Annotated in this window: 89 protein-coding genes, 20 tRNA genes, 3 rRNA genes, 6 pseudogenes and 3 riboswitches (2 of these 121 cut by a window edge); of the genes and pseudogenes, 38 read left to right on the top strand and 80 right to left on the bottom strand. The window is 48.4% G+C overall.

The features are described from left to right. Nucleotides 1-486: the start of a DUF445 domain-containing protein gene (locus tag ASL14_RS10005; protein WP_134911473.1), read on the bottom strand. It extends 771 nt beyond the left edge of the window; the window shows 486 of its 1257 coding nt (coding positions 1-486); it begins with the start codon at nt 484-486; the stop codon falls past the left edge of the window. 638 nt (nt 487-1124) lie between these two features. Between ASL14_RS10005 and ASL14_RS10010 the strand changes: the two genes are divergently transcribed. From ASL14_RS10010 to ASL14_RS10030, 5 genes are all read left to right on the top strand, one after another. Next, a complete protein-coding gene (locus ASL14_RS10010) occupies nt 1125-2012 on the top strand; it encodes an AraC family transcriptional regulator (RefSeq protein ID WP_134911474.1) in 888 nt (295 codons plus the stop codon). Nucleotides 2013-2110: 98 nt separating this feature from the next. Next, nucleotides 2111-2191: riboswitch (cyclic di-GMP riboswitch) on the top strand. A gap of 42 nt (nt 2192-2233) precedes the next feature. After that, a riboswitch (cyclic di-GMP riboswitch) is annotated at nt 2234-2315 on the top strand. Between the two features lie 13 nt (nt 2316-2328). Then, nucleotides 2329-3135, top strand: coding sequence for a transglutaminase family protein (locus ASL14_RS10015; RefSeq protein ID WP_134911475.1), 807 nt, complete (start codon nt 2329-2331; stop codon nt 3133-3135). 392 nt (nt 3136-3527) lie between these two features. Continuing rightward, a complete protein-coding gene (locus ASL14_RS10020; protein WP_134911476.1) occupies nt 3528-4154 on the top strand; it encodes a class D sortase in 627 nt (208 codons plus the stop codon). A gap of 215 nt (nt 4155-4369) precedes the next feature. Further along, nucleotides 4370-7960: a collagen binding domain-containing protein gene (locus ASL14_RS10025; protein ID WP_134911477.1), complete on the top strand. Its 3591-nt coding sequence runs from the start codon at nt 4370-4372 to the stop codon at nt 7958-7960. A 169-nt stretch (nt 7961-8129) separates the two neighbouring features. Further along, entirely contained in the window at nt 8130-8741 is a 612-nt protein-coding gene (locus ASL14_RS10030) for a GGDEF domain-containing protein (protein WP_223264281.1), read from the top strand. Nucleotides 8742-8837: 96 nt separating this feature from the next. Here the strand turns inward: ASL14_RS10030 and ASL14_RS10035 are convergent, their stop codons facing one another. Further along, entirely contained in the window at nt 8838-9311 is a 474-nt protein-coding gene (locus ASL14_RS10035; RefSeq protein WP_134911478.1) for a cupin domain-containing protein, read from the bottom strand. 306 nt (nt 9312-9617) lie between these two features. Here ASL14_RS10035 and ASL14_RS10040 point away from each other — a divergent pair, with 306 nt between their 5' ends. The 4 genes from ASL14_RS10040 (at nt 9618) to ASL14_RS10055 (ending at nt 12698) form a co-directional block, all read left to right on the top strand. Then, the gene (locus tag ASL14_RS10040; protein WP_049827254.1) at nt 9618-10376 is read left to right on the top strand and encodes an amino acid ABC transporter ATP-binding protein; all 759 of its coding nucleotides are present in this window, start codon (nt 9618-9620) and stop codon (nt 10374-10376) included. Nucleotides 10377-10458: 82 nt separating this feature from the next. Continuing rightward, complete coding sequence (locus ASL14_RS10045) at nt 10459-11289, top strand: transporter substrate-binding domain-containing protein (RefSeq protein ID WP_134911479.1); 831 nt, start codon at nt 10459-10461, stop codon at nt 11287-11289. Between the two features lie 84 nt (nt 11290-11373). Continuing rightward, entirely contained in the window at nt 11374-12033 is a 660-nt protein-coding gene (locus tag ASL14_RS10050; RefSeq protein WP_134911480.1) for an amino acid ABC transporter permease, read from the top strand. Between the two features lie 14 nt (nt 12034-12047). Continuing rightward, nucleotides 12048-12698, top strand: a complete 651-nt coding sequence (locus tag ASL14_RS10055) for an amino acid ABC transporter permease (protein ID WP_134911481.1) — start codon at nt 12048-12050, stop codon at nt 12696-12698. Nucleotides 12699-12719: 21 nt separating this feature from the next. On the opposite strand, the gene ASL14_RS10060 is transcribed toward ASL14_RS10055, so the two are convergent. From ASL14_RS10060 to ASL14_RS10090, 8 genes and pseudogenes are all read right to left on the bottom strand, one after another. Further along, entirely contained in the window at nt 12720-13487 is a 768-nt protein-coding gene (locus ASL14_RS10060; RefSeq protein WP_237171628.1) for a LysR family transcriptional regulator substrate-binding protein, read from the bottom strand. 6 nt (nt 13488-13493) lie between these two features. Beyond that, a pseudogene (locus ASL14_RS28810) lies at nt 13494-13613 on the bottom strand (LysR family transcriptional regulator); the annotation flags it as partial. 121 nt (nt 13614-13734) lie between these two features. Continuing rightward, a pseudogene (gene opp4A / locus ASL14_RS10065) lies at nt 13735-15555 on the bottom strand (oligopeptide ABC transporter substrate-binding protein). Nucleotides 15556-15597: 42 nt separating this feature from the next. After that, a complete protein-coding gene (locus ASL14_RS10070; RefSeq protein ID WP_134914500.1) occupies nt 15598-16497 on the bottom strand; it encodes an ABC transporter permease in 900 nt (299 codons plus the stop codon). Nucleotides 16498-16536: 39 nt separating this feature from the next. Further along, a complete protein-coding gene (gene opp4B / locus ASL14_RS10075) occupies nt 16537-17505 on the bottom strand; it encodes an oligopeptide ABC transporter permease (protein WP_134911482.1) in 969 nt (322 codons plus the stop codon). A gap of 14 nt (nt 17506-17519) precedes the next feature. Beyond that, nucleotides 17520-18446 carry an ABC transporter ATP-binding protein gene (locus ASL14_RS10080; protein ID WP_134911483.1) on the bottom strand — a complete coding sequence of 309 codons (927 nt, stop codon included), beginning with the start codon at nt 18444-18446 and terminating at the stop codon, nt 17520-17522. Next, nucleotides 18424-19455, bottom strand: a complete 1032-nt coding sequence (locus ASL14_RS10085; RefSeq protein ID WP_134911484.1) for an ABC transporter ATP-binding protein — start codon at nt 19453-19455, stop codon at nt 18424-18426. Before ASL14_RS10085 ends, ASL14_RS10080 begins: the two co-directional genes overlap by 23 nt. Before the next feature lie 324 nt (nt 19456-19779). Then, nucleotides 19780-21351 carry a DUF6359 domain-containing protein gene (locus tag ASL14_RS10090; RefSeq protein ID WP_134911485.1) on the bottom strand — a complete coding sequence of 524 codons (1572 nt, stop codon included), beginning with the start codon at nt 21349-21351 and terminating at the stop codon, nt 19780-19782. Nucleotides 21352-21563: 212 nt separating this feature from the next. After that, a riboswitch (glycine riboswitch) is annotated at nt 21564-21677 on the top strand. A gap of 210 nt (nt 21678-21887) precedes the next feature. Here ASL14_RS10090 and sdaAB point away from each other — a divergent pair. Together sdaAB and sdaAA are read left to right on the top strand one after the other, a co-directional pair. Next, nucleotides 21888-22577, top strand: coding sequence for an L-serine ammonia-lyase, iron-sulfur-dependent subunit beta (gene sdaAB / locus ASL14_RS10095; RefSeq protein ID WP_134911486.1), 690 nt, complete (start codon nt 21888-21890; stop codon nt 22575-22577). Further along, the gene (gene sdaAA / locus ASL14_RS10100) at nt 22567-23466 is read left to right on the top strand and encodes an L-serine ammonia-lyase, iron-sulfur-dependent, subunit alpha (RefSeq protein WP_134911487.1); all 900 of its coding nucleotides are present in this window, start codon (nt 22567-22569) and stop codon (nt 23464-23466) included. Before sdaAB ends, sdaAA begins: the two co-directional genes overlap by 11 nt. A gap of 234 nt (nt 23467-23700) precedes the next feature. On the opposite strand, the gene ASL14_RS10105 is transcribed toward sdaAA, so the two are convergent. From ASL14_RS10105 to ASL14_RS10125, 5 genes are all read right to left on the bottom strand, one after another. Beyond that, entirely contained in the window at nt 23701-26037 is a 2337-nt protein-coding gene (locus tag ASL14_RS10105; RefSeq protein ID WP_134911488.1) for an Ig-like domain-containing protein, read from the bottom strand. A gap of 134 nt (nt 26038-26171) precedes the next feature. Beyond that, a complete protein-coding gene (locus ASL14_RS10110) occupies nt 26172-26633 on the bottom strand; it encodes a pyridoxamine 5'-phosphate oxidase family protein (protein WP_134911489.1) in 462 nt (153 codons plus the stop codon). A 59-nt stretch (nt 26634-26692) separates the two neighbouring features. Beyond that, the gene (locus ASL14_RS10115) at nt 26693-26929 is read right to left on the bottom strand and encodes a non-oxidative hydroxyarylic acid decarboxylases subunit D (RefSeq protein ID WP_134911490.1); all 237 of its coding nucleotides are present in this window, start codon (nt 26927-26929) and stop codon (nt 26693-26695) included. A gap of 41 nt (nt 26930-26970) precedes the next feature. Further along, nucleotides 26971-28389 (bottom strand): non-oxidative hydroxyarylic acid decarboxylases subunit C, encoded by a 1419-nt coding sequence (locus ASL14_RS10120; protein WP_134914502.1) that lies wholly within the window; start codon nt 28387-28389, stop codon nt 26971-26973. A gap of 28 nt (nt 28390-28417) precedes the next feature. After that, nucleotides 28418-29008 (bottom strand): UbiX family flavin prenyltransferase, encoded by a 591-nt coding sequence (locus ASL14_RS10125; RefSeq protein ID WP_134911491.1) that lies wholly within the window; start codon nt 29006-29008, stop codon nt 28418-28420. 162 nt (nt 29009-29170) lie between these two features. Here ASL14_RS10125 and ASL14_RS10130 point away from each other — a divergent pair, with 162 nt between their 5' ends. Then, entirely contained in the window at nt 29171-30076 is a 906-nt protein-coding gene (locus tag ASL14_RS10130; RefSeq protein WP_134911492.1) for a LysR family transcriptional regulator, read from the top strand. Between the two features lie 72 nt (nt 30077-30148). On the opposite strand, the gene ASL14_RS10135 is transcribed toward ASL14_RS10130, so the two are convergent. The 5 genes from ASL14_RS10135 to ASL14_RS10155 form a co-directional block, all read right to left on the bottom strand. Continuing rightward, nucleotides 30149-31333, bottom strand: a complete 1185-nt coding sequence (locus tag ASL14_RS10135; protein ID WP_134911493.1) for a response regulator — start codon at nt 31331-31333, stop codon at nt 30149-30151. Next, on the bottom strand, nt 31314-33110 hold the full coding sequence (locus ASL14_RS10140) for a sensor histidine kinase (protein ID WP_134911494.1): 1797 nt from the start codon (nt 33108-33110) through the stop codon (nt 31314-31316). The genes ASL14_RS10135 and ASL14_RS10140 overlap by 20 nt, the downstream gene beginning before the upstream one ends. A gap of 30 nt (nt 33111-33140) precedes the next feature. Beyond that, nucleotides 33141-33965, bottom strand: coding sequence for a carbohydrate ABC transporter permease (locus ASL14_RS10145; RefSeq protein WP_134911495.1), 825 nt, complete (start codon nt 33963-33965; stop codon nt 33141-33143). A gap of 13 nt (nt 33966-33978) precedes the next feature. Next, the gene (locus tag ASL14_RS10150; RefSeq protein WP_134911496.1) at nt 33979-34869 is read right to left on the bottom strand and encodes a carbohydrate ABC transporter permease; all 891 of its coding nucleotides are present in this window, start codon (nt 34867-34869) and stop codon (nt 33979-33981) included. A gap of 109 nt (nt 34870-34978) precedes the next feature. Further along, entirely contained in the window at nt 34979-36310 is a 1332-nt protein-coding gene (locus ASL14_RS10155) for a sugar ABC transporter substrate-binding protein (protein WP_025685911.1), read from the bottom strand. A gap of 292 nt (nt 36311-36602) precedes the next feature. On the opposite strand from ASL14_RS10155, the gene ASL14_RS27355 reads away from it, so the two are divergent. After that, nucleotides 36603-36764: a lysine-specific demethylase gene (locus tag ASL14_RS27355; RefSeq protein ID WP_014279404.1), complete on the top strand. Its 162-nt coding sequence runs from the start codon at nt 36603-36605 to the stop codon at nt 36762-36764. 175 nt (nt 36765-36939) lie between these two features. On the opposite strand, the gene ASL14_RS10160 is transcribed toward ASL14_RS27355, so the two are convergent. Beyond that, nucleotides 36940-37680: a Crp/Fnr family transcriptional regulator gene (locus tag ASL14_RS10160; protein ID WP_134911497.1), complete on the bottom strand. Its 741-nt coding sequence runs from the start codon at nt 37678-37680 to the stop codon at nt 36940-36942. 299 nt (nt 37681-37979) lie between these two features. Here ASL14_RS10160 and ASL14_RS10165 point away from each other — a divergent pair, with 299 nt between their 5' ends. The 3 genes from ASL14_RS10165 (at nt 37980) to ASL14_RS10175 (ending at nt 40280) form a co-directional block, all read left to right on the top strand. Continuing rightward, complete coding sequence (locus ASL14_RS10165) at nt 37980-38429, top strand: GAF domain-containing protein (RefSeq protein ID WP_134911498.1); 450 nt, start codon at nt 37980-37982, stop codon at nt 38427-38429. 101 nt (nt 38430-38530) lie between these two features. Then, complete coding sequence (locus ASL14_RS10170; RefSeq protein ID WP_134911499.1) at nt 38531-39184, top strand: response regulator; 654 nt, start codon at nt 38531-38533, stop codon at nt 39182-39184. After that, complete coding sequence (locus tag ASL14_RS10175; protein ID WP_134911500.1) at nt 39177-40280, top strand: PAS domain-containing sensor histidine kinase; 1104 nt, start codon at nt 39177-39179, stop codon at nt 40278-40280. The genes ASL14_RS10170 and ASL14_RS10175 overlap by 8 nt, the downstream gene beginning before the upstream one ends. Nucleotides 40281-40389: 109 nt before the next feature. On the opposite strand, the gene ASL14_RS10180 is transcribed toward ASL14_RS10175, so the two are convergent. The 34 genes from ASL14_RS10180 to ASL14_RS10345 form a co-directional block, all read right to left on the bottom strand. Continuing rightward, nucleotides 40390-40460, bottom strand: a tRNA-Gly gene (locus tag ASL14_RS10180). Nucleotides 40461-40469: 9 nt separating this feature from the next. Then, a tRNA-Pro gene (locus tag ASL14_RS10185) sits at nt 40470-40543 on the bottom strand. 22 nt (nt 40544-40565) lie between these two features. Beyond that, nucleotides 40566-40642: transfer RNA gene (locus ASL14_RS10190), tRNA-Arg, on the bottom strand. Between the two features lie 26 nt (nt 40643-40668). After that, a tRNA-Cys gene (locus ASL14_RS10195) sits at nt 40669-40740 on the bottom strand. A gap of 10 nt (nt 40741-40750) precedes the next feature. Next, nucleotides 40751-40825 (bottom strand) — tRNA-Gly (locus ASL14_RS10200). Between the two features lie 6 nt (nt 40826-40831). Next, a tRNA-Leu gene (locus ASL14_RS10205) sits at nt 40832-40918 on the bottom strand. A gap of 14 nt (nt 40919-40932) precedes the next feature. Continuing rightward, nucleotides 40933-41008 (bottom strand) — tRNA-Lys (locus ASL14_RS10210). Nucleotides 41009-41012: 4 nt separating this feature from the next. Next, nucleotides 41013-41087, bottom strand: a tRNA-Gln gene (locus ASL14_RS10215). A gap of 16 nt (nt 41088-41103) precedes the next feature. Beyond that, nucleotides 41104-41176 (bottom strand) — tRNA-His (locus ASL14_RS10220). Nucleotides 41177-41196: 20 nt separating this feature from the next. Beyond that, nucleotides 41197-41282 (bottom strand) — tRNA-Tyr (locus ASL14_RS10225). 4 nt (nt 41283-41286) lie between these two features. Continuing rightward, a tRNA-Thr gene (locus tag ASL14_RS10230) sits at nt 41287-41362 on the bottom strand. 25 nt (nt 41363-41387) lie between these two features. Then, nucleotides 41388-41460, bottom strand: a tRNA-Phe gene (locus ASL14_RS10235). A gap of 81 nt (nt 41461-41541) precedes the next feature. After that, a tRNA-Asp gene (locus tag ASL14_RS10240) sits at nt 41542-41618 on the bottom strand. Nucleotides 41619-41642: 24 nt separating this feature from the next. Beyond that, nucleotides 41643-41716 (bottom strand) — tRNA-Met (locus ASL14_RS10245). Between the two features lie 31 nt (nt 41717-41747). After that, nucleotides 41748-41823 (bottom strand) — tRNA-Val (locus tag ASL14_RS10250). Between the two features lie 6 nt (nt 41824-41829). After that, a tRNA-Glu gene (locus ASL14_RS10255) sits at nt 41830-41901 on the bottom strand. A gap of 18 nt (nt 41902-41919) precedes the next feature. Next, nucleotides 41920-41995: transfer RNA gene (locus ASL14_RS10260), tRNA-OTHER, on the bottom strand. Between the two features lie 110 nt (nt 41996-42105). After that, nucleotides 42106-42181 (bottom strand) — tRNA-Asn (locus ASL14_RS10265). Nucleotides 42182-42185: 4 nt separating this feature from the next. Further along, nucleotides 42186-42261, bottom strand: a tRNA-Ala gene (locus tag ASL14_RS10270). Nucleotides 42262-42286: 25 nt separating this feature from the next. Continuing rightward, a tRNA-Ile gene (locus ASL14_RS10275) sits at nt 42287-42363 on the bottom strand. A 37-nt stretch (nt 42364-42400) separates the two neighbouring features. Further along, nucleotides 42401-42517 (bottom strand): 5S ribosomal RNA (gene rrf / locus ASL14_RS10280). Between the two features lie 105 nt (nt 42518-42622). Continuing rightward, a 23S ribosomal RNA gene (locus tag ASL14_RS10285) occupies nt 42623-45550 on the bottom strand. 354 nt (nt 45551-45904) lie between these two features. Then, nucleotides 45905-47462 (bottom strand): 16S ribosomal RNA (locus ASL14_RS10290). The 16S, 23S and 5S rRNA genes sit together here with 20 tRNA genes alongside, the layout of an rRNA operon. A gap of 429 nt (nt 47463-47891) precedes the next feature. After that, entirely contained in the window at nt 47892-49502 is a 1611-nt protein-coding gene (locus tag ASL14_RS10295) for an FAD-dependent oxidoreductase (RefSeq protein WP_134911501.1), read from the bottom strand. Between the two features lie 25 nt (nt 49503-49527). Next, nucleotides 49528-50463 (bottom strand): ROK family protein, encoded by a 936-nt coding sequence (locus ASL14_RS10300; protein ID WP_134911502.1) that lies wholly within the window; start codon nt 50461-50463, stop codon nt 49528-49530. A 138-nt stretch (nt 50464-50601) separates the two neighbouring features. Beyond that, nucleotides 50602-51441: a MurR/RpiR family transcriptional regulator gene (locus ASL14_RS10305; protein ID WP_134911503.1), complete on the bottom strand. Its 840-nt coding sequence runs from the start codon at nt 51439-51441 to the stop codon at nt 50602-50604. Beyond that, nucleotides 51419-52138, bottom strand: a complete 720-nt coding sequence (locus ASL14_RS10310) for an N-acetylmannosamine-6-phosphate 2-epimerase (RefSeq protein ID WP_134911504.1) — start codon at nt 52136-52138, stop codon at nt 51419-51421. The genes ASL14_RS10305 and ASL14_RS10310 overlap by 23 nt, the downstream gene beginning before the upstream one ends. Before the next feature lie 5 nt (nt 52139-52143). After that, the gene (locus tag ASL14_RS10315; RefSeq protein ID WP_134911505.1) at nt 52144-53685 is read right to left on the bottom strand and encodes a DUF4127 family protein; all 1542 of its coding nucleotides are present in this window, start codon (nt 53683-53685) and stop codon (nt 52144-52146) included. A 98-nt stretch (nt 53686-53783) separates the two neighbouring features. After that, nucleotides 53784-55613, bottom strand: a complete 1830-nt coding sequence (locus ASL14_RS10320) for a protein O-GlcNAcase (protein ID WP_134911506.1) — start codon at nt 55611-55613, stop codon at nt 53784-53786. Between the two features lie 51 nt (nt 55614-55664). Then, a complete protein-coding gene (locus ASL14_RS10325) occupies nt 55665-56555 on the bottom strand; it encodes a carbohydrate ABC transporter permease (protein WP_134914504.1) in 891 nt (296 codons plus the stop codon). Then, entirely contained in the window at nt 56555-57436 is an 882-nt protein-coding gene (locus tag ASL14_RS10330; protein ID WP_134911507.1) for a carbohydrate ABC transporter permease, read from the bottom strand. The genes ASL14_RS10325 and ASL14_RS10330 overlap by 1 nt, the downstream gene beginning before the upstream one ends. A gap of 64 nt (nt 57437-57500) precedes the next feature. Then, nucleotides 57501-58775 carry an ABC transporter substrate-binding protein gene (locus tag ASL14_RS10335; protein WP_134911508.1) on the bottom strand — a complete coding sequence of 425 codons (1275 nt, stop codon included), beginning with the start codon at nt 58773-58775 and terminating at the stop codon, nt 57501-57503. A gap of 184 nt (nt 58776-58959) precedes the next feature. Further along, entirely contained in the window at nt 58960-59523 is a 564-nt protein-coding gene (locus ASL14_RS10340) for a DUF420 domain-containing protein (RefSeq protein ID WP_044646496.1), read from the bottom strand. A 295-nt stretch (nt 59524-59818) separates the two neighbouring features. Beyond that, nucleotides 59819-60094 (bottom strand): GNAT family N-acetyltransferase, encoded by a 276-nt coding sequence (locus tag ASL14_RS10345; protein WP_134911509.1) that lies wholly within the window; start codon nt 60092-60094, stop codon nt 59819-59821. Between the two features lie 139 nt (nt 60095-60233). Here ASL14_RS10345 and ASL14_RS10350 point away from each other — a divergent pair, with 139 nt between their 5' ends. The 3 genes from ASL14_RS10350 to ASL14_RS10360 all read left to right on the top strand — a co-directional run bounded on the left by ASL14_RS10350 (nt 60234) and on the right by ASL14_RS10360 (nt 62755). Beyond that, nucleotides 60234-61193: an ATP-dependent DNA ligase gene (locus ASL14_RS10350; protein ID WP_134914506.1), complete on the top strand. Its 960-nt coding sequence runs from the start codon at nt 60234-60236 to the stop codon at nt 61191-61193. Nucleotides 61194-61304: 111 nt separating this feature from the next. Next, nucleotides 61305-61847: a MarR family winged helix-turn-helix transcriptional regulator gene (locus ASL14_RS10355; RefSeq protein ID WP_134911510.1), complete on the top strand. Its 543-nt coding sequence runs from the start codon at nt 61305-61307 to the stop codon at nt 61845-61847. After that, nucleotides 61832-62755 (top strand): alpha/beta hydrolase, encoded by a 924-nt coding sequence (locus ASL14_RS10360; protein ID WP_134911511.1) that lies wholly within the window; start codon nt 61832-61834, stop codon nt 62753-62755. Before ASL14_RS10355 ends, ASL14_RS10360 begins: the two co-directional genes overlap by 16 nt. An 81-nt stretch (nt 62756-62836) precedes the next feature. On the opposite strand, the gene ASL14_RS10365 is transcribed toward ASL14_RS10360, so the two are convergent. The 3 genes from ASL14_RS10365 to tnpA all read right to left on the bottom strand — a co-directional run bounded on the left by ASL14_RS10365 (nt 62837) and on the right by tnpA (nt 65483). Then, nucleotides 62837-63772 (bottom strand): manganese-dependent inorganic pyrophosphatase, encoded by a 936-nt coding sequence (locus tag ASL14_RS10365; RefSeq protein WP_269465365.1) that lies wholly within the window; start codon nt 63770-63772, stop codon nt 62837-62839. A 249-nt stretch (nt 63773-64021) separates the two neighbouring features. Next, nucleotides 64022-65080 (bottom strand): RNA-guided endonuclease InsQ/TnpB family protein, encoded by a 1059-nt coding sequence (locus tag ASL14_RS10370; protein ID WP_134911512.1) that lies wholly within the window; start codon nt 65078-65080, stop codon nt 64022-64024. Nucleotide 65081: 1 nt separating this feature from the next. Then, nucleotides 65082-65483, bottom strand: coding sequence for an IS200/IS605 family transposase (gene tnpA, locus ASL14_RS10375; protein WP_134911513.1), 402 nt, complete (start codon nt 65481-65483; stop codon nt 65082-65084). A gap of 334 nt (nt 65484-65817) precedes the next feature. On the opposite strand from tnpA, the gene ASL14_RS10380 reads away from it, so the two are divergent. After that, entirely contained in the window at nt 65818-70104 is a 4287-nt protein-coding gene (locus ASL14_RS10380; RefSeq protein WP_134911514.1) for a S8 family serine peptidase, read from the top strand. An 81-nt stretch (nt 70105-70185) separates the two neighbouring features. On the opposite strand, the gene ASL14_RS10385 is transcribed toward ASL14_RS10380, so the two are convergent. Both ASL14_RS10385 and ASL14_RS10390 read right to left on the bottom strand, forming a co-directional pair. Then, nucleotides 70186-71676 (bottom strand): sensor histidine kinase, encoded by a 1491-nt coding sequence (locus ASL14_RS10385; RefSeq protein ID WP_134911515.1) that lies wholly within the window; start codon nt 71674-71676, stop codon nt 70186-70188. Continuing rightward, nucleotides 71673-72359 carry a response regulator transcription factor gene (locus ASL14_RS10390; RefSeq protein WP_134911516.1) on the bottom strand — a complete coding sequence of 229 codons (687 nt, stop codon included), beginning with the start codon at nt 72357-72359 and terminating at the stop codon, nt 71673-71675. The genes ASL14_RS10385 and ASL14_RS10390 overlap by 4 nt, the downstream gene beginning before the upstream one ends. Nucleotides 72360-72649: 290 nt before the next feature. Between ASL14_RS10390 and ASL14_RS10395 the strand changes: the two genes are divergently transcribed. The 5 genes from ASL14_RS10395 to ASL14_RS10415 all read left to right on the top strand — a co-directional run bounded on the left by ASL14_RS10395 (nt 72650) and on the right by ASL14_RS10415 (nt 78406). Beyond that, the gene (locus ASL14_RS10395; RefSeq protein WP_134911517.1) at nt 72650-74998 is read left to right on the top strand and encodes a glycosyltransferase family 39 protein; all 2349 of its coding nucleotides are present in this window, start codon (nt 72650-72652) and stop codon (nt 74996-74998) included. Between the two features lie 17 nt (nt 74999-75015). Then, nucleotides 75016-76107 carry a glycosyltransferase family 2 protein gene (locus tag ASL14_RS10400; protein ID WP_134911518.1) on the top strand — a complete coding sequence of 364 codons (1092 nt, stop codon included), beginning with the start codon at nt 75016-75018 and terminating at the stop codon, nt 76105-76107. 3 nt (nt 76108-76110) lie between these two features. Beyond that, the gene (locus tag ASL14_RS10405) at nt 76111-76533 is read left to right on the top strand and encodes a GtrA family protein (protein WP_134911519.1); all 423 of its coding nucleotides are present in this window, start codon (nt 76111-76113) and stop codon (nt 76531-76533) included. Beyond that, nucleotides 76530-77405, top strand: coding sequence for a UTP--glucose-1-phosphate uridylyltransferase GalU (gene galU, locus ASL14_RS10410; protein ID WP_134911520.1), 876 nt, complete (start codon nt 76530-76532; stop codon nt 77403-77405). The genes ASL14_RS10405 and galU overlap by 4 nt, the downstream gene beginning before the upstream one ends. 173 nt (nt 77406-77578) lie before the next feature. After that, complete coding sequence (locus tag ASL14_RS10415) at nt 77579-78406, top strand: class I SAM-dependent methyltransferase (protein WP_134914508.1); 828 nt, start codon at nt 77579-77581, stop codon at nt 78404-78406. Nucleotides 78407-78577: 171 nt separating this feature from the next. Here ASL14_RS10415 and ASL14_RS10420 read toward each other — a convergent pair whose 3' ends face one another. The 5 genes and pseudogenes from ASL14_RS10420 to ASL14_RS10440 form a co-directional block, all read right to left on the bottom strand. Further along, entirely contained in the window at nt 78578-79324 is a 747-nt protein-coding gene (locus ASL14_RS10420; RefSeq protein WP_134911521.1) for a glycerophosphodiester phosphodiesterase, read from the bottom strand. An 88-nt stretch (nt 79325-79412) separates the two neighbouring features. Next, nucleotides 79413-80474: a hypothetical protein gene (locus ASL14_RS10425; protein ID WP_134911522.1), complete on the bottom strand. Its 1062-nt coding sequence runs from the start codon at nt 80472-80474 to the stop codon at nt 79413-79415. Between the two features lie 26 nt (nt 80475-80500). After that, entirely contained in the window at nt 80501-82333 is a 1833-nt protein-coding gene (locus ASL14_RS10430) for an HSP90 family protein (RefSeq protein ID WP_134911523.1), read from the bottom strand. A 420-nt stretch (nt 82334-82753) separates the two neighbouring features. Continuing rightward, complete coding sequence (gene arfA / locus ASL14_RS10435; protein ID WP_134911524.1) at nt 82754-84268, bottom strand: arabinosylfuranosidase ArfA; 1515 nt, start codon at nt 84266-84268, stop codon at nt 82754-82756. Nucleotides 84269-84484: 216 nt separating this feature from the next. Then, nucleotides 84485-86174 (bottom strand): annotated as a pseudogene (locus ASL14_RS10440) (sulfatase-like hydrolase/transferase). A 69-nt stretch (nt 86175-86243) separates the two neighbouring features. On the opposite strand from ASL14_RS10440, the pseudogene ASL14_RS10445 reads away from it, so the two are divergent. Continuing rightward, a pseudogene (locus tag ASL14_RS10445) lies at nt 86244-86606 on the top strand (Rpn family recombination-promoting nuclease/putative transposase); the annotation flags it as partial. Between the two features lie 91 nt (nt 86607-86697). Here ASL14_RS10445 and ASL14_RS10450 read toward each other — a convergent pair. The 3 genes from ASL14_RS10450 to ASL14_RS10460 are packed head-to-tail and all read right to left on the bottom strand — an operon-like array spanning nt 86698 to nt 89745. Then, entirely contained in the window at nt 86698-87552 is an 855-nt protein-coding gene (locus tag ASL14_RS10450; protein ID WP_134911526.1) for a carbohydrate ABC transporter permease, read from the bottom strand. 18 nt (nt 87553-87570) lie between these two features. Continuing rightward, nucleotides 87571-88455 (bottom strand): carbohydrate ABC transporter permease, encoded by an 885-nt coding sequence (locus ASL14_RS10455; RefSeq protein ID WP_134911527.1) that lies wholly within the window; start codon nt 88453-88455, stop codon nt 87571-87573. A gap of 36 nt (nt 88456-88491) precedes the next feature. Next, on the bottom strand, nt 88492-89745 hold the full coding sequence (locus tag ASL14_RS10460; RefSeq protein ID WP_134911528.1) for an extracellular solute-binding protein: 1254 nt from the start codon (nt 89743-89745) through the stop codon (nt 88492-88494). A gap of 490 nt (nt 89746-90235) precedes the next feature. On the opposite strand from ASL14_RS10460, the gene ASL14_RS10465 reads away from it, so the two are divergent. From ASL14_RS10465 to ASL14_RS10475, 3 genes are all read left to right on the top strand, one after another. After that, nucleotides 90236-92410, top strand: coding sequence for a glycoside hydrolase family 3 N-terminal domain-containing protein (locus tag ASL14_RS10465; RefSeq protein ID WP_134914509.1), 2175 nt, complete (start codon nt 90236-90238; stop codon nt 92408-92410). A 13-nt stretch (nt 92411-92423) separates the two neighbouring features. Further along, nucleotides 92424-95864 carry a GH36-type glycosyl hydrolase domain-containing protein gene (locus ASL14_RS10470; RefSeq protein ID WP_134914510.1) on the top strand — a complete coding sequence of 1147 codons (3441 nt, stop codon included), beginning with the start codon at nt 92424-92426 and terminating at the stop codon, nt 95862-95864. A 79-nt stretch (nt 95865-95943) separates the two neighbouring features. Further along, nucleotides 95944-96948 carry a LacI family DNA-binding transcriptional regulator gene (locus ASL14_RS10475; RefSeq protein ID WP_134914511.1) on the top strand — a complete coding sequence of 335 codons (1005 nt, stop codon included), beginning with the start codon at nt 95944-95946 and terminating at the stop codon, nt 96946-96948. A gap of 100 nt (nt 96949-97048) precedes the next feature. On the opposite strand, the gene ASL14_RS10480 is transcribed toward ASL14_RS10475, so the two are convergent. The 6 genes from ASL14_RS10480 to ASL14_RS10505 form a co-directional block, all read right to left on the bottom strand. Beyond that, complete coding sequence (locus ASL14_RS10480) at nt 97049-97726, bottom strand: hypothetical protein (protein ID WP_134914512.1); 678 nt, start codon at nt 97724-97726, stop codon at nt 97049-97051. A 95-nt stretch (nt 97727-97821) separates the two neighbouring features. Then, complete coding sequence (locus tag ASL14_RS10485) at nt 97822-99045, bottom strand: stalk domain-containing protein (RefSeq protein ID WP_134911529.1); 1224 nt, start codon at nt 99043-99045, stop codon at nt 97822-97824. Between the two features lie 353 nt (nt 99046-99398). Continuing rightward, on the bottom strand, nt 99399-99884 hold the full coding sequence (locus ASL14_RS10490) for a cytochrome c biogenesis protein CcdC (protein ID WP_134911530.1): 486 nt from the start codon (nt 99882-99884) through the stop codon (nt 99399-99401). 39 nt (nt 99885-99923) lie between these two features. Further along, nucleotides 99924-100691, bottom strand: a complete 768-nt coding sequence (locus ASL14_RS10495; RefSeq protein ID WP_134911531.1) for an ABC transporter permease subunit — start codon at nt 100689-100691, stop codon at nt 99924-99926. Then, complete coding sequence (locus tag ASL14_RS10500; RefSeq protein ID WP_134911532.1) at nt 100688-101401, bottom strand: ABC transporter ATP-binding protein; 714 nt, start codon at nt 101399-101401, stop codon at nt 100688-100690. The genes ASL14_RS10495 and ASL14_RS10500 overlap by 4 nt, the downstream gene beginning before the upstream one ends. After that, a complete protein-coding gene (locus ASL14_RS10505; protein WP_134911533.1) occupies nt 101398-101811 on the bottom strand; it encodes a GntR family transcriptional regulator in 414 nt (137 codons plus the stop codon). Before ASL14_RS10505 ends, ASL14_RS10500 begins: the two co-directional genes overlap by 4 nt. Nucleotides 101812-102025: 214 nt before the next feature. Here ASL14_RS10505 and ASL14_RS10510 point away from each other — a divergent pair, with 214 nt between their 5' ends. Next, nucleotides 102026-102565, top strand: a complete 540-nt coding sequence (locus ASL14_RS10510) for a hypothetical protein (protein WP_134911534.1) — start codon at nt 102026-102028, stop codon at nt 102563-102565. Between the two features lie 243 nt (nt 102566-102808). After that, a pseudogene (locus ASL14_RS10515) lies at nt 102809-103065 on the top strand (GNAT family N-acetyltransferase); the annotation flags it as partial. 72 nt (nt 103066-103137) lie between these two features. Here the strand turns inward: ASL14_RS10515 and ASL14_RS10520 are convergent. Continuing rightward, nucleotides 103138-103452: a hypothetical protein gene (locus ASL14_RS10520; protein ID WP_134911535.1), complete on the bottom strand. Its 315-nt coding sequence runs from the start codon at nt 103450-103452 to the stop codon at nt 103138-103140. A 187-nt stretch (nt 103453-103639) separates the two neighbouring features. On the opposite strand from ASL14_RS10520, the gene ASL14_RS10525 reads away from it, so the two are divergent. After that, nucleotides 103640-104461, top strand: a complete 822-nt coding sequence (locus ASL14_RS10525; protein ID WP_134911536.1) for an alpha/beta fold hydrolase — start codon at nt 103640-103642, stop codon at nt 104459-104461. Nucleotides 104462-104589: 128 nt separating this feature from the next. On the opposite strand, the gene ASL14_RS10530 is transcribed toward ASL14_RS10525, so the two are convergent. The 5 genes from ASL14_RS10530 to ASL14_RS10550 all read right to left on the bottom strand — a co-directional run bounded on the left by ASL14_RS10530 (nt 104590) and on the right by ASL14_RS10550 (nt 110026). After that, on the bottom strand, nt 104590-104805 hold the full coding sequence (locus ASL14_RS10530; protein ID WP_134911537.1) for a cold-shock protein: 216 nt from the start codon (nt 104803-104805) through the stop codon (nt 104590-104592). 131 nt (nt 104806-104936) lie between these two features. Beyond that, a complete protein-coding gene (cspD, locus tag ASL14_RS10535) occupies nt 104937-105137 on the bottom strand; it encodes a cold-shock protein CspD (protein ID WP_013308356.1) in 201 nt (66 codons plus the stop codon). A gap of 402 nt (nt 105138-105539) precedes the next feature. Continuing rightward, complete coding sequence (locus tag ASL14_RS10540) at nt 105540-107978, bottom strand: arabinan endo-1,5-alpha-L-arabinosidase AbnB (RefSeq protein WP_134911538.1); 2439 nt, start codon at nt 107976-107978, stop codon at nt 105540-105542. A gap of 521 nt (nt 107979-108499) precedes the next feature. Further along, entirely contained in the window at nt 108500-108958 is a 459-nt protein-coding gene (locus ASL14_RS10545) for an SRPBCC domain-containing protein (RefSeq protein WP_134911539.1), read from the bottom strand. Nucleotides 108959-109069: 111 nt separating this feature from the next. Continuing rightward, nucleotides 109070-110026, bottom strand: coding sequence for a helix-turn-helix transcriptional regulator (locus tag ASL14_RS10550; RefSeq protein ID WP_134911540.1), 957 nt, complete (start codon nt 110024-110026; stop codon nt 109070-109072). 212 nt (nt 110027-110238) lie between these two features. Between ASL14_RS10550 and ASL14_RS10555 the strand changes: the two genes are divergently transcribed. From ASL14_RS10555 to ASL14_RS10580, 6 genes and pseudogenes are all read left to right on the top strand, one after another. After that, nucleotides 110239-110583 carry a DUF805 domain-containing protein gene (locus tag ASL14_RS10555; RefSeq protein ID WP_134911541.1) on the top strand — a complete coding sequence of 115 codons (345 nt, stop codon included), beginning with the start codon at nt 110239-110241 and terminating at the stop codon, nt 110581-110583. 153 nt (nt 110584-110736) lie between these two features. Beyond that, a complete protein-coding gene (locus tag ASL14_RS10560; protein ID WP_134911542.1) occupies nt 110737-112332 on the top strand; it encodes a spore germination protein in 1596 nt (531 codons plus the stop codon). A 38-nt stretch (nt 112333-112370) separates the two neighbouring features. Continuing rightward, nucleotides 112371-113571: pseudogene (locus ASL14_RS10565) on the top strand (Ger(x)C family spore germination protein). Between the two features lie 23 nt (nt 113572-113594). After that, nucleotides 113595-113846 carry a hypothetical protein gene (locus ASL14_RS10570; RefSeq protein ID WP_134911543.1) on the top strand — a complete coding sequence of 84 codons (252 nt, stop codon included), beginning with the start codon at nt 113595-113597 and terminating at the stop codon, nt 113844-113846. 15 nt (nt 113847-113861) lie between these two features. Beyond that, nucleotides 113862-115013 (top strand): GerAB/ArcD/ProY family transporter, encoded by a 1152-nt coding sequence (locus tag ASL14_RS10575; protein ID WP_134911544.1) that lies wholly within the window; start codon nt 113862-113864, stop codon nt 115011-115013. Beyond that, nucleotides 115003-115343: the 5' portion of a GerAB/ArcD/ProY family transporter gene (locus ASL14_RS10580; protein WP_223264282.1), read on the top strand. It continues 781 nt past the right edge of the window; only the first 341 of its 1122 coding nucleotides appear in the window; it begins with the start codon at nt 115003-115005; its stop codon lies off the right edge, out of view. Before ASL14_RS10575 ends, ASL14_RS10580 begins: the two co-directional genes overlap by 11 nt.

Genomic DNA, 115343 nt, shown 5'->3' on the forward strand with positions numbered 1-115343 from the left:
TCCGGCGTCAAAGTCTGTTGCCTGCCGCTTGATTTCCGCCGCGATCACCGGGGCCAGTTCTGCAAGCGGAAGCGACCGGACCAGCCGTTTGGCGAGAACATCTATGGATGCGGCCGCTTCCGGCGTGCGCAAGCCCTTTTCCACACCGCCCAGCATCAGATCAGCCAGCCGAATATCGGAAATTTTAGATGCGATACTGTCTTTGCCCAGCAAGTTATTTTCCACCGTACTCACCAGTGCATTCGTGAGCTTGTCCCTGTTTTTGGAGAGAAGTGCCGTATGCGGAATCGGAATGCCCAACGGATGACGGAACAATGCGGTGACGGCGAACCAGTCCGCCAATCCTCCGACAAGTCCGGCCTCAAAAGCACCTGCTAACAAACGAACCCAGCCATATTGCTGAAAAGGCAACGTAGCTGCAAAGCCCGCTCCCAGAACAACCAGCGACCAAGCCGCTGCGGTTTTCGTATTTTTTGGTTTTCCCATCCTATAATCCTCCAAACTGACTGTCGAGTAAGTAAAGCCCTATATCTGTATTACCCATCATATCATTGCCCGTATGAATTCCAAAGCTAAAGGCACTCTATTTCATTTATCATATTATTGAATATATTTACAGTACACTAATCAGCATAAAAAGAGTTCATATATCCCCCTTGTGCGTCTACATATTTGTGAACAAAATCACAACATTGGACCCAATCTAATTTTCTCCATGATAAGCCTAATGAACTATTTCGCTAGAACAAAGACCCATTTTTTTCAAAACGAAAGGATATGCGTGTTGGAAGGTGGAATGGGCATAGAATACCTTTAGCATCCTTTACTGGATTTTATTCCAGAAATGAATTGAACCCATGGAATCTTCGAATTTTTTCAACATAATTTAACTTTTTCGTTTGGAGGAATGAGTTAAAAAAATAGAGGGAACAAGGCTGTTTTCACCATAATAGTACACCTGAATTCGAATGGGAAATAATTTAAAATATAATTTGCTACATGCATATATGTGATGTGATAAAATAAAACCGTATAAATAGGAAATCATGTGTAAACCACCATTTTATTTGTTAAACAAACAGCGATTAGCTCGATAAATTTGATCTTTTGTAAAGGAATTGGATATGACAACAGACCAAAAAAACAACGTGAATGGGACCTTTTGGAGCAGCGATCCAGTCGTCATTGCACGTACTCCCTCCGCTTTTGCTAAGCGATCCCTTTTTTATATACAGGAAATAGGTTATTTCAAAAAAACATCTGCTTATGCCATGGAACGGAAGGAACTCACCTCGTTTCTGCTCGTTTTTACGATATCAGGACAAGGGGAATTGCTATACCGGGAGAAAAAATACATATTGAAGCCTCATGATATGTTTTTCGTTAATTGTGAGGAATACGTACAATACAGCACCGCTGGTCATGAAGCATGGGAGTTTATCAGTGTAAATGTGTACGGTAATCTGATCGACAATTTCTATGATCAATTTGCCAAGCACAACAAGCCTGTAATATCACTCAACGATCCATGCACCATATTGGACAAGCTGCGTTCCCTGCTATGCGTACAATCTGATAGAACTCTTACTGCAGAGCTGTTTACATCCAGACTCATCGGTGAGTTGCTGACAAATATTTTGCAGCACCCCTACGATCATCCGTATGTAAACCCGGATACGATCACCGAGGTACGCAAGGTTCAGCAATATTTGGATTGCTCCTACAGTGAACGAATTACGCTGGATTCGCTGGCAGACATGTTTGAGTTAAACAAATTCAATCTCGCTAAAAACTTCAAGAAACAGATCGGATTTTCTCCTATCGATTATCTCATTAATGTCCGCATCACAGCGGCTCAAGGCTGGCTTAAAACCAGTGACGAATCCATTGTGGATATCGCAAGGTTTGTAGGTATTCCTAACACCAGCCATTTTATCAACCTATTCAAGGAACATATAGGAGAAACACCGCATTCCTTCCGCAAAAAATGGGGGAATCGAACTAAACTATAAACTCATCTATCGCGACTTTGTCGAAAAACAGAGAAAAATCTGAGATTGTGCTTGCCTGATCGGAAGCCCAACTGATAGAATGATAGATATAGACTGTTCAGGATAAATGGCAAACCTGTCGAAAGGCGGGGACGCAAAGCTACAGGGCCTTCTTTTTAAGATGGCAGCCAGCTACCGGTTGGAGAGGCTTTTTGTCGTTTCTTTTTTTCCTGAAAAACTTTATACGATAATAGCAAACCTGTCGAAAGGCAGGGACGCAAAGCTATAGGGCCTTCTTTTTAAGATGGCAGCCTGGCCGCCGAAAGGAAGTTTTTCTATGAGGAAAAGGTCGTCTTTTTTACTAATTTTAGTATTTTTATTATCCATCCCCCTACATACGACAGCATTTGCTGCCGAAAGTCAGGTATGGCTGAATCAAAACAACGTAAACCACGGTATTGTTAATATACGTTATCCTGTCAAGTCCAATGTCAAAACCAAGATCGTAATTACCAAGGATGCGGAGAAATACTCTTATTATCTGAATTCGAGCAAACCTGAGGAAGCATTCGCTCTTCAAATGGGCAATGGCAATTATAACATTCGTTTATTGGAACAGCTAACTGGCAATCAGTATAAAGTGATAGGTGAAGAAACGGTCCAGTTAAATTTGAATGACAGTAAAACCATATACCTCAATTCTATTCAAAATATTGACTGGAACGATACGAATCAGGCGATTCGGAAAGCCAAGGAATTAACCAAGGGTGCAACGACAGATGATGAAAAGGTGAAACGTATTTACGAGTATGTCATTAGTCATATTAAATACGATTCCAACCAGCCCTTTTCCTTATCACCCGACTATCTTCCACAAATTGATCGTACACTAGTTTCGCAAAAAGATATTTGCTATGGATACGCTTCACTGTTCGCCGCCATGCTTCGAAGTGTGGATGTTCCAACGAAGTTGGTTATGGGCGAATCCTCCTATGTGAATACTTACCACGCCTGGAATGAAGTCAATATCAACAATCAATGGGTTATCATCGACACTACAGTAGATGCCGCTCTAAAAAGCGGAAAACAGAAGTTTGCAATGGTCAAAGAACCCTCCAAATACACAAAAACAAAGCAGTATTAATTTTTTTTTTTTAGAAAGCCCTGATCACTGCGATCAGGGCTTTTTTCTATTCTTGTTGAGAAATTGTTGAGATACGGAAGGTATTGTATACCTAGTCAGTCATTTAAAACCTATCGTGTTGAATATACTAATTCCGGGACAAGAACAAATATCCATCGTCAACATCAAACCCGTGTCTGGGCCCCCAATAAGTAAACAAGGAAAAGCTAACGGCAAAAACAAGATGACTGGGCCATTAAAGTGAAGGCTGTGGATGATGTAAACCCGGTATTAGATAGCATTGTGCCTGAATCTACACCTGCATCCTTTCTCAGACTACACTAAATGGGAAAGGGAGGATTTTTAAAATCAGTATGTGATACACCTTACATAAGTTAGGGAGGTTTTTTAGATTGCGTAAGCTATCATACTTGTTCATCGCCTTGGGAATACTCATTATTTTGTTTCCTAAAGCCAATGAATGGAGCGAAGATCGGAAGCAGAGCGAGCTTTTGAAAGAGGCAGACGTACTGAACCCTAGCATTATCGACGGCTATAAGCGCTTGTCCAGCAAGCTTGGAGATAACACGGGCATCGAAACCACACGAGGTCCTTCGGTACCCGCAAATGAACCAGACCCTAAGCAACTCCCCATTGCCACCATTAGGATTAATCGTATTGATTTGAAGCTTCCTGTGCTGGAGGGTGCAACTCAGGATAATATGAAGCACGCATCTGTACATATGTCGGAAACGGCAGCTCTGGGTCAGACAGGAAACGCCGCCATAGCAGCCCACCGTGCGCGTACAGCAGGACGTTTATTTAATCGGCTGAACGAGGTAAAGATTGGAGATAAAATCATTATTAATACCAAGGGTGAACAATATAGTTATACAGTCTATAAAATTTCGATTGTCGATCCTACAGACGTCTCCGTTCTAAAAAGCTTTGAAAGTCAAAAGCTGCTCACATTAATTACATGTGACCCTCTTGTAAATCCGACACATCGCCTCATTGTTCAGGCCCGACAAAGCACCTAAAGCTGGATCTGTTCGCCATATCCGAACACCCTTGCTGCTCAGATTTACTTAATTTGCAGCGTTAGGGGTTATCTCTATTTCATTGGACAGACTCTTAGTCCGTTGAATATATTACTTCCGGGAAAGAAGGAGGGATGCTATAAACGCCCCGACATGAATACAATATACAGTAATCTTTATACAGTAATCTTTAGACAAGGAGACTTAAATAGAGTATGAGAAAAAAATGGAATGTAACGATTATTGCATTATTACTCATTTTACAAAGCTTTTTTGGCATCACACAAGCTTATGCTCAAATCCCTGCCCCGGATCAGCCGGAGATTGCTGGAAGCGAGACAGGGCAAACCGTTACAAAAGATGTATATGATATCGTAGTACCCGAAACAGAACCAGTCATAGCACCAGAACAACAGATGCCTCCTTCCCTACCAGCTCCTGTTGTTCAAGCAGCGGCCACCACAAATTCTGAAGAAGCTGCTCAAGCGAGTATTTTAACGAAACTTACCCTGACCGATGCGACCGGTCAAGTGATTGATGCGGTATACAATCCCGATAGTCGCTTGGACATTGATGATGCAGTCCATCTCATTTATGACTGGGAGCTTCCCAACAATACGTACAAAGCCGGAGACACTTTTACCTTTCAATTGCCCGAGCAATTTGAAATCTACACAGATATCTCCTCTCCTTTGGTTACGGCAGATGGAAATGTTGGCCATTTCACGGTAGACCGCCAAGGCAAAGTGGTCATGACTTTCAACGATTACGTGGAGAGCCATTCCAATGTCAGCGGAAAGCTGGAGGTTAAGACCGAGTTCAGCAAGCAAATAGAAAAAGGCAGTACAGAGGTCATTATCGCCATCCCGATCAAGGGTGGCGTACAAACAGCAGTCGTAAATATCAAGCCTGCGGCAGGCTCTTCCTTGGATAAGCAAGGTAAGGCCAATGGAACCCATCAGATTGATTGGACGATTGACGTAAATAAACAATTGGATACGGTCCAACATGCTGTAGTCACCGACCCGACTCCCCAAGGATTGGAGCTGGTAAGGAACTCTATCCAGTTATACCATTTGCAAATCAATGTGGATGGTTCAACCTTGCTGCGTGATCCGGTGGATAGGGATAAGTATACGCTGGAAGCCGATTCGGCTGGTACCGGCTTCATCATCCGTTTTAAAGCTGAAAACATCAGCAGCGCATACCGAATCCAATACTCCACTAACATCACCAGCGAAGAATCCCGTTTTTCCAACACAGCCACTTTTTCAGGCAACAATACGAAAGACGCTTCTGCAACAGCTACAGTAACCGTTCACCGCGGCGAATTTTTGTCCAAAAAAATGGAGCAATACGACCCGGTTACTCAAACGGTATCCTGGGCGATCAAGTATAATTTTGGCGAAAAGAAAATTCCCGCTGGGAAAGCCGTGTTAGCTGACCGCTTCAACAAAAGCCAGCAGCTCATGGCCGGTTCGCTTAAAGTGTACAAAGGAGCTACTTCTGAGGAACTTTCATCCTCCGAATATACCGTCTCACTGGTTAACAATGAAACGGCCAACGGCTTCGATTTACGCTTCAACTCCGATGTGGAGGCAGCCTACACGATCCGTTATCAAACCAAGGCCATAGATCGTGTACTTAAAAATGAACGGATAACGAATACCGTAACGTCTGATGGAGTAACCAAAGATACAACTACCGAGCTAAAAAGCGGGGTCATTGTTAAAGGCTTCAAGGAACCGAACTACAACACAAAAACGATTCCCTGGGATATTGCCATCAATACGGATAAATACACGATGAATCAGGTTGTGATCAACGATACGTTTCCGAATGGCGGTCTGGCTCTTTTACCAGATACATTAAAGATCCAAAGCGCGGACGGAAAATCAACACTAACATCACCAGCAGATTATGAGCTGATTCCTTTATCGCAAGACTATAAGCAAGGATTCACGATACGTTTCCATAAAACGATCCAGGACGCGTATACCATCAGCTATTCAACAACGTTTAATAATGAATGGAAAAAAGATACGAGCAAGCCGGATTTCTGGAATAAAGCTTCCATCTCATGGGTACAAAATGAAACATCTTACTCTGCTGCAGCCGAAGCCCGGCTATGGCCTGACAATCTGACACAGCAGAACGGCGCCAAGCAAGGAAGCTATAACGCTACATCCAAGCACATCACATGGGACATCTTGACGAACTATAACCGTAAAACCCTGAATCAGGCTGAAATAAAGGATACGCTACAGCAAGGGCAGAAGCTGATTCCCGGCTCTGTCAAAGTGTATGACATGACACTGCTCGGATGGTGGAATGGTGTGGAAAAGGGAGCTGAACTGCCAGCAGACCAATATACCCTTGTTCTTCCCACCGCCGATAACGGCAATGAGCTGCATATCCATTTTAATGAACAGATCAACACTCCCTACTGGATCACTTTTCAGACCACATTGGAGGGAGAGCTTATTGATAAAGAAATCAATAATAAGGCTCTGCTGATGGATGGAAATAACATGATCTCTGAGTGGGCAGCCAAAGTAACTGTGCCCCATGGGGGAGAATACGTTACAAAATCCGGTAGCCAGAATGGTAATAAGATTGACTGGCAGATCCGGATCAATGAAGGGCAATCTTATGTCTCCAACGCCAAAATCGTGGATACACCCAGCAGCAATCAAATCCTGATTGAAGATTCCTTTCATTTGTATTCCACCAAAGTATCAGCCAACGGAAAGGCTGCCAAAGACACTGAATTAGCCAAAGATCAGGATTATAAGCTGAAAATTACGACAAACGATCAAGGTCAGCAATCCTTTGAGCTTGGCTTCACACAGGCCATTTCATCCAGTTATATTTTGGAATATCAATCTTTTATTCAAGCGGATGATAAAGCGAAAGTGAGTAACAGCGTCTATTTTGAGGGCGACCGCTTAACTACGGAGCTGAGAGAAACCAGTAAAGAAATCATCGTGCGGACATCCTCCGGTTCAGGTTCAGGGGGAGGCATAACAGGAAGCCTGGAAGTGACCAAGGTCGACCAGGATCATCCTGACAAGGTGTTGTCTGGAGCACGCTTTGCACTCTATGATAAGAGCCAAAAAAGAGCCCCGCTCATTCAAACTACCAATGCAGACGGGAAAATTTTGTTCAATTCATTGCTGTATGATGATTATATTCTGGAGGAACTTGCGGCTCCAACAGGCTATAAAATAACAACCTCGAAGACAGCGGTCAAAATAGACGCCACGGTTAAACAAAGCTCAGGTATTAAGCAGATTGTGGTAACCAATGAAAAAGAGACCCCTGTCGATCCGGGTAAACCTACCAATCCAGGAACGCCTACGAATCCGGGAACGCCTACGAATCCGGGTTCAGGTAAAAAGCGCGATAAAGATCCTGAACCCACAGAAACACCGATTGTACCCGTTAAGCCAGTAACCAATGAACCACAGATCGTTGAAGATGAAGATGTGCCATTGGGTGTTCCAGTGATTGAGCAGCCTCCTGTAGAACCCGATTCGCTGCCGGAATCGCCAGAAATTGATCCTCCTCAGAAATCGTCTCCACCTGTAGAGATTGAAGATGAACCCATACCTAAAGGAGGCATCAAGTTCCCTGTTGAGGACCCCGAGGACCCAAGTGATCCAGGTCGTACTCCGCAGGTAAATAAATTACCGCAGACAGGAGAAAACAGTCCTGCTCCCTTCTATTTGAGCGGAATGTCTTTCATTCTTCTGGGTGCCTATTTGAAATACAGACGGATGCATAAAAATAAAAGAATTAAATAATCAAATACTCCCCTTTCTCGGCTTATACAAAGCGAGGAAGGGGTACTATCATGATATGGGTGGTGACATGAACTTGAATTTAGCTCAAAACTCCTATATGCTCTTATGCTTATTGATCTTAAACCTGATCGTATGGACATGCCTTGGGATTTTTTTAAGGTCCGTATTTGTGGAAAGAACTACGCTAAGGAAACTCGCTTACCAAGACCCTGTAACAGGTTTGTTCAATCGGAATGCGCTCAACCACTTTTGGCAGCAATATAAAGGCAAAGAAAGCACCGCTATTTTATACATTGACCTGGACGGCTTCAAAGCCATTAATGATGCTTATGGGCACAAAGTGGGCGATATGCTGCTACGTGAAGTCAGCCTTCATCTGCTACAAGTCATGAATGCGAACCAAAAGGCTTTTCGAATTGGAGGGGATGAATTTTTACTCATAATAAAAAATTTTGATTCCGACCAGGTAAAAATTTTGGCGGAGCTCCTCCTAAGAAAAATCAGTAGCGCCTACAGCATTCATGGACACAGACTATCTGTCACGGGAAGTATTGGCATTAGTTTGAACTCATCCCAGAAGGAGAATCTGCAGACATTGCTCAAAGAGGCGGATATCGCCATGTACCATGCCAAACGAATGGGAAGAAACCGTTATGCCTTGTATTCCAAGATCAACCGGAAACAGAGTAGTTCATATAGCTCTACACGGATCAAAAACCTCGCAAAAGACATTCGAAAGCGCCATAATATCCATGCCAAAAAACAACCTGCACCTCTATAAGCCATGCAACAATCTAAGCCCAGCGGAGAATATAAATCAGGCGGGTGATTCCTGTTGATTCACAGAAATACCCGCCAAATGCACACATCATTACAATTATTCGGTTGGACCCGTAGTACCCTTTGCAATCAGCTTGAAATCGTCAAAGTGGAATCCCGGAGCAACGACACAGGTTACCAGCACAGGCTCATCCCCAAGCGGACGTGCCGTTTGCCATACTGTGCCCGGCACCAGCGCTTGTGGATGCTGTCCTGCCTCCACATCGGCACCGACGATAATCACGGTTTCTTCACCAGGTTGTTCTCCGCTTCCACCCAATTTCAACTCCACAGGGCTGCCGCTATGATACAGCCACAGTTCATCCGAATGTACGACATGCCACTCGGAGAACTCGCCCGGATGCAGCAAGAAATACGTCGACGAAGCTGCAAAGCGCGGACCGGAATACACATCCGGCAGTACAGGCTTTGGAATTTGAAAATGGGACTTCCACATTTCTTTGTACCAGCCGCCTTCCGGATGGGGCTCCATGCCCAATGCGGTTACCAGCGGTGAAATAGCTTTCGTCATTGCACTAACCTTCCTTTACCCTAAATTCCTTCTCCCCTACTGTAAAACATAGCGTTGCTTTTGTCACGTTTCTCCCTTGGAATGTCGAAGGTCGTTATTTTGTGTCATATTTAGTAACATTTAATTATGTGTATTTACTCATCATCATATAAAATAGCGATTTTCTCATGAATAATTACATGAAAATATATTTGGAGTTAAGTTTTATGACATAAAATCTTGTTTTTTATTGTAAGCTTATAGTATCATGAGAGAAAATTTTGAAATTTTGATAGAGCTTGATCTTGCCAGCCAATCTACCAAGCTATGTATCCAAGCCTGAAAGGGGTGAGCCTTCTGATCCAGTTTCGCAACGTCAACAAGCATTTTGGTCACTTCCATGTACTTAAAGACATCAATCTTCAGATTAAGGAGGGCGAGGTCGTCGTGATCATTGGACCCTCCGGCTCGGGTAAAAGCACCCTGCTACGCTGCATCAATCGTCTGGAAACCATATCGGACGGGGAACTGATCGTCAACGAGATACCTGTACATGACAAAAAGATTGATATTAACGCCTTCCGGCGCAATATCGGTATGGTATTCCAGCACTTCAATTTGTATCCCCATAAAAAGGTAATCGAGAATATTGTACTCGCACCCATGAAGGTGCTGGGCATCTCGAAGGAAGAGGCTACCCAAACAGCCATCACCTATTTGAAGCGTGTTGGAATCGAAGAAAAAGCACAGAGCTACCCCGCCCAATTGTCCGGGGGACAGCAGCAACGGGTTGCTATCGCCCGTGGCCTCGCGATGAATCCGAAAATTATGCTGTTTGACGAACCTACCTCCGCTCTTGATCCTGAAACCATCGGGGAGGTACTGGATGTTATGCGTTCGCTCGCCCATCAGGGCATCACCATGGTCATTGTGACTCATGAAATGGGCTTTGCCCGTGAAGTAGCGGATCGCGTCATTTTCATGGACAAAGGACAGATTTTAGAAGACAGTCAGCCTGCCGAGTTTTTTCAGAATCCGGGTGAAGAGCGGGCGCGCCTGTTCCTGAGCCGTCTGATTCATCATTAAACAGACCTTGAATGGATTCAGGATTTTTGCAAACTCCTCTGGAGTGTAAATTCAGAATGTAAATCGAAAGGGGATTGTTCAAATGAGAAAAAGATATTCATGGAGTGCCCTTATGCTGCTTATGCTGTCCTGTCTACTCGTTTTGGCTGGCTGTGGAGGCAAGCAAGGAACGGCAACGTCGGGGAATGAGGCGGCGGTAGCCAATGGGCTGGAAGCCATCAAGCAGCGTGGCAAGCTGGTTGTTGGTGTGAAATACGACACCAAGCTGTTCGGTCTGAAAGACCCGGCTAGCGGGAAAGTAGAAGGCTTTGATATCGACATTGCCAAGGCGGTAGCCAAACATATTTTTGGAGACGAAACCAAGCTTGAATTGAAGGAGGTCACGTCCAAGACACGAATCACCTTGCTGCAAAACGGGGACATCGACGCCATTATCGCGACCATGACCATTTCGGACGAACGTAAAAAGCAGGTCGATTTCAGCGACGTCTACTTTAACGCCGGGCAATCCCTGCTCGTGAAAAAAGGAAGCCCGATTACCGGTCTGGAGTCCTTGACTCCTGATACCAAGGTACTCGCAGTTAAAGGCTCCACCTCCGCCAAAAATATCCGCGAAAAAGCACCCAAAGCGACTGTACTGGAGTTTGAGAACTACCAGGATGCATTTAATGCACTCAAGGCAGGTCAAGGGCAAGCGTTGACCACCGATAACTCTATTTTGCTCGGCATGCAGCAGCAAGATCCGAATTACACCCTCGTAGGCGGAAACTTCACTGAGGAACCTTACGGCATTGCGGTGAAGAAGGGACAAACCGAATTGCTGCAAGCCATTAACGATACGCTCAAGGAACTGAAAAGCAACGGTCAATACGATAAGCTCCACGAGCAATGGCTTGGGGTTAAACCCGAATAATATTCTTGTGAAGGAGCCGCAGTTGCGTGCTCCTTCCTTTCTTTAGAAAAGCCCATCACTCTGGATAAGGAGGTAAATCCGCAGATGCTTACTTTTGATATCAACGTACTTTTCGACCACGGTGACCGCTTTAGAGAAGGCTTGCTTCATACCGTTCAAGCCAGTGTCATTGCCTTGATCGGAAGCTTTATTCTGGGGGCGATCATCGCTATCCTCCGAATTGCACCCTTTCAATGGCTTAACTGGATTGGGACTGTCTATGTAGAGGTCATTCGTAATATCCCGTTACTGATCGTTGTATTGTTCTTTTATCTGGGACTTCCTACTTTGGGTGTTCCTTTGGATGGTTTTGTGTCTGGAACGCTTGGCTTGACCGTGTACACCGCCTCCTTTATTGCAGAAGCGATACGTGCCGGCATCCAGTCCGTACCGAAGGGGCAATTTGAAGCCGCGCGCTCCTCCGGGCTGAGTTACAACCAGACGATGATCAGCATTATTTTGCCGCAAGCGATTAAAATTGTACTGCCTGCGATTGGCAACCAATTCATCAATCTGGTCAAAAACTCTTCCGTACTGGCCATAGTAGCCGGACTGGACCTGATGTATTATTCGGATCTGATTAACTCGGATACCTTTATGCCCATCACCGTCTATGCCATTACAGCGTTGTTATACCTTACATTGACGGTTCCGCTCAGCTTTCTTGTTCTGTACATGGAGCGTCGTCTGTCCAAAACATCCTAAGGAGGGAAGCCCGTATGGATTTCAGCGGCTTGTTTGTATGGCCTAATGTGCGTTTTATACTGGAGGGCTTTCTGCTGACGCTAGAGGTGGCCGTGTACTCCATCGTGTTCAGCTTCGCGCTCGGTATCGTGTTCGGCATCCTGCGCTATACGCGCTTACCTGTCATTTCGCAGGTGGCGGCCTTTTTGATTGATCTGATCCGCAATCTTCCGTTATTGCTCATTATTTTCTTCATCGGTATGGTCTTACCGTCCATTGGTCTTTCCATTTCACTTAAATGGGCAGCCATTACAGGCCTGTCGATCTTTGAGGGGGCCATGATCGCCGAGATTGTCCGTAGCGGTTTGAACTCCGTTCATAAAGGACAGATTGAAGCCGCACGGTCCTCCGGGCTGAGCTATTCCAGAACGTTATGGCATATCATTCTGCCGCAAGCGCTCCGCCGCATGGTGCCACCTATCGTTAGTCAGTTCATTTCCCTGCTCAAGGATACTTCTCTCGCGGTCATTATCAGTCTGCCGGAGCTGACGCATAACATTCAGATTGTCGGAGGTCAAAATCAGTCCTTCGTCATTCCGGCTCTGCTGTTTGCCGCTTTCCTGTACTTCGCTGTCAATTACAGCATGTCGCTACTTGCACGCAGGCTGGAAGTTCGCACTCATTAGTATTCATTACACATAGCTTGATCAGGGCTGCCGCCAGCCTGAACGTACTGTCAGCACAGCATGTATTTTTTCAATCAGCCGTTTAATGGCTTCTCCCATGTAACGGTCTGACCGATGAATCAGCTCCAGCCGAATCTCGGGTACTCCCCGTGAAATAGGCACTGCACAAAGGGATGAACGGTCCAGAGATACTACGAGGGATTTGGTCTGGATAGTCACTGCAAGTCCCTCCTGTACCCAGCGCAGGATCGCAGGAATGGAATGGGTCTCCATAACCGTGGTAAAAGAATACCCGCGATCACAGAAGTATTTTTCAATGTGCCTTCTACCCGGATGATCCCCTGGTTGCATAGCCCAAGGCATGTGCCTCAATTCGTCCAGTGCAATCGAAGAACGGTTGGCAAACGCATGTCCTGCGGGGACAATAAGACAGTAGCTCTCCGTCCGAAGCGGTAGCTGGACGAGCCTTTCATCTATACCTGAGTGCAGCGTAATGCCAAGGTCCATCCGGTTATCCAACACCTGCTCCAGCAATTCAAATGATGGGTGGATGTGCAGACTGATTTTAGGAAACAAACGATGAAAATCCATAAACATCTCTTGCAATGGTTCCTCCAGCTCCGGCAAAGCGATACCGATCCGTAAGCTTCCCCGTTGCTCGGTGCGAAGCTCCTCAATGGAAGCTTTCGCCTGCTGTAGATCCTTGAGCGCATGAGCGCTGTGCTGTAGCAACAGTTTTCCAGCCTCTGTCATTTTGATCTTTTTGCCTGCACGATTAAAGAGAGTCATCCCCAGTTCTTCCTCCAACGCCTTAATTTGCAAACTGAGCGTAGGCTGGGAGATTCCGATCTTTTCAGAAGCTTTCGTAAAATGCAGTTCCTCGCATACGGCTATGAAGTATTGAAGCTGGCGTATCTCCGTCTTCTTTCTCTCCTTTCGAGAATCCCCAGAATGATTGCATTAAAAGGTCAAAAGAAGCGCAAGATCGGATCAATCCGGTTCGCGCTTCTTCTTCAGGTTATTGCGCTTTTTTAGATTATTGGGCTACTTCGGCTTTTTCCGCAGTCAACCTAATATTCGCAAACGTGTCTGCATCATACTCCTTGCCACGGGTAATATCGTAATTGGCTACCCGATTATTCACTGCCTCCAACGAGTAACGGAATAACGTCGGTACGATGGGTGCCTCCTCGCTCATATACGCCTGCCACTGATTGTATATATCTTTACGATAATTGTCGTCAAAGGCTTTCACAGACACCCCTTCCTGCAGCAGCTTATCATTCTCTTCACTCGTAAAACGGGAATAGTTAAAGCTGGCTCCGCGTCCATACAGCCCACTAGGGTTCACATCTGAACCTGTTCCCCACGCGCCGCCAAAAATATCAATGCCGGGGTCATCCTTTTGCACACGGTCATAGAAGGAATTGAACTCCAGCAGACGACCGTCTACCAGCTCGACATGAAGTCCGACATCCTTCCAGTTTTGCAAATAGAACTTCGCCAGCGATTCGGCTGTCGCATCCCCGCTCATCGCTGCATAATGAAGCACCAGCTCCTTACCCTTAGGGTCCTCACGGTAGCCATCTCCATTGGTGTCCACATATCCCGCCTCGTCCAGCAGCTTTTTTGCCTTGTCCGGGTCATAGGTGATGCCCTTCGCGTTCACGTCATGATATCCCTTAAAGGCAGGCGGAATCAGAGACGTTGCCGGAACCCGAAGCCCGTGAAAGAGCTGCTTGCCGACCTGCTCATTATTCAGCGCATAGCCAAGGGCCTGACGCAATGACTTATTCGCCAGCTTGGCGTTCGGGTCCATGATATTTAGACTCTTGGCCTGATCGAATTTTCCCATCTTAAAGCCTACATAGCTATAAGATAATTACTCCTGACCGAGAAACTGTACATTTTTCGGATTGCTGGCCTCATCGTAACGGGTGGTTGGATAGCTGGCCCAGTCAATCTCTCCGCTTTTCAGCGCTTCTGTAATGACATTCGGGTTCACAACCTTCAAATGAAGGCCATCCAGCTTGGGCTCACCGTGAAAATAATCCTTGTTTTTGACAAATTCCACAGATTCACCTGTGACCATCGATTTAATTTTGAACGGTCCGTAGCCAATCGGATTTTTGCGGACAGGATCAGATCCAGCCATATCCTTCACCGAGATGTTTTGAAACACCTTTTTCTCCAGTGGCGTAGACCAAAGTCCCGATTTCACCGAAGGATTAGGCTCCTTGAACTGAATGGTAACCTCTTTCTCATTCAGTATCTTGATGCCGGAAATCGTTTTGGCCTTGCCCGCGTGATATTCCTCCATACCTACAATGTTGGTCATAAAGCTATCATAACGCGGACCTTCGTAGTCTTTATGACCGATCACTTCATAGGAAAAGGCATAGTCCTCCGCCGTTACGGGATTACCATCCGTCCAGTTCAGTTTGGGATCAATTTTGACAGTCACAGCCTTATTGTCTGGGGAAAAGGAAATCGTCGCCGCTCCTTTATCGTCAATATTCAGATTGGAGTCAATCGAAAACATAGAAGGGTAGAAAAACTGGAAGACTTCAAAATCAGGATTGCCATCATAAAATACAGGGTTCAAAATTCCTTCAAAAGGGGTATCGGACACAAGTGCATAATTGATGATGCCGCCCTTAATCGGTGCCTTATCGTTCTTGACCGCCTTCGCCAGCGCTGTCGCATTCACCTGCTTGCTGTCTGATCCTGTGCCGCCTGTACCGTCAGACGACTTTCCTCCATTCGAAGCGGAAGGCGAGCCACTGCACGCGGCCAGAGAAAGTACCAAAATTGCAGATAGAACAGGCAGAATTCCTTTTTTCCAGCGTTTAACCATTGTAAGCCCCTCCTTGTCATTGTCCTTATCATTGAACTTCGGTTAACCCAATCGTTGTCTGGCATCCGTGGCGCGTTTGAGCGCCTGGCCGATAAAGTTGATCGCCAGCATTAGCACCAAAATAAGTAAAGAAGCAGGCAACCACATCCACCAGCTATTCTGCAATACATCGGGATCATTCGCATAACTCACCAGTGTACCCAAGCTTGGCGTGGATTCTGGCAACCCAAAGCCGAGATAGGAAAGTCCGGTTTCAATCCCGATATTTCCCGCGAGGCTGAGCGTCAGATTGACGATCACGACCGAGCTGAGATTGGGCAGCACGCCAAACCAGATGATTTTCCAAGTGGGTGTGCCGAGCGTTTTGGAGGCCTGCACATAGTCCAGCTCCCGCTCCGACAGTACCTTGGCTCGAATCAGGCGTGCTTTTCCAATCCACAAAAAAGCGGTCATGATGAAAATAAAAGATCCTATGCCGCTCTTGGGCACAATACTGACGAATACGATGACCAGCATCAAAAACGGAAGTACCAGAATAAAATCAATGATCCGCATGATGATGTTATCAACCAAACCGCCATAAAAACCGGCCAGCAGTCCCAGCGTCAAGCCGATAGCGGCGGATAGCAATGTAATCGTAAAGCCGATGGTGAAGGAATTGCGGGCTCCAATGACCAGCTGACCGAAAATATCTCTGCCCGCCCGGTCCGTGCCCAGCCCATGTGCCGAGCTTGGAGCCTCACGGATCGCGCCCAAATCCACCGTCGTGACTACATCCTGATTCACAAACAGAACAGATGAATAAATAAAGATCAAAAACAAGACCACAAACGCGATGGACACCAGCGCTGTTTTGTCACGCACCAACTCGCGGCGCAGTACAGACCAGCTCGATGGTGATTTACGAATGATCTCCGGCGTGAAAACCTCCTCCACCTGTATGGACACCTTACACCCCTCCCCTTCCTCTGAAGTTGTTCGTTATTCGATCCGAATGCGGGGATCGACCTTGCTCAGGATGACATCAGACAAAAGGGTTCCCAATAATGCCAGAAAACCGGAAATCATCACCAGCGCGGTCACGACTGAAAAATCACGTTGGGTGATGGACTGGAGAAATAGCTGCCCCAGCCCCGGATACCCAAAGATGGATTCAAGGAAAATGTTGCCCGCAATCACTCCCGTCAGGTCATAGCCCAAAAAGGCGGCAATCGGTAGCAGCGAATTTTTGAAAATATGACGGGAATAGATTTTCCCCTCGGGTACCCCTTTGGAACGCGCCGTTTTCACAAAATCCTTTAACCGTGTGTCAATGACCTCATTGCGCAAATACTGAATCGTGGCTGTCGTACTGAGCAATGCTCCTGTAGCCGCTGGCAATATGAGATGGTAAGCCTTGTTGATGTAATATGCCGAGGTTCCCGGCTCCACGCCCACATCCACACTGCCGCTGGTCGGAAACCAGCCAAGCCTGAATCCGAACACGTACAGCAGCAGCAACGCGAGTATGAATAAGGGGGTCGCAAAGCTGAGATAGGTATAACCCACCACGGTTTTGTCCAGCGGGCTATGCTGATAACGACCGCTAAGTACACCGAGCGGAATCGCGATCAGATACGTCAAGATCAGGATCACTACGCCCAAAAAGAACGTGTTCCCCAGACGGCTACCGATCAGATCGGTGACGCCGATTTTATGTACATAAGATTTTCCCAAATCCCCGTGAACCAATCGGGCAAGCCAGTTGCCATATTGTATCCACACCGGATCATTCAGCCCTAATTTTTGCCGTTGCTCCTCCAACGCCGCCGGATTCAAATTGGGTGTCGAGGTTATGAGTCCTGTCAGGGCATCCCCCGGCATGGCCTTCGCCAGAAAAAAGATAAGTATGCTCAAAGCAAACAGCTGAGGGATCATAATCAGCAGCCGACGCAGTGTAAATTTCCACATATTTTGTCCCCCCTTTATGGTAAAGCGACTTGATGGGACGGGCTTACCGCTTTTAGCACAAACGGCTTGCCGTTCTCGTCCAGATGTTTGGGCAGCTCTGTTTTGTAGGAGGACAACAGCGTTCGCCTTTTTTGAGCATTTTCCAGTCGTTTGGCAGGATCTATATTCGGAATGGTCGCAATGAGCCTTTGGGTATACAAGTGCTGTGGATGCTCATAAATATCCTGCTCGCTTCCCTGCTCCACCAGACGCCCCCGGTACATAATCCCGATTTGGTCGCACATATGGCGGATGATACCGAGATCGTGGCTGATGAACAAATACGTCAAATTAAATTTCCGCTGCACATCCTTCATAAAATTAAGCACCTGTGCCTGAACGGACACATCCAGCGCTGATACCGGCTCATCGGCAATGATCAGCTTTGGATTCAATGTGAGCGCACGCGCAATGCCGATCCGCTGTCGCTGTCCCCCGGAAAATTCATGCGGATATTTGTAGGCCGCATCAGCGTTCAAGCCGACCTTTTCCAGCAGCGTCTGAACTTTTCGTCGTTCTTCCTCACTACTCAGCCTTTCAAAATTCCGCAACGGCTCAGCGATGACATCCAGCACACGCTTACGCGGATTAAGCGAGGAATACGGGTCCTGAAAGATCATCTGAATGTCTCTCCGCAGCGGATGGCGGTTGTTACGGCTCAAGGCCGTTAGGTCATTTCCGTTAAAAAGAATTTGCCCGCTCGTCAGCTTGTTCAGCCCGATAATCGTTCTGCCCGTTGTCGTTTTTCCGCAGCCGGATTCTCCCACCAGCCCGTACGTCTGACCCGCCTCAATGCTGATGGACACACCATCCACCGCTTTTACCTGATCGACCACACGCTGGAAGAAACCACCGCGCACCGGATAATGGACTCTCAGATCATTTAGCTCCAGCAGTGCCATGAGCAGCTCCCCCCTTTGCCTCGTCTTCAAAATGAAAATGCTGATAACATGTACAGCGGACCCAATGCCCGGGAGAAACCTCACTTAAATGGGGATGATCCTCATGCACCTCATGCTGAATCCAGGGGATACGTGGAGCAAAGCGGCAGCTATTGCGGGGAATATCCTGCAAGGAAGGGACGATTCCTCCGATGACGTGCAACGGTTCTCCCTTGGTATGCGATCCCGGCATGGATGCAAGCAAAGAGCGCGTATACGGATGCTGGGGCTGTCGGAACAATTCAAAAACATTGGCGCTTTCCACGATTTCTCCGGCATACATGACCACCACGCGGTCCGCCACCTCTGCCACAACGCCAAGATCGTGCGTAATCAGGATAATGCCGCTTCCAGTCTCCTGTTGAAGCTGCTTGAGCAAGTCGAGAATTTGAGATTGAATGGTTACATCGAGCGCTGTAGTCGGCTCGTCAGCAATAATGAGGGCAGGACGACAAGCGATGGCAATCGCGATCATCACACGCTGCCGCATCCCCCCTGACAGCTCATGTGGATACTGGTCGTATACACGTACGGGATTCGGAATATCCACACTCTCCAGCAATTCCAGCACACGTGCCTTTTTCTGCTTCGTAGAGAGGGTCGTATGATAATCGAGGTTTTCCTCAATTTGCTTACCAATGCTCATTAGCGGATTCAGCGCGGTCAGCGGGTCCTGAAAAATCATGCCGATGCCTGCTCCGCGGATTTTGTTCATTTGCCCTGTGGAGAGGCGATTCAGATCCGTGCCTTTAAAAAGAATCTGTCCCTGCACGCGGGTACGCTCCAGATCGTGCAGCTGTGCTATCGAAAGCGCCAGCGCGCTTTTGCCGCAGCCGGATTCCCCGACCACAGCCAGCACCTCATTGGGGTTGACCGTCAGATCCAGATGGTCAACTGCGGGGTAATATTGATCCTTAATGCGAAAAGATACCGTTAACCCTTTGATCTCCAACACCGGCTCGATACTCAATGTGTGTGCTTCCTCCGTTCTCCATGGCCTTGTCCTGCTTATGCACGCCACGCTTGATGTTAAACCTCTCATAAACATTACATACCGATTTAGTCGGAATAATTTGAATTCATCCTACCACCAGTATATGGATATATCAATTAAGATTAGACTATCATCATCATTGATAAAACCAATGATTCAGCAGCAGCGCGACCTTTCTGGCACAAAATGTAATGAAATAACCAACCACAGGTTAATTTTCAGCGCAAAAAAAGCCGCCTGACCCCCTTAAAGGGATCAAGCGACTGGCTAGTACAGCTCAAATTGTGCTCTCTTCGTTAGTTACAAAGCCGCTCCATAGGAGCCGGATTTGAACGTTCTTGGATCATACCATTTGTAGCCCGCTGCCGGAGCAGCCCAAGGCTCAGGCTGCGGTTCCGTGGAAGCCGCAGGCTCCTCGAACGGCAGCAACTGTGTTGGCTGGTCCAGCGTCAGGCCCGCTACATCGGACAGCTTCGTATAGTCCTGCTTCCATGCGAGCCATTGGACCGTCTGTACCAGGAAGGTGGAATCGTCCACTTCCTTGAATCCATCGTACGTCTTCTTCGACTGTCCGTTTTCCTCACGTACATATTTCGGCGTGGCATCCTCAACTGGTGAAGAATCACCGATAAACGCTGCCTTGCCCTGACCTACCTTGGCTACAGCAGCATAAGGTCCTTCAGCACGACCCCCGCCGATATAGACACCCTGGTCCACGGCATTACCCCATTTTTTCGTGCCTGTAGGGATATAGGCGATTCCTTTCGCCTTGGTCGGGTCAATAATCGCCAGTGTAGAACCAGCATGCATTGCTATCGAACGTACACCCTTCGTAATGCCAAAGGATTGATCTGCCGCTACGATGTCCGTAGCGTTCACGTCACCAAGTGCATTGTAGCGGAAACGAACGCCAAAGTTCGTCGCCAGCCAGTCGGAACTGGTTAATCCCTGCATAGCTGGTGATGCAGCTTCTTCTGTAGTCATGCCTTTGGCCGGATTGGAATAGGCTCCACGGCGGTAGCCGTTCATAACCTCGGAGGAATCCCAACGGTTTTTGTTCCGGTCAGCGTTATAGTGGTCAGAAATGAAGAAAATGCTGCCTCCATTCTTCACATATTGCACCAGTGCGGCCTGCTCGGATGCCTTAAAGGCAACATTGGCTTCACCAATGATGAACACATCGTATGGACGCAGCTTGTCGTACGTTATAGCCTGCTCTCCATAGGTAAAAGGAATGGAACGGTTCAACGGGTCCACGGTAAAACCTGCATTACGCAGTCCGCCCGCAAAATCGGAAAAGGCTCCATCAATAACCCAATCTGCTGCTCCGGCTGTCTGTGCGTGCGTATTATCAAACAGCACTTTTTTGCCTTTTCCATCCGGCAATGTAGTACCAGGTTGACCTGGAGTACCAGGCTCGCTTCCGCTTACCAGTTCCAGAGCGCTTGGGCTTTTCACTCCACCAAAATTGTTATAGGCACCGAGCGCACCCGTCACGCGAATTTTACTGCCGATCAGCTCAGGATGGCCTGACAGCCCAAATGCTCCTCTATACGCGGATGTCAGTTGTACATTTAACAGATTAGACGTATTACGTTCACTCGCCTGATCCGCAATCAGTACGTTAAAATCGTTTGCAAACGGGGCAGAGAAATTAGCCGTTTTCGATCCGGTGGCATGTCCGACGACGTAGCCTTCTACCGTCACCGTACCTCCGCTGCTTTGACGCTGAAGCGCTTCCGCTACCGTCAACGAGCCCTCTGCCTTGACCTGGCCGAATGGAACGAAGAGTCCTACCAGCAGTGATACGATTGCCGCCAGATGCAGCATTCCTTTTAAGCGTGAACCTGTGAACCGGAAACCTTTTACCATTCGTAAATGTCCCTCCCATATTCCATAAATTAGCTTGTCCTCTATCAGATTAGCTATCAACCTTCTAATTCCTTCCTGTTTTCATCCATAATTATGTAAAATTTAATCTTTTTTATTGAGAAGATTCCTGATTCTGTAAAATTCCAACCTGTGATTGACACCGAGCATGGCATACATTACGCTTAGGAGGAAATGTTGAACGGTATACGCGAATGAAGATGACGGGAGAGTCTGTCCGGGAAGCACATCCCGGCGGCACCGAAGGAGCAAGACGCCAGCACCCGGCTGGCGGATAATCTCTCAGGTCCATGAATCGCCATCTGACGCAACTCTGGAGAGAGCGCAAGCCACCCAAGGGGTAAGGCGGTATACACCCGCACGAAACTCTCAGGTAACGAGGACAGAGATAAGGGAAATTTCCTTATCCTGTCCTTTTTTTGTGCTTACATGCTGCGTCAGCATTAGAAACCGTCGCACCCGCGCAAGGCGCGGCAGCACCATATACTATGGTATTCAAACATACAGGGGGCCACACCATGCGTTTCAAAGATGTATTTTCCATTATTGGTCCGGCTATGACCGGACCCTCCAGCTCGCATACCGCAGGCGCAGTGCGGCTCGCACGCGTTGCCCGGCACTGGCTCGGTGCGCAACCTGACCGTGCCCGCCTGACGCTGTACGGCTCATTTGCCGATACGTACAAGGGACACGGCACAGACCTGGCACTCATCGCCGGATTGCTGAATTACGATACAGACGACCACCGGATTCCGGATGCGGAGCAATGTGCAGAGCAAGCCGGGATGGAAGTAGAGTTCGCTGTCAGCGGACTGCCCGCCCCCCATCCGAACACAGTCCGCTTCGAGCTATGGAAAGGTGAAGACCAGCGCACGCTGCTAGGCTCCTCCATCGGCGGCGGAAACATTCATGTCCAGCAGCTTAACGAGTTCCGGGTCAATCTGACCGGAGAGCTGCCTACGCTGGTGCTTCTTCACTCGGATAAGCCCGGAACGTTGGGCGCGGTGACTTCGGCGCTGGGTGCAGCTGACATTAACATTGCCTACATGCACGTGGATCGCAAAGGCCGGGATGGCGAAGCGCTCACTGCTATTGAAACCGATAGCCCCGCTCCGGCTAAATTAATTGCCGAGCTGCGGGCTTTGCCTCATATGTATGAAATCAAAATGATTAATTTGAAAAAAGGAGCTGAATCCGATGCGGTTTAGCCATCTGCATGAATTAGGTGCCTTGTGCGCCGAGGAATCCACTACGATTGGGCACCTGATGATCAAGGAACAGGTACAAGAAACGAACACACCGGAGGAAGAAATCTTCCGACAAATGGCTGATTATTATGAAGTCATGAAGGAAGCCGTTCATCGCGGGCAAACACAGGACACCGTATCCCGCAGCGGATTGACGGGCGGCGACGGCAAGCGCCTGGCAGAATATTTGCGCGCAGGGGAAACCTGCTCCGGCGATGCCTCGGCACTCGCCATGGCGTACGCCCTTTCCGTGTCGGAGGTCAATGCGTCCATGGGTCGCATTGTTGCCACGCCTACCGCGGGTTCATGCGGGGTCATTCCCGGCGTGTTCATCAGCGCGCAGGAGCGGTTTGGCTGGGATGACGAGCATATGGTGCGCGGACTGTTCACCGCTGGAGCGATCGGCTACGTTATCGCCAACAATTCCTTTATCTCCGGTGCGGAGGGAGGCTGTCAGGCCGAGATTGGCTCAGCCATCGGGATGGCCGCAGGCGCTATGGTCGAACTGCGCGGCGGTACGCCAGAACAGGCCATTCATGCAGTGGGCCTCGCGCTCAAGAACACGCTCGGCCTGATTTGCGACCCCGTCGCCGGGCTCGTGGAGATTCCGTGCATCGTACGCAACGGGCTGGGAGCCGTGACCGCGCTTGCCGCTGCGGATATGGCTCTGGCGGGTGTGCGCAGCGCCATCCCGTCTGACGAAGTCATCGACGTGATGCTCGAAGTAGGCAGCGCGATGCCGTCCAAGCACCGCGAGACCGCCAAAGGCGGCCTGGCCCAAACGCCGACCGGCAAGCGTCTGACGGAATCGCTTACGCGCAACATACCAGCCAAGAAGGATAAGTCGTAGCTTCTAAGCGGTAAACCTCCTCCCGCATGTAGATCGGGAGACACTTCCATTTTATCAAAGAACGGGTTTTTTTGATTTTAGAAGGATTGCAGAAGCTTTTCTCGCTGGTCACAACAGCGATTGGAACAACGGTCCGTTCGCGAAGCGTCCATCTGAGTGCCAACGAATATCCTTCTCTAAAGCAAAGGGGCGCCCCATTGCCATTTCCATGGCTTTTGGGACACCCCTTTTTTCTTACTGAACGTTCACCTGTACCTTCGTCGTTTTACCTGCATATTTCACCGTAATGACAGCTTTACCTTTACCCTGTGCCTTAATGCTGCCGTCTTTAACCGTAGCAACAATAATTCGGGACGAGGACCAGACAGCCGGCTTGGATACATCCTTCTCCGACTCATCCTTATACGTAGCTGTAGCCGTAACCTTAGCTACCTGTCCTACTTTCAAATTCAGCGAGACTTCGTCAGTTTGCAAATATTTAAGCGTATCGACATCCACCGGTACGGTGATATATTTCCCGCCGAACTTCGCCTGAATATTGGTTTTACCGTAGCTTACTGCGGTAACCTGTCCCTTTTTGACTGTAGCTACCTTATAATTTAACGTTTTCCATTCGGCTTGGGCCGTAACGTCTTTTTCTTTGCCATCACTGGATTTGACCACAATTGCGATGGTTTTTTGATCTCCGGATTTAAGCGATAACGCGATAGCATCCGCCTCAATATGTTGCGCCACATCCACTTCTACTGTAAATGTAATGCTTTGCTTGCCATAAGAAGCTGTAACAGTAGCCTTACCACTGCCATTCGCTTTGATCAAGCCCTCGCTAACCTCGACCACTTTCACATTGCTGGTAGTCCAGGTGGCATCCTTGGTTACATCTGTTTTTGTACCGCCACTCTTGACGCCTGTTACTTTCAACTGCTTCGTTTCCTGGGCACCAAGCGCAATCACGCGTGTGTCTGTTTCCAAACGGTCTACGAGACCGACTTGTACATTAATGGTCAGCTTTTTGCCATTATAAGTGGCTGTAACAACCGCCTTACCCGCTGCTTTACCTGTAATTGTACCTTTGGATACCGAAGCAACATCTTCCGCACTTGAAGTCCATTCTGCATCCTGTGTAACATCTTCCTTACGACCATCTGCATAGGTAGCAGTCAGAGTCGCAACATAGTCTTCATTAATATCAATCGTTGCCGTTTTGGAGGACAATGCCAGATCACCAGGCACATTCACAGATACCGTCGCTGTGACTGTTTTGCCGCCATAAGAAGCAGTGATCGTAGCCTCACCTGTTTTATAGCCCGTCACTTCACCCTTGCTGACAAAAGCAATATCTTCATTGCTGGATTTCCATTCTGCCTTATCCGTGATATCTTCTTCCGTACCTGTTACGTACGTCGCGGTTAGCTTGAGCTTCTTGGATTCCTTGGCATTCAGGCTCAGCTTGTCCTCGCTCAAATTCAGATATCTGGACGTTTCCACGTCTGCCTTAATCGAAACCGTCTTATCACCATACTTCGCGGTCACCGTAGCCGAACCCGCTCCAATCGCCATAATCGTTCCTTTGGTCACCGTCGCAATTTTTTCGTCGCTTGTGGACCATGTGGCTTTATCCGTGACATCCGTTACCGTTCCATCCGGGTACACCGCAGAAACCTGTACTTTTTTGGATTCATCCAAACGGAGAAAAATATTGGATTCGCTGGCTTTCAGCTTATTCGTTTGATCCACATCCACCGAAATGGTAGCAGACATCGTACCGTATTTACCAGTAATCGTCGCCTTACCCGCGCTATAGCCGGTAATGGTGCCTTTCAGTACATCCGCCACAGCTGCATTGCTGGAGCTCCACTCGGCGGACTCTGTCACGTCCTGTACCGATCCATCCGGGAATGTCGCCGTAAGTTTAACCTTCTCAGTATCCTTCAGCAAAAGAGAAACCTCTGATGAACTGACCTCGAGACGTTTAACCTGCTCCACCTGCACAGCAATCGTTACGGTCTGTTGGCCATATACGGCCTTAATATTGGCTGTACCTGCTCCCTGAGCGGTAACCAATCCGTTAACTACAGTTGCTACCTTTTGATTATCCGAAGTCCAAGTCGCATCACCCGATACCTGAGCTGTTGTGTTATCACTGTAAGTCGCTGTCAGATTGATCTGTCCTGTGCCGCTTGAACGCAAGCTCAAGCTTTGTACACTGGATGTGAGCGCCTTAACCTTTTTCGTTACATGTACCTGAACCGATTGTATCTTATCTTTATAGGTCGCAACCACAGTTGCTTCCCCTTCGCCCTTACCTGAAACCGTACCGTTATATACCGTAGCAATAGCAGTATTATCACTTTTCCAATCCGTGCTTACAGTTACATTTGAAGTCGTCCCATCGGCATAAATAGCCGTAGCCGTCAACGCAGCCGTATCTCCCTGCTGCACAGTTACCTCGTTAGAGGAAAGGACAATCTTGGAAAGCACCGGATCAGCTGCGGATGCAAACCCTGCGTATGATGTAAAACTTGAGATCAGGATGACCAACGCCAAGAAACCGGACCATCTATTCTTCAAAATCTAATTCCCTCCCATTTCGAAACTTAAAATTAAGGCTTTCGCAAAATCCTTATACCTACGTTTTATGTCGACATGTGGAAAAGAATAGTTTAGGCTTTAAAGAAAATTTGGTCCTTATTAACTACTAAATTTTACATTAACAGTTCTGCCACTGTTTCTTTCCAGCGATTGATCACCGATTCCGGCTCCTTGAGACGAACCGTGACACCTGTCAAGATATCCGCATATTGAGCAGAATCCTCTCTGGCTGCGAAAACCCGTGCCGCAAAACGCTCGCGTACATGCTTGGCCCCGGGCAAAGCAGGCAGATGTTCCAGCGACAACCGCACATAATGTGCCTTCCCCCCGGTGAACACCGCAAGCGTCGCCTTCCCAGTACGGATCATGTTGCCCGTCGTGGTCGTACCCGGCCATAGTGCCAGACGTAAATTTCCCTCGTCCAGCGCTACAACCTCGCCCACACTAATCATCGCTATGTGCGGCCACTGATCTTCCGTGACCGTCAGCAGCATCATTGCTTCATGCTGCTTGTTTTCCAGCCCCTTGCCATCCAGCAGCGAGAACAGCTCCTTACCAATCCTTGGTGTCTGCATGAAGTATAATCCCCTTTACATTTGGCCTATATCTTCAAAGTACCATAATTTACGGCTGCTTACGAACGACCCTGTACCCGCTCCGGAATAGGAGGGACATGGGCGGCATTCGGAATATCTTGGGGGTTCACCTTGAACGCCGATTTATACTTTGCCGGATCAGTAATGCTATCCGGTTCCGAGGTGCGCCATGTGAACATACATACAGGACACAGCAAGACCTCCCAGGCGCCTTTCACTGGCGAACAGGTAACAACCTCCGAACGATTAGATTCACAACGGGGACAAATATGCATCTGTCAGCACTCCTTTAATCTTTCTATATTTTCAAAAATATTTAACGAAGCATTTGGCTCAGCTTTTTTTCCCATTCCGCTACACCCAGCGGAGAATCGAGCGGCTGCGAATAATGGCCTCTAATATCCGGTGCTACAGGTGTCGTCGCATCCAATATCATTTTGTGCGTCATGCCTGCCGGATCAGAGCCAGGGTCAAGCGGTAAAATTGACAGGCCCGGCACAATGACAGCATCATGCTTCGGATGCAGCTTGGTGGATAAGGCCCACATGACCTGCGGCAGATTGAACGGATCGACATCCTCATCTACCACAATCACCAGCTTGCAATATCCCAATCCATGCGGAGTCGTTAGCGCACGCATCCCCACAGCCTTCGCAAAGCCGCCATAACGGGTTTTTGTGGAAATAATAGCGACCAGCCCATGCGTATACATGGCATTAACGGCTACGATTTCATTAGGAAATGCATCCTTGAGCTGTTGAAACAACGGTACACTTGTATTCACACCGATCATATAATCCGTTTCCGTCCAAGGCATCCCGATGTACAAATGCTCAAATATAGGCTGCTTACGGTGATATATACGATTAATCTGAATGACTGGCATTGCGCGGCCGCCGGAATAGTGACCTGTAAATTCACCGAATGGACCTTCATACTCACGCTCACCCGCTAACACTTCACCTTCCAGAATAACCTCGGCTCCCCAAGGCAGATCGAGATCCGCATCCTTGGCTTTGACCACACGGTAAGGCTCACCCTGAATGGCGCCCGCCATCTCATATTCCGATTGATCGTACAGCAGCGGCGTAGAAGCAGCCGTGGTAATCACAGGCTCACATCCGAGAGCAATAGCGACCTTCAGATTTTCACCGCGTTCCTCAGCCTGACGGATATGGATCGCAATATCATGCTGCGGTACAGGTTGGATACCCAAACGGTTTTTGCCCTTGACCTGCATCCGGTACAAGCCGACGTTTTGCTTGCCATAGGTGTCCGGGTCATCCAGATCGCGTGAAACTAAAATCGCTTTATCCAGATAAAACCCTCCGTCTCCCTGGTTCAAACGAAACAACGGCAAAATATCAAACAAATTAATATCCTCTGTAATCTCGACTTCATGAAAAGGAGCGGTTTCTTCCCGCTTCACAGGCACCGGGAATTGTTCATAGCGTCTGGCAAATTCAAAAAACTGCTCCTTGAGCGGCGTGTTTTTTGGCATTCCCATCATGAGGGCATGATTAGGCCAGGAGCCCATCACATTCATTGCAATACGAGCATCCGTATATCCATAGATATTGTTGAAAAAGAGAGCAGGCGTCTTGTCTCCAAGATTGTTTAATGCTCTGTTAGCTGCTGCGAGGTCCGGCTCCGGCTTTACCTCATCGCTGATCGTAAGCAATTGCCCCTCCTTCTCCAAAGTATGCAGAAAATCGCGAAAGTCTTTATAAGCCATCATTCATTCTCCTTTGTCTTCCGTTTTCTCAATTCTGGTGCAGTCTGGAGTCAGTCTGCTTCATTCCATCCCAGCGTTTGGCTGCGGTTGTGACAATACCGAACTGATCCAATGCGCGAAAAACAATATGGTCCACCAATTCCTCAATACTTGTAGGATGATTATAAAAGGCAGGCATCGGCGGCAGGATCATCACGCCCATACGTGACAGCTCCAGCATATTTTCCAGATGAATACTGCTTAATGGTGTTTCCCTGGTCATGAGCAGCAGCTTCTTTCGCTCCTTCAGCATCACATCCGCTGATCGGGTGAGCAGGTTGTCCGCCATACCGATACGAATAGAGGCGAGCGTCTTCATACTGCAAGGAGCAACGATCATGCCATCTACCCGGAAGGAGCCGCTGGAAATACGCGCAGCCTGATCCTTATACGAATAAACTGCATCCGCCATGGCCTCCACTTCCTTCACCGTGTAGCCTGTCTCATAGGGAATGTTCGCAATAGCCCACGGGGATAGCACCAGATGGCTCTCCACTCCGGCCTCCCGTAATTGTTGCAATATACGGATACCGAAGATCGACCCTGTCGCTCCCGATATTCCTACAATGATTTTCTTCATATGTCCCCTCCTTCCACCCCATCGTTGTATGTTCACCAATGCATCACTGTCAAAAATTATACGCCTGTTCCTTGCACACGAAAAATATATATAATATATGTAATGCATACTTTAAAAGTATTCAAATCGAAGCGTTGTTCAGAAATGAGGTGGAATCCCCCAATGGATATGAAGCATCTGCATTACTTTTGCGTCATTGTGGAGGAAGGACAAATCACCAAAGCCGCCCGCACGCTCAACATGGCCCAGCCTCCGCTGAGTCAGCAGCTCAAAAATATGGAGGACGAGCTTGGGGTAAAGCTGATTTACCGGGAAGGAAAGAAGTGGGAGGTCACCGAGGCCGGATATGCACTGTACACCCGCGCCAAACGATTACTGGCTGAAATGGAGGATACCTGTAGAGAAATTGGGGAGTTTGAAAACAACGTAACCGGCACCCTGTCCATAGGCACTTCATCCGCCTGCATGTCTCTAATTACCGAACAACTCAGCCGCTTTCATCAGGATTACCCGGAGGTATACGTTAAGATAGGACACGGGGACACACATCATCTGGAAGAACTGCTGCATCAAAATAAAGTCGATCTGGCTCTGCTGCTGCTTCCGGTAGACGACAACTCGTACCATACGATTGAACTGGAGGGCGTTTCTTTTGTTGCGGTACTTCCATGTGAATGGGCAGATCGTCATTCGAGTGGAGAAATTACGCTACAGGAAGCAGCCAGCTATGACCTCCTGTTGGCACGTCGAACAGAAGGTCACGGATTATACGAAACCGTCATCCGCAAATTTCAGGAGCACCATCTTACTCCGCGCGTCGTACTGGACTGTCCTGAAATATCGACCATTCTCGCGCTCGTATCCACAGGCATGGGGATTACCATCATTCCAGACACTGGCTTGGGACAAGAATACGGGGACAGAATTCGCACGCTCTCCATTAAGGAGCCGTTTCCCGTTACCCAGCCTGCCGTCGTATGGCGCAAGGATCGTTATTTATCCAATGCGGCTCGCAAATTGGTTGAACAGCTACAAGCTGGAGACACGAAAAAGACTGCTCCCGAGTAGATGCTCTACAGCTCTACTCATGGAACAGCCTTATGCTGGATGAACTTCCGTCATTCCTTCGTTGATGCCGCCTTATTTGACTCCCTGATGCCGATACTCGGTTGGAGTCATACCACATTTGCGCCGGAATACCTGTGTAAAATGCCGCATGTCCTGATAACCAATCCGCTCGGATATATCAGCCAGCCGAAGATGAGGATCACCGAGCAGCCGCTTCGCTTCCTCCATTCGTAAGCAAATAACGTAATCCTTATAGCCTTGTCCGGTTTTTTGCTTGAACAACTGGCTGAAATACACCGGATTCAAAAAGACAACCGAAGCTACCTTCTCCAGCGACAATTCCTCGGTAAAATGGGCCCGGATATATTGCAGCGCCACATCCACCGTATGCATGCCTTTTCGCAGACATTCTCCCGCGTCCACTGCCGCCGCCGCAATCTCCTCGGGCGTTCGTCTTAGCCGTGCCACTTCTTCGGGAATGGATGCAAAATTGTGGTGAACCCCCGAACGCGTAATTTGTAACGGTACCCTCACATAACGCTTCAAGTGGGATTCGAGTAACGTCTCCAGCCGCGCGGCCTCTGCTTCATCCCGCAGTCGTGCAATGCCCAGCAGGCTGTGGCGGTCGAGACTGACGACAAAACCGCTGCCTCCCGCCTCAACAAGCTCGGACAGTACGTTTTCAATCATAAAATGCTCCAGATGCGTCTGCTTATGATCAGGTTCCATGCGAACCATGAAGAGGTAAAACTCCGGGTAATTTTCGATAAAAGGCTGTATATCCAGTTTTCCCGTGTCCAGTCCAAGTGCATAGCGTTGAAAAACAGCCTCACGCAAATAGACCATATTGGATTTGAGAAGCCTGCCCTCGTTGGCCTGCTGCGAAGCGACAAGCGCTTCGGCTGCCAGCACTTCAATGCATTCCAGCAGCTTTCTTTTGCCGATTGGCTTTAACAAATAGTCTTTGGCACCCAGCTTCACTGCTCTTTGCGCGTATTGGAAATCGGAATGGGCCGAGATGACGACCCACTGTAGATGAGGATGCTTTCGCTTGGAAATGCGCATGAATTCCAGACCATCCATACCGGGCATCAGGATATCAGTTAATACAATATCCACGGGATGCTCCGCCAGAATGCCTGCTGCTTCCTCGGTGGAAGCAGCGAGATGAATGCCGCAGGTTGGCAGTGCCTGGCCAATGGTGCGCCGAATCCCCTGCCGAATCATACTTTCATCGTCAGCTATCAGAATATTCATGTTTCTCCTCCTTCAGTGGCAGAGGCACACTTACAGTGGCTGTCGTTCCGGCCCCAGGTGCGCTGGAAATCCGTAGGCCGTACTCTTCTCCGAACATGTGCCGTAGCCGTAAATTTAGGTTTTGCAGGCCGATGCCTCCCGCCTGCCCGCTGCCCGCCTGCTTGCCGGGTTCTGCCAAAGCAACCTGAACCACCTCCCATCGTTCGTACTCCATCCCTGCACCGTTATCTATAATATGCAGGCTTAATACGCCACCATATTCCTCTGCCCTGACGAGCAGCTTGCCGCCTGTATTCGCATGAAGAGGCTCCAGTCCGTGCTTGACCGCATTTTCAATCAACGGCTGTAAGGTCATTTTCGGCAAGCGGATATCCATCCAGCGCTCATCAATACTGATGTCTACGGATACCCTGCCTTCCAGTCGTGCCTGAATAATCGTAAGGTAATGCCCGATCTGCTCCACTTCTTCGCGCAGGCTGACATCGGCTCCTTCCTCCCAATGACTGCTGTAGCGGAACATATGGGATAAGGAAAGGACCACTTCCCCGAGCTGATCCTGCTCCTTTTCATCCAGCATCCAATAGATCATATCCAGCGTATTATACAGAAAATGCGGATTGACCTGCGTCTGGAGCGCGTGCAGCTCGGCATTTTTTTCACTGACCGATGATATGCGAACCAGTTCGATCAGTTCGGCAATCCGTCTTACCATATGGTTGAAGGATGTCGCCAATTGGTTGATTTCCTCATACGATTCAATCTCCAACGTATGGCGGAAATTCCCCGTCTCTACCCGTTTCATTTCCCGAATGACCCGCTTCAGCGGAAGCGAAATACGTCTGGAGACGATGGACGCAATCAGCGCGGATAAAATAATGAGCACAGGCACCACGATGAGCAAATACCTTTGATTTTGCACCAGTTCCACGTTCAAATCCCCGCTGGGTGTCACACTAATGACCGACCAATCGGCAAACGGCAATTTGGAAGCGATTACAACCTTCTCATTACTCCGATTTACAATGACATCATCCTCCGGTACCTGCTGCTCCAGACTTTGCAGATCTGGTGGCGGTTCAGAGGAAGTAGCCGACACAATCCGATTTTCATTGCCTACCAGATATACCTGACTATTGGTACCCAGCCGCAAATTGTGGAGGGCGGACAGAACCGAGCGCGGTTCAGCTTCAAACAGGACAATACCAATCGGCTTATGCTCATCCAGATCATAGAGCTGGCGCCCGAACGCAAACACCGGTCTGGTTTCCACCTGGTCAATGACAGAGTGAGGATAAACGCCCAGCCATGCAATTTTGCCCGCTGACTTTCGAATTTCCTTATACCATTCAGTGTGTTCGTAATCGGTATCAATAACATTCATATAATTACCGTAGTTGTATACCTTGCCTGTGTCTGTGATGACATGAATGCCAATCAGGTCCTCCCGCGAATAATAGATAGCTCCCAGAATATTGGTAATTGTACGTTCATTGATGTAATTGACGGCGGGTAAATCACTGGTATCCGTCGTTAGCAGACGAACCAAATCCATATTGTTGCTGATCGATTTGGACAGACTGTTATAGCTGCTGAGCAGCAATTCGAACAGTCCTGCCGTTTGGGAAACATTTTTACGAGCCAGCTCACTGACCTTATCATGGAACTGCACTGTAGTACGGTTATAAAATAACAAACTGATCGCCAGCACAATACCAGACATGCTCAACAGGAATAGAATAAACAAGCGGTGGTGAATAGACTGAAAACGGCGCATCATACCTCCGTGCGCTCCTTTCGAATCGCTCGCCTACCCTTTAACCGCCCCCGCTACCATGCCCTTGGTAATCTTTTCGGACAGGACAAAATAAATAATAACGACCGGTAAGGCCCCCATGACCAGAAAAGCGCCAATATTGCCGTAGTTCACAGAATACTGACTGACGAATGTATAGACGCCGAAAGGGAGTGTTTTGAGCTTCTCTGACGAGATAAAGGTGGCAGCCATAATGTATTCATTCCAGATATTAATAAAGGTCAAAATACACACCGTCATCATCGGCGGAATCGAGATGGGTAAGATCACACTGCGAAAAATACGATAAATGCTCGCCCCATCAATGTAAGCGGATTCTTCAATCTCGTGGGGAATGGACCGCATAAAGCCGGACAGGATGAAAACCGCAATCGGTGTCTGAAAAGCAATGTAGGGTAAAATTAGCGAGAAATACGTATTGAGAATGTTGATGTTTTTGAACATCACCATCAGCGGCAGCAGCGTTGCCTGCATCGGAATCATCATTCCAATCAGAAACAAGGTCAGCATAGCAGCCCCGAAGCGCCAGCGAAAACGCGTAATCGCATAAGCAGTCATCGAGCTTAATAAAATGACGAATAGCATCGTAACTCCGGTCACCAGCACACTGTTTCCCAAATAGCGCAAGTAGCTCCCTGATTCATAAGCTTCCTGATAGTTGTGCCACTGGGGCACTTGAGGGAGTGCAAAGAAGCTTGCGCTCAAAATCTCTTCATTCGTCTTCAACGAATAGGTCAGCAGCCAGAAGAGTGGATACAGCTGCGTGACGATCAAAACCGCCAGCAAGGAAAAGACCATTGTTTTCTTCATGGTGTTCACAGCTTCATCCCCTTTAGCTTACCTTATTTTCGATTCGTTTGAAAACAAAATTTATCACAATTGTAAATGACAAACAGATAATGACGAGAAACGAAGCCAATGCGCTGCCATATCCATATTTCATAGACAAAAAGGACATGTTGTACATATATGTGGAAACCGTATCCGTTGCATGAGCAGGCCCTCCACCCGTCATCACCCAGATCAGATCAAACGATTGCAGAGAACCAATAAAGGCCAATACCATTGATATTTTGAAAATAGGCACAATGAGCGGCAGCGTAATATAACGGTCTGCTTTAAAACCCTCAGCTCCATCCATTTTGGCTGCCTCGTACAACTCATTCGGAATATTTTGCACCCCGGTAAACTGAATCAGCAAATGATAGCCAAAATACTGCCACAACGACACAAAATAGAGCGCGTACATGGCAATCTGCGGTTCTGTCAGCCATGAGCGTGTCCAGCTTTCCAGCCCGACCGACATCAAAATACCGTTCAGCATCCCACCCATTGAGGCCGGATTATAGATCGTTTTCCACAGTTGCCCGATAATAACTACTGACAAAATGACCGGCAGAAAATACATCGTAACCAGCGTATTCGCCTTACGCACATAGCGATTGAGCAAAATAGCCAGCAGCAGACAGAACGGAATTTCCAGCAAGGAAAACACAGCGAACATCATCGTCCGCTTCACAGACGGCCAGAACACCGGATCGGCTGTAAAAATTCGCTCGAAATTCGCCAGCCCCACAAACTTCGCCTCAGATATCCCGTTCCAATCCAGCAGTCCACAGTACACCGACACCAAAATCGGAACAAACACCATACAGGTGTACAGCAGCAGGCAGGGCAGCACGAAAACGGCAATGGTGCGTGCCGGCACCTTCAGTACATTCATGCTCCAATCTCCTTTGTGTTTTTTCAGAACTTCTTCTAAGGATGCGCAGCTCATGTTTATCTCAAATCAGGGAAGGAACTAATGCGCCCCTCCCCCTGTTAAGCTGCAACTATTTGTTCGCTTCAAAAGCGCTCTGGTGCTCCTTGGCAACTTGTGCAGAGTCTTCTTTCTGCACGAATAGATTTTGAATACTGCTCAGATGCGCCTGCGCAATAGCCGGATTCATCGTATTATCAAAAGCGAGGTCGCCGCCCTTCACATTTTTGAATAGCTCATTAAGGTTAATGGCCAGCTCGGAGTAGCCCGCCTCCTTCAGATCGCCTTTCATTTTCTGACCGCTGCCAATCGCATTTTTCAGATCAAACTGGATCTTGGGCATCTCTGTAATAAAATAGTGCAGAAAATCCTTTGTCTCCTGCAAATGCTCACTGTTCGCCGATACTGCAAACGCACTGCCCGGCGCAATCACATACTCATTCACATCTCCCTTGCCATTCACCGTAGGGAATTGGAACGCACCCACCTTGCCTGCTACCGAAGAAGCATCAATAGACCCTGTTTCCCATGTGCCCATGATATACATCGCAGCTTTTCCTGTTTTAAAAATATTACCGCCCGCATTATAGTCAATGGATGTAGCTCCATCAGGGAAAGCCCCTGCCTGCACCAGTTCCTGAAATGCATCAACTGCTTCCACAAAGGCTGGATCATTAAACGTCTTTTTGCCGTCCAGCACATCTTTGAGGAAATTCGGCCCTTCATTCGTACGCAGCAAAATATTCATGAAAAGAAGTGATCCGGTCCACGAATCCTTTTCCCCAATCGCAATCGGGGTAATCCCCTTTGCCTTCAGCGCCTTGACCGCCGTAATCAGCTCATCAAAGGTGGTCGGCAGCTTTTGAATTCCCGCCTGCTCGAACAGCTCCTTATTGTAAAACACCACTTCTATATTGTTACCGTCCGGAAAAGCGTACAACTTATCATCGAAGCTATAATAATCGAGCAGTCCATCCTGAAATGTATCTTTTAAGCCATCTTTATCTGCCACATCGTTCAGGGGAGCCAGTAACCCGGCATCCACGAAGGGCTTCATTTGTGCGGCCGGGTTTACAATCGTAATATCCGGAACTTCCTTCGCCGCCGCCTGTGTTTTGAGCTTTAGCTTTTGTTGATCTGTGTTCAGCGAATCCAGCTCAATTTTGACATTCGGATGATTCTGCTCATATTGACTTACAATTTGCTTTATCATTTTGTATGAAGGAGTGCTAGGATCAGGATTAATGTTCTGGAAGGTGATCGTCACTTCTTTACTTGCAGCGTCTCCACCCTTGCTTCCTGAGTTTCCCGGACTTTCGCTCTGTCCGTTATTACAAGCTGTCAGCGTCAATGCCAAGGCGCTCGCCACCAAAATAGAGAACGCTTTCATTTTTGTTCTGCCCATTATCCTTTTCCTCCTCTTGTTGAAGCATTGCGCGAATTGTCCCTGTCGGTGAACACTCAATGCCCGCTTGTTCTTTTCATTATGTTCTATAGAAAAGAAGTGAACAATGTGTGAACTTAAGGAGAAGGGTTTGCTTTTTCAAGCCCTCATTCGTGCACTTCAAAATTCATTCATATCATAACTTGCAATTTATCTCGAACACAGGCATAATATGAATAAGCTCATTCTTTGATAATGATTCTCATTATTGAAAAAACAAATATACATGTACCCCAAAGGAGGCAGAACCGCAGTGAAAGAAGCTTTTAGTAGAACATCCCTGCATATTGATGATTATTTGGATCTTCTCAATCTTGCGGTACAAGTCGGAGATATAAAGTGGCAAAAGGAAATTACACGTAAACTTCAAGCCTTAAGTGTCCTCCAGACAGAACAGGTTGAAATAGATCAATAATCGTCTCTTCAAACCAGCAATATAAAGATCGAAATGGTTTAGTTCGTCTATATATTGTACTTTTAAGCGTTCGGAATCGAATTATGCAAAATGCTGATGTATAAGTACAGGTGCGTCAGAAGACGTAAATCAAGGCGGGTCCTCAGGGACTCCGCCTTATTTATGTTCATATTTTTTAGAGTCGGCAGATTTCATGCGCACATTGGCCGTACGAAGGGCAGCAGCACATCATACGCAGCACCTTAAGATCGTGAATGACTATTTTTCCATCCCGCGTATCAAGCGTCCCCTGCTCCTTCAACGAGCTTAGCATCCGATTCACACTCTCCCGTGTCGCTCCAATCATTTCACCCAACTCGGAGTGACTCAGCTTCATATTCAGTAAAATGCCATCCTTCACCGCTACACCGCATGTATTGCTCGCCCGGATCAGCGTAGAGGCCAATGCTCCTGCTTTACCATACAGCAGCAAATCCCGAAACCGCGATTGCATAATCCGTTGCTTCATAGCCATCCACTGAATGAATTGGAGCCCCATTGCTCCATTTTTGGACAGAAGCGATTCCAGATCCTGAACACGCACCACGCCCAGCTCACAGGCATCGGCTGTTTCTGCGGTGCAGCTATACTCTTCTCCATCTATCCCGCTGAACTCCCCGATTAAGTCGCCTTGATGCTGAATGGTCAAAATCAATTCTTTTCCGTCTTCTGTCGACTTGCGAAGCTTAACATGGCCCGAATGTATATAATAAAGCTGCTCCGATTCTTCGCCCTCTCTAAAAAGCTTAATACCCGCCTTTACCTTTTTCCAGGACATGATATCCTTCAGCAGCCCAAAATGTTCCTCCGTCAAAAAAAGCTGAATTCCCGTGCGTTCCACCTTATCCCCAAACCGTTCCGTACAAGTGGCTTGCATGTTAGCGTCCTCCTCGTGTTTACCTGATATCTATATCATAATGTTTTGACGCATCAGTTGTTATCAGGAGAACACCTGATTTTATACCTCCCTACTCCCTGATTCGCTGTGATAAATATCACTCCCGCCATCAAGCAGAGCCTAATTTATCGGCTTCCCTCCAACTCCTTGCCCCGCCTGTTCAAAAGTCAGTGTTTCCTGTACCTATAGATCAGGGGGTTCCCTGACTTACTTTTGTAACTGCTGGAACTACAATAAGTTAGAGCTACAGTTTTGTTACGAAAAAGGATGTGTCTTCTATGCTAGAAATAACGGATGAAATGCGCAAAACACTGGATCAGTTGAGAGATCGTATCTATGGTGATCTCACAGCACTTGCGCTCATGTCCAAGCCGGGCGGTGTGTTGCAATGGTATTATGCCTCTGGCAGCCGCAGCGAACGCTATCGGCGTATTTCTTTTAAGGTAGGGCATGGTATTGCCGGGATGGCTGTTCGTCTGGGGCGTACCGTGACCGTAAGCGCTATGCTCTCCGGCAGCATCCGTTTACGTCAGGAATGTGCGCTGATGCTGGCGGAACAGCTTCACTCTGCTGTGGCTATTCCCTTTTCCAGCACAGGGGATCTGCCGAACGGTGTATTGCTTCTCGGTAATCGTGATGTGAAAGTGTTCACCGATTCCGACGTCGCAGGGGCCACAAAAGTGGCCGAGCAGCTTGGTCAGCTATGTGCCCACACTCTTATTCTATGAGATCATATAACTGTACCTAACTGTCTATGTTGATTGGAATCCCTTAAATTTGATATGATGATAACAAAACGTACGGTTCTACCGTTCGAGGGGATGACAAATTGATTCGTATACTTGTAGTGGATGACCATGTTGTCGTACGTTCCGGCCTCATGGCCCTATTGGACGGCAAACACGGTATTAAGGTGGTAGGAGATGCAGCGGATGGGGATGAAGCGATTCGCAAGGCGATCGAGCTACAGCCCCATGTCGTACTCATGGATTTTAGTATGCCACCTGGCAAAGATGGTCTTACCGCAACCACTGAATTGAAAAAAAAGTTGCCTGATACAGAAGTGCTTATTTTAACGATGCATGACGATGAAGAATATCTGTTTCGGGCCATTCAGGCCGGAGCCTCCGGATATATTTTAAAAAGCGCACCTCACGAGGAATTACTTGCTGCCATTCAGTCTGTCGCCGAAGGTAGCGCCTATCTGTACCCGAATGCAACCAAACGGCTGATGAGTGAATATCTGGATAAGATCAAGAAGGAAGGCATAGCCGGCCCGTATGAGTCCCTTTCTGAACGGGAAAAGGAAATTCTCTCGTGGGTAGCCAAGGGATACGCGAACAAGGAAATTGCCGAGCGCTTGGTGATCAGCGTTAAAACCGTGGAGTCCCACAAAAGTAATCTGATGGAGAAGCTTAACCTGAAAACACGGCCCGAGCTGGTCAAATTTGCACTAAAAAAGGGGCTGCTGCATTATGAATGAACCTTCTAATCCTTTGCTCCAGCATGCTTTTGGCGAGTCAGCCGATAAGCTGCTGGATGATTTGGAAGCGCATATACCGGAATCCCCTTTTCTCCATGCACTGCGTAACTCACTCCACCAGTTATCCAATCTGAAATTCGCGTTGGATACGTCTTCTATCGTTGCTTTGACCGATCACCGCGGCATTATTCAGTACGTTAACGACAAGTTCTGCGAGATTTCGCAATACAGTCGGGAAGAACTGATCGGTCGGGATCATCGCCTCATTAATTCGGGCTATCATACTTCTGCCTTTATGAAAAACCTGTGGACCATAATTCGCTCAGGCGAGGTATGGCAGGGAGAAATACGTAATCGAGCCAAAGACAACACCTACTATTGGGTGAATACCACCATCGTTCCGTTCATGGACGAAGAAGGTAAGCCCTATCAGTATTTGGCGATCCGTAATGAGGTAACCAAACTTAAAAAAGTAGAAGCTGAGCTGCAGACGATGATGACGCAAGTGATGCAAATACAGGAGGAAGAGCGCAAGCGTTTCTCAAGAGAGCTGCATGATGGAATTGGGCAAAGCTTATTTGCGCTGATTATTCAACTGGATAGTCAGCTTGCCGAACAGCCTAGCCCTGCTCTGGAAAAGCTGCGTTCACAGGTGACTGACATTATTAAGGATGTCCGCGGACTGGCATGGGAACTTCGCCCCTCAGTTCTGGATGATTTGGGCATCGTACCAGCCATACGGACCTATATTGAAAACTTCTGTTCTCATTACGGGATTGAGGTGCATTTTCAATGCACTCTACGTAAACGCCTTGATATTCGCAAGGAAATAGCAATTTATCGGATTGTACAGGAGGCATTAACGAATGTAGCCAAATATGCAGACGTAGCTGAGGCACATGTCGACGTAGAGGATCAGGGTGAAGTCATACAAGTGACCATTTGGGATGAGGGTATCGGATTCTCTGAGCAATCTCAAGGGAAAGGCGTGGGACTGTTCAGCATGGAGGAACGAGCCAGGGGCGTAGGAGGATGGATCAGCGTAACCTCTGCACCCGAACATGGGACCTCCATCCAACTGACCCTTCCTGTGTAAAGATATAGCAGCATAAATAAACAAAAAAAGAGAGAGCGCTGTCCCCAGACAGGCTCTCTTTATTTATAAGGTGTCACCACTGAGGTAACAAGAATCCGCTATAGCAAAAAGCGGGTGATGGGAATCGAACCCACGCTACCAGCTTGGAAGGCTGGAGTTCTACCATTGAACTACACCCGCAAATCAGTATCGGGATGACACGATTTGAACATGCGACCCCCTGGTCCCAAACCAGGTGCTCTACCAAGCTGAGCTACATCCCGATATTATACATTTTTAAGAAAATGGCGCGCCCTGAGAGATTCGAACTCCCGGCCTTTTGATTCGTAGTCAAACGCTCTATCCAGCTGAGCTAAGGGCGCAAAATATAATCCATAATAAGCAGTAAAGGCGCCACCCAGATTTGAACTGGGGAGTGAAGCTTTTGCAGAGCTTTGCCTTACCACTTGGCTATGGCGCCGAATGGATAATGGAGCGGACGACGGGAATCGAACCCGCGACCCTCGCCTTGGCAAGGCGATGCTCTACCGCTGAGCCACGTCCGCAAAATATGGTGCGGTCGAGAGGACTCGAACCTCCACGGGGGTTAGCCCACACGGACCTGAACCGTGCGCGTCTGCCAATTCCGCCACGACCGCAAAATAAATATAAATGGTGAGCCATGAAGGATTCGAACCTTCGACACCCTGATTAAAAGTCAGGTGCTCTACCAGCTGAGCTAATGGCTCTTAATGGCTGGGGATATAGGATTTGAACCTATGCATGACGGAGTCAAAGTCCGTTGCCTTACCGCTTGGCTAATCCCCATTAAATGAAAATAAAGGGCGGCCGATGGGGCTTGAACCCACGAATGCCGGAGTCACAGTCCGGTGCGTTAACCACTTCGCCACGACCGCCATAATGATTATGAAAAGACTGGTGGAGGATGATGGATTCGAACCACCGAACCCGTAAGGGAGCAGATTTACAGTCTGATGCGTTTGGCCACTTCGCTAATCCTCCAAAATGGTGCCGGCGAGAGGACTTGAACCCCCAACCTACTGATTACAAGTCAGTTGCTCTACCAGTTGAGCTACACCGGCACATTACTCATTCCCACTTGAAAGGTGGCTCGGGACGGAATCGAACCGCCGACACGAGGATTTTCAGTCCTCTGCTCTACCGACTGAGCTACCGAGCCATATATTGTTTTATATCTGTAATATACAAACCCACATTATATGTAGAATACACAAAAATGCCAGTTATATATTTCATAAAATGGCGGAACTGACGGGATTCGAACCCGCGATCTCCTGCGTGACAGGCAGGCATGTTAGGCCTCTACACCACAGTTCCATAGATAATCCTAAGGAAAATCAATTGCGGGGACAGGATTTGAACCTGTGACCTTCGGGTTATGAGCCCGACGAGCTACCGAACTGCTCCACCCCGCGACATTAAAAGGGAATACTTGTATAACATAAATGGTGGAGGCTGAGGGGTTCGAACCCCCGACCCTCTGCTTGTAAGGCAGATGCTCTCCCAGCTGAGCTAAGCCTCCATACTATGACCCGTAGGGGAATCGAACCCCTGTTACCTCCGTGAAAGGGAGGTGTCTTAACCGCTTGACCAACGGGCCTTAACAATAAATAATATCTGGCGGAGAGAGAAGGATTCGAACCTTCGCACCACTTTCGCAGTCTAACCCCTTATATCCACTTGGGTATCTCTCCAACAAGCAGCATAAGGATTACATCCCTAACCTCACTGGAATGAACCGTAGACCTCAACCAACTCAGCTACGCCGCCATCTTATATATAAAATTCAGAAATATTCAAGATTTGGCTCCCCGAACAGGACTCGAACCTGTGACAACTCGATTAACAGTCGAGTGCTCTACCAACTGAGCTATCAGGGAATATTGGTGGAGCCAAGCGGGATCGAACCGCTGACCTCCTGCGTGCAAGGCAGGCGCTCTCCCAGCTGAGCTATGGCCCCAGTCATTTTTTTTGTCATCAAGAAGTGGTGGGCCTTAGTGGACTCGAACCACCGACCTCACCCTTATCAGGGGTGCGCTCTAACCAGCTGAGCTAAAGGCCCTAATATGTATGTCTTCATTATCCTCTAAAGGGACATTGCTTGGCGACGTCCTACTCTCCCAGGACCCTGCGGTCCAAGTACCATCGGCGCTGGAGGGCTTAACGGTCGTGTTCGGGATGGGTACGTGTGGAACCCCTCCGCTATCGCCACCAAACATGAATTTACATCGTAAATTCGCCTATACGTATGTATCTTCTACATACCTTCAAGGTGTTACACCCTGAAAACTGGATCCGAAACTCCATTGCATTTTATTCTTTAGGATAAGCCCTCGACCGATTAGTATTGGTCAGCTCCATGCATTACTGCACTTCCACCCCCAACCTATCTACCTCGTCGTCTTCAAGGGGTCTTACTAATTGGGAAATCTCATCTTGAGGGGGGCTTCACGCTTAGATGCTTTCAGCGCTTATCCCTTCCGTACATAGCTACCCAGCGGTGCTCCTGGCGGAACAACTGGTACACCAGCGGTACGTCCATCCCGGTCCTCTCGTACTAAGGACAGCTCCTCTCAAATTTCCTACGCCCACGACAGATAGGGACCGAACTGTCTCACGACGTTCTGAACCCAGCTCGCGTACCGCTTTAATGGGCGAACAGCCCAACCCTTGGGACCTACTTCAGCCCCAGGATGCGATGAGCCGACATCGAGGTGCCAAACCTCCCCGTCGATGTGGACTCTTGGGGGAGATAAGCCTGTTATCCCCAGGGTAGCTTTTATCCGTTGAGCGATGGCCCTTCCATGCGGTACCACCGGATCACTAAGCCCGACTTTCGTCCCTGCTCGACTTGTAGGTCTCGCAGTCAAGCTCCCTTCTGCCTTTGCACTCTTCGAATGATTTCCAACCATTCTGAGGGAACCTTGGGGCGCCTCCGTTACTCTTTAGGAGGCGACCGCCCCAGTCAAACTGCCCACCTGACACTGTCCTCGCACCGGATCACGGTACCAAGTTAGAACCTAGATACGATCAGGGTGGTATCCCAAGGATGCCTCCTCTCAAGCTGGCGCTCAAGTCTCTTAGGCTCCCACCTATCCTGTACAGATCGTACCCAAATTCAATATCAAGCTGCAGTAAAGCTCCATGGGGTCTTTCCGTCTTGTCGCGGGTAACCTGCATCTTCACAGGTATTAAAATTTCACCGGATCTCTCGTTGAGACAGCGCCCAAGTCGTTACGCCATTCGTGCGGGTCAGAATTTACCTGACAAGGAATTTCGCTACCTTAGGACCGTTATAGTTACGGCCGCCGTTTACTGGGGCTTCGGTTCATAGCTTCGCCCCGAAGGACTTACCACTCCCCTTAACCTTCCAGCACCGGGCAGGCGTCAGCCCGTATACTTCGCCTTGCGGCTTCGCACAGACCTGTGTTTTTGCTAAACAGTCGCTTGGGCCTTTTCACTGCGGCCCCCTCGGGCTATTCACCCTACCGAGGCACCCCTTCTCCCGAAGTTACGGGGTCATTTTGCCGAGTTCCTTAACGAGAGTTCTTCCGCGCGCCTTAGAATTCTCTTCTCGCCTACCTGTGTCGGTTTGCGGTACGGGCACCTTCTCCTGGCTAGAGGCTTTTCTTGGCAGTCTGAGATCATGACCTTCGCTACTGTAATTTTCGCTCCCCATCACAGCCCAGCCTTACGATGTGCGGATTTGCCTACACACCAGCCTCACTGCTTAGACGGACATCCATCAGTCCGCGTCACTACCCTACTGCGTCACCCCATCGCTCATAACGGATTACGGTGGTACAGGAATTTCGACCTGTTGTCCTTCGACTACGCCTATCGGCCTCGCCTTAGGTCCCGACTTACCCTGAGCGGACGAACCTTCCTCAGGAACCCTTAGGCTTTCGGCGGATCTGATTCTCACAGATCTTTTCGTTACTCATACCGGCATTCTCACTTGAATGCAGTCCAGCGCTCCTTACGGTACACCTTCAACCCGCATTCAACGCTCCCCTACCCCTGATGCATAGCATCAAGCCATAGCTTCGGTGGCGTGTTTAGCCCCGTTACATTTTCGGCGCAGAGTCACTCGACCAGTGAGCTATTACGCACTCTTTCAATGGTGGCTGCTTCTAAGCCAACATCCTGGTTGTCTGTGCAACTCCACATCCTTTCCCACTTAACACACACTTGGGGACCTTAGCTGATGGTCTGGGCTGTTTCCCTTTCGACAATGGATCTTAGCACTCACTGTCTGACTCCCGGAACTAAGTCTATGGCATTCGGAGTTTGACTGAGCTTGGTAACCCTTGCGGGCCCCGCACCCAATCAGTGCTCTACCTCCACGACTCTCTTTTCCGAGGCTAGCCCTAAAGCTATTTCGGGGAGAACCAGCTATCTCCGGGTTCGATTGGAATTTCTCCGCTACCCCCACCTCATCCCCGCATTTTTCAACATGCGTGGGTTCGGGCCTCCAGTGCGTGTTACCGCACCTTCACCCTGGACAGGGGTAGATCACCCGGTTTCGGGTCTACGTCCACGTACTCATTCGCCCTATTCAGACTCGCTTTCGCTGCGGCTTCAGCTCTTCACCTTAACCTTGCACGGGAACGTAACTCGCCGGTTCATTCTACAAAAGGCACGCCATCACCCATACATAGGGCTCTGACTTCTTGTAAGCACACGGTTTCAGGATCTATTTCACTCCCCTTCCGGGGTGCTTTTCACCTTTCCCTCACGGTACTGCTTCACTATCGGTCGCCAGGGAGTATTTAGCCTTGGCAGATGGTCCTGCCGGATTCATACGGGGTTTCACGTGCCCCGCACTACTCGGGATCCGTCTCGGAGAGAACAAGTTTTGAATTACAGGGCTTTTACCTTCTCTGGCGGGCCTTTCCAGACCTCTTCATCTAACCGGTTCCTTTGTAACTCCATGTAAGACGTCCCACAACCCCAAGGAGCAAGCTCCTTGGTTTGGGCTAATCCGCGTTCGCTCGCCGCTACTGACGGAATCACTATTGTTTTCTCTTCCTCAGGGTACTTAGATGTTTCAGTTCCCCTGGTATGCCTCTGTTCTGCCTATGTATTCAGCAGAAAGTGACTGTCGATGAAGACAGCCGGGTTTCCCCATTCGGACATCCCCGGATCAAAGCTTGCTTACAGCTCCCCGAGGCTTTATCGTTGTTCGCCACGTCCTTCGTCGGCTCCTGGCGCCTAGGCATCCTCCGTGTGCTCTTTGTAGCTTAACCTAGATTTTTCTTTCAAAGAAAGAAAATATCAATGTTCGATAAAGAATGATGTTTGCCAAAGGCAAAAGATCTTTCCTTACCTGCTACCTTTATTTCACTTGTTTACACAAGATCAGCGTAAAGGAATATTCTAAAACGCAATTTCGTTTCGGTATCCAGTTTTCAAGGTGCACTTTTCCGGTTTTTAAGGCCGGATGAATATCATATCAAATTCCTCAACACTTGAATACAAGTATATGTTGGAAACGCTATGTGAGAGATTGAACTCTCAAAACTGAGCAACGAGTGAGTAGTTTTTTTGAAGCTTACGCTTCATATTTGAATGTTTCCGTTGCAGGAAACGATTCTCCATAGAAAGGAGGTGATCCAGCCGCACCTTCCGATACGGCTACCTTGTTACGACTTCACCCCAATCATCTACCCCACCTTCGGCGGCTGGCTCCCTTGCGGGTTACCCCACCGACTTCGGGTGTTGTAAACTCTCGTGGTGTGACGGGCGGTGTGTACAAGACCCGGGAACGTATTCACCGCGGCATGCTGATCCGCGATTACTAGCAATTCCGACTTCATGCAGGCGAGTTGCAGCCTGCAATCCGAACTGAGACCGGCTTTTCTAGGATTCGCTCCAGATCGCTCTTTCGCTTCCCGTTGTACCGGCCATTGTAGTACGTGTGTAGCCCAGGTCATAAGGGGCATGATGATTTGACGTCATCCCCACCTTCCTCCGGTTTGTCACCGGCAGTCTGCTTAGAGTGCCCAGCTTGACCTGCTGGCAACTAAGCATAAGGGTTGCGCTCGTTGCGGGACTTAACCCAACATCTCACGACACGAGCTGACGACAACCATGCACCACCTGTCTCCCCTGTCCCGAAGGAAAGGTCTATCTCTAGACCGATCAGGGGGATGTCAAGACCTGGTAAGGTTCTTCGCGTTGCTTCGAATTAAACCACATACTCCACTGCTTGTGCGGGTCCCCGTCAATTCCTTTGAGTTTCAGTCTTGCGACCGTACTCCCCAGGCGGAATGCTTAATGTGTTAACTTCGGCACCAAGGGTATCGAAACCCCTAACACCTAGCATTCATCGTTTACGGCGTGGACTACCAGGGTATCTAATCCTGTTTGCTCCCCACGCTTTCGCGCCTCAGCGTCAGTTACAGCCCAGAGAGTCGCCTTCGCCACTGGTGTTCCTCCACATATCTACGCATTTCACCGCTACACGTGGAATTCCACTCTCCTCTTCTGCACTCAAGCTCCCCAGTTTCCAGTGCGACCCGAAGTTGAGCCTCGAGATTAAACACCAGACTTAAAGAGCCGCCTGCGCGCGCTTTACGCCCAATAATTCCGGACAACGCTTGCCCCCTACGTATTACCGCGGCTGCTGGCACGTAGTTAGCCGGGGCTTTCTTCTCAGGTACCGTCACTCTTGTAGCAGTTACTCTACAAGACGTTCTTCCCTGGCAACAGAGCTTTACGATCCGAAAACCTTCATCACTCACGCGGCGTTGCTCCGTCAGGCTTTCGCCCATTGCGGAAGATTCCCTACTGCTGCCTCCCGTAGGAGTCTGGGCCGTGTCTCAGTCCCAGTGTGGCCGATCACCCTCTCAGGTCGGCTACGCATCGTCGCCTTGGTAGGCCATTACCCCACCAACTAGCTAATGCGCCGCAGGCCCATCCATCAGTGACAGATTGCTCCGTCTTTCCTCCCCTCCCCATGCAGGGAAAGGATATATCCGGTATTAGCTACCGTTTCCGGTAGTTATCCCAGTCTGATAGGCAGGTTGCCTACGTGTTACTCACCCGTCCGCCGCTAGGTTGTTGTAGAAGCAAGCTTCTACAACAACCCCGCTCGACTTGCATGTATTAGGCACGCCGCCAGCGTTCGTCCTGAGCCAGGATCAAACTCTCCATTAAAGACCAACCGAAGTTGGTATATAGAAAGAGCGATGTGCTCATTTTGAAACTGACGAGATAAAATATCTCTTTTGCACTCCGATTTCATACAACCTTGCGGTATGCACCGAAATCTTCGTGGCTGATTTTGCGAACAAAATCATTTACTCACTCGTTGTTCAGTTTTCAAAGATCAAACATTTCTTTTTCGCTGTCTTTTTCAGCAGCTATAATATCATATCATGTTCGTTTCAGAAATGCAAGCTTTATTTTTTCTTCTTTTATAAAGATTATTTTACCCAAGCTTTTCATTTTTGAAACGGCTGTTTTGTTGTCAGCTCAAATAATATATCATATATCCAAGTAACTTAGCAAGTACTTTTTTATTACTTATTAAAATCATCTTTTGGCCTTATCAAAGTCAGCCAAGGGGCAATAGCCCCTCACGTTTTAGCTGGTGACTCCTTCGGGTTCAAATACTTCCGCAGGCCAGTGTAACTCCACACCTTGGCAAAGAAGCCTGCTTTGAAAACGCCCCAGATGCTCTGCCGATTCGCTGACTTCTATCGGGAATACTCCGTTGGAGACACAATAAGCCGCCAGACTACCCGCTGATTCACCTATATTCCACTCCGTGGGGTGCAGCCGATAGCAACCATTTGCGATTTGAGTCATCCCTATATTTTTACAGGCGGGAAGCAGATTACGCACTCTTACCGGAATAAGGGAGCCTAACGGAATTTCATAAGGGTAATTAGGAATGTAAAATGTCCGCTGAGATACAGTGGTCGGATGGAGGTCCAAATGATAGCTGCCTACACCTACGCTGTCCGCGTATCGTTTGGGCCCATCCGTTCCACGAAGCTCACGACTTACATCGAACTCTGATATCGTATACTTCGCTCGAATTCGGCGCGATTCGCGAATATAGGGGGTTTTAGCCAGGCCATCTGAGGTACCAAGGAAATCTCCACGAGGCCGAATGCCCGGATAACCGAATCCTCCATCTAACCGGGGTGCTTCGGTCTGGAGCCAATAGATTAAAGAACGGGTCAATTCACGTGCGCCTTCTCTATGTCTTTCCTGCTCCTGAGCGGTAACACCGATTAACGGACCGAGGTAATAATCATTTTGCGCCCAGTTTAAAAGAGTTACCTCTCCATCATTTAACGGTTTACTCCATATAGAAGGGTCCACAATGCGACGGTAATCCCACAGAGATACAATGCCCTGATCGTTAGGAAACAAAGTGAACTGTTTTAGTTTGCTGGTATCATCCGCATCCGTAGCAAACCAACTCAAAATCGGGAAACGGGAAAAGGAAGGAATATAATTCCTCCAAAAATCATATTGTAGCGGTCGCTCTATAATGAAGCTTCCATGCGGAATGTAATCCACGGCTGCCACATGTGTGATGGATTGCATATCCATAGGGTCAGCGCACTCCAGCGCATGAGGTTCACCTGTATCATCCCGCGACTCCGCTCCACTCGTATGCTCCACCCCCGCCAGCGGAAGAAGATCTCCGCATTCCGTGGCATCCAGATAAAATGTTCCGTGCAGCACCATCACCCCACATCCATCAACAAGGCTATCCGAGGTACGAACAGTTACAGAAGAGATACAGTCCCCATCCGTGTGAGCAGCAATGGGCACGGCATGGTAATATACACGAACACGCCCCGTATTCAAATAGGGAGCAAGCATATCCTCAAGCACCCGCAGAGCAACTCGTGGTTCATGAGCCAGACGGCTTACCCAACCGTTACCGGGATTAAGAATCGGGTCATTTTGGGCTTCTTCCGTTAAAGGATAGTTCTGACGGTAATAGTCACGCACACGATTACGGAACTCACGGTATGTTGCTGTGCAGCCAAACTGTTCGATCCATCGATGCTCATCCGGGGGGACGGCCTGTGAAGTCAACTGTCCTCCCAACCAGTCCGTCTCCTCCGTTACGATGACTCTCATGCCAGCCTTCGCTGCCGCAAGAGCTGCCGATGTTCCTCCCAGACCTCCGCCAATCACTACAATGTCGGTATCAAGCCGATTTTGCGTCATGGTTCGTTCCCCTTTCATGCTTGTTCTAGGAATCTACTAGTTCAAAAGCAAGCCGTCCCGCACCGATGATTCCAGCGCGATTACCCAATAACGCCCGACTTACTTCCGTTTGTACTCCCAGCTGTTGTAGATGCTTTTCTAGCAAGGGCCACCAGACTTCTCCCGCGTCTGCTACCCCTCCGCCTACGATAATAGCCTCGGGATCAAGGATGACCGAGATATTGGCCAGAAGTACGGCTAAATCTGCGGTGTAATCGTCCAGTACCTGAAGCGCCTCCGGGTGACTGTGAGCGGCCTCCTTCATGATCTCGACTCCCGAGCGATACTGTATACCTGTGTATTCTCTGCCCCGGCGTAACAGTGCGCTACCTGATACATACTGCTCGGCGCAGCCCTTTTTTCCACAATTGCAAGGAAGGCCTCTTGGGAATAAAATACTATGCCCCCAATCGCCGCCGCTCCAATGAGCCCCTCGGCACAACAAACCATCTTCCATATATGCGCCACCGACGCCTGTTCCCAAGGTGAGCATGACCAAGCGTCGCTTGCCCCTCCCCGCTCCCTGCCATGCTTCTCCTAGCAAAGCGGCGTTCGCATCATTGTCAGCAACAGCACGTAAGGCGAGATTCTCCCTCGCCCATGTTACCAAGTTTGTACCTTGCCAGCCGGGGAGATTATCCGTGGCATACACGACTTCACCGCTCTCCACGTTTACTCTGCCAGCCGTAGCAATCCCTAGAGCGCCGATGTCGTTATTGCCAATGGTGCTGATGTCTCTCAAGGAGCGTTTCAGTCCTTCCACAGCTTCGGATACCCGTGAGAGTACCCAATCACGCCCGCGAGAAGCATCCGTATCCAGCCGGATTTCATCCAGCACCGCACCATCCCGTGCCACTACGGCTGCCTTCACCGATGTACCTCCAATATCGATCCCTATGACTCTGTTCACAGCATCTGCCACTACAGCGTCCTCCTTGTTGCCAAACGATATCTACAAACACGCTCTTTTACGTAAAGCTTCTATAATAGCAAGTCATATACCACAACAATAACTAACGATAGGACACAGCCTAATAGACCAGTTCTCCGCTTTAAAACCTCAATAGCTTCGTTCAATGACCGCCCTCGCTGTTTTTTCCTTCATCAGTTTGGTATGACTCGTGTACTTGCGAGCAAGTCCTTCGCAGATGAGGTCAATGACGAATAGCTGCGAGATTTTGGCTCCAATCGAACCGCCCTCGATCGGAGCTTCCTTACCTGCGGTGAGCAGCACGATATCCGCAATGGAGGTGATGGGCGATTTTGCATAATTGGTGATCGCGATAATGGTCGCGCCGTTTTGCTTGGCTTTGTGCAGCATGTCGTTCGTATCCAGCGTACTTCCCGAAACACTGATACCAATAGCCACATCTCCGGGCTTCATGGACACCGCCATCATCGACTGAATATGTCCGTCTGCCACGGCTTCGGCACGCCGCCCGATTCGTAAGAAACGGTTTTTGGCATCCTGCGCGGAAATTCCCGAAGCACCTACACCAAAAAATTGAACATAGCCTGCCTGTTCGAGACACGCTATCGCACGCCCAAGCTCTGAACGGTCCAGCAGTCCCATACTAGAGTGCAAAATATCAAGCATATTGTGATACACCATGCGGGTAATATCATGTTCGTTGTCCGGGTCGGTGTTTTCCCCACCCGTATCGGTTTTGCGATAAGTCTGGTTTTGCGCCAGGGACAGTCGGAAATCCTGATAACCTTTAAAACCGATTTTCCGGCAAAAGCGCATGACGGTCGTCTCGCCTGTACCTGCAAAATCAGCTAACTCCGTCACGGAGAAATATATGATATCTGCCGGGCGCTCCAGTACGCATAAAGCGACCTTTTGTTCCGATTTTGTTAATGAAGGAAAGTACGTATTAATTCGGTCGTTCATCTCCATAGATGCATTTCACTGCCTTCCTTGCTGCATCGGCAAACCGCTGCGTAATTAATTGGGGTCTGGTAATCGCCGAGCCTACAACCACTGCATATGCTCCCAGCCGGAATGCTTCCTCCACCTGCGCAGGCTCATGGATTTTGCCCTCCGCAATTAAAGGCACGGGAACCAGCTCCGACGCTCTCCGAACCAACTCCAGATCGGGTCCATCGATCTGAGCAGAGTAGGGCGTATAACCAGATAACGTTGTGGATACGCAGCTTATACCGAGGGAAGCGGCATGAAGCGCCTCCTCCAGTGTGGATATATCCGCCAGGGAAGCCACTCCATGGCCATGGGCGTAATCTATGAGCTGCTTCAGCTTGCATCCCCCTGGGCGCGGACGTGATGTAGCATCCAGGGCGATGATATCCGCGCCCGCGTCCACCAGTTCCTCCATCTCTCGGAGGGTGGGCGTAATATAAATATCGGAATCATCATAATCCCGCTTGATCAGACCAATGACTGGCAGGGAAAGCGCCTGTTTGATCGCACGCACATCTGCTGCGCCATTGGCGCGAATGGCCACGGCTCCGCCCTGCTGAGCGGCGCGTGCCATTTTGACCATGGAATCCGATCCGTGCAGCGGTTCATCGGGTAGCGCCTGACAGGATACGATCAGGCCGTGCTGAACTTTTGATAATACAGCTTCCATTCCCATTGGGATCACCCTCTCTCTTCGGCATGATGCCGTACGGTCAATCCGACTTCAAAGGTGCGGTTCCACGGCATATAGCAATCTGTAATTTCCACGTGGCCCTCCGGCCCGTTTACATATTCGTCGAGCGCCTGCTCCAGTCGTCCGCGAATGACCGCAGCAACCGAACCTCTCTGTCCATCGAGCATAAACTTGCTGAAGCCCAATTGTTCCACAATTCCATTATTCATGGCGGTACGCACCACAGCGCAATAACATGCATCTTCGGCGTAACGCAACGCCAGAAAATCCAGATGCTCTGTTGTAGGCCCGTAGTGGCTATACAGCATAGACTGGGCAATGACGGTTCCCAGCGTATTGGAGCTGGTGTTCCAGCCTGCATAACCTGCCAGCTCAAAAAGCAGCCCTTTTTGCTTCAAAAGTCTAAGCAGCTTAAGATCAGCTCCGTTGGCATAGCCTACATCAGCCACTGCAATGTTTTTACCTGTATGTCGCAGCATATGGGCGCCGTATTCGACCAGCTCCACCACGTTTCGGTATACATCATATCCGGCCATTGCACGCTGTTGAGATGATGCTTCTGCCATCGTGTCTCCGGGCGTGTTAGCCAACAAAATCAAATCAGCCTCTGCCGCTGAAGAAGCGATCAATCCGCCTGCCGCCATAATCTGATATTTTAACGTTTCATAAAAATAACGATCCTCAAAAAGCGGAATCACGAATGCTCCCTGCAAAGCGGACAGCCTTGGATAGACAAGCGGCACAGCATTCTTCGCCTGGTTCACCCACCGCGCCAGCAGCGTACAGCCCACTTCGTCTGCCCCCGGGTACATGTACACACTCAAATCCAGCCCAAGATCGGAAATACGATTTCTTAGCCGCTGCTGATCCTTGGCGGTATAGCCGTAGGGAGCAGAATCATCTTGTGGAATGATCATAAAATCAATGATACCCTGTGCTACCAGCTCCAGTGCGGCTTCATTGGCTTCCAGATTCACACGGCGACGGCCCAGGTAATCCTCCAGTATCTCTACAGGCAGACGTTCGTTGATGTCGGATAATTCAAGAAGCTCCTCTACGGTAGCAATTCCCAGCTCCTGACGATGCTCAATAAAGCCCTTCCTGAATATCTCGCGTCCCCAATCGGCGTAGTAATCCGGTTCTTCGTCAGCCAAAGAATATTGCGGACAACGCATAATCAGTTGAAAAGCATATAAGGTCATCTGCGGATAAAGCCGCTTGAGCCTGCGAAGTCGATTCACCTTGTCACCGACCTGCTCACTTGTCATTCCATGCAGCCGGGACGGTACGATTCCGCCGTACAGCAGCGTATCCATCGCAATAATAGCTCCATCCGCTCTCGCCGCACGTTCTTCTAGCCAAGCCCACAGTTGGGTCGTATCACCGGGGATTTTCTTTTGTCCCATCCATTCCATCGGGGGACGCTCGATTTCCAAATCTGTGCCCTGCGCCAGTAAATGAGGAAATTCATAATTACAAGGTCGTTCATCCAGCGGTACAAAAAGCACACGGGTGTTTGGCTTCACCACACGCATCCACCTCTCCTGAAAATTACCGTTATCCTAACGGCAAATGGTTATTTTCAGGGCAGCTATGCTGCCTTGGTTTCTTGATCATCAGCAAATGCTCACAAGATCAGTCGATACTTGCCTTGTTCATCCTGACCGACGTAGCCCCACCGCTCGGCTGCACGGATCGCCGGATCACTGCCGAGCCGAGCCTCTGTCTCCAGACAGGCAGTGATACAGCGCCGGAGTTCCACCACGACTTCGTCCGTCAGGGGCACAGGCCATTGCCTACCAACCACTTCCTGCGGCGTAATGCTCTCCTCGACCTGCTGCACACCGCTCTGCCGCTCGCTGCTGACCACAGCTTGGCGCAGCGTACGCCACAGATCAGCGTCCAGTTCGGCGCGTTCCAGCCACGGCGCGGCCTGTGCTACGAAGCCTACCGCCAGATCATCGGCGGGTACTTGCCGCAGGACGCTCACGGCTTGGAGCAGCCGCTCAAAGTACATATCCAGCGCCGGGATATCGCGCAATTGCAAAGCAAGGTCCACGTCCTCATACGTGCTGCCGCCCAGTCGGCTGTTCCTGTTTTGACGGCAGAAAAACATCAGTTCCTCCGCGCGCGCTCCCGCTAACTCCCGCACAGCCCAATCCCAAGAAAGTTCCGGCATGTACCGCTCACTGTTCCACATATAGTGGGACATCGTAATGAGCGTCACTTTGGAGCATTCCCACTGATTCATCGGGTTGGCTACCATACCGGTATGTCCGCAGTCTGGAAGCCCGGAATACCGCCCGCGCAGCGGATCGAGGAATAAGCGGTCACGGTCACAATCATTCACCGGGATGTTATCCCACAGCCACAGTTCATGCCCAAAGAACGCATGATTATCGCCAGCGTGCTTCCGACCGATATGCGGAGCAAACACAAAGTATCCGGTCCAGAACACCTTAATCTCCGGGTGCAGCCGCTCACGGAAATCCTTTTTGTATTCGGTATCCCAATACGACCAATATTCCGAAGGACAGACTGTCAGCGTAAATTCAGGTAGCCGCTCTGTCAGCCATGTATGCACCTTGTTCGTCAAAAAGACATGAGCGTGGCCCGAGCGGCCCAGCAATTGTCGATTTTCTCCTTTTAACACATAATCAATATCATCCATTAATATGGAAAAATGGCGCACGCCAATGGCAATCACAGCCGCCAGCTTTTCCGTCAAACTGAGGAAATCTTCATCGCTGCCAAAGCTCAGGTCGTTCCCCGGACTGATGCAGTAATGAAAATCCACCTCATGCTGATCGCAGGTTTCCTTTAAATCGCTAATCTGCGCAAACGTGTCTTCCGGGTACGGCTCCCGCCATAGCTCCCGGTGATACGGGTCATCCTTGGGAGCATACATGAATGTGTTCATCCGATGCGCAGCCATAAAACGGACGGCATCCAGCCGATCCGCCAGGCTCCATGGTTCTCCGTAAAAGCCTTCAATAATCCCTCTGACCGGAAAAGAAGGCTCATCGCGAATAGACACTACTGGCAGTGTGCATCGCTCCTGTTCGACTTGAAGCAGCAAATGCAGGGCATCCATGCCGTACTTAAGCCCTCTTTTATTAGCAGCATGGATTTCAATTCGACCTTCCTTGTGAATCTCCAAACGGTAGCCGTCTGCAACGAGCGCTCCATCGTACTCCAGTACCAGTTGCACGCTTCCCCGTGTTTCGGTCGGTACACCCGGTCCCGGAGGCAAGATCAGCTTGATCGGCCCGTCAGGGTCCAGAACGCCTTCATATTCCTGATTCATCCCAAAGCGGGAGGACAGCTCGCAAATCAAACGCGGTTCGGGTATAACCAGCTTTTCTCCACTGTCATACACGTCACGAAAATAATATTGAATCTCCTGCGTTGTTAGCCCCACACGGGAATTGGGCCGCGTTCCTTTCGCCAGCTCCATCGTAACCGTCTCCCCTTCCATTCACGGATCGTCCGTATCCGATATTTCCGTCTATCCTTTTACTGCACCCGCCAAGCCTTCCATATAATAGCGCTGTGTGAACAGGAACAAGATAATGATCGGCAGTACCGAAATCATCGTGCCCGCTGCAATCCAGCCAAAGTTATAGGCAAATTGACCATTGAGATACGTCAGCGCAGCCGCCAGCGGGTATAACTCCGTGTCGTTCAGAATAACGATAGGCCACAGGAAACTGTTCCAGAACGACATAGCCTCCAGCAAAGAAATGACGGCGAGCGCTGGCTTCACCAGCGGTAGCACCAGCTGCCACCAAATTCGGAATTCCGAAGCGCCGTCCATTTTACCGGAATCACGCACATCGGTAGGAATATGGATAAACGTCTGCCGCATCAGAAAAATGTTGAACACAGAGACAGCTCCAGGCAGCACCACACCCAAATACGTATTGCCCAGATGAAGCCCCTGAATGGTCAGGTAATGTACGATGAACGACGTATATGAAGGAATAATCATGGTGGCAATCAGTAGCGTGAACACCAGATTTTTACCCTTAAAACGAAATACAGCCAAGGGATATCCCGTCAGACTGGCGAGCACCACATTAAAAATAACGCCAAGTGCCGTAATGATCACCGTGTTCAGCATATACTTCGGAAAGTTCATAAACTGCCACACCTGAACATAATTATCAAAATCAATAAAGGTCGGGAAAATGGCGGGCGGCGTGGAGAAAATGTTGCGGCCCGGCATGAGCGATACGCTGAGCAGCCATAGGAACGGTCCCATTAAAAAGAGAGCGAGCAGCACCAGCAGTACATAGATCACCGTCATCCTTAAAACTCGCCCCAGGTTGCGCATGATGCGGCTATTTTCATTTTTCGGAAGGGGCGACTGTAGCATTTTGTCATCCTGTAGATTCATCAATAGGGATTGACACCGCCTTTCCTATTGAATCGGAATACGATAATACTGAGCACCCCAATCACTGCACCGACAATTAAACCAAGCGCCGAAGCATAACCAAAGTTAAACTGCTCCATCCCTTTTTGGAAAATATACAAGCTGGAGGTCAGCGTGGCTGTTCCCGGCCCGCCCTTGGTCAGTACATACACCTCATCGAACACACGAATAGCCGCCATGAGCGATATGAGGGTGCAGAACAGAATATAGGGTCTTAATAACGGGAGGGTAATATGGACGATCAGCCGCCAGCGGCTTGCTCCATCCACTCTGGCGGCTTCGTACAGGTCTTGTGGAATGTTCTGCAAACCAGCCAGATAGAGCATCATATAATACCCGAGTCCCTTCCACATCGTGATGAACATGAGTACATACAAGGCCAAAGAACTGTCCGACAGCCAGTGAATGTCCTTACTGATCAAGCCTGCCTGTATAAGCAAATAGTTCACAACGCTGTTATTGCCAAGCAACCAGCTCCAAATCAAGGCCACGGCTACCATCGAAGTTACAACAGGAATGTAGTAGGTCGTACGAAATATTTTAATTCCGGGTATACGGCTGTTCACCAGCACGGCCATCAGGATGGAGAAAATTTGGAGAAAGGGAACAATGAGCACGTACACTAATGAGTTCCAGATTGAAATGAGAAAATTGCGGTCCTTAAACGCTGCCTCGAAATTATCCAGACCGACATAATGGGTATCCGATATGACGGAGTAATCCGTCAATGCCAGCGGAATGCTGTAAATAATAGGCCAAAATACAAAGACGGCAAGCAATAACAGTCCCGGCGTCATAAAGGCCCAGGCCGTAAAGGATTCCGACCTCAACCATTTGATCATGCTGCATCACCACCCGATTTTGATAAATGAACAGGAGAGTCTTGATATGACTCCCCTGCTGTACCTATTGCTTTAAAATATCATTCACTTCCTGCTCCAAGGTAGTAAGCGTCTGTTTCGTGTCCGTTCCGTTCAATAAAATATTTTGAAAAGCACGCGTGACAGCGCTGTTCACGTCCTTGGCATTAGGCACACCGACCATGTAGTCTGTCGCCTTATCCAAACTTTGCGCGGATACCACTTTCGCTTGTGCTTCCAGCGATTTGTCCGACTGTGTGAAGTACGGATCTTTAATGGAATCCTTCGTGGAAGGCAACGTATTGGCTGCTTTGGAGAAAGCCGTCTGGCTCTCTGCATTCGTCAGGAAAACAGCAAACTTCACCGCTTCATTCACATGTGCAGACTTGGTCGGTACGACCAGATCCATGGAGTTGGATAACCGTACATCGGCTTTACCTGTAGGTACAGGAACGGCGATGGTGTTCTTGTATACGTCCGGCGCAGCCGTTTTGATAAAGTTGATGAACGTCGGGCCTGCCAGCTCGAAAGCAACCTGTTCACCCGCGTAATATTTCACTTGCTGTGAAAAATCAGCGTCCTCTTTGAGCACGACACCATCTTCCATCTGCTTTTTAAGATTATCAATCATGGTGACCGCTTCCGGTGTATTGAACGCCGCTGCTGTCTTTTCTTTATTCAAAATCGGAATCCCGTCTATGGCAAAAAGCTTGGATACAAGCTGCTGCACATAGCCTGCTTTGCCAATTTTTCTATTGATCTGGCGGCCCCACTCAGACAGTTCCGCCCGCGTTTTGGGCGGATGGGCAGGGTCTAATCCGGCAGCCTTTACCAACTTCGTATTCATGTAGAGCACTTCCGTGCCGGTATACCAGGGTAGTGCGTAAGCCTTGCCATTAATAACGGTAGAATTATAAATACCCTCGAAATATGCGGCCTTTTCCTCCGGAGACAAATGCTCATTCATATCCACTACAGCACCCTTGGAGCCCATTTGGCTGGCAAATTCCGTATTGAGATTTACCACATCCGGACTGCTGCCGCTAGCGATACTCGTCAACAGCTTGTTGGTCACTGCGTCATAAGGGTAATCCTTCCAGTCAATTTTGACATTGGGATTCTTCTCCTCATAATCGGCAATCACCCGATTGAAATACGGGGTGAATGTAGGCTGTAGCGCAATGGTCCAAAATTGTAGTGTCACTTTTCCTCCGTTTACGTTGTTCGGGTTTGAGCCTCCGCCGCCGCAACTGCTTAGCAGCACAACCAGCGCGAGCATGGAAACAAGCAATCGTAACCTGCCTTTCGCTTTCTTCGTCACATGGTGACCCCCTTATTCTTAGTTGATTAAGGCAAATTATAGCAGAAATACCGTTAGAGAAGGAACGTTTTTTCAATAAAATAAATTCAGAAGGAATAATTTTTCTTTTATTAGGCATCAAAAAGACGCCTCCGTTAGCAGAGACGTCTTTTTGATCATTGACCTGTTGAAGGTTCAAGTCTATTTAATAATACGGGGCCATGAATACGTACACGAGTACCCCGGTCAAGCTGACATACAACCAGATCGGCATGGTCCAGCGTGCAATTTTACGGTGTTTCGCCACCTGCATCGTCCATCCCCACACAACTGTGAACAGGGCTAGTGGTACGATAATGGCAGCCAGTATGCTGTGTGAAATCAGCAACGTAAAGTAAATCGGCCGAATAATACCCACCCCGCCAAATTTTGCAGTGTCCGGCGAAATATAGTGGAAGGTCAGGTAGGAAAACAAAAATAAAACAGTGCTGGCGAAGGCCAGTAAAACAAATGTTTTATGCACTTTGACGTTCTTCTTGATAATGGCAACCAACGCCGCCACCAGAAAAATAAACGTGAAACTGTTAAAAATCGCATTCAACCTCGGGAAAATGGTGATATCGAAGCTAACACTACCCTGGTATCCAATCGGCGAAAAGAACAGCAGCAAAATAATCACGTTGGCTATGATGGAAACGGTGATAATCAAGGCTGTGAAATTACGTTTGCTCGTTGGAACGTACTGCTTGTCCTCACTCGCTTTATTCATAATGAGCGTCTCCTTCGTTTAAATTCAAACTTTTCGTTTTCGGTTGTGATAATAACCATACTATATTATATAGAACCTGAGGACGGCCTGTGAAGTGACAACAGTATGAACAATTTCACAGCCGAAGATTTGAAAATGTGCTTTAGCATCTTAGAATAACCATTTTCTTAACATATCAATAATAGAATACGGCCATTTCAGGGGCTTTATACACGCAAAAAAACACCGGGAAGGCCTGAATACCTGTCCCGATGTTGTGGTGTTTATGCACTTGTGGCGCGAGCGTTCCCCTTGTTTACTGCTGCCAGACGTCACTATATTCTTGATGACGCTTGAACAGGGCCAGTGCGTACGAGCAAGCGGGAACGACCTTTTTATGCTGATCCCTCGCCATTTGCACGACTTTGTCAATCAGCTCCTTGCCGATCTTTTGCCCCCGCAGCTTTTCGGATACAAATGTATGGTCAATGACCAAGGAATGGTCATCTATGGATTTATAGCCTACTTCCGCAACCACCTGTCCATCATCCACCATGACTACCGCATGGTCCTCCTCGCGAATTTGTCTCATGAAACCGAGCCCCTTTCTGCCGACGATTAGATATCCTTATCATTCCCCGATTTGAGGTCCAACGAAACATCTCATACATAAAAAGAAGCCTGTCGTCGACACTATCCTTATTCCAAAAAGGCGAGGCGAGGTGTTGTATTTGCGTTCGGAGATGAAACCCGTTATCCCGTTTGAACCTGTGCAAAGTGAACAAATCCCTACGGAGGGCCTGTGGCGGTACGAAATAAAATGGGATGGCACGAGAATTTTGACATATCACAATCAGGATAGCACACGTCTGTTTAACCGGAAGCAGCATGAACGAACGCTTTTATATCCTGAACTCGCTTCATTTTCCTCATATTGCCAGGCTGAATCGATAATTCTGGACGGGGAAATGATCGCACTGGGAGCCGATGGGAAGCCCTCGTTCCATGAGATTATGCGACGCGACCTGATTCGTCGAACAGATCGGATTCAAGCGGCTTATGAAGCTGTGCCTGCTACGTACATGCTGTTTGATATCGTGTATCTGAATGGAGAATGGGTTCACCGTAAACCGCTAGCAGAAAGGCTCGAATTATTGCATCAGGTCATCCTGCCGAATGAACGGGTTCAACTGGCGCCTGCACATCCTGATGGACAAGCTCTGTTTCAGGTGATGCGCAGCGAAGGGATGGAAGGTATGGTATGCAAACGTTTGGATAGTCCTTACACATTTGGCGGGAAGGATGGGCGATGGGTCAAGGTCAAGAATTACGGCGATAGCATCGCTGTTATTGGAGGCTACACTTTAAACGGAGGCGTCATCAATGCTGTGTTGCTGGGGCTGTACGACAAGCAAGGAGGGCTGCGCTACATTGGACATGCAGGCACAGGGAAGCTTACGCGAGAGGACTGGCGTCAGCTTACGGAGCGACTGAGACCGCATACCATTTCAGCGCGGCCTTTTGTCAATGAGCCGGAACGTCATCGGGATGCAATATGGGTACAACCTATGTATACCGCCAAGGTTCAATACAGTGAGTGGCGATGGCAGGAAGGGCGTACCCTCCGTCAGCCCTCTATACAGGCTTTTGTAAATCAGGACGCAGGGCAGTGCATTGGACCTTGGTCATGATAAGTTGGGCAAATATATTTTAAAAAAAGCGGAATAAAGTTTGTATAAATCATTGCAACCAGTGGTTAATTAAATTACAGTTAACTAATTAACTACATCGAGGTGGATCGCATGTTCTTTTTCTTGGACTCCGAAATTCGTCAACTGGCCTATAATCTGTTTCCAGGTGGCAATAAACCGATTGGTGTTTTGGTAGAGCTATTTTCTATAACGTATGAAATTCGTAAAGGCATGGAGAAACGTTCACGTGAATTCGGGCTCTCCTATGGGCAATATATAGCACTTTGTGTGCTTTCTGCGCAAAGAGACGAAATGTCATCCCCTTCTGCATTGGCTGAGAAGATGGGTGTAAGCCGGGCAGCGATCAGTTCCATGGTCATTTCCCTTGAACAAGATGGCTACATTAACAAATACGATGATCCGAATGACAAGCGTGGCATCTTTGTTTCTCTGAACGATAAAGGAAGAGGCAAGATCAATCAAATGGATCCTTTTTTCATAGGACTGGCCTCACGCCTGATGTCGGACTTTAGCGAGTCGGAAATCTGCCAGTTTGAAACCTATCTGTCACGCGTACGGTCTGCATTTGAAGATGTAAAAGGTTCGCGTCTAACTGATCCCAGGGAGGGAGGAGAAAAATGGTGGGAAGACTGAAACAAAGGCTGTTCGTCAAGCTTGCGCGTATTTCCGCTGGCAGAATGGTGGCGGCGTCTGATTTCAAGCCATCTCATTCTCCGAAGGTGCACCGGGAAGAACGAATCATCCCCACTTCTGTAGGTGACTCCAGGGTACTTGTATATGAGCCTGCCAACCGGACTGGCGATCCACTGCCTGTATTCGTCAATTTTCATGGTAGCGGCTTTGTGATGGGCAGTGCAGAAATGGATGATGCCTGGTGCCCGGTCATTGCCGAACGTGCCAATTGTGTCGTCGTTAATGTCGATTACCGCTTGGCCCCGGAGCATAAATTCCCTATTCCGTTACAGGAGAGCTATGATGTTACCAAATGGTTGTACAAGCATCCTGATGTACTGAACGTCAATCCCCAGCTCATTGCCGTCGGAGGACATAGTGCGGGCGGAAACCTTGCCGCAGCGATTTGTCTAATGGCCCGGGATCGCAAGGAATTTCCCATCGTATATCAGGTGTTGGATTATCCTCCTCTGGATATCGCCACCGATCCGAAGCTGAAGCCTCAATTCGAGCAGGCGATTCCGCCGCGTATCGCAAAAATTTTTAATGACAGCTATTTGCACACGTCGGATGAGGCACGAAACCCGTTGGTTTCGCCTGTTTATGCAGAATCACTACATAATCTTCCACCTGCACTGATTATAACCGCCGAGCTGGACTCCTTGGCCGACGAAGCCGAGTTATACGCCAAACGGCTGATTGAAGCGGATGTACCCGTGACCTATAAAAAATATATGGGCGCTGCCCATGCCTTTACACATAGCGGTGATCTCGCCCTAGCCGAGAGCGCCTGGCATTTGATGAGTGATCAGTTGAAAATGGCCTTTGAATTTCGCATCGGAGATGTACTGTCGGAACTAAAGAAATAAAAAAAGAAGCCCCCCGCCTCCGCTGCTATAATGCAGTGCTGGATTCAGGTGGCTTCTTTTGTATTGTAGCCTGCTTCCGAATTACAAACTGTTAAAAGCGTCTGTCAATACAGGTACGATCTGCGATTTGCGGGATACGACACCTTTCAGAACGGCTTTATTGTCGTCAAGCTGCACATTGTAGGCTTTTTCGACCGCTTGTGCATGGCTTCCCAGCGCAATACCAATGGAATCACTGTTCACAATATCTGTTACGACGAACAGGAACAGGTCCAGGTTTTTAGCTGCAATTGTTTGGGACAGCGCCACTTCCAGCTCGGACTGACGGGACAGCACGTCGTTCACATCTACCGCGTTCACTTGCGCAATTTCCACTTTGCGTCCGTTCATCTGGAATTCCTTCGCATCCAGACTCACCAACTGCTCAATCGAGTGACCGCTCAGATCAGCTCCTGCTTTCAGCAGATCAAAACCGTAGCTATCTGCATCCACACCAGCGATTTCAGCCAGTTCACGGGCAGCAGCTACGTCTTGGTCGGTGCAGGTTGGGGATTTGAACAACAGGGAATCGGAAATGATCGCGGACAGCATCAGACCTGCGATTTCTTTCGGAACCGCTATCCCGTTTTCCTTGTACAGCTTGTTCAAAATCGTGGCTGTGCAGCCTACAGGCTCAGCGCGGAAGTACAACGGCTGGCTTGTTTCAAAGTTAGCGATCCGGTGATGGTCGATGACTTCAGTTACACGCACTTTGTCAATGTCAACCGCGCTTTGCTGGCGTTCATTATGATCGACCAGAATAACGCTGTCTGTTTCCGCAGCAACCTGTTCAACCAGACGCGGCGCACTCACTTTAAAATAATCCAGTGCATACTGCGTTTCCCCGTTTACCTCGCCCAGACGAATCGGCTCCACGTCCGCACCCAGTTTGGTTTTCAAGTCTGCATAAGCAATAGCTGAGCAAATAGTATCCGTATCCGGATTTTTATGCCCGAAAATCAATGTTTTTGCCAACATAATCGACTCCTTTGCATTAAGCATTTTATATCCTCATAAAATATCAACAATTCCAATGCAGATTATATCATTAAATCTCGTATTCTCCCATTCCCCTTTGAATGATTTCAAAAGTAATCTATTGACACTCCCTCAGCTAGAGCAGTGGGATTCTTGAGTGATTACCGCGTCCTCTGTCCATTTCTGTTTTGAACAATCCTCAAGATGAGGCTGTGCCACCAGCCCTCCTAAGACAGTACATTTAGTATCTTAGGCTGATAGACTTTTACCATCTACCACAGGTGCATGAATAATATTTATTGCACCGACTCTATCTCTGTGAGAATGAAATCCACAGATGCATGCATATAATCTATCTTTAGCTTTATTTAATTTCTTGCACACTGGACACGTTTGAGATGTGTATTTTGGATTTACGTACTCCACTTTGATTCCAGTAAGGTTTGCTTTATATTCAATACATTGAGCTAAGCGATAGAACGACCAAGTATGCAGATTTTTCTCGTTTTTACGACTTGTTCTTGTCGAATTTCGTATATTTGTTAATTTCTCCAATCGAATAGTAGACACCTCATTTTTAACTGCAAAGTTAATAATTTGCCTACTTACCTTATGGTCTTTATCTTTCATCCAGCGTTGCTCTTTATGATTTAAATTTCGAATGGCATTTAATTTTTTCTTCTTACCTAACTCTTTTCTTTTAGATCTAAACTTTCGTTTCATGTATTTGTTTTCTCTGCCGTTGCCAAAGAATCGCGTCTTATTATCATCTGTTACAGCAACAGCAGGAACTTTTAATCCCAAATCGATTCCAATGATTTTTTCACCATGATTAGTTGGTGTTATCTTTGTTATTGAAATCTGTGCAAACCATTTATTTGACTTTTGTATTATCCGCATCATTCCCATTTTAACATCCTGTAGCAAAGATTGATCTCTACTCGATATAAAAGCCTTACAGATAATCCTTTTCGATTTACCTTCTTTCATGACGGGGAAGGATAGGCTCTCGTCGCCAATTTTATAATTTTGATTATTTACATAGTAGACGGGCTTTTTGAGTACGGATCTGATTTTTTGTTTTTTGAACTTACTGAATACACTTTTTGCATCCCGTATCGCTTGATTGCAAACGGCAGAGGGGAGATTAGCCTTTACATTCTTTGTCGTCCATGTGGGAAACGCTCCAACCTCAATGGCATGGTCAACAATACTATTCACGGTTTTTACATATTCTTCACTCTGTTGTTCTAACAGATTAATGTATTCAGGATAAATACGAATAGACATCGTTATCGTTTGCACCATTTCACCCCCTTGTCTTTTGTTCTTCAACATAACGTTTGATTGTTTCGCTTGAAACATTCCCTGCTGTACTAACAAAATATGATCGTGTCCACAAACTTGGCATACGACTGAGATGAGTGAATTCTTCTCTGAGCTGTTTTGAAGTTAACCCCTTGATTTTTGCCATAATATCTGCTGGACTCAATTGTGGCGGTACATTTAAGAACAAATGGGCATGATCTTTATCTGTTTCCATCGCTAGTATAGCTACATTAATGTTTGTACATATTTGGATAACCAATTCTTTAAAGCGCTGCTCAACTTGCGAATTTAAAAAAATCTTTCTTCTGTATCGCGGACAGAATACGAAGTGATAATGGATTAATGAAACAGTAGTTTGAGTTCTTCTATATTCATTGTTCATATTTGAATTGTAGCAGTTTTATATGTGTACTTCAACAAAATATCCGCTTACATCCCACCCTTAAAAGGGTCGGCTTCCTCGCTCATTAAATCTATTAAATTCATAACATTTCCATGGAATATGCACGTGAAGTTAACCTTATTTTTTCTAAAAATATAAAAAATATATAGTAATATATCCCACTAACATGGTAAGATATTCCTCAAAACTGGCAAGTTAGTCACCAGTGGTCAATTCTATCATTTGAATCTTGAGGGAGGCGTGAGAACTTCGACAGTGGCTTCAAATCCTAGTATGTAGACAAATCATATTTTGATTGAAAAGAGGGAAATCTTTGAAAAAGCCGATCATTTTGAGAAAAATTCCTGTCGTAACACTCGCTCTTGCCTTGACGGTAAGCTTGTCTCTTCCATCTGTCAGTTCTGCTGCTACCGTAGACCTGCAAACCCGTTCATTTTTAGAAGCACAGGAAGCTTTGACTTCCGAAGCAACACCGGCGTTCATTTCGCCAGAGCTGAGTACCACTTCCTCCCAGCAGGTCAGAGTCATCGTACAGCTTGATGGCGAACCGCTAGCCGTGGACAAATATGCGGCACAGTCGGGCAATCAGACTTTCACAGCTCGATCCGAACAAAAAGCGGAATCCGCTATCGTCAATGAGCAAACAACGTTCGTGGATAGAGCGGCAGAGCACAGCATTCCCCTTCAGGTGAATTACCAGTACAACACGGTACTTAACGGTTTGGAGGTTACGCTTCCAGCCAATAAAATTCCGGAACTGGCAAAACTGCCAGGCGTAAAATCCATCCACGAAAACAAAACGTACTATTCCATCCCCGTACAGGACCCGCCGACACTCACCGCCAGCGAAGCAACGTATGATAACGCACCGCTGGATCAGATTGGCGTTCCTGAAGTCTGGGCCAAAGGTTTGACAGGCGAAGGGATTAAGGTCGGGGTTATTGATACCGGGATCGATTATGAGCACCCGGATTTGAAAGCAGCTTACAAGGGTGGATATGACTCTTTTGAGCAGGACAACGATCCATACGAGGAGCCCTTTCTTGAAAAAGAGAATGACCCGTACGGCACAGGTTTTGCCGGAACAACTCACGGTACGCACGTGTCCGGTACGATTGCTGGCCAGGCCGCTAATAAAACGGCAGATATTGTACAAAAGGGTATTGCCTATAAATCGGACTTATACGTATATAAAGTGCTTGGACGCAATACCAAAACCGGGCGTTCCTCCGGTTCCTCCGCACAGGTCATTGACGGTATTGAACGCGCTGTCAAGGATGGCATGAACGTGATTAACCTGTCCCTCGGCTCAGACTCCGAGAAGGACCCGAACTCCCCGGACTCCATTGCCATTAATAATGCGGTGCTTTCCGGTGTAGTTGCTGTCATTGCGAATGGTAATGCGGCACAAGACGGGAATTATTATTATTCGATGGGTTCCCCTGCATCATCTCAGTTGGCGATTTCTGTCGGTGCTGCCACTTCGCCGAGCAAAAGCTTCTCTGGCACAGCTTCAGTTACCCGCGACTCCTATTGGGAAGCGAATGGTGAATTGAAGAAAACAGTAACCGCCGATGCTTATGCGCATTACGGGTTTAATCTGATGGGCTGGGGGACAGGCCAAGAGGATTTTGCTTCAATTCTGGGAACTGCCCCTTATGAACTGGTATATGCAGATTTGGGGCAGCCTGATGATTTTGAAGGAAAAGATGTAGCCGGAAAAATTGTCCTCGTGTCACGTGGAAGCCTGACATTCGTGGATAAAATTGCAAATGCAAAAGAAAACGGCGCAAAAGCCGTAATCATTTTTAACGGGAGAGCAAAAACGACTGACATCACGCAGGCTGATTTGACAGACTCCATTCCGAGTCTAGATAGCTACGTAAACGCTAACCAGGGCGACAGCTTTGATTTTATTCCGACCTTTGATATGAAAGGTAAGGAAGGTCGCGCGCTGGCTAAACAACTCGTCGACAACGCCGGAGAAAAGTTCTCCGTCTCCTTCGGAGAGAAGTTTATTCGCACAGATAATGCAGGCAATACGATGGCTGGATTCAGCTCCCGTGGGCCGAACGGCGACGAACTGCTTAGCATCAAGCCGGATGTGAGTGCACCGGGGGTCGGCATTTTGTCAACCTATCCTGCTTTCGCCAAGTTCTATCCGGATGCCTCTTATGATCATGCTTACAAACGAAGCAACGGAACCAGTATGGCTTCTCCGCATGTAGCCGGACTTGCTGTATTGCTAAAGCAGCAGCATCCAAACTGGACGCCGTTCGATATCCGTGCCGCTCTGGCGAACACGTCGGATACGCTTTACGATGAGGCTCAAATCCAATACGATGTGTATTCCCAAGGTGCAGGACTTGTAAACATCGCCAATGCGATTCAGACCCCAGCCCTGCTGGAAACTGTTGAAAAAATTACGATTCTCGATAAGAACTTCAATCGGCAGGAGGTCGTGAACTACAATCCTTCCGCCAGCTTCGGGGTGTTAAAGCCAGGCAGTGATGCGAAGCAAATTCAATTGCAGCTTAAAAATCTGTCCGCAAACAGCGTACAGTATGAAGCCAGCTACATTTTGCATGATCATGTAACCTCTGATCCTGCCAAGCCCGTTGCCACGCCTGACGTGAGCAATATTGCTGTTCAGTTGCAAGGTGTTGGCACGAATGGGGCAATCTCGGCAGAAGCGGGTAAATCCCAACCGTTCTTCCTGTCCGTACAGCCAAGCTCAAGTGCAGCTACAGGCGTGTATGAGGGAGAAGTCATCCTGAAAAGCGCCGGACTACCTACATTGCATCTGCCGTTCGTCGTTCATGTTGGCAAGGAAAATCCGACTACAGGCTTCGGCTTGCAGGATCTGAGTATAACCAACCCGGTTATTTACCCGAATCGTACAGGTGCCCAACGCTCAACAGATCTTGCTTTCCGCCTGACCACGGATAAAACAAACCAAATTGCTCTCTATGTATATGGCATAGATGATAAATTAATTGGTCTTATTAATGGAATTATGACTTCCAAGGAACAAGGAGTTAACGCTCGTCTCAAACAAGGAGTGTATGCTTTCAAAGGCATTGACGGAAGCTATGTCGAATACGATGCCAACGGAAAACCTGTTCTGGATGCCAGCGGTCAGCCCGTTATTCAGCATTTGAAGGACGGTGTGTATAAGCTGGAGGTTAATTCGCCGGAACTGAATGCGAAGGGCGAAGTCGAGACCAATACTGACGGCCCTAAATTTTTCACCGCTATGAAGGCCATTCGCATCGACAATAGTGCCGCTTCCGGTAGCGGTGGAGGCAGTGGTGGAGGTGGCGGCAGAAGCAATACTACACCTTCCGCTTCAACCACCACATCCACCCCTGTCGCTACATCTGCACCTTCACTTCAATCCGTAGTGAAGCAAGGACAGGCGGTAAAAGCGGTAGCCACAACCGTCGTGGTTAACAATAATGTACAGTCGCTGGCTGTAACCGATGCAAACTTACAGACAGCTATCACAGCAGCGGGCTCCAGCCCAGCAGCCATTGTCCTGTCGGCCAGCAGTCAAGCAGGTCAAACGACCAAAGCAGCGCTGACTTCCGCCCAACTGACAACGCTGGGCAAGGCTCCGGCAGGAAGCAGCCTGATCGTGAGCAACACAGGAGCTTCCCTGGCTTTGCCGATATCCGCACTGAAAAATACTCCTGCCGGTGCAGGCATTGAAGTGGTGATCAGCAGCCAGGCACAGGAAAGCAATACATTTACGAGCAAGCTGAAAGGGTCAACTGTGATTGGCACCCCTGTAGGGTTTGAAGCTAATGTTGTCACTGGCGGCAAGAGCGAACCGCTTAAGGTTGCGCCAGGACAGTTCATTAGTCGTTCCTTCACCGTACCTGGCCAAATTGAGTCGAATACAGCCGGTGTTCTCTATACAGCTAACGGAAATGTCTACCCGGTTCCATCCGTCTTTACCAAGCAGGCAGATGGATCAACAGTCGTTAAGGTAAGCCGTCCGGGCTTCTCGACGTATGCAGCGGCGACTCGTCCCGTTAGCTTTGAAGATATTTCATCGTCGTATGCTCAATCCGAGATTCAGTCGCTTGCGAACAAGCTGCTGATCAACGGCACTACAGACACGGCCTTCTCACCGAAGAAGAACGTGACACGTGCGGAATTTGCAGCCTTGGTAACCCGGGCTCTTGGCCTGACACCGGGTACTGCCGCACCATTCGGCGATATTCCAGCAGGTAGCTGGTATTCCGGCGATGTGGCAGCCGCTTACGAGGCCGGATTGATCACAGGTCGCAGCGGCGACAAGTTCGATCCGAACGCTAACATCAGTCGTCAGGAAATTGCAGTCGTGCTGAGCAAAGCAGTAGACCTGCTTCAGATCAAAGCATCTGTCGATGGCCCTGCGCGCACACCGTATCATGATGCTTCATCCTTCGCAGGCTATGCCAAGGATAGCATTGAAAAAGTGAGCGCAGCAGGCATTATCAACGGGGCAACCATCAAGGGCTCCTCCTACTTCCAGCCGAACGCGCCTACAACGCGTGAAGCATCTGCCAAGGTGCTGCATGTGCTTTTACAAAAGGCTGCATTGATTAACTAATCCAAACAGCCTCCCGAGCCGCGTTATAAATAACGTTGCCGTTCGGGGGGCTGTTTTTATGTTATACCATAATTTACAATGTTATACGGCCCCCGCTAACGGCAGCGTAACCTTGAATACACTACCTTCTCCCTGCGTACTTGCAGCGGTGATTTTTCCGCCGTGTGCTTCCACAATGGACTGTGTAATCGCCAGACCGAGACCGGCTCCGCCCGAGCTGCGTGTACGTGACTCATCTCCACGGTAAAAGCGTTCAAAAATCCGCTCCAACTGCTCTTTGCTCATACCTGGCCCGTTATCACGAATCTGAATATCCGCCAGCTTTTTCCCGGCAGACAAGTTTACATGGACCACCCCTCTTTCCATATCCGTATGCTGAACAGCATTATGAAACAGATTGAGCATGACCTGCTTGATTTTATCCCCTTCCGCCAGCACTCGCACACCCGCCGTCATATCAAAAATCACTCTTCGTTTACCCGCCAACATCAGAAGCTGCGGCTTCATTTCCAGCAGCAACGCATCCAGCGACATATCTTCCAGCTTCAGCTGCGGCGTCCGGTCCAGCTTAGCCAGCAACAGTAAATCGGAGACAAGCTTGTTCATCCGTTTGGATTCTCCATACATACTCTCCAGTGCAGATTGAAGCTGCTTTGGATTAGATGCGGCTCCACGAAGCAGCACCTCCAAGAACCCGTGAATCGAAGTGAGCGGGGTGCGCAATTCATGGGAAGCATCCGCAATAAACCGTCTCATCTGCATCTGTAACTCGCGCTCGGCAGCAAATGAATGCTCCAGCCGTTCCAGCATCCCATTAAAGGATACCGCCAAGCGGTCCACCTCATACTGCCCCTGCTCTGCGTCAAAGCGCTCGGCCAGATTGCCCGCATCAATGCGTTTGACCGCCTCGACCATCCTCGAAAGGGGCACCAACGTTCGCCGCAGCACAGGAAGCATGAGCGCCAGACCAATTGCGAGCGCAATCAGAGATAACAAAATGAAGGTACGTAGCTGGTTAATCAGTTGCTCCTGCATGGAAGTTGTGGATACGCCCATTTGAAGTAAACCTGACGAACGGTCAGGTGGACCGAGCGGACGGAATACGACCAGTTGCTCGTTCCCTTGTGCATCCGTGAGCAATTGATAGTCATGACGCATGCGCCTGTTCTGCTGCATCGAATTATACTGCTGAGTGGTGAGACGCGGTGGCGTAAGTCCATTTTCGCTGGACAAGCTCAAGAAGGTTCCGTCTTTACCTATGGAAGCGAGCGACATATCCGGCCAAAATAGAAACGGCCCCGGTCGATCATCCCTCCGATTGGTTCCTTCTTGGGGAGTGGAGCCTCCGCTCTTCTCTTGCGAATTCTTAATCAATAAATCGGCAGGAATTGAACCTAATTGCGTTCCCATCGCATCCGCCCGACTGCGGTACAGAAAATCTTTCATAAGGAAATATTGCAGAAAGCCGATCAATACGAGCAGCAGAGCCAAAATGAGTAACGTTCTGGCTAAAAGCTGGGACCGGAGAGAACGGAGCGCAGTTCTTCTCCGGCTTTTCCCCCTCGCCTTCATAGCAAATCCACCCGGTACCCGACACCACGCAGCGTACGAATGACCCGATGCTCCTTATCTTTGAGCCTTTCACGCAAGGAGCGGATATACACCTCGACAATATTATCCTCGCCCCCAAAATCGTACCCCCATACCCGATCCAGGATGCGACTTTTACTAAGGACAATCCCGTTATTCAATACCAGAAATTTCAATAGTTCATATTCGGTAGGCGACAGTTCCAGCACCTGATTTTGGTAGCGAATTTCCTTGCGGCGATCATCCACCTGAAAGGGCCCGTGAACCACTTCTCCAAGCAGATCGGGAAACTGATTACGCAGACGTGCTTCAATCCGGGCCAGCAGTTCATTAAAACTAAAGGGCTTCACGACATAATCGTCCGCGCCCAGTTTTAATCCTTTTACCCGATCATCCACATCATCCTTGGCTGTCAGCATAATGACTGCAATGTTATCCTCCGTCTCCTTGAGACTTTGGCATACCTCAAAGCCGTTCATTTCAGGCATCATAACATCCAGCACCGCAACATGCGGGCGAAACTCTTTTGCTAAATCCAGTGCATCACTGCCGTTTTCAGCTGTTTTAACCTCATACCCTTCATTAATCAGCCCAAGCTCCAAAAATTGCAAAATGTGTGGCTCATCGTCCGCTAGCATAATTTTAACCCCGTGTATCGGATTCATCGGTTATCTTCCCTTTCATGAAACCACTTTTTTTCTTAATAAAAGAACGATTCATTTTCACCTGTATCTAATATAACTGAATTTTTACGTAAAAAAAGCATCCCTATCCAGCTTTCAGCTAACATTCAGGGAGCGCTCATAACCATTTCAGCTACGTCAGGCATGATAATAGCAAGCCGGTAGTTCACCGGGCCCAAGATCGGAAGTGGCTGATCATTCCGCAGTCCTGAAGATAGCGGCTGGAACAAACGGAATAAATACAAAGAATTTTCACAGGGAGTGGAATGTACATGATTAAGAAATGGTTTAAGAGCAGGGCGGACGTCCCCCTCATCATCATCATGCTGATATCCGCGATTTTGAACGGATACAACATCTGGCAAGACAAATATGTTAACACCTATTACACGACGGCCGTAGCGAGCATGCTACAAAGTTTTCACAACTTCTTCTTCGCATCACTCGATTCGGCCGGATCGGTAACGGTGGACAAACCGCCTGTAGTGTTCTGGATTCAAACGGTCAGCGCCTACATTTTCGGACTTCACGGCTGGAGCGTTATCCTGCCGCAAGTACTGGCGCAAGTCGGATCGGTATTGCTCATTTACCTGCTCGTCAAGCCGAGCTTCAGTACGATGGCCGCTCGATTGGCTGCCTTCGCAATGGCAATCACACCGGTAGCAGTAGCCGTCAGCCGCACGAACAACATCGACGCGATGCTGGTTTTCACGCTGCTGCTCGCAACATGGTTGCTGTTCAGAGGGATTAGAAACCACAAATGGGGGCCGATCCTCTGGGCTTTTACAGTCGTAGGTATCGCCTTTAACGAAAAAATGCTTCAAGCCTATATGGTTGTTCCCGCTTTGGGACTCTTCTACCTGCTGGGCTCCAAGTTTAACTGGAAGCGAAAAGCGATAACACTGGCAGCATCGGCAGCCGTGCTCATGGCTGTGTCGCTCTCCTGGGCAGTCGTGGTGGACTCCACTCCGGCAGACCAACGCCCTTATATGGGAAGCAGTGGTACGAACTCCGTGCTGAATTTGGCCTTTGGCTATAACGGCCTCTCCCGTCTGACGGGAGACCGAGGAACAGGCGGCGGCGCTGGTGGTGGTCAACGCTCGGAGTGGAGACAAAATGCTTCAACCAGCAGCAATACCAATTCGGATCAAGCTCAAGCAACTACATCAACGGATAGCACTACAACAGGCGCTTCCAGTACCGACGGCACATCATCAGACGGCAACGGCGCTGGTGGCCAAATGCCGACGGGCGGATTTGGCGGTAACGGTCAAGGCGGTCCTGGCGGTGGTCAGGGTGGACCGGGTGGAAATTCCGGTGGTGGCATGTTCGGCACTGGTGAAAAGGGACCTTTACGGTTGTTCCAATCTGCCCTGTCAGGTCAGGCCAGCTGGCTGCTCCCATTCGCATTGATTGCTTCAATTGGTCTGCTTGCAAGCATTCGACGCCGTAATATCACGCAAAAACACAAAGAGGTCATCTTCTGGCTGGCCTGGCTGATTCCCGTAGCTGCATTTTTCAGCGTAGCCGGTTTCTTCCATCATTATTACCTGATTATGCTCGCACCACCAATTGCAGCGCTCTTTGGAGCCGGATTCGTGGAATTATGGGAGCAATATCGTGAGCGTTCCGGCTGGCTCTCCTGGCTGTTACCCGCAGCGGTACTGGCAACCTCGGTATTTAGCTGGTTCGTCCTGCAAAATTACAACGACACCATTGGCAGTGGCTGGTCCATCGCCGTATTGATCCTCGGTATCATCGGCACGGTGCTACTGGTAGTAGCACGATTGAAATCCGAGAAGTTCACGAGATATGCCATCATTGCAAGTGTACTCGCAATGTTCATCGGCCCTGTGTACTGGGCGTTGACGCCAATTACCTACGGGGGGAACAGCATGATTCCACAAGCCGGACCGACACAATTTGGCGGCGGTGGAGGCGGTGGCGGAATGCCGGGAGGTAATTTTGGCAACCGAGGCCAGGGTGCAAATGGGCAAGCAAATGGGCAAAAAGCTGAAGGAACTCAAACGAATAACCAAACCAATAATGCAGAGCAATCCAGCTCTGATGGTATTACTTCAAGCACAGGAACAAGCACAGACAGAGAACAGAGATCTTCTACCCGCTCCAGAGGAATGGGTGGACCAAACGGTAGTCAAAGCTTGGACAGCAAAACGCTGAGCTATTTGCAAAAGCATAACACAGGTGAAACCTACCTTTTCGCAGCAAGCAATTATTCAACAGCCGCTCCTTACATGATTGAAGCTGGACAAAAAGTGATTATTATGAACGGCTTTGTATCCTCCGATCCGGTGTATACCGTCGATAAGATCAAGGCACTGGTAGAAAGCGGTCAAGTGAAATACTTCATGATCTCTGGTGGAGGCGGCGGTGGACCGGACAGCGGTAACTCCGAAGTCACAGCATGGATCAAGGAACACGGCAAAGTGATTCCTACAGATGAATGGAAAACAACAACTGGCGAAACCAGTACCAATGCTGAAGCATCCAACAGCGGAAGCGACACCACGAACAGCAACTTGAACGCTCAGGATGGTCAAGGTGGACCTGGCGGAGATGAACGTGGCGGAAGCGGTACATTATACGAAATCACAATATAAATGAGGAGGAACTACCAATGAGTGAACAAATCCGTTATTCCATAGTTATTCCGATGTACAACGAGGAAGCCGTCATTACCGAAACCTATCGGCGGCTAAAACAAGTCATGGGCTCGATGGGCGAGCCCTACGAGCTGATATTCGTAAATGACGGCAGTTCGGACCGCAGCGTCCAGTTGATCAAGGAATTCAGTCTCAGAGACGATACCATTGTATTGATTGATTTCTCCCGTAATTTCGGTCATCAGCTAGCGATTACCGCCGGGATGGATTATGCGGTGGGAGAGGCGGTCGTCGTTATTGACGCCGACCTCCAGGACCCGCCGGAGCTGATCGTAGAGATGGCCAACAAGTGGAAGGAAGGCTATGAGGTAGTCTACGCCAAGCGGTTGAAACGCAATGGCGAAACTCGCTTCAAAAAGTGGTCTGCCAGCCTCTTCTACCGTGTACTGAAAGCATCAACGGATATTAATATCCCGGTAGACACCGGCGATTTCCGCCTGATGGACCGCAAGGTAATAGACGAATTGAAACGGCTGCCGGAAAATAATCGGTTTGTCCGTGGACTCGTTAGCTGGATCGGCTTCAAGCAGACGGCTGTTGAATATGAGCGCGATGAGCGGCTCGCAGGCGAAACCAAGTATCCGCTGAAACGCATGATCAAGCTCAGTCTGGACGGAATCACATCCTTTTCCATTAAACCGCTCAAGCTGGCAGGTTATATCGGCGCACTTCTATCCATGTCCGGCTTCCTGTATCTGATGTACGTATTGTTTCTCAACTTTTTCACCGATTCCTATGTCATGAAGGGCTGGTCTTCCATGATTAGCATCAGCCTGATCTTTGACGGAGTGATCCTGATCATTCTCGGTATTATCGGTGAATATATCGGACGGATTTATGACGAAACCAAAGCCCGTCCGCTCTACATTGTCCGTGAACATCTGGGTGGACAATACGAAAATGGCCCAACACATGCCATGAAGGCCCCTGAACAACGCGAATCCCTGTACATGCAAGGTTCCCGTGACAGCCTGATATCCGCCAGCCGCACCGTACGCGGCAACAGCGCGGTATATACCGGACCTAAATCCGGTCACGGAGCATAACCCATGAAAAGCCGCATGGCCCAGATACTCCCTATGATCCGTTTTGGCATGGTAGGACTGGTGAATACGGGCGTAGATTATTTCATTTTCATGCTGCTGGCTTGGGCCGGAGTTCCGGTTGTGCTGTCGCAGATCATTTCATATAGCTGCGGCACAGCCAACAGTTACATTTTGAACAGCAAATGGACATTCAACAAACAACTAGCACACGACACTCATAAACGTCAATTGCCTAAATTTATCGTTATCAACCTGATCGTACTGGGACTGACTTCCTTATTATTACAAAGGCTTCACAGTGGAACCGAGCTGCCGCTTGCCGTATGCAAGCTGATCGCCACCGCAGCCGGAATGATTATCAACTATATCGGGAGCCGATACTGGGTATTCGGTTCCCCATCTCGAAAGGAAAGTGAATCTCCATGAGAAAAATTACAAAAGCCGTTATCCCAGCCGCCGGATTAGGAACTCGTTTTTTACCTGCTACTAAAGCTTTACCTAAAGAGATGCTTCCGATTGTCGACAAGCCAGCTATTCAATATATTGTCGAAGAAGCCATCAAATCCGGGATTGAAAGCATCATTATCGTGACTGGACGTAATAAAAAAGCCATCGAGGATCATTTCGACAAGTCCGTGGAATTGGAACAAGTGCTGGAGAGCAAAGGCAAGTATGATCTTCTGCGCGAGGTTCAAAGCATCGGGGGCAAAGCGGTCATTCACTATATCCGCCAAAAAGAACCCCTCGGTTTGGGACATGCGGTACGTTGTGCCCGTCAGTTTATTGGGGATGAGCCATTCGCTGTGTTGCTGGGCGATGATATTATGAATTCCTCCACTCCGGCGATTCGCCAAATGATGGATGTCTACGAAGCGACTGGCAAGCAAGTGGTCGGCGTACGCACAGTGGAAGAACAGGATGTAAGTAAATACGGCATTATTGACTCCATCCATCAGAACGGTCTTATTCATGAAGTCGGCGGACTTGTTGAAAAACCATCCCCTGCGGAGGCCCCTTCACGGCAGGCAGTCATTGGGCGGTATGTATTGGAGCCGTCCATTTTCTCGATATTGGAGAACCTGTCCACGGGTGCGGGCGGCGAATATCAACTGACTGACGCCCTTCATCAGGTAGCATTGCAGAACCAACTTCTGGCACTAGAACTGGAAGGCACACGTTATGATATCGGTGATAAAGCAGGATACCTGGAAGCCGTACTCCACATGGGTATGCAGCGCGAGGATCTTCGTCCAATACTTGATTCCATGATGCGCGAGTGGGCACTGGCTTCACGATAAAATAGGCACACAGGATTGCACCTATCCCCTCTTCCTGTGCATATTCTGATATCTGGTCCATGTTGTGGAACCACAAGAGTAGATGGATAAACACATAAACCTGTACAATGTAAAAGTACAGTACCATGGAATATGCTCGGCTGTCCGCCGAAATCAGGGAGGAAGAAGTCCATATGATACCTGAGGGGAATTTGCAAAGTAATGTAGACCGTTTCAACGGCTTTGCCGATGACTACGACCAACACCGGCCAGAAGCACCGTCGCTCGTTGTCGAGATCATTACCCGCTATCTGGAACGAAAAGTGGAGCTTGTGGCCGATATTGGCTGTGGAACAGGGCTTTCGACTTTCATTTGGAAAGACGCGGCCCGGCAAATTGTCGGCATCGAACCCAACCCGGACATGAGAGGAAAGGCGCAGCGCAAGCTGGAGACAGCAGGAGCAACAACGGCAGACACCATCTCCTTCAAAAGCGGGTTCTCCAACAACCTGCCCTTTGAGGATGGAACTGTAGACGTCATCACCTGCTCTCAATCCTTTCACTGGATGGACCCCGACAGCACGCTCAGGGAAGCGGGCAGAGTCTTGGCTCAAGGCGGGGTATTCGCTGCCTTTGACTGCGATTGGCCTCCGGTGCTGCAATGGGAGATAGACCAAGCTTATGTACAGCTGATCGCCGAAGCAGATGAGATTCTGAATCGGGAAGCACCTGTAGAGCAGCAAGCCCATAAATGGAGCAAGGAACAGCATTTGCCTAATCTACAGCGCAGCGGACAATTCCGATATACTCGGGAGATTGTCTTCCATAACCATGAGCAGTGTGACGCAGCTCGTTATATAGGGCTTGTTCTTAGTCAAGGCGGTATACAAACGCTATTCAAACTCGGCAATCGAGCGCTTGATGAAGATTTGGCCCGCTTTGTGAAGCTCGTAGAAGGTCATTTTCAGGACAGAACATTGGATATCCTGTTCAGCTATCGTATGCGGCTTGGCGTCAAATAGAAAGGAAACAAGATTATCGTGATGATATATTCTTCAGCTCAAGCCCAAAAAAGACTCTCCTTCGCCTCGTAAAAAAGAGTGCGTACAGGAGAGTCTTTTGGCTTCAAAAAATAGCCACACTCACGTCCCTGCGTATCTTAGTCGCAGTTCCGTGGTATCTTCGGCTTCGGCTTAGGAAGAGCGGACAGCCAATAGAGATGCCAAGCGATCAGGGTAGTCGGTGATAATACCGCTCACCCCCGCCTCCAGCAGCCGCTTCATTTCTTCCGGCTCATTCACTGTCCACGGGTGATAGACTACACCTGCAGCCAGTGCCTCAGATACTCCCTCCGGTGTGACGGAATGCTTGTAAGCATGCAGGGCTGTGACCCCGAATCGACTTGCATACTCCGCCGGGCGAACCATAATCTCGATATACAGCGCTCCCGTCCTGATCTCAGGGGCCAACTGCGCACAGAGCGCCAGTGATTCATGATTGAAGCTGGAGATAATCACCCGCTGTTCTAATCTGAAACGCCGTACAGCGGCGATTACCTCTTCTTCCATACCGGGATAGAGGTAAATGCTATTTTTTAATTCCAGATTAATGATTGCATCCGAAGACTGTGCCAGTTCCAGCAGCTCATCCAGCAGCGGCACACGCTCACCCCGGAATTTCTCATCAAACCAGCCGCCTGCATCTAACTCATTCAGTTCTTTCAGTGTAATATCGCGTACATCCAGCGGGGAACCTGTCGTGCGTTCCAGTGATTCATCGTGAATGAGCACCAAATGCCCATCCCGGGTACGCTGCACATCCGTCTCTATGCCGGTTGCCCCCAGCTCCAAAGCGTGGCGGAACGCCGCCATCGTATTTTCAGGGCATACACCCGAAGCACCGCGATGTGCAAAATTAATCACTTTCTCGGTTACAGTCACTACATAACCCCTCCTGTCATTTCACAGGAACATTATACCGCCTCATTGTTTGGGCTGTATAAAATGTTCGTTACTGGTGCGTCTTCTTCTACGCCGTTTGAACAATCTTCCCGATCCAGTCGGTATAAAATGTATTCCCGTTCCGTCGATCAAACGCATCCGCCGCCGACTCTGCCAGTGGTCTGAAATACCCAATGATTTCTGTTAACGTACGCTCCTCTTTGCCCCACTCCAAAGAAGCAGGCAGACGGATCAGCCGATTTTCTCCCGAAGTATCCAGCTTTTGCAGCAGACCCACCATTGCAGCGTAGAAATACATTTGCTCCAGCCCGCTCTCATAGTCCAACGCCATATGTAAATGACGCTCTGCCACTTCAATACCCTTAACCGGGTCCGCGACCGTCAAATACTCGATATGCTCGGCTATCGTTTTCAGAAAATCGCGGTCATCCCGAATCAGACGATATCCCTTACGATGATTTTCCTTCGCCTTGTCCACTTCTCCCTGACGATAAAGCGGTAATAATAACTGAGAGAGCGTCACATGTGGGACTTCAGCGCATGTCATTCGTCCTGACAAAATCGGTTTCGCCAGCGCAAGCACCTGCTCGTCCTCTCCTGCCAAATAATAAAACCGCACGATCTGGCTCTGCTCGCAGGCTTCACAATCACTCATGCTATCCCGCTCAATCGAACGGAAGGTATCGAGATGCTGACGTGCTTCCTCCAGCTTTCCCATATCCATCGCGATACGGAACTTGTAATAATGATATGGACGCTCATTATACCCGTATTCGGCATAACGTTTGCGCATATCCTCTACAAGATCCTCCACCTGAGTTTTCGGTATATTAGGAAAGCTGCACACTTTGCCGAGTATCCATTTATAATTCCACAGCAGCTCATCCGGCTCATACTCCTCCGGGTTTTGATCAAATTGACCCAGTTGCCACGAAAAAGCGATCAGCGCCTTCAACGGATATCCATTAAAAATAGCACAGTCCACAATCTCTCCCCGGACTTCGTAGCCGAGTTCCTTCAATCCGGAAGCATCTGCCAAGCGGGCCGCTTCCTCCAAAATCGCCAGCTTGGCCGCCCCACCGGGCAAATCCTGCGCCTGTTCCATCAAATCATATATCGTATCTTCCATTCGACTAGCCTCCTGTAATTACGCAATTACGTGTTCTGTCCGTTCCCTAATCCCCAATTGATAAAATGCAGCACGCTCCGATTCATCAGCCCCAACTCATTGCGATTCATCGGATAATGGCCCATCATAAGTGCGTTCACATACATCATTTCCGTTGCAGCCGTAATCATCTGTGTATCGGTAGCTTCAAAAATACGCGCCACCACCGGATTGTTCAGATTAAAATATAAGGTCGAGTAGCCCGCATTCTGCTGGACCCCCGCTCTCAGACTATCGAGTACATTGGAAAAAAGCGCGGTTGTTTCCTCGACGGTGTTTTCCATCGTGCGCAAGGTTAGCGCATCCTGCGAAATGGTATACAGCACAGGCAAGCTCGCAGGCTCAAAACGCTTCAACTCCGTACGGCAGCGCATCGGTTGCAAAGCAGCATCCATCACACGTAGCACGCTGTAATACTGCTCACGTTCTTCCTGCGTCAGTCCGGTAAACGACATGGATACATCCTCGGGACTAAGCCGCTCGGTTTGGAGAGCAGGGTCGATCCAATGCAGCTTTTCCAAAATTTCCGTATCGTAAATATAGCCGCCGTTGATCACCAGCATGGATTGTGCCGCCGCCACATGGGTAATCTGGCGATACTCATCAACCGTCGATGTGTAATGGAGCGGACGCCCGCCCGCCTCGCGGACCAATTCACTCAGCTCACGCCGCCCAAACGTGCTTTCAAAGGAAAACCAGCGGTGCATAATCCGCAGAAATTCAGCATCCTCTACCGCGAGCGCCTTCATGGAAAGCTCATGCAAACGAATCCAGTGCTGCAAGCGGTCCGGCTCATACTCCGCCATGCGTAGCAGCTCTTGCCGAATACAGGTTCCCAATTCAGAGCGAACCCCGTCAAGCTGCTCATTCTCATAAAAATATTCCCGGGATGCCGTCGGCTGCAATTCATCTGTCCAGATCAGACTCTTAATGAAAAAAGCCCACTCCGGCAATACATTTTCCGCTTTGTCGGACACCAGCATATGCTTCAGATACACCCGATGCAGCCGCTTGCTGTTCAGATTAATGCTGCGCGGCAAAATGAACGCAATTCCGCCTGTTCTGCCCGATGCCGTTCGCAATGGAATAAAATCGCCAAAGCGCTCACCCATCAGGCGATAGCCCAATTCCAGCACCTCACCACGTCGACTGCGCAATTGTTCCGGGTCCTGCATCCAGCTAGTCGATGGAAGATTGACGCGCTTGGTCTCCCCGTCTACAGACAGCATGACCGGATACGGCAGCAACGCCCCATAATAAAATAGAGACTCCTCCACCTGCGCTGGCTCGTAATAAAACTCGCTCCCCGGCTTGCAGCGCAAATAAATTTGCGTCCCTACAGGCAGTTCCGTCTCCAATCGACGGATCGTATACGTTCCGTCCGGCTTCCCTCTCCATTCCATGGAAACGCCTTCCTTCACCGAGCGGGTCAGCACCACAATTTCATCGCTCACCATAAAGCAAGACAGCAAACCGATCCCAAATCGTCCGATAAATGATGTCTCCGAGGCCAGCAAATCCGTCCCCTTCTTGGAGGATTGGCCGATGATCGACAGAAAGCGGTGAATATCCTCTTCCGTCAGTCCAATGCCGTTATCCTGAATCATCAAAACCTGCTGCTCACCGGAACCGGACAACTCCACGGTTACTTTGCCTTCAGCAGCAGTCTCCCCCAGCTCCTTGCGAGCCGTAATTGCGTCTGTTGCATTTTGCAGTACCTCACGTATAAACACGCGTGGACTGCTATATAAATGATTGGCCAAAATATCAATCATACCGCCCAGATTCACCTGAAAACGATATTCGTCCGTTTGACTCATACAGATCATTCCTTTCTGGAAATGCTACGACCATCATGTGCTTTTGAATAAACCATCATGTAAATTATAACGTGGATTACAGACGGATTGCACACTCTGCATTTCAGATATCAATACGTTGACAACGCTATATCAGGGTCTTTTTTCACCTAGGGTGATCGGAACTGGGTCTAATTAACTTCATAAAAATGTATATAATACGAGAGTATAGTTAATAAGCATCATCTTCGCTTAGTTAAATTTAGTAATTAAAATAATATTTATTTAAAAATGAGCCTGCTTTTGTATCCCTATAAGTGCTGAGGGACAAATGGCTCATTTTATACAAAAAGCCCGCATGGCTGCTCCTGTATACCCATACAAGAGAGAATGCGGGCTTTTTCAGGTACAGCCGGGGCTGTACCTTTTGCAGAAAAAGGATTAATGAGACTTGGCGAGACGGATTACGTTCCACGAGGCTTTGCCCAAATGAGCTTTTACGATGCCATCGTCGAGCTTGGCATTCCCGCCGTTGTGAGGCGTAACCTTTTCTCCTGCCGGGCTGTTGGTCGCTTTGAGATCGTCATGCTCCAGCACCGTATGCTCCACAATACGATAGCCTTCGAAGCTACGCACATCCACTGTCAGCTCCAGCGACTCGGACAAGTGGCGGTTTACTGCAAAGACGGTCAGAGCGCCTCCCTCTTCATCATAAACCACAGCGCTATCCAGATAAGGAATGTCTGTGAAATCCTTGGAATCGTATTTTTCCGAGTCTACTACCGGCATCAACGATACACCGCGACCATAACGGGATGCATGCAGATACGGATAGAAAATAGTCTGTTTCCACGCTTTTCCGTTATTTTCAGTCATGATTGGCGCAATAACGTTGACCAATTGGGCAAGGCAAGCCATTTTCACACGGTCAGCATGACGCAGGAACGTAATGAGCATGCTTCCCACCAGCAGCGCATCCTCAAAGTTGTAAATATCCTCAAGCTGCGGCGGCGCCACAGACCACGGATCAATTTTGCTGTCCGCATCGTTGGAGTGGTACCACACATTCCATTCGTCGAAGCTGAGCATCATTTTTTTCTTGCTGCGTTTCTTTGCTTTGATATAGTCACAGGTCGAAATAACCGTATGAATAAAATGATCCATATCCATGGAACGTGCCAAATAATTGGCCGTATCATTGTCGTGGTTGCCATAGTATTGATGCAGAGAAATATAGTCGGCTACCTCATAGGTATGATCCAGCGTCGTTGCTTCCCACTCAGGGAATGTCGGCATTGTCGAACTGGAACTACCGCAGGTTACAAGCTCAATGTCTGGGTCAATCAGCTTCATCGCTTTTGCGGACTCTACCGCGAGACGGCCATACTCTTCCGCTGTCTTGTGTCCGATCTGCCACGGGCCATCCATTTCGTTGCCAAGACACCAGGTTTTAATCTTGTGCGGTTGCTCAACACCGTGACTGCGACGCAGATCACTCCAGTAGGAGCCGCCCGGATGGTTGCAATATTCCACCAGATTACGTGCCGCATCAATACCGCGTGTACCCAGGTTAACCGCCATCATGACCTCTGAGCCGATATCTTTTGCCCATTTGAAAAATTCGTTCGTACCCACTTCATTCGGCTCGACCGTTCTCCACGCCAGCTCTAGCTGTCTAGGTCTGGACGCGACAGGGCCAACTCCGTCTTCCCAATTGTAACCGGACACAAAGTTACCTCCCGGATAGCGTATAATAGGAACATCAAGCTGCTTTACCAACTCTTTTACATCATTACGGAAACCGCTTTCATCACTGGTTGAATGAGTAGGTTCATAAATACCGCCATATACAGCACGCCCCAGATGCTCTACAAAAGAACCATAAATGCGTTTATCGACTTCAGCAATACGGAAAGACTTGTCTACAATCATCTTTGCTTTTATAGCTGCTGCCATCCAAACCATCCTCCCTGAATACGAAAATGTTGTCTGCTTCACATAAGGATTACGAGATCGTGGTTGTTCACAATCCGACTATACCATAAAAAAAGAATTATAGCCAATAATAATATTAAATACTTAATATAAATATTAATCATAGAACGGTGAATCCCTCTTTTTTTAGAAACCAATCCTTTTTCGATGACCCGGAAGGGGGAAAACGCTTGTTTTTCACCACATGCCTGATTGAGCGGGATATAAACGTTTTTGTTTACATTGTTCCTCCAGTACATGCATCATCCGTTGTTGAACGCTTCTGGTCTGCTGCGTTGCAAATGCGGGATGAGCAAGGTTACATGTTTCCAAAGGGTCGTGGGTTAGGTTATACAATTCAAATTCGTCACGATCCGGTTGTGTTTTGACCTGTGTTACCCAATGAGTATATTGTCCGCATGTATGATCACCCACCGATCGCATAGTAACATCCTTCACCCCCGGTTGACTCCAGAATGAAGTACTGTCAAAATAGCGGGTAAACTTCCACAGCTCCTTCACACCATCTCTTTGTAGGGTCGTAATTACAGTCTCGACATGATTGGGCTGAATAACCGATGGATATGCCTCTCCCTGTACATTGATCTGCCGCTGTCCTCGGGTCACATCATCGTCGGTCATAAAATAAACGGGCTGGTCAGCTATCTCCCCGTGGTTCTGTCCGCGAATAACAGGGGTAAGATCACGTCCGACCAAGGGACGGGCTTCGCTAAAGCTGTTTTGCAGGCGGCTCTGGATCGCAGCGATGTCAGCATTCGCTAGTCCAAGCATGGTAGGCAGGAGATCTACGTGGTTTGTCAGGGTATGTTCGCTTTTATATTGAGGAAACAGATGTTTGTTATGGATTTTTGATGAAGATTGCCGTGAGCGCCTAACAGGTCTCCATGATCAGATGTAAAAATCACAATGGTATTATCGTAAAAAGAAGAACGAGTCAGTGCTTCAAATACCTTCAGCATCTGACGGTCTGCATTTTTTTGCAACTGGTAGTACAGCTTGCGGTAAAAGGGCTGATCCATAATGGGCTGGAGCGCTCTAGGGTAAATATCTTGATAGCTTGCCTGACAGCGCGGCTTTGTAGCCAGCCATTCGTTAATTGTCGGAGGGGGAGTGATATCTGGCATCGGTTCCACCTCAAATCGAAACATGGGCAACCGCGCAGTAATAGCACCAAATAAAACAATATCATGTGGATTCACAAATGAAGCTACGACTAACCAGGGCTTTGCTCGGTTGTCATGTTCCTTCCGGCGGTCAAGCGCTTCGATCAGATCAACGGTTTCCGCAGCATATACCTCGTCTCTCCCACTTAAACCAAAAGCGGCAGAGGAAGCGGAATTTCGCGGATTTTTCCTATGAGGCTCCGGACCGATCCACCCGGAAAAGCCGAAGTTGTCCAAGCGGTCAGCTCGATCATATATGTCTTCCCGTTTTCTGTCGGGTACACCCGTCAGAGGATGATAGCTAGGGAGGGCTTTGTGCGTGCCTGGGATGATAATATCCTCATCGGATATATGCCATTTTCCTTTATAATAAGTTTGGTATCCGGCTGCGCGAAAATAATCTCCCATCGTAGGCACTGTGTTTCTATCCAGCCAGAACATATCGGAGTCGAATGACCATGGAGTGACGGGTAATGGCCGGTAAACAAGGTTGTCCTGCCGGGGCTACATGCAGCACTTCCAATATAATGCCTGTGAAACTCCAGCCCGTGAGGCCTCAAGAGTCCTTGCGTAACCAGATTTTGTCTGCTCCATTCTTTGATTTCCGGGTTTTCATAAACCGCAGGATACCGTTCCTCATCCACAAGGAGTATCAGAAAATTAGGTTTTTCAAAGGGGCGGGGTGAAAATGAGCTATCGTTCATGTATACACATCCCAGGTTGGTTTTTACCCTAAGATTATGTTGTGAAGCCCCAAAACAGTATCATTCGAAGAAGAAGGGCTTGTCAACTGGCTGTTGTTTCTCAAAGGCGCATATCCATCCAAATGGGAGGTTTTAAAAATGAACGAACCAGGATTGGAAAAAGCCATGGACACGCTGCAATTCTTGAGTCAAGATTCGGAAGCAAGACGACTGTATGAAGCTCGGCAGAAATACCTGCACGATGAAGCTTCCATGCTCGATAGAGCCGAATCCGTCGGTATGGCGAAAGGTTTGGAGAAAGGTTTAACCAAAGGTAAAGAAGATGAGAAAAAGAATATCGCCAAAAATATGCTTTCCATGGGTCTGGACATAGCTACCATTGCAAAGGCTACCGGATTAACTGAACAAGAAGTTAAGTCCATTCAAGTATAAAAATAAAACAACAAAACGGCGGAGTTCCTCGGTATTAAACCAGGAAACTCCGCCGTTGCTATGTGTAGCCTATAACCCATCGCTACAACTACTACTTAATACCCGAAATCGTATAATTCTCGATAATATACTTCTGGAAAACAATGAATATGATCATAATCGGTACGACCATGAAGGTTGAGCCTGCCATCTGGAGCGCGAACTGGCTCTCATTTTGGCCTTTGAGCAACGACAGTCCCACGGACAACGTATACAGCTTCTCATCATTCGCAATAATGAGCGGCCACAAGAAGCTGTTCCAACCGCCGATAAAGGTCAAAATGGCCTGTACTGCCAAAATCGGTGTTGAGATAGGCAGTACGATTTGCAGGAAAGTACGAAACTCCCCTGCACCATCAAGCCGCGTTGCCTCCAGCAGTTCTTCCGGAATATCGGACATGAACTGTCGGAACAGGAAGATGGCGAAGGCACCTACCAAGCCAGGAAGTACAATCCCCATCATGGTGTTGGTTAATCCCATCTGGTTCAAAATCAAATACACAGGAATCATCGTTACTTGCCCCGGAACCATCATTGTGGCCAGCACTAAATAGAACAGAAAACCTTTACCTTTAAATTTAAATTTGGCAAAGCCATAGCCTGCCATGGCGTTCAGGAATAATCCGAAAAATGAAGCTAATACAATCACCAGTGTATTAGTCAGATAGGTGCCAAAAGCCATGCTATCAAATAGTATTTTAAAATTGTCCAATGTGAAATGCTGCGGCCAGATGGTCGGAGGAATTTTGGTTACCTCGCTCTCCGTCTTAAAGGAGGATAAAATCATCCACGCAAAAGGCAGCACCATCAACAGACCTCCCACGGTCAGGAGAATCGCCACGAACCATTGAAATGTTTTTTCACCACTGCGCGAATTGGCGCGGGCTTGCTGAACAGCTGTTTTCACGTTCATCACCTCTCTCTATCAGGACTCCGTTTTATTTTGCAAACGGAACTGAATTAGCGTCACCGCGATGATCGCAAAGAATAGAATGAATGATCCCGCCGCGGCATAACCGAATTTACTAAATTGGAAACCATTATTGTAAATGAACAGAGATGCTGTTAGTGTGCCGTCAAGCGGTTTCCCTTTGGTCATGACGAACGGTTCCTCGAAAAATTGCAGCCAGCCGATCATCGTCGTAATGGACACGAAGAAAATAGCGTAGCGGAGCTGCGGAAGGGTAATATAACGAATTTGTTGCCATGTATTGGCCCCGTCAAGCTGAGCCGCTTCATAGTAGGAACCCGGAATCCCTTTAATGGCAGCAATGAAAATAATCATATTTAAGCCTATTCCCCGCCAAACAGCCAATAAAATAAGCGAAATTTTCGCCATCGTAGGATCGGTCAGCCATGGAACAGGACCCAGATTCATCATGCCCAGTACATAGTTGAATAGCCCGAGGGTCGGATTATACAAATAACTCCAGACCACCGCTACCGCCACCACGTTCGTTACGGACGGCAGATAGAACACCACGCGGAAAACTTTGAAAGCACGTGATTTACCCATGTTGATCAGGATCGCAATGCTGAGTGAAAACAATAGCACTAAAGGAACCCCGATGATGACGAAAAATAGAGTATTCCCAATGGATTTTAGAAATGAAGGGTCTATTAGCACATTCTTGTAATTTTCCATTCCTAAAAAGCGAATATTATCATAATTTACTAGTCCTGACAGATCCATATCTGTGAAGCTGATCACGAGTGCCAGTAAAATCGGCAACAACGAAAACAGCGTCAGCAGAATGATGGAGGGACCGATAAACAAGTATGGCGCAAGCTTCTGCGAGCTTCCTTTCATGCCTTCACTCCCTTTGACAATGACGGATACGGATCATTATTTTTTCATAATACTTGCAGCTTGCTGGTTAAAGTCATCCATTTCCTTCTGTGCGTCGGCTTGACCACGGTAAATGCGTTCGAAGCTCTTGATGAATTGCTGAGAAACCTCTTCCCATGCTGCCAGTTGCGGTAATGCTGCGGAATGATCGAGCTGTTGACGAATCGTTTGCAGCATCGGATCACTCTTCAGTCTTGCATCTTCCCATGACTTGGTAGCGGCAGGCAGGGTACTGGACAGCTCCATCCATTTCAGTTGCGTTTCCGGTTTACTCATGAAAGCCAGGAACTTGGCCGATTCCTCTGGGTGCTTGCTAAACTGCATAATCGAAAGATTCGATCCGCCCAAAACAGACAGGTTGTTTACTTTGCCAGGAAGCTCGGCTACATTCCATTTTCCATCCAGCTCAGGTGCTTTGCTCTTGATTTCTCTAATCATGAAAGGACCACTGATAAACATAGGAACGATACCATCACCTTGCAATCCTTGAACGGAATCTATCCCAAGATCAAGGGCATTGGAGCCATTTTGGAAAAAGGTGTTCAAATACTTCACAGCTTCTACAAACGGTGGCTGGTTGAACAGCGGATTGCCCTGCTCATCGACCAGCTTGGAGCCGTTCTGAAGAGCGAACATAAAGCCCAGAGACTGCTCTTTCGCATTAATGGCAATACCATACTTCCCTTTGCCACGCGCTGCCAGCTTTTGAGCAGCGTCAGAAAGCTCTTCCCACGTTTTAGGTGCTTCATTATATCCAACTTGCTTCAATAGATCTGAACGGTAGAATAAAATTTTCGTTTCGGTATACCAGGGAACGCCTACAGGTTTTCCCTCAAATTTTGCCGTATCCACAGCACCCGGGAAGAAATTCTTCGATTCCAGCTCAGGATATTTGCTGATATAAGGGGTGATGTCCGTCAATGCACCCGCAGACGCAAGTTCCGGAACCCATGATGTACCCAACTGAACCACATCCGGACCGGATTTGGAAGCAACTGCTGTCAGTAGCTTATCGTGAGCGTTATCCCAAGGCAGTGCCTGCACATCTACATGAATATCAGGATTTTCCTTTTCAAAATCCTTTGCAATCTCAGGCAGCAGCTTTCCTTCCGCCCCCATGCCCCATAGTGTAATCGTCGTTTTTCCATTCGCATCCTTACCGGATGATTCATCCTTGGATGAACAGCCTGCCAACGCGCCCCCCAGTAATAAGGTGCTTGCCAAAATGATCCCTAACGTTCTTTTCATCATAGAAATTCCTCCCGAGATGACCGGCTTACCGATCATGCAAATATGATAGCGGATTCAATCACACACGTTAAAGCATACAGTGCTTAAAGCCAATTAAAACCTGCTTTTATAGAAAATATGTGGAAAGCCTAAGGACCATACTCATCAATAGAAACGTTTCGATAGTCATTATAAAACAAATTGAAACCGTATTCAATAGGGATATTATTTTTTATTTGTTCAGAATTATACCCCATTTTCTTTCATTTCATCTATATAGCGTTGTTTTCTCGGTAAAATGACCCTCCATTTCGATTTGACTCTCTATTTGAAAGCGTATATAATCCAACTGAGTTCAACAATAGAAACGTTTCGATTAATAATACAACAGGATATTAAGCTTCTATGTAAAGTATTAGCCTGTTCGTTGCTTCTTTGAATCAGTCTTAACACAAAATCTCATGGATCTGAAAAAGAAAGCTGCCACCAGAGCAGCTTACGGAGGATTATGATGGAACAACAACTGAATTCCTACCTGCAAAATATGACACTTGAAGAAAAAGTCGATCAATTGCTCCAGCTTGTGGGAGCCTTTTTTGAAGATGCCGAAACAGACGGCCAAATTACCGGACCGATGGCATCTCTAGGGATCACAGAAGAAACGGTCCGTAACGTCGGATCGGTGCTAGGCATCGCAGGAGCTGAGGAAGCTATTCGTGTCCAGCAGGCACATTTGGGCAAAAACCGTTTGGGCATTCCGCTTCTCATTATGGCAGACATTGTACACGGCTTCAAAACGATTTTTCCCATACCGCTGGCTATTGGCTGTTCATGGAATGTGCAGCTCGCAGAAGAGAGCGCTACCATTGCTGCCAGAGAAGCTTCTGTGTCCGGTGTTCATGTCACCTTTGCCCCGATGGTGGACCTGGTGCGTGACCCGCGCTGGGGCCGTGTAATGGAATCTACAGGGGAAGACCCTTACCTCAATAGTGTATTTGCCCGTGCTTTCGTACGCGGCTTTCAAGGCAAAGACCTGACGAACGATACGGACCGGGTGGCGGCGTGCGTGAAGCATTTTGCCGCATATGGCGCAGGCGAAGGCGGACGGGATTACAATACCGTCGATCTGTCTGCATGGCAGTTGCGCGAGTATTATCTCCCTTCCTACAAAGCTGCGTTAGATGAAGGCTGCGAGATGGTGATGACTTCCTTCAACACCGTAGAGGGTGTAGCTGCGACGGGCAACAAACGCCTGATGCGCGATTTGCTTCGCGACGAGTGGGGCTTTGACGGTGTGCTCATCTCGGATTGGGCCGCCATCAAGGAGCTTATTCCCCACGGCATTGCCGAGGATGAGCGCGAGGCAGCACATAAAGCATTGCTGGCAGGCGTAGATATTGAAATGATGACCTCCTGCTATAACGGGCATCTGCCTGAACTGATTCGTAGCGGACAGTTAGATGAAGCGCTTGTTGATGAAGCGGTCATGCGCGTATTGAAGCTTAAGCAAAAGCTGGGCTTGTTCGACAATCCGCTACGTGGCGCAGACCCTGAGCGGGAACGTGAAGTCGTGTTCTGCGAAGCTCACCGGGCAGTTGCCAAGGAATTGGCGATCAAATCATGCGTACTGCTCAAAAACGATTCCGTTCTTCCATTGAATCGCAGTCAGCATATCGCGCTGATCGGGCCTTTTGCAGAGAGCGGTGATATTCTTGGCTCCTGGTCGTGGAGCGGTTCGCAAGAAGAAGCTATTCAAGTCATTGACGGATTCAAATCGAAAATATCCTCCTCGCTGCTCTCGGTAGCGACCGGATGCTCTATAGATGAAATATCCGAAGAACAATATGCAAAAGCGCTGCAAGCTGCCAACCAGGCAGAGGTCATCGTACTGGCGCTCGGCGAGCGTTCGGATATGAGTGGTGAAGCGGGCAGCCGCTCGGATATTCGCCTGCCACAAGCCCAACTGGAGCTGGTAAAACGCCTAAAGACGCTGAACAAGCCTATGGTAGCCGTGCTGTTCAACGGTCGTCCACTGGATTTGCACGGTGTCATTGAAGAGGCCGACGCCGTACTGGAAGCCTGGTTCCCCGGCGGTGAAGGCGGCGCGGCGATTGCCGATCTGCTGTACGGCGATGCCGAACCAACGGGCCGTCTGACGATGTCCTTCCCGCAATCGGTGGGGCAGGTGCCTGTGTACTACAATCACTTTAATACAGGACGTCCACAGCTGGACCCGAATACAAAAGAACGCTACGTCTCCCAATACCTGGACGTACCGAATGAACCTTTATTCCCGTTTGGCTATGGCTTGAGCTATACGAAGGTTGCCTATGAAAGCGTACAGCTTTCCAGCGACGCCCTCAATCCCGGTCAAGCACTGACCGTGAAGGTACGGGTAACGAACACAGGAACACGTCCTGTCGAGGAAACGGTTCAATTCTATATCCGTGATATCAGCGGAGATACGGTTCGCCCGATGAAAGAGCTGAAAGATTTCCGCAAGGTTCTTCTTGCCCCGGGCGAAAGCCGGGAAGTGGAATTTGCATTGACCGAGTCTCAACTGCGCTATCATCATGCAGACCTGAGCTTTGATAGTGACAGCGGTGAATTCGCCGTCTTTACAGGACCTAACAGCCGAGATACTACCGAAGGACGTTTTCGTTTAGTGAAAGAAACAGGAAAGTGAGGCGTAACCTTTGATGAATACAAGTCTGGATCAAAATATTTTGCTGCGGGCAGGAGACCTGTCCTTCACCTTCTTGAGCAGCGGTGATGTATACAAAATCGCCCACGGCTCAACCATGATCAATCAACTGCTGACCAATTCCGTCGACGGTTCCCTGAACAACCTGTACTTGCGACTGTACCGTCCGTCCGGCGTCAGCATCACTCCCCTGCTTGGAGTCCGTTCACCCGGAGTAGTACGACAAACGGATCAACAAATTATTTGGGAAGGCATTACGTCAGGTGTCGGCTATCAGGTGACATTCACGCTAAGCCGTCTCGGGGTATGGTTTTGGGATGTAACTTTACAGGGCGATGACGTGGAAGCTGATATCGTGTACGGTCAGGATATCGGCATTGCGGATACAGCGGCTGTACGCAGTAATGAAGCTTATCTGTCTCAATATATCGACCATACCGTCTACCATGACGAACAAAGAGGCTATACGGTTTGTTCCCGTCAAAACCAGCCGCAAAGTCAGGCATTCCCTTACATCCAGCAAGGCTCGCTGACCCGCACCGTCGGTTATTCGACGGACGGATTTCAATTCTTTGGGCTTTCGTACAAAGAAACGAACGAGCCGGAAGCACTGCGCCGTGATTCGCTCGCCAATGAAGTGTACCAGTACGAATTCGCCTATACGGCGCTGCAATCCGAGCGGGTAAAGCTCGCCGGGGAAGCACGCTTTACCTTTTACGGCCTGTTCCAACCCAATCATCCGACTGCCGTTACAAAGCTGGAGTACCAGGAACTGGTGACGAAAGCACGCGAAGAAGTATCGACTATTCTGGAGACTGCTTCCGACACCGCCATCCCGGTGCACGTCACAAGCCGTCTCCAGGCTGGGCGTGTAGCTCCAGCCCAGAACATCGGGGAGCCGCTGCGCACGCTGGATATGACCGCAGCCGAGCTGGATCAGCTCTTCCCGAAACGACAGGAAGAAGAACATGACGGCGACACGTTGCTTTCCTTTTTCACAGACAGCTATGAACATGTCGTACTCAAATCCAAAGAGCTTCGTGTAGAGCGTCCCCACGGACATATTTTAATGGGCGGGCATTACGCTGGAGGTAAGGAAGAAACCATTACAACCACCTCCTATATGTACGGAGTGTTCAACTCCCAGCTTGTAATTGGCAACACGAATTTCAATAAAATGATCACAAACGCGCGTAATGCGCTCAATATTCCAAAAACATCCGGCCAGCGTATCTATGTCGGAATCGATGGGAAATACCGTCTGCTCACGATGCCTTCCCTGTTCGAGATCGGCTTTAACTATGTGCGCTGGTATTACAAAACCGCTGACGATACGCTCATCATTACGAACCATACTAACGCCGATACGCCTGAAGTACAGCTTCACGTGCGCTCGGCAAGCGGCAAAGCCTATCCGTTCCTCGTGACTCAGCAAATGTCCATGCATGTGAACGAATATGAGCTTCCGTTCCATATGGAACGGGATGGCGAGGCCCTGCTCTTCCGCGCAGACCCATCCTCCCTGAGCGCCGAAGCCTATCCGGACCTGTTGTACCGGATGCAGGTACAAGGCGCTCCGTTACAGCAAGTGAGCGACGCTCACGCACTGCTACAGGGTACGGCCTCCCCTGATGCATCTCTGGTCGTGCTGGAGCTGGGCGACAGCAGCGAATGGACCTGCACCGTGCAAGGCTGGCTGCATGGACATTCGGCCGGGAAGGGCCAAGCACACGCGGAACGCAATGCCTCTTTTGAGGCTGGGCGCGAGCGCTATCGGCAATATTTTGCCGGACTAATGAACGGCTTCCATCTGACGCATAGCGGACATGAAACCAGTGAGCTGTTCCGTGTGAATGCGGTGGCCTGGTGGTATACCCACAATATGCTTGTCCACTATTCTGTGCCTCATGGTCTGGAGCAATACGGTGGTGCAGCTTGGGGAACACGCGATGTATGTCAGGGCCCGGTGGAATATTTTTCAGCCGTACAAAAGTTTGACGAAGTCCGTTCCATTCTGCTGACCGTGTTCAGCCATCAGTACGAGGATAGCGGAAACTGGCCGCAATGGTTTATGTTCGACAACTATACTCGCGTTCAACAAGAAGAAAGCCACGGTGATATTATCGTCTGGCCGCTCAAGGTACTGGGAGATTATTTGACCGCTACCCGGGATTACAGTATTCTGGAAGAAAATGTACCCTACACCAACCGACATACTTTTGATTATACAAAACAAACCGCGACCCTCATGGAACACGCGATGAAGGAAATCGAATATATTCGGGCGAATTTCCTTCATGATACACATTTGTCCGCCTACGGCGACGGCGATTGGGATGACACGCTCCAGCCAGCCAACACTCAGCTGAAGCAATACATGGCGAGCAGTTGGACCGTTGCACTCACCTATCAGGTGGTTCGCAACTTTGCTACTGCACTGGAGCAAGCCCCGGCAGGCGTCATAAGCGAAGCCGCCGAGATCGCACAGGAGCTGCACCAGATGGCCGAAGGCATCCGCAAGGACTTCAACCGCTACATGCTGGAGAGCGGTATTATCCCGGGCTTCGTGTATATGGAAGAGCCTGGTCAGCCCAAGCTGATGCTCCATCCGTCCGATACGGAGACGGGGATTCACTACCGCTTGCTGCCGATGACACGCAGCATGATCAGCCAGTTGCTCACGCCGGAACAAGCATTGGCTCATGAGCAGCTCATCCGCGAGCAATTCCTGTGCCCGGATGGCGTGCGTCTGATGAACCGCCCTGCACAGTACGATGGTGGCGTGAGCTCGCACTTCAAGCGCGCAGAGCAAGCGGCCAACTTCGGACGCGAGGTCGGGCTGCAATATGTGCATGCCCATATCCGGTTCGCGGAAGCAATGGCCAAGCTCGGTCGCAAAGATGACGCCTGGCACAGCCTGAAGCTCATCAACCCAGTTGGCATTCGAGCGTCCGTACCAAACGCCGAATGGCGTCAGAGCAACGCGTATTTCAGCAGCTCGGACGGCAAATTTAATACCCGCTACGAAGCACAAGAGCGGTTTGGTGAACTGCGTGAAGGAGCCGTTCCTGTCAAAGGCGGCTGGAGAATCTATTCCAGCGGTCCAGGGATTTATATGAATCAGCTCATTTCGAATGTCCTTGGTATCCGTCAGTCGGGCGAAGACCTGATCCTGGACCCTGTACTTCCGGATGATCTTGACGGACTGGAATTTGAATTTTCCTTTGCCGGGAAACCCGTTACCTTCATCTATCGCATGACACAAGAGTATAGCAGCAGTGAGCAAGGCCGCGCGGTATTGAACGGAACACCGCTGGAGAGCAAGCCAGCCGATGACAATCGCTACCGTTCGGGTGCCCTGCGCATCAAGCGCAAGAATTTCGAGCAGGCGCTAGCGGAACATGACGGTGTACACCGTCTGGAGATTATTTTATAAATCAGGCATAGGCAACAAAGCGATGGCGATCTTGCGGGATCGCCCTTTGCTGCTTGCCCGTCAAGAAGGAGGAAACGATGTGGTCAGCATTAAAGATATCGCCAAACAGGCGGGCGTTTCCATATCTACCGTTTCATACGCTTTGAACGGCAGTGATAAGGTAACGGAAGAGACCTGCGCACGTATTTTAGCCATTGCCAAAGAGCTTAACTATGTGCCGAATGCCGCCGCACGTAATCTTAAAAAAAGGGAAACCAAAATTATTGGCGTCTTCCTGACCGATTTCCGTGGAGATGTTTATGGAGATTTGCTGTATGGCATCAAAGAGATTTTGAACCGAAAAGACTATGACCTTATCGTATGCAGCGGCAAGCAATCTCACCGAATGCTGCCGGAGCGCATGATCGATGGAGCCATCATACTGGATCAGACGTTCGATAGTCAGGAACTGCTAAACTACGCCGAGCGTGGGCATAAAATTGTCGTACTTGACCGCGAGTTAAATCATCCTAACATTAACCAGGTACTGCTGGATAACAAAGCTGGTGCCGCTCTCGCGGTGGAGCATCTGCTGGAAATGGGACACTGCAAGCTGTATGTTGTCACCGGACCAGACGGCTCTTATGATTCATGGCAGCGTATGCAGGCGGTCAAGCAGACGATTGAGCGCAGCGGCACCGCTGAAATGATCGAGATTGGCGGCGATTTTGAGAAATCGGGCGGCGAACAGGCTGCCGAGATCATTTTGCAGCAACATGTCAGCCCAGATTCGGGACCCGTCGCGGTATTCTGTCTCAATGATGAGATGGCAGTAGGCTTTTACAATCGAATGGCTCAGTCGGAGCTTACCATCGGCAAGGACATTCATATCGTCGGCTTTGATAATATCGAGCTGGCACAATATATTCAGCCCCGTCTGACAACCATTGATTACTCCAAACGTAAATGGGGCGCAGTAGCTGCCGGACAAGTTCTTAAAATCATTGCCGGGGAAGACGTGGAGCATGAACGGCTGTACGTTACACTCGTCCAAAGGGAATCCGCAGGCGTCACATTCAGCCATCCACATCAACAGAATGCCTGATGAACGCCGCGGAAGCCCCCAATTACACGCTATCCTGCAAAAAAAAGAACTTCCACTGCCCGGAACACGGGTTGGAAGTTCTTTTAGTCATGCTTATTTTTCAACCTAACCAATCCTCAAGCAAATTCATCAACGACCGTAAGGGATTGCCAATCGCCTGACCCGTCTCCAGTTCCACCTGCAATGCAGCATCAACCATAGATAACTGCGCCACAGCCAGCGTTCTGTCTGGATCAGCCTCTATCAGTTCATGCAATGCACGGGCCAGCACTTCCATATATTCGTCTTTGCGACCTTGCATAATCAGTTCAAAAGCGTGCTCCACCACCTTGACCTCTATCAATGAAGAGATATCTGGCTTGCCTAACAGGGCCGCTATATGATAAAGACGCTTCATCGTTCCCTCTACAGTAGCCGGATTCGTAAATACCAAGGTCCGTGGCAACAGATCATCGCATATCTCATGGAAAAAGGGCTCATCCAGCGTTATCACGGGTGTAGGTATTGTCAATTGAACCTTTTCCGCCAAGACTATATAATTCGTGCACGTAATCAAAATTACATCTACGCCGCTTTGGCCCATCCATTCCAGCTGCTCTTCTACCTTCCGACTGGCATCCGCTGCCGAGAAGTCTGGATCAGATGAAACTCTGTACATGAGTGCAGGGTCCACAAAATGCTCCAGCTCCACCTCATAAAGGGCAAAAGCCCGTTCCACATAGGCAATGTTCGAGTGATGCGCATGCAGGCAGCCTACCCTCTGTTTAAAACTTCCCATCATCCCATCCCCACTCATCATGTTTCCATCATTTTAGCAGGGATAGGGTAGTTGGGGAACCACCTTAAGTATCAGTCATGCCGTGAATGTCGTTTTTAAAATTTTCCGTTCGTATTTTTCCACTCTGCTTTAGCCGGAATGTCCTGAACTACATCCCAATGCTCTGCCACTTTGCCGTTCTCTACACGCCACATATCATAGACAGCAGTCATGTTCCCCTCAGGCGATTTGGTCTCGCTCACAGCCAGTACGAAGTTCCCTTCTCCAATGACCATATGCACCTTATCGTATCCAGAGGAATTTCCCTGGTTTCCATTTGCTGCGGGGAATAGTTGCTTCAGAACGGAAACACCGTCGCCAAAAAAGGGATTATGCTGAATGTAATGATCACCATTATAATAGCTTTCCAGTGCAGCGCGGTTCTTGCCAACCAGAATATCATCGACAAACTTGCGGATCAACTCTTTGTTCTTCTCGGTTTGGTTGCGATCTGTGATTTGTGTTGCTCCGTCAATCATCGTACGTCCGCTTGGATTGGCTGGAGCCGAGTCTTGAATGTTGTCCCAATGCTCAACGATTTTACCATTGCTATCGAAGCGGAAAATATCAAAGACAATGCTTGATTTCCCTGCAATGGACTCTTTATAATGAACCGCTACAAAGTTGCCATCCTGAATGACTCGGTGGATTTCAACCTGTACATTGGCTCCCTTCAATTGGCTAATCCCTTGCAGCAAAGCGTCTCTCCCGCTGGCAAAGCTCAGATTGTGCTGAATGTACTGATCTTTGCTGATCCAAGTCTCAGCCGCTTTTGTATCTCCGGTTTCAAAGCTTTTCAGGATTTCAACGACCTTATCCTTATTGCTCACCCCGATTTGCACCGTTTGGCTGGTCGGGTCCCAAGTCACTTGCTTGCCCCACGCTTCTTTGACAACATCGACCGGAACATAGGTTACCCCTTGTTTCGTCAAGATGGTCGAGGTGGACAGCGGTACCTTAATCCCATTGATCTGCGCTTCCGGACTGCCCGACACCAGTACAACCGTCGCCTGATCATACCGAATGGTCGTGCTTTGACGGGCCGTATTGAACGTAATATGCTTGGAATCCAGCGGAATCCCCAAACTGGAGGCCAATTGTCTCAAAGGAATTAAGACCTGCTTATTTCTCACGATAGGCGCAATTTTGTAAGCCTCCTTCTTGCCATCTACCCAAACCTGAATACCTGTAGCGGGTTTTGCTTCGGCCGCCAAGGTCGGTACAGCAGAAGATAGCACGAGCAAGCCAGCGAGTGCGGCAGTAACCGTATGTTTTTTCATGAATGTAAGCCCCTCTCAACATAAAAAAATAGAATATTGAAAACAATTTCCTTTTATGTAACTAATTAAGTTACACCTAATCACAAAAAATGAACTTTTTATGTCCCGCCTTATCTTTAACCCTCATCTGAATCTCTTGAAACCTCAATACCCCTCCTTTCAAAATTTTATATGCATAGCCCGTTATGCAGCAAGCTACAGCCTTAGAATAAAGGATATGGGGACTAATAACAATGTATGCTTATGGTCTTACAAATGAATTTATGATGAAACCACAAAAAAAGCGACTCCTATCGCCAAGCGAATGAACGCTTTTGAACAGAAAACCCGCTTCTTTACACGACATATACCCTTTAGACCGATAACGTTCTCCGAAACTTAATGAAGCTCCCAATTCGCCAGATGGAGATATAGACGAGCGCCATCGTAATCGCCAATACACTAATCTCGGACGTACCTAAGCTGCTGAGATACTGGGTCAAAATAATGCGAATCAAGATAATGGCAATAATAATGTATTTAAAATATTTGTTCGGCTTGGGATAAATATGGCCGTCGTCCCGTCTCTCATATGCCGTATGCATCAAAATGACGTAACCAAACACCGCACCTAACAGCCCGGCAGCCAATAGCTCCCAAAAGGCGGGAAGCGCATGCGTTTGGCCGGGAATATGCATCAATTGGTACACAGACATCATCATGAGTGGGAATGCGATGAATAAGGGTAGCAAAAGACGGACTCCGTTTCCTTTTACAGGTCCCCCTCGTCTTTTGGTTCTCAACCAGATCATCAGCCCCACCAAAACAGCCAACAATGCATAGATGAATATCGTCGTCATGATGAAACTCCTTTCCTATATATATCTTTTGAGACGATGCTAAATCGACAGTTTTTTCTCCAGCAAATAAGCGTTCAGCCGGATTATTGCATATGCAGCAACCCAACTGATCAACACCGCAACCGGGAAATGCCAAGTAAAAGGAAACCATTGTCCTGTCTGAACATGGTCAAACTGCTTATAAATCCCTTGATCGCTTGACCAATAAAAGACGCTCCCTCCACCCATCAAAACAATCCAGAGAATCGGGCTGATCGGTCTCCATGTGCTGAATTTTGTACTAACTGTAAGCAGACCAAGTGCAATAACAAACGGGGTGAACGCGATAATCATCACAAACCAGTTAAATCCGGCGATGACAAAGGACGCCGCATCCGCAAACGTGTAAGGCTGTATGGTCGATGAGATGAACAGCGCGTACAGGGAACCCACCACAAACAGGAGCAATATCACGACAATAGTTTGTAAAATAGTAGCAATCCATTTGGCGCTAATCAGCCACATGCGCGGATAAGGAAGGGTCAGCCACCATCCGTAGGTGTCATTTTCCCATTCTCTTCTCAGACTTCCCACACCCATGAAAATGATCATATACGGCAAGCCCAGGGTGACATACCACAGCCTTGTCAATTCGAGTTGGTTGTGAAGCGCGAAATACAAGGAAATAACGAACGCCACAATTAGAAATAGTGAGAAATATACAAGTCTCCACGGTCTGGGCAGTCGATTGCAGCTCTGCTTTCTCCAGCTTCCTTTATTTCGAAATTCATGGCGTATCAAATCTTTGAACAGCCCTGTTGAATTCACGCCTTCCACTCCTTTTTGTACAAATTGCGGAACACCTGATTCAGTGATCCATGCTCTCCACGTAGATCATCCGAATCACCGGACCATATCACCCGCCCGTGGTCCATCATCACCGTGTAATCAAATAAGCCTTCCACTTCCTGAATATCATGCGTACTCATGAGTATGGATTGCTGCCGATCCTCCAAATAATCAATAATACCAGCCACGATTGCTTCTCTGGAAAGGACATCAATGCCGGCAAACGGTTCATCCAGAATCATAAGCGGAACCTCACGCGCCAGACACAGAATCAGCAGCACACGTGCCTCCTGCCCGCGGCTCATCCCGGCCATTTTCAACTCCAGCTCCACGTCCATATGATCAGCTAGCTTATGCGCATCCTTCATATTAAAGCCGGGCAAAAAGGACTGTCCCCACTCCAGTGTCTGCTGCACCGTATGATTGGGGTACCAGCGAGCCCGGTCAGGCAGGTAGGATATGCCACGGTTGGTTTCCCAGCCGGGCTTTTGCCCCAGCACCTCAAGACTGCCTCCGTCTGGCTGAATCAATCCGGTGATCGCCCGAAAAAAGCTGGACTTACCGCAGCCATTGGGCCCAAGCACCCCTACAATGCGGCCCGCAGGAATGACGACATCCAATTGATCCAGTGCTTTTTTACTGCCGTATTGCTTCACCAGATGATTCGCAACCACAACAGACTCCGTCATGCCTTATCGCCTCCTTCCTTGTCATTTCCGTTCTGTTTGCTTGCTATATACCGCTGTACATCCTTCCATGACAGCCCCAGACTGCTCATCTGTCCCAGGAACTGATCTATATACGTCAGGGCCAGTTGTTCCCGAAAATTGTCTACCCGCTCACTGGACGACGTAACATAGGTTCCCAAGCCGCGCCGCTTCTCGGTCAGTCCGTCCCGCTCCAGCTCCTGATAAGCCCGCATCACTGTATTCGGATTCATACGCAATTCCTGTGCCAGATCACGAACGGACGGCATTTTGCTTCCCATTTCAATCTCCCCTTTGGCAATGGAGCTTCGTACCTGATTTAATATCTGTTCATATAATGGCTGGCTAAAATCAATTAAAAACCGAAGCGAGCCAACCCGTTGCTCTTCCATGGGTGTTTCCCCCTAATCCGCTGCATCTATCGTGCATGTAGTGTATTATATCACTTAATACACATAACACAAGTATATTTTTAGTTGAAATTTTAGTTATGCCGTTCAAAACCTATTCAGCAAATGCTCAGCTTGCGCTCAGATAGCATTCAAATTCATATCTTATGATAAGTCTCGTACCAAACAAACCATAACCGAAAGGTGGAAAATGAATTTGAAGAACACCAGGAAAGCAATTTTCGCTGGAACGATGGCATTGGCATTTTTAGGAGGCAGTGCACTGTACTCCACAGGAGCAGCCCATGCTGCTTCAACTACACCTGAGAAGGCTGCCACTGAAGACAAAGCACAGGCACCTAAGGGAAATCCCGGCGATGCTAACGGCCCTAAAATCGCAGGAGGAAACTTTGCCGAAAACAAAGCTCTCCTGAAATTATTGAAATTGTCCTCCAGCCTGTTGGAAACACAGTTGAAAGCAGGGAAATCCCTCGCAACGATTACCAAAGCACAAGGCGTGAGCGTGAATTCCGTTATTGATGTGGTGGTTTCTGATATGAAAGCAAAGCTGTCTACGGAAAAACAAAACGGCAAGATTACAGCCGCCGAATATGACCAACGTGTCTCCAACCTGAAGAAAATGGTTACGGATTTGGTAAACGGCGTTAAGCCGTCCAAGCCACCAGTAGAAGCAGGTAAAACAGATGCAGCCAAAGCTCCTGTTAAAGCTGAAGCTAACAAGGCTCCAGTTTTCTAAAAGGCTTTAGCTCAATAATTCACATTCATAGAACCCATTTGTTAATCAAACATAGCCACCCCATGTTAAATAAATCTCCATCCGGCTTCCCTGTACGGATAGAGGAGTAGATAAGCCTGTCCCCTGCTGCTATGCGGCAGAAGGGGACAGGCTTATTTTTCTTTTACCAAGACAATATGTGGTAGACTAGCTTGGTCAAGAGGTAGCATTTCTAAATCCAATTTCAAACCAAAGGAGTATGTAATGAAAACCAACCAACAGGAATTTGATGTGAAGGGAATAAGCTATATTATTAGATCTGCCATGGATAAAGATGCGAAGAGTTTGTCTGAAATCCGGTTGCAGATTGATGGAGAGACTGAAAATTTAGACAGAGAACAAGGCGAGGCCTTCATAGATACACCCGGTTTTGAACGGCTCATTGAAACAGATACCCGGAATAGCCGAAATCTTTTTTTAGTCCTGTAGTTCATGATAAAATCGTTGGATTTTCAAGATGTGGGGAGATTTAAGGAGTGAAAAAAAGATCCTGTATTATCAGGATCTTTCATCATTTCATTGCCGGGTGTAACTTAGTAGCGATAATCATCATAGGAGTTACGGTCTTGTTGAGCTGCTGTAACCATCAAAAATATACCTGAAAGCAAATGCATCAACCATCCCACGAACGGAATCCATCCGACAACAGAGGTCACAATGCCCAAGATAGATCCATAATAGGCCTCCTTGTTTACCACAGATAGCACTAATGTAACGATATGGAAAATCATCATAAAGAACAACACGGTATACACGGAGTTTACGACGATGAGTCCGCCCAAAACAGGAATAGCTAAAAATAGCTCTAAACCGCCTGTAATCCATTTTAAAGTTTTTGATGGTGCCATGGTTCCACTCTCCCGTTGCTATTTCATCCCATCATTATATCTTATCGCTATGCGGGATGACATACATTTTTTAACAATCAATATGTTTAAATCGTGACTGCTGCTATCCCTTTTTCGAATGAGCTAAGCCCTGACTACATATATGTGAGAAAGAACGAATTTTTGTGACTTCAAAGGGGTGAATGCATTGGGATATTATATCGAGGCGGAACGAGGCGTCAATCTGTATGTGGAAGATACAGGAGCCGGCATCCCCGTTCTGATGGTGCATGGCTGGCCGCTGGATCATCGAATGTACGAATATCAGGTAGCTCTGCTGCCTTCCTACGGGTATCGCTGTATTCAGGTGGATCTTAGGGGATTCGGCAGGTCCGACCGACCATGGCAAGGCTACAACTATGATCGACTAGCAGACGATCTGTTGGCTGTCATTCAGGCGCTCCAGCTAAGACAGGTACGACTGATTGGTTTTTCCATGGGGGGAGCTATTGTTGTACGTTATATGAGCAGGCACCGGGGATTTGGCGTCGATCAGCTTATTCTGCTGGGAGCGGCTACGCCCCGTTTCACTCCATCCAGCGGCTTTCCTCAAGGCACTCCGGTCACGGAAGTGGATAAGCTCATCAAGCAAGCCTATACAGATCGACCGCAACTGGTCACTTCATTTGGCGAGCTATTGTTTGCCAACCCCGTCAGCCAGAGCTTTCGCGACTGGATACGTGATCAGGGCTTTGCAGCCTCTGTCCATAGCATGGCCTTCACTTTATATTCACTGCGTGATTCTGATTTACGCCCGGATCTTCCGCATATCCGTGTACCTACCTGGATTTTACACGGGAAGCTTGATCAGGTCTGCCCTTTCCCACTGGCTGTAGAAACCCAAAAAGGAATTGCTGGGTCAAGGCTTATTCCTTTTGAACGAAGCGGTCATGCTGTATTTTACGATGCGCTCCCCGAATTTAATTCCACCTTACTGAGCATACTATCTCAACCTTCCCCCATGCCATAATCGGAGAACCAGGACATTCATATGCGCAAAAAAATAGCACCTTGCGGTGCGTTCTCCAAAAAAACAAAAAAGACGCCTCAGCGCCGTTAGCGGCTATGGGGCATCCTTCACTACAAACATATATCCAATTAGGATTGTTTGGTATGATTAAAGCTCGTATTATTCAAAACGGACAGCTTTTTCTCGCCCTTCACCATGGCAGAACCGCAAATGGGGCATGTCGGCTCGACAGAAAAAGCGAAGTTATCCCGCATCCATCCGTTGCACGTTTCGCTGGCGCAATTCCAGACAGTTGTAATTTCCTCAGGAATCTCATCCATTGGCTTTTTCCGTGAATTGTACATAAACATCCCTCTTTCTTCATGATTTATAAAGCGATAAGATGTAATCAGTTCAAAAACGGCCTTGTGAACAGATAAAAACAAATGCCCCAAACGCTATGTTCGGGGCATCTGAAGTAGGCTGTAATTTTAAATTACAGTTTTACAACGTTCTCAGCTTGTGGTCCACGGTTTCCTTCAACTACGTTGAATTCTACGCGTTGGCCTTCGTCCAAAGATTTGAAGCCGTCGCCTTGGATTGCGGAGAAGTGTACGAATACGTCGCTTCCACCTTCAACCTCGATAAAACCAAAACCTTTTTCTGCGTTAAACCATTTTACTGTACCTGTTTGCATTGAATTACCTCCAAAATGTATTTATATGACCTTTATTTTTTACAAATAAAAATTCACATATTGCACAAGGTTATTTCAACCTAAAACAATAGCCCTCTACAATATGCGAATCTCAGGTCACAATTTCAATATACTCATATTACCATAAGTGTATTGAAAACGCAAGCACTGTTGAATTTAAATTATGCAGAGTGTGCTCTTGTCCTCTATTTATGTGTCCAAGCTGTATTCATCAGGCGAAAGTCAATCATCAACGCCTACCTAAAACAGTATATCCGCAACTGCTTCTTATTATACCAGCAAATGAAAAATAAATATACAAAACATTATGCAGAAGACGAACTTTTTCTAAAATATGCCCGTCTTCTGCATCCACTCTGTTGCGTTACCTTTTAACCAGCATCAAAGACCTGCCAATGCCTTAATTTCATCTGTTGTCAGCGCTTTGTTATACAATTGAACCTCATCCAGACTGCCATTAAAGTTGGCATCGGCAGCAAAGCGGCTTTTACCGAGATAAGCCTCGCTTGCCAGCAGCTCTCTCGGGTTAAAGGTAACGCTGTCATTAACAGCTACCTCTTCACCGTTTACATACAGCTTCCCTGTATTCCCCTCCAGTGTAACCGCTACATGCGTCCACTGATTCAAGGGCAGCGGTGCTTTGGAAAGCAAGCTTTGATCTGTACCTTCATGGATCGTAAACTGTAGCACACCGCTTCCTTGGGATGGGGTCAGAAACATATGGCGGCTCTGTCCATTTCCAAAGTCAAAAATCCGCTGCCAGGCTGCGCCGCCCTTCCAGTTTACCCAAGCGGAAAAAGTAAAGTCCTCCGCATCTGTTACCGTACCCGGCAGCTGCACGTAACCATCCTTGCCGTTCAAAACAAGAGCTCCGCCGGACTTCCCATCCTTGTCCCATGTGGCTCCCCCAAATGCCTTGCCATCATAGTTGTTGTATGTGCTGTCCACGACCGTTGTCCCTAGATCCTCACTCCATGAATAGAGTGCGAGCTGCGGACCCTGAGCCTGCTCGGGAACTGTGGCTATAAAGCTTTTCATCGCTGTTGCTTTGTCTTTTTTTATGGTCGCGGTCAATGTGACCGTTGCAGGCTGGGAGCCCGCTTCTGGACGGTACACTTCACCTGTCACGGAAATGTTCCCGGGACGTGAGGACTCCCACGAAATGGTGGTATCTTGTGTTCCCTGAGTAGGAAGCGTCAGATTATAAAAAACGTTGCTCGTATCGCCCAAGCTCAAATCCTTCTGCACCGCGGCTACAATTTTGCTGGCCTTCTGCTCAGGCTTTAGCGTACCCCATACCGCAACACCCTTGGAGGATAGCGCAGTGAAAGCAAACGTCTTGGTGCCCGTATCTGGATCAAGGTGCCGCAGGAAAACACCTTTGTACTTTGTACCATCCGCTGTAATCTCCAGCTGGTTACCTGCGCCAAGCTTCCATGTACCTTTCGCTCCGCCGGACAGTTTGCCGCCGCTATCCAAACTGACGGTCAGAGCTTGCTTAATATTGGCCGAAATTTCTTTTCCGTGATTTACATACGAGTATTGACCAAGGACATCCTTTTCCGACAACTTTTTAAGAGAATCCTCATCTCCCGAATAACGATAAGGAGCAACTACGGGCCAACCGTCAGCGTTCATGAACATTTCATGCACGCGTACCTCAAATTGCTCGCCCCGTCCCGGAAAACGGGAATGGAAGATCAGAAAATGTTTCTTGGTCTTGGGATCGTAATAAGCCGAGTTATGTCCGGGAGAAACATAGCCTGTACCCAGTCCTGTACCCGGATCACCGACTTCCCTTGGGATCAGGTAATTCCCTATCAGCTTGACACCGTACGGCTCAATGGAAGCGTCATCAAAAAGAGGTTTGTCAGGGTTCGCCTTGACCTTGATCATGTCGTTGCCCTCAGCATCGTAAAAAGGGCCATCCGGTGTTTTGGAGCGAGCCACACGAAGGTTGTATCCGCCATCTGCCGACAAGCCGCCATAAGACAGGAACAAGTAATAATAGTCTGTTTGCGGACTGTATTGTATGTACGGCCCTTCCATACGGGCATGGTTACCGCCTGTCAGCTTTTTCCCATATCCTTGTCCGGGCAGAGGCTTCCCTGTTTTCTCATCCATTTCCAGAATAAAGATGCCTCCTGAATAGGACCCGTATACCATCCACAGCTTGCCGTTCTTATCATAAAAAGTATCCGGGTCCACGGCATTCGGATGCTTGGTCGCATCATAGACGGCTCCGTCCTCACTCGGTTGTCCCCACATGCCGGATTTCAGGAAAATTCCTTTGTTCTTGTAGGGTCCTTCGATTTTGTCAGCCACCGCTACACCCATCGCAGAGCGCGGAGAGTCACCTTTGCAGGCATTATAGTACATATAAAACTTGCCGTCCGCCAGTTGAATGACATCCGCTGCCCACAGCGTGTCCGTCTGTGCCCAATCGAGAGCCTCTTTTAGTTCCACTTTGACGTTCGGGATCAATACGTTACCGTTCGCTACTCCTGTAGCAATCGTATCCCAATTCATTAGATCCTTGGACTTGGCAGCCGCCAAATGAGAGCCAAATATATAAAAGGTATCGTTCACCTTCAGAATGGAAGGATCATGCACGGAGGTTTCCTTGAAAGAAGCTGTCACCTTTTTGCTCTGAATTGTAACGTTCTCCAGACTCTGATCTTGAAGTGTAATCTGTCCCGGGTTTTGAACTTCATCTGTACCCGGATGGAGCGTTTGCTCCGCGCCTGCAAAAGAGGCAGGTAACAGCAAAGCACCTGCCAGAGAAACAGTCGTTACTTTGCGGAAAAATAATCGTTTCATTAACTAATCTCCTCTCGATTTGAACAAACCTGGTTAATCAGCGGTCAGGCTTCTATTGTATTTTGATTCGTTTATTTTCCTCTTGAAATAGATACTCATCATCACCCCCGGCAGGTATTAAAGCGCTTTCAATTTGTTCGAAAATAAAAACCCTTCTCTTAAGAAGGCAGGTTCAAACCTGACGGTGAACCGTACCTCTATATTATGCAATCAATATGGAAAATTCAATACTTAATTTTATATTTTTATGAATTCTTTAATAAAATTATTAATTATATCAATTCATCTATTTGCGTAGTCTCTTCTTCCTCTTATCCCACCTGTAGATTCAATGCTTCCACATGAGTTAATTTCAACTAACTGTTAAAGCAACAAAGGCAGGATGCGCTGAAGCACATCCTGCCTTTGTTATATAAATCTATTGTATTTATGAATCCGGCAATTGAAATCCATACGCTGTTATTCCAGCCAAATTCAAAAAGTACCGACTGCTTCTATTCCTGTTTTCCGTGTTGTCTTTGTTATTTGTTGCCTTCGAAATCAAGCGTGTTTCCAGTCTCTACTAACGTTTTTGTATTACTTAGAATATGCCACCAAGCATTGTCACTCGGTCCATAGGAAGGATCGTCAGGATGCCACTCATCATGGATAAGAGACAACTTCGTGCATCTGCCCACTGGCTCTATCAGCCAGGAAATCCGGGATTCATAGTTCTCTCGCCCTTTCAGGTATGAGGGCCCTACCTTATGCGTAAAACGCAGGGCCTTCAAGGGAGCATACTCCAGCAGCGTCCCGTACACATGAACGGTTTCTTCGCCCTCAGCGCCCGGTCCCACATACTCCAGCAATTGCCCCTCCTTGAAGCTGGAACGGATTATGCTTCCGTAATAGATTTGCTGAACGTACTCCGGAGAGACCAGACATGCCCATACCTGTTCGGGCGTCCCCCCAATGTAGACCTCATATTTCAGTTCTTTCATGTTTTGTTCCTCCTTAATAATATGTGCTTGTACTTTCTTATACTTAAGACTCGTTTACACTATACAAAAAGGACACTGACAGCTACAGTCAGTGTTCCCAAAGAGACAAAATTAATTTTCGTAATGGCGAGCCATTTCCGAGGCAACCACCATCATCCGCTGCTTCAACGCCGCTGGCTCCCGAATATACAGCGTTTTCCCATAAGGCAACAAGAAATATGGGACATAAGTGAGCAATGAGCTTTCGTCCAGCAGAAACCGGGCCCATCCCTCCTCCCGCTGATCCAAGGTATGCCCGAATAGCCAATGACCGCAAAGATCATTTATTATCATCTCGGATGACTCAATTACCACGGCAACCAACTCCTCTGCTCTTTCCCGGGCAGGAAGCAAGCTCTGCAGGAGAAAATCGCGCGCAGAGAAATCGGCAGGACGTATGAAGCTCGCGCCACTACACCGGAGTCCGATAATTCTGTCGACACGGAAGCTACGGATCTCCTGCCGCTGGTGGCAATACGCGATGCTGTACCACTGCCCCTTCCAAAGTACAAGCCCATAAGGATCAATGGAACGTGAGGAGGCCGTTTCTTCATTCCCCTTGCGGTATTCCATGTCCAGAGTGTCTCCGTTGGCTATGCCTGATTCAAGCTCTTGCAGAATTTCTGCCATTGCCCCATTAGACGTATGGAGCGTTTCAATCCCGCGCTCATGGCTCTCCATCCGTTCGATTTGTTGGACGTTGCTGTATCGCTTCAGCTTATCCAGCGCCCGTTCAAGCGCTTGGACATACGGATATCCCGTCCCACGGACGAAGGCGGCTGCTTGGACAAGCGCCTTCTGCTCTTCGGCGTCGAAGAACAACGGTGCTTCGACGAAGTTATCAGGCAGACAGTAGCCGCCACCAGGTCCGGCATCGGCAATAACCGGAACCCCACTGACGCACAACGCATCTATATAACGGTATACCGAACGAACGCTGATTTCCAGCGCATCCGCTAATTCGCCTGCGGTTCGTCTACGTTGCTTTAACATCCAGAGGATGGATAGCATATGGTCTGCTTTGGACATCAAACAATCTCCTCCCTGAACAGTTCAATTACAAGCAGTGTACAGCGAAAACTTTGTATCGCCAACTTACGTGTCGGCAGGGAGTGCAAGTAATGGCAAATAGTATGAAATAAATGTATTACATATCCTACCTTTCCTGCCGATATACCTAAAAGAACAATTTTGAATTACCTTAAAGTAAACCTTTAAATTTTTTGGGGAGGTGAAAATATATGCAATGGTATTTAAATGGATTAAAAAACTATGTAGGATTCCAAGGTAGAGCACGACGTACAGAATACTGGATGTTTGTTCTGTTCAGTACGATCGCCACTTTTATAATCGGTTTGATCGATGGTCTTGTGGGCTTAACTCCGATCTTGACGTACCTTTATTCTTTGGCTGTCCTGTTGCCGTCTCTGGCCGTTATAGCCCGTAGACTGCACGACACAGGCAGAACCGGATGGTGGATTCTACTCATTTTGATTCCTTTAGTTGGCTCAATTATTCTGATTGTATTCTTATGCCAAGACAGTCAATCCGCTGAGAACAAATATGGAAAAAATCCTAAATTGTAATTGGTGCAGATACCTGAGAACCTCTTTCACTCTTGTGAAAGAGGTTTTTTCATATTCCCCCTCCAATCATCGAAATTCCAATAGTAAGTTTATGGGAAGCCCACTGCGTCCATACTGGATTAAAAAGCATCCGCAAGGAGAGGGCGAACATTCATGCATTTTCGGAAAAGAAGCAGCCACAACAAGTTTAAAAAGCCACCTGTCCAGCACACCGAGAGTAAGCCTGCACATTCAGAGGCGCAGCTCAGTCCAAATATCGGGTCAAATCTTCAGCGGATCAGACAAGCACTCGGTAACAGCACCGACATCATCATAAGAGAAGTTCGTATCGGCAAGGATGGTGAACAAATCATTGCGATCCTCTATACCGACGGTTTGGCGGATAAAAACGTAATCTCCGACTTCATCATGGAGTCGATGATGCTGGATAGCAGCTTGTCCGGGGACGTGGAGCACAAGATTCAAACCTCCTCCCATGTTCTGCAGATTTTAAAAGATTACGCCCTGACCATCGGGGGCATCCGAGATGTTACCGACTTTGAAACCTTATATAACGCTCTGTTGTCCGGAGATGCAATCATTTTGGTTGACGGTGAGACGCAGGGAATCGTGGCCAGCGCACGAGGATGGAAAGATCGCGGGGTCACCGAGCCCGCTTCGGAAAATGTCGTCCGTGGACCACGAGAGGGATTTTCTGAAACACTGCGCACGAATACGGCCTTGATCCGACGTAAGATTAAAGATCCGAACCTGTGGCTGGAAACAAAACAAATTGGCCGCGTGACCCAAACCGATGTCGCAGTCATGTATATCAAGGGAATCGTGGACCATAAATTGGTCGAAGAAGTGCATGAACGACTGAATCGCATTGATGTAGACGGCATTCTTGAAAGCGGGTATATCGAGGAGTTAATTCAGGACGAAACATTTACCCCTTTTCCGACGGTATACAACTCCGAACGCCCGGACGTCATCGCCGCCGAGCTGTTGGAAGGAAAGATCGCAATCCTGGTGGATGGAACCCCGTTTGTGCTTGTCGTGCCCGCGCTGTTTGTTTCCTTCCTGCATGCGGCGGAGGATTATTATCAGCGTGCCGATATCAGCAGCTTCATTCGGGTTCTTCGTTACACCGGAGTCTTTATTTCCCTGCTTGGTCCGTCCTTATATGTTAGCATCACTACGTTTCATCAGGAAATGCTGCCAACCCCGCTGCTGATCGGGCTGGCGGCACAGCGGGAAGCCGTCCCCTTCCCTGCCTTTATTGAAGCGCTCATGATGGAACTGACTTTTGAAATATTGCGGGAAGCCGGTGTCCGTATGCCCAAGTATATTGGAGCGGCCGTCTCTATCGTAGGCACACTTGTGATCGGACAAGCAGCTGTCCAGGCTGGGATCATATCAGCGGCGATGGTCATTGTCGTATCCGTTACTGCGATTTCCAGCTTCGTTCTGCCTGCCTATAATATGTCCATTGCTTTCCGTATGCTGCGATTCCCTTTGATGGGGCTTGCCGCTTCATTTGGACTATTCGGGATTATCGTCGGCGGCATTGCTCTCATCCTGCATATGTGCAGCCTTCGTTCGTTTGGCATTCCCTATATGGCTCCTTTTGCCCCTTTAATACCGTCGGACACCAAGGATACCATCTTTCGGCTTCCTCACTGGATGATGATTACACGTCCCCGGCTAATTAATCAGAAAAATGTGAATCGCCGAAACAGCACCCCGCCCCGGAAACCACGGGAATGAAATAGAGAGGACTGGCACAAATGGAAAGGAGGAGCATCGTGAATCGGAAGGCCGCCTGTCTGTTCCTGATTCTTACAATGACCTTGCTTCTGACGGGCTGTTGGAGCCGCAGAGAGTTGAATGATCTGGCCATCGCCGTCGGTATGGGGATTGATAAACAAGGGGATCAATTCCGGGTCTCCGTCCAGGTTGTAGACCCTAGGGCCGTATCGGCCCAAAAAGGGGCAGGCGAGGCTCCAGCCACATTGTATACAGAGGAAGCCGATACCGTACTTGAAGCGATCCGAAAAATAACAACGCTTAGTCCCCGTAAAGTGTATTTTGCTCACCTGCGCATATGCGTAATCGGTGAGTCGATAGCGACCGAAGGGATGGCAAAAGCTCTGGATTTACTCTCCAGGGATCATGAGTTCCGCACCGATTTTATATTGTGGTGTCCAAAGGCACCAGCGCGGAGGATACGCTGAAAATTATGACACCCTTAGATCCGATTCCGGCAAATAAACTGTTCTCCTCCCTGGAATCTTCGGAGAAAAACTGGTCACCCAGTATGACCGTAACCTTGGATGAATTAATTAAAGCTATTACGAGTGAAGGAATGCAGCCTGTCTTGACCGGACTTCGAATCGTTGGCAATACAGAAATGGGAGAAATGAACAGCAATGTCCAAAAAATCGACCCGCCTGTCCGTTTACAGTATTCCGGGCTTGCTGTATTCAAAAAAGACAGATTGATCGGGTGGCTAAATGAAACGGAAAGCAGAGGCTACAACTACATTCTCGGCAAAGTGCAAAGCTCTGTCGGCTTTGTGGCCTGCCCCGAAGGCGGAAAATTCGTTACAGAGATCATTCGAACCCAAACTGCCATAAAAGGAAGCGTGCATAGGGGAGAGCCCCGGATCAATATTAAAATGCATGTTGAGGCCAACGTGGGAGAAGTCGAGTGTCAGGGCCTGGATTTGACCAAGGTGAGCACGATTTATGAGCTGGAGAAGAAAGAGGAAGAAAAGATCGAGGATATTATGAAATCAACCGTCAGAAAAGCTCAAAAATCGTACAAAGCTGACATTTTCGGATTCGGCGAAGCCATTCACCGCGCTGATCCGAAGACCTGGAATGCACTGAAAAAAATTGGGATCGTGAGCATTTTACAGAATTGCCCGTAGATATCAAGGTCGATTTCAAAATTCGGCGCTTGGGCACGATTGGCAGCTCATTCCTGAATGAGATTAAAGAGTAACCTCCCAAAGAAGGTGTTAAAAGATGCTGCCTAAAATAGGGAACGTTCTGGGCATACTGCTGGTCGCTGCTGCAATATGCATGTTTGAGGTCCCTTACATGTGGAAAAAGGGGTTAAAAAAAGAGCTTTGGCTGTTTTCCATCCTGCTCCTTCTTGGGGTCGGAATCAGCAGCGCCAGTGCATTAAGTGGGTTTATTCCTACTCCTCTGGATTGGATCGCAGCCGTGTATAGACCATTCAGCGATTTCCTAACCCATATCGGTCTAATAAAATAAGACGAGGTGAAATTGGTGCCCGGGCAGATCAAAATCTCAGCACGTCAACTTATGATCTTGACGACTTTATATACGGTTGGGAGCGCAATTCTCATCATCCCATCAGGCATGGCGGAGGTAGCCAAGCAGGATGCGTGGATGGCCGCGCTTGTCGGGGTCGTGGCCGGGCTTCTCGTCTTGTATTTGTACATCAAGCTTGCGTCGCTGTATCCGCAGAAGAGCCTGATTGGAATTATGGAAGCCCTGCTCGGAAAGTGGCTGGGCAAAGCTGTCGGTCTTCTGTTTTTCGCCACACTTTTCATCAATGCTCCTGTTCCCGTTTTATTCTACCTGGGGAATTTTATGACCACTCAAATGATACCGGAAACACCGATTCAAGCGGTAAACATTCTTTTTGCGCTTATTATATTGCTGGCTGTCCGGCTGGGACTGGAAGTGATAGCTCGTTCTGCCGAACTGATGTTTCCGTTATTTATTCTGCTTTATATTTCTTTTACAGGTTTGATAGTGTCCAATATTAAATTGGAAAATGTTCAACCTGTACTGGAGGCTGGAGTCGGGCCTATTGGGTCTGCTGCCCTGTCCTTTGTCAGTACAGCGTTTCTGCCTCACATCATTCTGCTCATGATCTTCCCGGCTTCTGTCAATCGTTTCGACCAAGCCCGTAAAGCTATTTTCACAGGAAGCCTGATTGGCGGATTGATGTTGGTCGTGGTCGTTTCATTGGCTATTTTGGTACTAGGTCCTGATCTAACCGCAAGAAATATATATCCAAGCTATGCGTTAGCCAAAAAAATTAGCATTGGAAATTTTCTACAGCGTATCGAAGCGATCATGGCTACGATGTGGTTTATTTCGCTCTTTTTCAGGATCACGTTGTATATGCACTCCATTGTGACAGCCATAGCCCAAATCTTTCGCTTGAAATATGACCGCCAGCTAGTGCTTCCTCTCGGCATTCTTTTAGTCGCCTTGTCGACCATCGTATATCCCAATGTGCCTTATCAACAAGCTTATGATACCAAGACGTGGATTCCCTATGCACTATCGTTCGGGGTGTTTTTACCCTTACTGCTGCTCAGTATACATGCCCTGAAAAGGTTGGGGACAAACAAGAATAACAAGCCGGATAATAAACGTGAAAATAGAGGTGAGGATGGTGCATAAGCAAGTCAAAATCTCCACACGTCAATTGTTGATCTTAACGATATTATTTACAATCGGCACTGCAATTCTCGTCATCCCTTCTGTAATGGCCGCTACAGCTAAACAGGATGCATGGATCGCTGCACTCGTCGGAGTGGGCGCCGGGCTGCTGTTGATATGCCTGTACAACACGATCACCATCCTGTATCCGCAGATGACCCTGATCGAAATCATGGAGACCCTTTTGGGCAAGTGGTTGGGGAAATTTATTGCTCTGCTGTTTATGATTACGTTTTTTATCGGTGGCCCTGCTACGGTGTTGTATGATTTAGGGAATTTTTTGACTACTCA

It is taken from the genome of Paenibacillus sp. IHB B 3084 (assembly GCF_001447315.1).
Classification (GTDB): Bacteria; Bacillota; Bacilli; order Paenibacillales; family Paenibacillaceae; genus Paenibacillus.

Coding starts and splice junctions, on each gene's coding strand:
- ASL14_RS10010 (WP_134911474.1), top strand. CDS start 1,125: ATGACAACAGACCAAAAAAACAACGTGAATGGGACCTTTTGGAGCAGC.
- ASL14_RS10015 (WP_134911475.1), top strand. CDS start 2,329: ATGAGGAAAAGGTCGTCTTTTTTACTAATTTTAGTATTTTTATTATCC.
- ASL14_RS10025 (WP_134911477.1), top strand. CDS start 4,370: ATGAGAAAAAAATGGAATGTAACGATTATTGCATTATTACTCATTTTA.
- ASL14_RS10035 (WP_134911478.1), bottom strand. CDS start 9,311: ATGACGAAAGCTATTTCACCGCTGGTAACCGCATTGGGCATGGAGCCC.
- ASL14_RS10040 (WP_049827254.1), top strand. CDS start 9,618: ATGTATCCAAGCCTGAAAGGGGTGAGCCTTCTGATCCAGTTTCGCAAC.
- ASL14_RS10045 (WP_134911479.1), top strand. CDS start 10,459: ATGAGAAAAAGATATTCATGGAGTGCCCTTATGCTGCTTATGCTGTCC.
- ASL14_RS10050 (WP_134911480.1), top strand. CDS start 11,374: ATGCTTACTTTTGATATCAACGTACTTTTCGACCACGGTGACCGCTTT.
- ASL14_RS10055 (WP_134911481.1), top strand. CDS start 12,048: ATGGATTTCAGCGGCTTGTTTGTATGGCCTAATGTGCGTTTTATACTG.
- ASL14_RS10060 (WP_237171628.1), bottom strand. CDS start 13,487: ATGACTCTCTTTAATCGTGCAGGCAAAAAGATCAAAATGACAGAGGCT.
- opp4B (WP_134911482.1), bottom strand. CDS start 17,505: ATGTGGAAATTTACACTGCGTCGGCTGCTGATTATGATCCCTCAGCTG.
- ASL14_RS10080 (WP_134911483.1), bottom strand. CDS start 18,446: ATGGCACTGCTGGAGCTAAATGATCTGAGAGTCCATTATCCGGTGCGC.
- ASL14_RS10090 (WP_134911485.1), bottom strand. CDS start 21,351: ATGGTAAAAGGTTTCCGGTTCACAGGTTCACGCTTAAAAGGAATGCTG.
- sdaAB (WP_134911486.1), top strand. CDS start 21,888: ATGCGTTTCAAAGATGTATTTTCCATTATTGGTCCGGCTATGACCGGA.
- sdaAA (WP_134911487.1), top strand. CDS start 22,567: ATGCGGTTTAGCCATCTGCATGAATTAGGTGCCTTGTGCGCCGAGGAA.
- ASL14_RS10110 (WP_134911489.1), bottom strand. CDS start 26,633: ATGCAGACACCAAGGATTGGTAAGGAGCTGTTCTCGCTGCTGGATGGC.
- ASL14_RS10115 (WP_134911490.1), bottom strand. CDS start 26,929: ATGCATATTTGTCCCCGTTGTGAATCTAATCGTTCGGAGGTTGTTACC.
- ASL14_RS10120 (WP_134914502.1), bottom strand. CDS start 28,389: ATGGCTTATAAAGACTTTCGCGATTTTCTGCATACTTTGGAGAAGGAG.
- ASL14_RS10125 (WP_134911491.1), bottom strand. CDS start 29,008: ATGAAGAAAATCATTGTAGGAATATCGGGAGCGACAGGGTCGATCTTC.
- ASL14_RS10130 (WP_134911492.1), top strand. CDS start 29,171: ATGGATATGAAGCATCTGCATTACTTTTGCGTCATTGTGGAGGAAGGA.
- ASL14_RS10135 (WP_134911493.1), bottom strand. CDS start 31,333: ATGAATATTCTGATAGCTGACGATGAAAGTATGATTCGGCAGGGGATT.
- ASL14_RS10140 (WP_134911494.1), bottom strand. CDS start 33,110: ATGATGCGCCGTTTTCAGTCTATTCACCACCGCTTGTTTATTCTATTC.
- ASL14_RS10150 (WP_134911496.1), bottom strand. CDS start 34,869: ATGAATGTACTGAAGGTGCCGGCACGCACCATTGCCGTTTTCGTGCTG.
- ASL14_RS10155 (WP_025685911.1), bottom strand. CDS start 36,310: ATGGGCAGAACAAAAATGAAAGCGTTCTCTATTTTGGTGGCGAGCGCC.
- ASL14_RS10160 (WP_134911497.1), bottom strand. CDS start 37,680: ATGCAAGCCACTTGTACGGAACGGTTTGGGGATAAGGTGGAACGCACG.
- ASL14_RS10165 (WP_134911498.1), top strand. CDS start 37,980: ATGCTAGAAATAACGGATGAAATGCGCAAAACACTGGATCAGTTGAGA.
- ASL14_RS10175 (WP_134911500.1), top strand. CDS start 39,177: ATGAATGAACCTTCTAATCCTTTGCTCCAGCATGCTTTTGGCGAGTCA.
- ASL14_RS10295 (WP_134911501.1), bottom strand. CDS start 49,502: ATGACGCAAAATCGGCTTGATACCGACATTGTAGTGATTGGCGGAGGT.
- ASL14_RS10305 (WP_134911503.1), bottom strand. CDS start 51,441: ATGGAGATGAACGACCGAATTAATACGTACTTTCCTTCATTAACAAAA.
- ASL14_RS10310 (WP_134911504.1), bottom strand. CDS start 52,138: ATGGGAATGGAAGCTGTATTATCAAAAGTTCAGCACGGCCTGATCGTA.
- ASL14_RS10320 (WP_134911506.1), bottom strand. CDS start 55,613: ATGGAGCTGGCGAAAGGAACGCGGCCCAATTCCCGTGTGGGGCTAACA.
- ASL14_RS10325 (WP_134914504.1), bottom strand. CDS start 56,555: ATGAATCTACAGGATGACAAAATGCTACAGTCGCCCCTTCCGAAAAAT.
- ASL14_RS10330 (WP_134911507.1), bottom strand. CDS start 57,436: ATGATCAAATGGTTGAGGTCGGAATCCTTTACGGCCTGGGCCTTTATG.
- ASL14_RS10340 (WP_044646496.1), bottom strand. CDS start 59,523: ATGAATAAAGCGAGTGAGGACAAGCAGTACGTTCCAACGAGCAAACGT.
- ASL14_RS10345 (WP_134911509.1), bottom strand. CDS start 60,094: ATGAGACAAATTCGCGAGGAGGACCATGCGGTAGTCATGGTGGATGAT.
- ASL14_RS10355 (WP_134911510.1), top strand. CDS start 61,305: ATGTTCTTTTTCTTGGACTCCGAAATTCGTCAACTGGCCTATAATCTG.
- ASL14_RS10360 (WP_134911511.1), top strand. CDS start 61,832: ATGGTGGGAAGACTGAAACAAAGGCTGTTCGTCAAGCTTGCGCGTATT.
- ASL14_RS10365 (WP_269465365.1), bottom strand. CDS start 63,772: ATGTTGGCAAAAACATTGATTTTCGGGCATAAAAATCCGGATACGGAT.
- ASL14_RS10370 (WP_134911512.1), bottom strand. CDS start 65,080: ATGGTGCAAACGATAACGATGTCTATTCGTATTTATCCTGAATACATT.
- tnpA (WP_134911513.1), bottom strand. CDS start 65,483: ATGAACAATGAATATAGAAGAACTCAAACTACTGTTTCATTAATCCAT.
- ASL14_RS10385 (WP_134911515.1), bottom strand. CDS start 71,676: ATGAAGGCGAGGGGGAAAAGCCGGAGAAGAACTGCGCTCCGTTCTCTC.
- ASL14_RS10390 (WP_134911516.1), bottom strand. CDS start 72,359: ATGAATCCGATACACGGGGTTAAAATTATGCTAGCGGACGATGAGCCA.
- ASL14_RS10395 (WP_134911517.1), top strand. CDS start 72,650: ATGATTAAGAAATGGTTTAAGAGCAGGGCGGACGTCCCCCTCATCATC.
- ASL14_RS10400 (WP_134911518.1), top strand. CDS start 75,016: ATGAGTGAACAAATCCGTTATTCCATAGTTATTCCGATGTACAACGAG.
- ASL14_RS10405 (WP_134911519.1), top strand. CDS start 76,111: ATGAAAAGCCGCATGGCCCAGATACTCCCTATGATCCGTTTTGGCATG.
- galU (WP_134911520.1), top strand. CDS start 76,530: ATGAGAAAAATTACAAAAGCCGTTATCCCAGCCGCCGGATTAGGAACT.
- ASL14_RS10415 (WP_134914508.1), top strand. CDS start 77,579: ATGATACCTGAGGGGAATTTGCAAAGTAATGTAGACCGTTTCAACGGC.
- ASL14_RS10425 (WP_134911522.1), bottom strand. CDS start 80,474: ATGGAAGATACGATATATGATTTGATGGAACAGGCGCAGGATTTGCCC.
- ASL14_RS10430 (WP_134911523.1), bottom strand. CDS start 82,333: ATGAGTCAAACGGACGAATATCGTTTTCAGGTGAATCTGGGCGGTATG.
- arfA (WP_134911524.1), bottom strand. CDS start 84,268: ATGGCAGCAGCTATAAAAGCAAAGATGATTGTAGACAAGTCTTTCCGT.
- ASL14_RS10455 (WP_134911527.1), bottom strand. CDS start 88,455: ATGAAAGGAAGCTCGCAGAAGCTTGCGCCATACTTGTTTATCGGTCCC.
- ASL14_RS10460 (WP_134911528.1), bottom strand. CDS start 89,745: ATGATGAAAAGAACGTTAGGGATCATTTTGGCAAGCACCTTATTACTG.
- ASL14_RS10465 (WP_134914509.1), top strand. CDS start 90,236: ATGGAACAACAACTGAATTCCTACCTGCAAAATATGACACTTGAAGAA.
- ASL14_RS10470 (WP_134914510.1), top strand. CDS start 92,424: ATGAATACAAGTCTGGATCAAAATATTTTGCTGCGGGCAGGAGACCTG.
- ASL14_RS10480 (WP_134914512.1), bottom strand. CDS start 97,726: ATGGGAAGTTTTAAACAGAGGGTAGGCTGCCTGCATGCGCATCACTCG.
- ASL14_RS10485 (WP_134911529.1), bottom strand. CDS start 99,045: ATGAAAAAACATACGGTTACTGCCGCACTCGCTGGCTTGCTCGTGCTA.
- ASL14_RS10490 (WP_134911530.1), bottom strand. CDS start 99,884: ATGACGACGATATTCATCTATGCATTGTTGGCTGTTTTGGTGGGGCTG.
- ASL14_RS10500 (WP_134911532.1), bottom strand. CDS start 101,401: ATGACGGAGTCTGTTGTGGTTGCGAATCATCTGGTGAAGCAATACGGC.
- ASL14_RS10505 (WP_134911533.1), bottom strand. CDS start 101,811: ATGGAAGAGCAACGGGTTGGCTCGCTTCGGTTTTTAATTGATTTTAGC.
- ASL14_RS10520 (WP_134911535.1), bottom strand. CDS start 103,452: ATGGCACCATCAAAAACTTTAAAATGGATTACAGGCGGTTTAGAGCTA.
- ASL14_RS10530 (WP_134911537.1), bottom strand. CDS start 104,805: ATGTACAATTCACGGAAAAAGCCAATGGATGAGATTCCTGAGGAAATT.
- cspD (WP_013308356.1), bottom strand. CDS start 105,137: ATGCAAACAGGTACAGTAAAATGGTTTAACGCAGAAAAAGGTTTTGGT.
- ASL14_RS10540 (WP_134911538.1), bottom strand. CDS start 107,978: ATGAAACGATTATTTTTCCGCAAAGTAACGACTGTTTCTCTGGCAGGT.
- ASL14_RS10545 (WP_134911539.1), bottom strand. CDS start 108,958: ATGAAAGAACTGAAATATGAGGTCTACATTGGGGGGACGCCCGAACAG.
- ASL14_RS10550 (WP_134911540.1), bottom strand. CDS start 110,026: ATGTCCAAAGCAGACCATATGCTATCCATCCTCTGGATGTTAAAGCAA.
- ASL14_RS10555 (WP_134911541.1), top strand. CDS start 110,239: ATGCAATGGTATTTAAATGGATTAAAAAACTATGTAGGATTCCAAGGT.
- ASL14_RS10560 (WP_134911542.1), top strand. CDS start 110,737: ATGCATTTTCGGAAAAGAAGCAGCCACAACAAGTTTAAAAAGCCACCT.
- ASL14_RS10570 (WP_134911543.1), top strand. CDS start 113,595: ATGCTGCCTAAAATAGGGAACGTTCTGGGCATACTGCTGGTCGCTGCT.